Below are 115,343 nucleotides of genomic sequence, written 5' to 3' on the forward strand. Positions count from 1 at the left end.
AATCAGGCCCTTACTCCGAATATGCGAAGCCAGGCCTTGCAGCCCGAGCTCGTTAAACCGGTCGTCGCTCGGCTGCCAATCCCCGAGTCCGAATCCCCACGAAGCGCCGCGCTTGCCGAACCAGCCTGCGTCGATGCAGAATACTTCGGCACCGCTCTTTGCAGCGGCATCGATCAGCGGCAGCTCCTTCTCGAGCGTAGGATCTCCCCAGAGCGTATTCATGTAGTCGTTGTAGACGACCGGGCTTTCCCCGTCCCAAGCATCTTGCGGCTTCAGTCTGGACCGCCGGTATGCCGTCAGTTCGCGAATCGCATCCTGGAAGCCGCCTTTGCAGCAGCCGATCGCCGCCGGTACGGCGCTGAAGCTAGCGCCCGGCCGCAAACGGTGCGTCCATGCTCCGCCAAACCGTTCGCTCGCTCCGTCCGCTTGGATGTAGACGCCTCCGGCTTCCGTCGTGCCGTGATGGCCGATCTCCAGATGCCAGATGCTCGACGTTTCGATCTGGGCATACCAGCATTCGCGCGTTTCCAGATCCTCGACGAGCGTCATCGGCAAGTGACGGCTCGTGCTCCAGCTTCCGACGGAGCTGAAATGGATCGACGAGCCGGTCGGATGCGTCGAGGTCGGATATAACCCCAGCTCTTCCGGCGTTCCGCTCCGCCATTGCCCCTCGCCGTTCCACGTTTGCACCGCGTAATGAACCTTCAGCTTTTTCCGATCGAACCAGGGGCGTATGCCGCCGCCGCCGATGCCGGGCAAGCATGCGGACGAAAGATGCGTAAGAACGACCGGTTCTTCCCCGTCGTTGCGGACGGTCGTGATCGCGCGCAATACCGATGCCCCCGGAATCCGTTCCATTTCAACCGTAACCGTTAACCGCAATGCCTCATGAAAATATTCGAAAGAAATCAAACGTTCCGTCGCTTCGTGCCCGACGAGCTTCATCTGCGTAGGCAATTCGGAGGATCCGGCAAGCACGCCTTCCATAAACCCATACGGGGCACCGGCGACTGCCATTTGAAATCCGGGATGGCTCGGAGGCGCGTCCGTATTTCTCTCTCCCGCGTAATACGCAATCGGCCATAAATCGCCTTTGTTATCTCCGTATTCAAGCTTGATTTGTTGATGAACGATCCGCATTTCCCATGCTCCTATCCCATTCCTGCGATCGATCTAGCCTTTCACGCTGCCCATAACCAGTCCTTTAATGAAAAAACGCTGCAAGAACGGATACGCCGCAAGCACCGGCAGCGCGGAAATGAAGATCTGCGCTGCCTTCTGCGTTTGATCGTTGACGGTTTCGAGCAGCTTGAGCTTCTCTGTCGTCAACGAATTCAGGTCCACCTGCAGCAAGGAGGTCTGCAAGTAGGAAGCGAGCGGATAACGGTCCGGAGAACTCATATAGATGATGCCGTCGAACCAGGAATTCCAATGGCCGACGATCGTGAATAACGCTACGGTCGCAAGACCGGGCAAAGATAACGGCAAGTAGATGCTCCCCAAAATCCGCCAATGTCCCGCGCCGTCCAGGAAGGCGGACTCTTCCAGCTCCTTGGGCATCCCCCGGAAGAAGTTCAGCAAAAGAATCACGTTAAAGACCGGGACTGCGCCGGGAAGGACGAGCGCCCAGATGGAATCGAGAATGCCGAAGTTGCGGACCGTCATGTAGGTCGGAATCAAGCCGCCGTTGAACAGGATGGTAAAGACGAAATACCAAGCGAACAGCGTCCGATGCCGGAACGAAGCCGCATCCTTCGAGAGCGGGTACGCAACCAGACAAGTCAGGATCAAGTTCACCGCCAAACCCAGGAAAACTCTTTCCAGCGAGACGCCGAAGGAATGGACGAACACCGGCTTGGCGAGCACGAAGCGATAGGAATCGATATTAAACCCGATCGGCCAGATGCCGACGCTCCCTGCCGACGCCGCCGGGCTTGCGCTCAGGGAGACAGCCAGAATATGAACCACGGGCAGCACGCAAAGCAGGGAAACAAGCGTCAGAAGAACGACGTTAAAGCCGAGAAACGCTTTCCGGCTCTTCGATAACATCAGCATAGGTGTTCCTCCACTTAGAAAATTCTGTAGTTGGCCAACCGATAGGCGCACCAGTAACCGGCAGAGATGACAACGATCGACACCGCCGATTTAAATACGCCGATGGCAGTCGCTACGCCGAATTGCGCATCCTGCATCCCTATGCGATAGATCATCGTGTCCAGAATGTCTCCCGACTGAAATACGCTGGGGCTATATAAGTTAAACACCTGATCGAAACCCGCGTTTAATATATTTCCGATGCTGAGCGTTGCCATCAAAACGATAATCGGCGCCATGCCGGGCAGCGTCACGTGAAGGGTTTGCTTCCACCGGTTCGCCCCGTCCACGTAGGCCGCTTCGTACAAAGTCGGATTAATCGCCGTTAAGGCTGCCAGATAAACGATCGTATTGAAGCCGAATTCCTTCCAGACATCCGACGTGACGAGCACCGTTCGAAACCAATGATTATCCCCGAGAAAAAAGACGGGTTTGACGGAAAAAAATCCGAGCACATGGTTCACGATGCCGTGAGAGGGCGAAAGGATATCGACCAATATGCCGCCGAGGATGACCCAGGACAAAAAATGAGGCAAATAAATCAGGGTCTGAACGGTTTTTTTGAACCTTTGCGAGACAACTTCGTTCAGCAGCAAGGCCACGACGATCGGCACCAGCATATTGACCACGATTTTGAACAAAGCGATGATGACCGTATTCCAAAGCACTTGCCGGGTATCCGGCATATCAAGCACATAGCGGAAATTGTCCCACCCGATCCACTTGGAATGCCGAATCCCGAATGCCGGATAATACTTCTGAAAAGCGATGACGACGCCGAACATCGGGATGTAGCTAAAAATAAAAACGAGCAGAGCGCCCGGCAGCAGCATCGTATATAACGGTCTCTGTCTTTTAAATATCGAGCTTCTCATCCTTCGAAATCCTCTCCGTATGACCAGATAAGAAAGGGGGCAGATGCCGGCCATCTCCCCCTTCCGCCCCTCTTATTGCACCGACTTCTTCCAATCGGCGATCTCGCTCGTGATCTGATCCCCGCCCAGCTTCTTCCAATCGATCACGAAGCGGTCGAAGTCGTCCAACGGGACTACGCCCATAATGATTTTCGTGAATTCTTCGGATTCCATCTTTCTCAAAGTGCCCCATTTGTCGGTCATCGTCGGCGTTGTGCCCCCGTAAAATTCCGTCGGTTTATACAAGTTGTTCTCCAGGTAGTACGCATCGACGCCCCACGTCGGATTTTGCAGGCCGAAGATCACGGACCAGACCCACTGGGATTTGTCTCCGCCATCGTACTTGACGATGTTTTCGTAGATGGTTTTCTGACCTGCGTCCAGCGCGGACGGGTCTTTGTTCGTTAGGGCTTGATTGACCGCTTTGAGCGTCTTGTAGTTCTGGTCCATCGAACCCGCCTTGATAACCGCATCCTGGAAGTAGTGCGAGGTATCGTCCTGATATTTGGGTTTTTGAGTCGCCGCGCTGGCACCGTACAGCTTTTCCGTAAAGAAATTCAATAGCTTCACGGCTGCTTCCGGATGCTTGTAGCCTTTACGTACCACGTAAAACGATTGGGTGCTGAAATCTACGCCCGGATGTCCCGGTTGGCCGTCGGCCGACGGGATCGCGAACGGTTTCCATTCGGCGTCCGGCTGGCTTTTCATCAGGTCCATCATCGTAAAAGCGCCTGCCATGTTCGAATAGAAGAGCCCGACTTTGCCGGCCGTCAGATCCTCGTTGGCTTTGCCGAAGTCCTTGACGCCGAATTCTTTGTCGATCGTGCCGGCCTTATACATGTCCGCCAGCGTACCGAGCACCGTCTTCATCTCCGGTTGGACGCTGCCGTACACGACGTTGTTCGAAGCGTCCTTCACCCAAATGCCGGGGTAGGCGCCATAACCGTTCGCCAATCCGTCGATCCCGAAGTGCGCCGCCAACGACTTGTTCAAGCCGTATCCAAACGTGTCTGCGCTGCCGTTGCCGTCGGGATCCTGGTGCGCGAATGCGTCCGCAATCTTAAGGACGTCGTCGGTCGTCTTCGGCTCGGGCAGGTTCAGCTTTTTCAGCCAGTCCATGCGTACGTACAGCATCATCAGATTATCGATGTCGCCCTGGGTATTTGGCAGCGCATACAATTTGCCGTTGATTTTCGATGCGTTGAGCGCAATGCCGTTCTGCTGACCCAGCGTCTGCTTGGTCACGTCGCTGGCGTACTGTTCGTATACGGCGCTCAGATCCTCGACTTGTCCAGCCTCCACCAGCTGTTTCAGCTGCGCGCTGTTGACCATCGCCAGATCCGGCAGATCGCCGGAAGCGATCGTGATGTTCATCTTCTGCGCGAACGGAGAACTGGTGACGTCTCCGCCTTCCGCGACCCACTTGTAGTTCACTTTGATGCCAAGCTCGTTTTCATAACCGCGTGTCCAGTTGTTCATTTCACGCGTGTCGCCATCCACTCTTTTAAGCCCGTTCTGATCGTCGCCTGCCGCCGTCAACGTGATCGGCGGATCGTATTTGCCGAGCGGATCCGCCGGCGCCGCAGAAGATGCGGCGGCATTGGATGCAGCGGCGCTGGACGCCGCCGCCGGCGCAGCGTTGTTGTTCGAGTCGGCTTTGCCGCTGCAAGCCGATAATGCCAGCATCGATCCGATCAGCACGAATGGAATGAGGCGAGTCTTTGCCTGTTGCTTCATGTTTTTTCCCCCACTGAGAGTTTGAGTTGCCCTTGCACCCCGATTATAAGCTCGCCGATGAACCCCAAACTATTGCACAATCTCATTTCCGAATGAAACTTTTCTGCGGGCCGAGTCTCTCTCAAAAGGACCATTTTCGCTCCCGGAACTCGCTCGGCGTCAATCCCATCGCTTTTTTGAACATGCGGTGAAAATATTGCTCCGAATTGAATCCGGTTGCCCTCGCAACGACTTGTACGGTCAATTCTGCCCGCCCGAGCAGGTCCGCCGCTTTGGCAATCCGCTCTTCGTTGACGTATTCGACGATGCCCTTGCCTAACTCGGACTTGAAAATTTTGGACAAGTAATTCGGCGAATACCCGAACGCTTCGCTTAACCTGGTCAAGGACAGATCGCCGGCAATGTTGCGTTCCACGTAGCGGACAATGTCCTTGGTCAAGTCGGCGCCCCCCGTCGAGACAGATTCGCGATTTTCAAAAAATCGGTTCGCGACTTCCGCTATGCAGGCAAACCGTTCCGGCCATCCGAGGAACTGATCGTACTTCGCGAGCATGCCGAGATCGATTTTTTTGGATAGCTCCAAATACAGGCCGTAGTGGTTGATCTCCGTCAACAGCATGGTCGCCAACCGGTAATAGATTTCGATTCGGGTGTTCTCGGATAGCCGCGGCAGCTTCTCGTATACTTTCATGAATTCTCCCAGCTGGCGGAAGTATTCGTAGCGCTGCCCGTTCTCCAAGTACACGGATAGATGCTTGAATTGTCCGAATTCGGACTTGATCCGATAGTTGTCATCGGCTTCCGGCCGCCATAGGCCATCTTCGGCAGCGTGATCGATCATAATTTGTCCTTTTGCCGATCCGTAAGCGGATTGCAGCAAGAGCTTTAATCTTTCAAAAACGACAGGCATCCGATCCCAATGCACCGTCTCGTCGGAGAGCGCGAAAGTGACCGTATGATCGATCCATCGCTCGCAATCTTTCTGAATCAATTCGAATGTCCCTTGAACATACGTGGCCGGCTTCAAGGTGGAACGGGCCGTGCGAGCGCCGGGCTGGAGCATCCAAAGCACCGTATCCCCGTCCAAGGAAACGGACAGGATCGGATACGCCTCGTCGAGATGTTCTTCCGCGATGTTCTGCAAAGCATACACAATGAGCGCCCGGTCCTGCGCGAAATAACCGGGATGCCAGGCGTCGATCTTGCCAAGCGCAATGAGGATCGGCTTGTCCGGGTCGATGGAAATGCCAAGCTCCGCGAATTTCTCCGCCCGCTTCTTGAACGCCGACGGATCTCCCTTGAGCAGCAGCTGCACATAATCTCTGCGGACGACGGGGAGCGTGGAATGGAGCTGCCTTTTCGCTTTTCCTATCGCCTCGTCCATCGAGGATTGCTGCTCCAGCGATCTGACGGCTTTGCTCACGGCACCTAGAATGGCTTCGTCGCCCTCGGTTTTCAGAATATAATCGATGCCTCCGCCGCGCATGGCCTCCTGAATATACTTGAAGTCGCTGAATCCGCTCAGGAATATCATTTTGCATTTCGGCCATCTGGCCAGGATTTGCTTCTGAAGCTCAATGCCCGACGTCACGGGCATCATAATATCCGACAGAACGATATCGACGCGAATCCCGTCCAGAATCGCCAGCGCATCTTCCGCGCTGTCCGCCTCGTAAACCTCGAATCCGCCCTGGCGCCTGAACAATGCAGCCAACCACTCCACGATAAACGTTTCGTCGTCCACGATCAGCAGTTTAATCATCGCCGTTCTCCTTCCCGAGCGGAATGAGGATATCCACCTGCAAGCCGCCCAGCTCGCTTCTGGATAACCTCAAGCCGCCTTCGCCACGAAATTTCAACATCAGCCTTCGATGTACGTTGAGCAGCGCGGTCGTTTCGACTGTATTGCCGGAATAGGCAAGCAATTTTTGAAGACGCGTCAACTCGTCTTGCGCGATCAATCCGTTGTCCATCACGGACATGACGACCTTCCCGTCCTCCGCTCCGAAATGAATCGCCAGCTTCCAGTCCCTGTTTTTGTGCCGGAAGCCATGATTAAAAGCGTTTTCGATAATCGGCTGAACGATCATTCGCGGCACGACGGTATGCTTGAACGAATCGGCCAATTCGTCGACATGGATCTGCAATTTGCCCGAGAATCGAATCATTTGAATCTCGGCGTAGGCAAGCGCGTGGCTTAATTCCGACTCAAGCGTCTCTTCATCCGAATCGTTCCGGGTGATATAGCGGAAATATTGACTTAACAGCCTGCTGATCACGGCCGTTTTATCGGTATTCCCCGCCTCGGCCATCCGCTGCAGAATAAAGAAACTGTTATATAGGAAATGAGGATTGATCTGCGATTGCAGCTGCTTCAGCTCCGATTGCTGGGTTCGCATCTTCTGCTCGTAGTTCTCATGAATCAATGCCGATACTTGGACGACCATCCGGTTAAAGTGCTCGTAAAGATAACGGAATTCGTCATCCTGCTCCCTGGAGATCCGGATTTCAAGATTGCCTTTCTCCACTTGGCGGAGACCCGATATCATTTTGCGCAGCGGCTTGTGAATCAAGCGATAGATCCAATAGGCGAAAACGACGACGAGAACCGCGGTCAGGATGGCCAAATATCTCACCCATTGGCGGTACTTAAAAGCTTGTCCCAGCAGCTCCTTCTCCGGAATTTGCATGATTAACCAGGCGTTCATCGCGGGTATTTCCTCGGCGAAGAAGGTGAGTCCGTCCGACTTCCAATGCAGGTTGCCTTGGGAGAGCCTATTCATGAGCCCGTCTTTTTCAAGCGCCGGCTCTTCGCCGATTTGCCATCGTCCCTGCGCGTCTATAAGGACGGAAACGCCTTGCGCAACCTCGCCAAGCTCGGCTAATTTTCTCCTTATATCGGATTCCGATAGTTGGATTTCGAACAGAGAGGTCAAAGGCGCATTCTCTCGAAAAGGAACCGCTATGCTTGAATACAATTTTCCATTCCATGTGTAGATCCGTTTGCCCGCGTTGCGACGGAAGTAATCGATCTCCTCTTGCGCCGGGGGCTTATCGAAGCTTTGGGCCGTGATCGTTTTGCCGATCATCGGAATATAGACGCTTACTTCCTGAACGATCCGGCTGGCTCTTTCCAGCACCGCCAGTTTTTCTTGCAAATTAATGAGAGATTGACGAATCTCGTTCTCGCTCAGATGGGGAGCGATAATGCTTAAATTCTCCAGATCGTTATCGAAAATAGATTGCTGCTCCCACATGTTGATCTGATCGATTTGCGACCCGATCTCGTTTCCGTAGAAGTGCAGATGGGATTGGGCGGATTGTTCGATATCGATACCGATTTTGTTCATTCCCGCATTCAGAATCACCCATCCTAATGAATAGATCGGAATCGACGTCAGCAGGAAGGCCAGCACGAGCTTGGGAAAAATGGATTTGATTCTCAACCATTGCCATCGTTTCAACCCCTATCCCTCCATTCACGCGCCTCATGATTGCCGCACCTTGTCGAATTTGAACATAAGAGCACCTAAATTATAGATGCTTCCCGCGGCGTAGAACATATGTAAAATTGAAGTTGTCAACGAAACAATTCAACTCTCTTTTTCACGCAAATTGGATTTGTTTCATTCCGAAGTGAGATTGTGCAATAGTGGACTTCCTTTTTGCGAGCTTATAATTAGCGTGCAAGGAAAAATGAAAGCGTATTCAAATAAAAGGAGCGATACTTATGAACAAGGATGGTTCCGTTTTACGCCAGGTTAGAATCGCGGTTATGAGCTTCTTCAGCCTCATTTTATTTTGCTCGGGGATACAGGTTAGCTCCGCCGCTTTTGTTGCGACCTATTATATCGACAATCGAACGGGGTCCGGCTGCAGCGACACAGGCGCGGGAACTTCGTCAAGCGCTCCATGGTGCACGTTCACCCCTGTCAATAATATGAGCAACGGGTCGGGCATCCCGGCGGGGACGCAAATTTTATTGGCACGAGGGGCCAGTTGGAATCAGGAGCTGAGGCTGGTCGGGAACGGCACGTCAAGCGACTGGAATGCGCTGGGGGCTTACGGTACGGGCGCCAAGCCCAAAATTTTGCGCAATAACAACGAAGCCGACCGTGGAATTCGGATGGTTAATCCTTCGTTCTGGCAAGTAAGCGATCTGGAGGTCGGCAACGCCGGAACGGGAATACTCGTTTATTTCGATACCAAATCGCATCAGGGACTGAGATTCTCGAACTTATATTTGCATCATAATGCGGGCATCGACCGGGGAAATACGGCCAGCGGTGCGGCGGACCATATTTATTTTTCGGCAGGGATCAGCTTTACCGGGCACTTTACAAGCATGGCGTCGAATGAATACGCGATTAAAGATATTACGATCAACGACATCGAAGGCACGCATAACAACAACACCATTGACTTCGATTGGGAAAACGGCAATGCGCCAGGTTCGTGGCCGGCGCCGCAAACGGCGCAAAACATTCATATGTACAACCTGAACATGCATGACGACGACGGGGCCGGGCGGTCTACGAGCTGCAGCAATTCATTAGGATTGACAGACGTCTCTAACGTCAAGATTATAAACGCCAATTTGAACAACGAAGCTTCTTGCTACGCCTCGCAGGGAACCGCCGCCGTTTTCTTCGGCTTGGTCAGCAATGTCGAGATCATGAACAGCATGGTCACCAACACGCCGGAGACGGGGAGTCCCGACCAAACCGCGTTCGACTATGAAGTGGCAACGGATCAAGTCAATATCCGCAACTCTTACATCGCCGGAAACGCAGGCGCGGGCATCGAAATTCTCAACATTCATCCGGGCGTGTATTATACGAACAGCACGATCAGCGGCAATGTATTTGCGCAAAACAACAGCAGCAATCATATCGACCCTTCCGTCAGCTCCATCTTGGTTCTTAATTCAAGCTCGCCTACGCCTACCGGCACCATTCGCGACAACCTGTACTACGAACCGGGAAGAACGTTCGTATCGGCCAGCGGCGGCGCCTCGCTGAACGGTTTTACGCTGACGAACAACAAGTACGTAAACGCTTCGTCAAACCTTTATTATTCTGCGAAAGACTATAACGGTACCCAAGGCGGCAACGGCTGGTCCTATCAATCTTTTAACGGTACATCATGGAGCAATCTGGCCTATTTCGACGCGGCAAATAAAAGTTGGCAGCCATCTCCTTCGGTAGCGATCCCGCAAGTAACGCAGTTCGGCGTCGCGCCCGACAACTGCTCCGGCTGCAAAATCGCCCGCGTATGGACGGCGCCGTCGACCGGTACGATCAGCATCCGCGGACGGGTGCTCAAAGCCGATCTCGGCGGCGGGGACGGAGTTATTGCCAGAGTCGCGAAAAACGGGACGCGCATTTGGCCGGCATCCGGCGACCAGACGATCGCCTGGAACAACGACTTCGGTGCCGAGACGAATTTGGATAACGTATCCGTAACGGCCGGGGACGTGATTCGCTTTGAAGTTAGCCCAAATACGAACAACGCGAACGATTTGACAAGCTGGGTGCCGGCGATTGCCTACACGTCTATCGGTACGGGGACAACAACCTTGTCGAATGCCGGCTTCGAAGCGCCGACTGTTGCAAGTATTCAATACGGACCGCTGACGAACGGCTGGACGTTCGATGCCAATGGCGCGGGCGTACAGCGCAACGGCAGTGCATTCGGGGCCGCGTCGGCACCGGAAGGCGTGCAAACGGCATTCATTCAGAATGCCGGTCAGATCAGCCAAGCGATGAATTTCACGGCCGGAACCTACACCGTCGGCTTTAAAGCGGCCAAACGGACGAATTTCGGGGGGGCGGAGTCGTTTGACGTTTATTTCGACTCGACCTTAATCGGATCGTTCTCGCCGTCGTCGGGCAGCTTCGTCTCGTTTACGACCAATAGCTTCACGGCAGCGGCTGGCAGTCATACGATCAAGTTCGCGGGAACTACCTCTTCAGGGGACAATACGGCCTTTATCGACGATGTCTCCATATCATCCGTTGCGGGAACGGGTTACCAAGCTTCCCTAGGCTATAGCAGCACGCAGGGCTCGAATAACTGGTCCTATCAATACGGGAATGGCAGCTCTTACGCCGACATGACTTGGGACGCCGCCAACAGCCGCTGGAACAAAAGCGGGACGTTCAGCATCGTAAGCGCCAACTGGCAGCACCCGGATGCCGGTGCGGATTCGGTAAGGAAATTTACGGCGCCGCTGACGGGCAGCATCACGATTACCGGCACCGTCAAGAAAAAGGATACGTCCGGCGGAGACGGCGTCAACGTAAAAATCATGAAGAACGGTACCCAAATCTGGCCAGCAAGCGGCTGGAGAAGCATCGCCTATAACGACGGCATAGGCTACAGCGTGAATGTAAGCACCTCGGTTACTGCGAGCGATACCCTATTATTTATCGTCAATGCGAACAACACCGTTTCTTACGACTCCACGGAATGGGATCCGGTTATTACGTATAATTGATAGGTAACGAGGCGGGAAACGCGCTGCCTAAAAAAGATCGCCAATGATCCTGATTCCATCAGCAGGAGATTGGCGGTCTTTTCTGACATGTTTATAGTTTTAGCGACAATCCTACAGACGCTCCGCGCTGGCGCTCATGCGCGTCCGTCTCCGAAATCGCGGCTCGTCGCAACCGCAATACAGCGGAACTCGCCGCCCGCTCCATCTTCCGCCCCGACGACCGCGGCATCTCCCGGCTCCGCAGGACGACACGCGCAGTAGAAATGATACAAAGTACCGCCCCAGTATACGATGGACGACTTGTGCGCATTTGTCACGTCGAGTTCGCCCGGTCGGCCGACGGGCAGCCACGGCGTATCGAGAATTTCCCATCTCCGAAGATCGTCCGATACGGCCAGCGCGCCCTGCGCCCGCTCGCCGTCGAAGCCGAAGCCGAAGTTGACCCAGTGTCCTGCTGCGCCGTCGTACTTCACGCACGGGTCGCTAAAGTACACGCTGTAGAATGAACCGGGCGCCGTCCGCATGAGCGGATTGTCCGAATCTCGTCGCCAAGTCCGGAGATCCCGGGACACGGCAAGGCCCGTCTGCTCCGTCCACGGCCAGTCGGTGCTCTCTTTGGCATTGTAGAACATATAATAGCTGCCGTGCGACGCCACTACGCAGCTTTTGTACAGGCCGCCTCGCTCCCAAGTTTCGCCGTTTTCGAAGCCCATCACCGGCGCCTCCAGACGACGCCAGTCAAGCAGCTCCTCGTCCTCGCACCAGGCGAGGCCCATCTTCGCGCCGCCTGCTTCATAACCGGCCTCGGGATACGAATGGTACACCATCCAGTACCGGCCGTCGATTTTCTTGAGCCGCGGCGTATCGTACAAGTCGTCTGACTCGAGCACGATCCAGGACCCTGCCGCGCCGACGCTGTCCCATCTGGCGTTTTCGGGACTGCCTGCGAGCGCCCTATCCAGCATGATGCCTTTGAATGTCCAGTTCACCAGATCGTCGCTCTCGGCAAGCCCGGTCCGGTATCCGATGCCGTCGAAGCCTACGTACATCATGCAAAAACGGTCTCCATGGCGGAATACAAACGGGCAATCCACGGCCAGCTCGTCGAAGCTGCCTGCGACGCCGGAGCCCTGCACGACCGGTCGGCCCAGCTTGAACGGCGTGGCATAGCGGCCGATGTCCGCCAACAAATTTCGTTTCATATCGCTTCTCTCCTCATTATCATAGCCTTATCCCTTCACGCTGCCGACGACGACGCCCTTGATGAAAAACCGCTGCAAAAACGGGTAGACGCAAATGATCGGCAGCGCGGCCAGGAAAATCTGCGCGCCTTTGAGCGTACGGTCGGATACCTGCGACAGCGTAGCGGCGTCGGCCATCGTGATCAGGCTTAAGTCGCGGTTAATGACAACCGTCTGCAGGTAGCTCTGCAGCGGATACTTCTCCGGCGTATTCATCAGAATCAGGCCGTCGAACCAGGAATTCCAGTGGCCGACCACCGTGAATAGAATCAGCGTCGCGAGCGCGGGCATCGACAGCGGGACGAAAAGCTTCCAGAGAATCGTCCAATGACCGGCGCCGTCCACGAAGGCCGCTTCCTCAAGTTCCTTAGGCAAGCCGCGGAAAAAGTTGAGTAAGAGCACAACATTAAACACATTGACCGCGCCGGGCAGTACAAGCGCCCATATGCTCCCGAGCAGTCCCGCAGCCTTGATGACGAGGTACCAGGGGATCAGCCCCCCGCCCACCAGCATCGTCAGCACGAAAAACCAGACATATACCGTTCTCCCCCGAAACGCCGCGGGTTCCTTGGAGAGGGGATAGGCGAGCGTGATCGTCAGCAGCATGTTGATCGTCGCGCCGAGCAAGACGCGTTCCAGACTGATCCAGAATGCCCTTGGGAATTCCGGCTTGCCCAGCACGAACTTGTACGATTCAAAAGTAAGGTCGACCGGCCAAAGCTTGACTGCCCCGGCACTCGCCGCCGTGCTGGAGCTCAGCGAGACGGCGAGTACCTGGACGAGCGGCAGCAGGCAAAGCAGCGCAAGCAGCACAAGGACGACCGCGTTGAAGCCGTTGAACAGCCGGCCGGACAACGATGTTCGCATCATTAGCTTCGGTCTCCTTTCAGAATATCCTGTAGTTGGCCAGCCGGTAGGCGAGCGCGTACGACGCGGAAATCAGCACGACGGACACCGCCGACTTCAGCAGTCCGACCGCGGTAGCCAAGCTGTACTGCGCCTGCTCGAGACCGAGCCGGTAGACGAGGGTGTCGATGACGTCGCCGCTCTCGTACACTTGCGGGCTATACAAATTGAAAATCTGGTCGAAGCCGGCGTTCAGCACGTTGCCGAGACTGAGCGTGGCCAGCAAAACGATGACGGGCAGCATGCCGGGGAGCGTGATATTCAGCGTCTGCTTCCAGCGGCTCGCCCCGTCGATGACCGCCGCCTCGTACAGCGCGGGGTTGATGCCGGTCAGGGCGGCCAGATACACGATCGTGCTGAAGCCGAACTCCTTCCAGACGTCGGATACGACCAGCACGGCGGGGAACCAGTGCGCGTTGCCCAGGAAAAAGATCGGCTCGATCCCGAACGCGCCCAGCAGCTGGTTCACGATGCCCGAGGTCGGAGACAGCACATCTATGAGCACCCCTCCCAGAATAATCCACGAAAGGAAGTGCGGGAGGTAGATTAAGGTCTGAATCCAGCGTTTGAAAATGCGGTTGCCGAGTTCGTTGAGCAGCAGCGCGACGACGATCGGCACCGCGAGTCCCGCCGCGATCTTAAGGCACGCGATCACGAGCGTATTGCGGATCACCTGCCAGATGTCGGGAAGCGAAAACATATAGTCGAAGTTATCGAGACCGTTCCACGGCGAGTGGAACATGCCCTTGACGACCGAAAACTTTTGAAAAGCGATGTAAAGCCCCATGATGGGTCCATAGCTGAAAATGAGCACGAGCGCCGCCGACGGCAGCACCATTAAATGAAGCGGCAGCTGACGCCTCGTTCGCGCGAATCGCATGCGGATCCCTCCGATCCTGTTCGTCTCTGTCTGCCGGCATCCGGCCCGTGACGGGCCGCTTCGCTTCAATGCAAGCGGGGCCGGAAAGGGCTTCCGGCCCCGCTGCCGACTGTAGTCCGCCCGATCAGGATCGGGACGCGTACCAGTCGTTGACTTCCTTGGTGATCTGCTCGCCGCCCAGTTTGTTCCAATCGGAGACGAATTTGTCGAAATCGGACAGCGGAGAACCGAGGATGATTTTGGTGAACGTCTCCAGCACCAGCTTGTCGAGGATGGCCTTTTTCTCAGTCATGCCGGGCGTCGGAGGTCCGTAGTACGCGTTTTTCATCAGCAGGCCGCCGTCGACGTAATTTTGCCCGATGACCGCCCATGAGCCGCCTTCGCCGAATACTTTGTTCGTGCCCCAGTTGGCCCGATCGCCGCCCTCGAACGCCTTGATCTTGTCGAAGTATCCTTTCTCCTCGGGCAGCAGGGAGGCGCTGTCGCCTGACTTCAAGGCCGCGACAACGTTCTTGTGCACGGTCAGCAATCCCTGCGGCGTGCCGAAGCCGTTCGCCATGACTGCATACTTGAACACTTCCATGCCGTCGACCGTATGGTAGGTTTGCGGCTCCGCGTTCGGCCCGGCGATCTTCTCGTTATACACGTTAAAAAGCTTGACGATCGCCTCGGGATGCGCGGCGCCCTTCTTGACGACCCAGAAGCTGTTGAAATCGGCGTTGGCCTGGGCGCTGGCCGGCGTCCCGTCCGCGGAGGGGATCGGGAAGGCGCCCCATTCCGCGTTCTTGTCGGCGTTGACGTTGTCTTGCAGCGGCCAGAGCGGATTCCACATCGCGCCGAAGTTCATGCCGATCTTGCCGGCCGTTTGCATCTCCGCGACCTTGCCGCCGTCCTTGACGCCGAACTCCTTGTCGATCGCGCCGGCCTTGTACAGCTCCTGAAGCTTGCCGAGCGCCGTCTTCATCTCCGGCTGGACGCTGCCGTTCACGAGCTGGCCGGAGGAGTCTTTGATCCATACGTTCATGTATGCATGATAACCGTTCATGAAGCCGGACAAGTCCGGATAGCCGCCGATGACGTCCTTGGAAGCAGCCAGGCCGTACGTATCCTTCTTGCCGTTGCCGTCGGGATCTTGATTGGCGAAGGCGTCCGCGATTTTCAGAAAGTCGTCCATCGTCTTCGGCTCGGGGAGGTTCAGCTTCTGCAGCCAGTCGGTCCGAACCCACAGGAGCGGCGCGCCGCCCAGGTAATCCTCAGCCGGCGGAATCGCTACAAGCTTGCCTTCATAAGTGGCCGCAGCCTTGGCATTGGTCCCCCTGTCGATCATTTCTTTGGTTAAATCCGTGCCGTAGTCCGCCACGGCCTGCGTCAGATCCTCGAGCATGCCGCCCTCGGCAAGCTCGCGAAGCTGCTTGGCGTCTACCATGAACAAATCCGGCAGGTCGCCGGACGTGATCGACAGGTTCATTTTCTGGTTGAACTGGTCGCCGTTGACGATCCATTTGTTTTTGACCTTGATGCCTAGCTCCTCTTCGTACGCTCTCGTCCATGCGTTATTGTCGAGCGATTCTCCGTCCTTGAACTTGAACGACGAATCCGTGTACCGGACCGTCGTTACCTCGATCGGCGGGTCGTACTTGGCGTTCGGGTCCGGCTTGCCAGCCTCGGGCTGGGCGGATGCGGACGGCGAAGCTGCGGAAGCCGACGACGAAGCCGGCGCCGAAGCGGAGGGCGAGGCCGCGTTGTTGCCGTTGCCCGCGCAAGCCGATACGAGCGACATGGCCGCGATCAGCGATGCCGCGACGAACCTTTTCTTAACGATATTGTTCATGCAGGATGAACCCCCTGTTTTCCTTGTTGGAGGACGATTGCCTCATGTGCTTTATCTTAAAGGCAAAGCCGGGCCGCTGACATCAGCCCGGCTCTACCTTGCGTCTACCGATCTCTACTTTTAACGCACGCTCACTGGAACACCCGCACGTAATCCACGAACATGTCGACCTGGTTGCCGTACCTCACCAGATCGATCGGCCAGCCGCCGCCAAGCGCGAGGTTGATCATGAAGTACATCGGCGTCTTGGCCTGCTCGAACGTCGCATGGCGCCACACCTCGATGTTGTCGATGTAGTAGATCGTATCGGTCGGCGTGATCTTGGTGCCGTACAGATGCCAGGTCGAAGCGTTGTCGCCGAAGGAATAGGCCGTCTCCGAGCAATGCGTCTGATGGATCTCCGGCGTGACGCCCCACCAGTGCTGCGACCTGCAGGAGCCGGCTGCCGACTGTCCGTAAGCCTCCACCGTATCGAGCTCGGCCGTAGACGGCACGTGCTGGGAAATGCTGTTCTGCGACATGAGCCAGAAAGCGGGCCATGTCCCCTTGCCCGACGGCATCAGAATGCGTGCCTCGAAGTAGCCGTAGGTCGCGGCCACGCCCGTGCCGTCCGTCCGCACGGAAGACAGCATGCCGCCGAAGTACGTGCGATTCCAGCCCATCGGATCCGCGTAGCCCGCCGGCGTCTTGCTGGCGCGGATGCGCAAATATTGGTTACCGAGCACGGCAAACGGATTGTACGGGCCGTTATAATCGGCAAAGATCGCGTCGCCGAACTCGGAACCGCCGGGGCTGTCGGGCTTGGACGAGGCGTATGTGGCGCCGGCGCCTGTCCGGGAGATCGACAGCGGACCGGTGAAGTCGTCCTGGTAGAGCACGCTCATGCCGGATGCCTGCGGCGGCGCGGCCGGCACGCCCTGCTTCCAGACGACGCCGCCGTCGTTGTACAACTGCAGGTAACAATTGTCCGAATGCGCAAAGTTCGGGTTGCCTTCGGGGGTATCCCAAGCGCTCAGGATGACCGTAATCGGTCCGTGGGGGAACTGGTTCGCAGGGAATACGACCTCGCCGTAGCCGCTGGCGTCCGGCGTAACTCTGGCGAACCAGCTGTCGTAACCATTGGCACCGGGATTAGCCGTGTCGGGCTGATGCCACGATCTTGCCCAGACGTTTTGCATGCCTGGCGCGTAAAATTTGATCGTCACCGTGCCGTTGACCGTACCGCCGTAGGCAGGCGATATGACGCTGACCTGGTAACTCGGATAAGATCCCGGCGTTGGCGTCGGGGTGACGGTCGGTGTTGCCGTCGGTGTTGGCGTCGGTGTTGCCGTGGGCGTGGCGGTCGGCGTCGGGGTCGGCGTTGCCGATCCCGAACCCACGTAGGCGATCTCGGTCGCACCAGACTTTGATCCCGAGGCATGCGTGAACACGATTCGGAACTTGGACGCCGTCACGGCGTTGAAGCTGACCGTGTTCAACTGGTTGCCCGCCGGCGCGGACGGCGATCTGACCTGGCCTGACGCGCTCGTCCAGGCCGACCCGGTCCAATATTGCACGTCGTAGGCGGATGGCGCCTTCACGCCGCCGCCGTCCGAGTAGAGGTAGATTTTGGCCTGGCTCGCGGATACGCTGCCGCCGAAGTCGGTCTGTACCCAGTCCGTCGCGTTCGGCGACTCGTAGGCCGTCCAGCGGTCGTGCGGCGAATCGCCGTACGAGACGACCCCGTTATTGACCTGGGCGACGCTGTCCATAAAGAACGTGTAGGAGGCGGAGGCCGTGCCGCCGGACAACTGCGACGGCGGCTGCGTCGGCGCGGCGGTCGGCGTCGCAGTTGGGGTCGGCGTTGGCGTCGAGGCCGCCCCGGTCCCGTAAGCGATCTCCGTCACGCCCGACTTCGCCCCGGATGCATGCGTGAAGACGATGCGGAACTTGGAAGCCGACACGGACGAGAACGTCACCGTGTTCACTTGATTGCCGGTCGGCGCGGCGGGAGATTTGACTTGTCCCGAAGCGCTGATCCATGCCGTTCCGTTCCAGTACTGCACGTCGTACGCGGACGGCGCTTTTACGCCTCCCCCGTCGCTGTAAAAATAAACGTCGACTTTGCTTTTCGCTGCGGCTGCGCCGAAGTCCGTCTGCACCCAATCCGTCGCGTTGGGCGACTCGTAGGCCGTCCAGCGGTTTTTCGGCGAGTCGTTGTACGACACGACGCCGTCGTTGACCGAAGCCGCGCTATCCATGAAAAACGTGTAAGATGCGGTGACCGAAGCCGCCGAATCCGTTGCGGAGGCGCCCCATACAGGAAACAAACTTAACAAGAATACGCTTACAATAGTACCGTGAAGCCACCTTTTCCCCCGCTTGCCTCTCCACATCGCTGCCACTTCCCCTTCGTCATGAGATGCGTTGCAAGGCTTATTCTAATCGCTCGCGTCCGTTCTGCGATCTACCGAATTCTACTACATCCTGTTCCCTACTTTACCTTTTCGTCAACCGATATTCATAGAATGCGTTTTCAAGCTATACTGATATCATTCTTTTGCCCGCAAAGGAGCGTTCCGCCTCCGTGAAACTATTCGACCGGTTGACGATTTTTCCGAAGCTCGTCCTGACCTTCATGCTCATTCTGATCCCGCTCGTCATTATCAGCCTGAGGATGAACCTGCAGAGCGAACGTCTTGTGCGCAACGAGATCACCGCCTCCATGCAGGCCAAGGCGACATCCTATATGCAATCGCTCGAGTACGACTTCGGACCGCTCGTCACGCTGCAGCAGCAGTACACGTTTGACGACGACATCAATAACCTTGCATATGCCTCCATTATCATGTCCAACGAACAATACACGCAGGCGATCAAGGACGCGCAGCAGAAGCTGCTCATTCTCAAAAATATGAGCGCCTACGTCGCGGACGCGTTCGTCAACTTTCCGGCGCTCGACCGCAAAGTGTCCGCCACGAGCTTTGACTCGATCGACGGACGACAGGCGGAAGCTTTAAATCAGATCATTAACCCGTTCGAATCGCCCTTTTTGCTGTTCGAGGGCAACCTCTGGCTCAGCACGCCCTATCCGACATCGAAGCCCGTCGGCAAAGGCTTCACGATTGCGATGCAAATATCCGGCCAGGCCATCCGCCAGTCGCTGTCCGGCTATCAGATCAACGGCAACGGCGGCGCCGCGCTGATGAGCGAACGGCTGGACTGGTACGAGACCGGCGGCAACGTGCCCGGCGACCTGGCCCCCATCCGGGATCGGGTCCGACTGCGGCTGGGGGCCGGCGATACGAGCGGCTACGAGACGATCTCTGACGGAGCAGGACGTTATTACGCTTTCTTCGAGAAATCGCAGAAGCTGGGACTTACGCTCATCCTCTTTATCGACGAGGATAGCTTCATAGGGCCAATCAAGCAGTACGGCACATGGGTATGGTGGATTGCGCTCGCTTCGCTGCTCGTGATTTTGCTTTTCGCATACCGTTTGTACAGGACGATCCACAACCCGCTCAAGCAATTGGTGAGCGCCTTCAAAAGTTTGGAAAAAGGGGATTTGTCGTTCAAGTTCCGCTACCGGTCCAAGGATGAATTCAATTATTTGTATTTGCAGTTCAACCGGACCGTATCGCGGCTGGACGAACTGATCAACGAGGTCTACGTGCAAAAATATCAGGTCAAAGCAGCGGAGCTTAAACAGCTGCAGTCGCAAATCAATCCGCATTTTTTGTACAATAGCCTGTTCAATTTATACCGTCTCGCCAAGATGCACGAGATCGACAAAGTCATCCCTTTTACCAAACACTTGGGCGATTACTTCAAATACGTGACCAAAAACGCGGATAGCGTCCCCCTCGAGCAGGAGGTTTTGTTCTGCAAGGCATACGTCGCGATCCAGACCGTCCGGTTCGAGGATCACATCCGGGTCGAATTCGGCGACGTGCCCGCGCGTCTCGCGGCGATGCCCGTACCCAAGCTGTTCCTGCAGCCGCTCATCGAGAACTGCTACCATCACGGGCTGGAGGATCGCACGGAACCCGGACGGATCTCCATCCGGTTCGCCGAACATGACGACGGTGCCGATATCGTCGTCGAGGACGACGGCGACGGGCTGGACGACGATCGGATGTCCCGTATCCAGCAGCTGCTCGCCGAACCTGAAGCCATATCGGGCAGCGAGGGACTTCGCAACGTCCAGCAGCGTATCAGGCTCCACTTCGGCGCCGATGCGGCACTTCGGGCGGATCGGAGTCCTTCGGGCGGCCTGCGCATCACTGTCCATATTCCGAATTTGTAGGGGGCAACGGATATGCAACGAATCATGGTCGTAGACAACGAACCTAACATCGTCAGAGGCATCAAGCAAATGCTGGAGGAAGAGGCGCCTTTCGAACTGGACGTATATGGCGCGTATTCATCGGAGGAAGCGCTGCGGCTGCTTGGCCAGATGAAGATCGACATCGCCCTGCTGGACATCCGAATGCCCGGCATGAACGGACTCGAGCTCCAGGCCCGCATCGTGGCGCAGTGGCCGCAATGCCGCGTGATCTTCCTCTCCGGCTATGACGACTTTTCCTTCATTCAGGCGGCGCTGCGCGGCGGAAGCATCGACTACATATTGAAGTCCGATGGCGACGAAGCGATTATCCAGGCCATTCAGAAGGCGCTGGACGAACTGAACCGCGCGCTTGAGAGCGACCGGCTGATAGAGCGGGCCAGGCAGCAGCTCCAGTTGTCGATCGGCATGCTGCAGAAAGACTACATCTACCGTATCGCCAGTGGACTGAGCGGGATCAGTCAGCAACGGCTGGACGAGCTGAGCATTCCGCTGCGGGCGGACCGCGGCGCGCTGCCTGTCATCGCCCGCGTCGACAGCTGGCCCGCCTCCTACAGCGACGGGGACAAAGCCTTGCTCGACTACGCCATACAAAATATAGCCGGCGAATATTGGGCGGGCAGCCGATTCGCGGCCGGGTCGCCCGACAGCGGCGCACTCCTTGCATTTCTGCAGGCGGAGCCTGATCAGGAGACGGATGACTCGACCGCCGATGACTCCGTGCGATGGATCCGTTATGTGACGGGTCAACTGGAATCCATACAAGCGGCATGCAAGCGTTACTTGCAGCTGTCCGTATCGTTCGCAGCCGGCAGCAAGCTAACGCCTTGGTCCGGCATGCCGGTCAAATGCGCGGAGCTGCGGCAAATTCTGTTCTTCGGATTCGGCACGCGCACGGAGATGCTGCTCACCGACGGCGTCAGCATGAACTTCGAGCCGGACCAGGACGCCAGTGCCGTCGCCCTCCAGGCCAGCAGCAAGCTACGACAGCTCCTCGCCTCCGACCTCGGGAGCGAGAGCCGGATTCGGCGCGAATTTGAGGAGCTTGCCGAGCTGTCCCGCCAGCTTATTCATCGCAAGGCATTCCTGTACGAGATGTACAACGGCATCGCCTACATGCTGCTGTCCGCCGTCAATCAGCATGCCAAGTGGAACGAGCTGGCTACGGACGACAGACTCGGCAAGCTATACTCCCTGGCCGCGCACGGTTCCTGGGAAGACGCTCTGCAGTATCTCCGCGAAGCGATCGAGCTGCTGCTCGCGGCGAGGGACCGGGAGAGCGAGGCGGGGGCCCACGCGCTCGTCGCCAAGCTAAAAGCCTATATGGAAGGGCATCTGGACGAGGAGTTGTCGCTTGTTCGGCTGGCCGAGATCGTCTACCTGAATCCGACGTATCTGTCCAGGTTGTTCAAGCAGCAATCCGGACAAGGCGTGTCCCAGTACATCACGGAGCTGCGCCTGACCCGGGCCAAAGATTTGCTGCGGGATTCGAAGCTCAAGATCCACGAAATCGCGCTCAAGGTGGGCTTCGATTCCGCCACCTCCTTCGGACGCTTCTTCAAACGCGAGCTTAACCGTACGCCGCAGGAGTACCGGGACGAAGCGTAGAGCGAACGACAGGGACAAACGAAGAGGGGGGCGATGGGACCTTCTTGAGCATATTGTGGCTGCCGGCGGCCGGCGAGCCACATGTGCATGATGTACAAAGAAACCGTTCCATTCGTAAATGGTTTGCTCGACACTTCCATTTAGTTGAATCACGTCGCCAAACGTGGCGAAGAGACGCTGGACAGCGTCTCTTGATGCGACCTCGCCGCCAACCGTGGCAAAGAGACGCTGTACAGCGTCTCTTGGGGCGACCTCGCCACTAACCGTGGCGAAGAGACGCTGTACAGCGTCTCTTGGGGCGACCTCGCCGCCAACCGTGGCGAAGAGACGCTGTACAGCGTCTCTTGGGCGGACCTCGCCGCCAACCGTGGCAAAGAGACGCTGTACAGCGTCTCTTAAAGCGACCTCGCCGCCAAGCGTGGCAAAGTGACGCTGTACAGCGTCTCTTGGGCGGACCTCGTCGCCAAACGTGGCAAAGAGACGCTGTACAGCGTCTCTTCGATGGCCCCCGGCACCAGCAGAGGCCAAGCAACCTTTTGAGACAGCTCCTTCCTATTATTGCGACTTCAGCGCATTCCAGAGCAAGACCGCCGCCTGCCCGCGCGTAACCCCTCCGGCGGGATCAAAGCGGCCGCCTCCGATCCCCGAGATCCAGCCCGCGCGCTGCAGCGCATCGACCGCCTCTGCAGCGTAGCCGGCTACGTCCGAACGATCCGCGAAAGGCGCCTCTTCGCCGCCGTTGCCGTCTAGCAGCATGCCCGCATTCAACCGCGCGGCGCGGTAAAGCATCACCGCCATATCCTGCCGGCTGAGCGGCTCGTTCCCGCCGGGCGTCCCGTCGCCGCGGCCCGACACGATCCCGAGACGATGGGCTTCGGCCATCGTCGCTTCGTACCAAGCCACTGCCTGCTTATTCGGCTCCGCCGGTTCGTTCTCGGCGCTAAGGTCCAGCGCCAGCGTCCTTAGGAGCATGGCCGCGAACTCCGCCTTCGTCACGCCGGCTCCCGGCAGAAAGCCGCCACGGCCATCCCCCTTCGCAATCCCGCGCGCGCCCAGCGCTTCGACGCTCTCAAACGCCCAGGGGAGATCCTGCGAATCTTTGAAGCCGCCAGCCCGGTAGCCGATCGCGAACGTCCCGGTCCGCGTCGAATGGAATGCGACGCCGCCTGCTTCTTCATCGTACTTGCCGTTTGCGATCGGTTGAAGCGATCCGTCGTCGCCGACGCGATTCGCGACCGCCCATGCCGTCTTATCCAAAGCGCCTGCGACAAAGGGCAGCACGATCCGGAGCTTGCCCGCGCCGAGCGACGCGATGTCGGTTCCGTCCGCGGAGATGCCGATCGTGTACATCTCTCCCCTAACTTCACTCGTCGTCTCCTTTGATCGGGCTAAACCTGGCGTTTTCTTTACCGTAACGACGATCTCATCCGTCGCCTGGCTCCAGGCTTCCGCCGGAATCGTGAGGCTTGCGTAGCCGAGGTCGAGCTCGACAACGCGGAGCGATCCCGCCCCTTGACTCCGCAAAGGTCCGGCCGGCAATCGCAAAATGAGTCCTTCCGTCGTCTGAGCTTCATGGGCTTGTATGACGATTATTCCGTCCTCCGCGCTGCCGACGGCTGCCGTCAGCGCCGATGCCGGCACCGAAGCCGCGATGATGCCGCCGTTTTCCGAATGCGTCTCAAGCTTAATGACGCCATGTCCGGCCTCAGGCGCAGGCGTTGGCGACGGCGACGGGGACGTATTCGGCTCGGGCGACGGCGTACCCGAAGGTTCCTCCGCAGGCTCGAACACTCGTACATAATCTACGTACATATCGATCTGATCTCCGTACGGGCTCAGATCGATCGGCCATCCTCCGCCAAGCGCGAGGTTCAGCATAAAGTACAGCGGCGTGTTCGCCTGAGCGAAAGAATCGTGCCGCCACACCTCGACGTCGTCGATGTAGTATATAACCTCGTCCTCCGTAACCTTCGCGCCGTACGTATGCCAGGTGGACGCGTTATCCCCGTAAGCGAAGTTATCCGAGGAACAGTTCGTCTGGTGCGACTCCGGGCTGCCCGACCACCAATGCTTGGCTTGGCAGGCGCCTGCCGGATCATGACCGTATGCCTCCACGATATCCAGTTCGGCCGTCGAAGGCAGATGATCCGCACCCGCGCTGTTCTGAGACATGAGCCAGAAGGCCGGCCACGCTCCTTTGCCTGCGGGCATCTGGATCCGGGCCTCGAAGTAGCCGTTCGTCGCGGAGACGCCGGTACCGTCGAGCCGGACCGACGACAGGAGGCCGCCGATGTATTTGCGGTTCCAGCCCTGCGGATCGGCATATCCTTCCGGCGCCCGGCTGACCCGGATCCTCAGATAATCGTTGCCTAGCACCGTGAATGGATTTACGGCGTCAGTCGGATCTGCGAAAATCGCTTCTCCGAACTCCGAGCCATTCGGCCAATCCGGCTTCAACGACGCATACTGCATACCAGCGCCCGTCTTGGACACCGACAGCGGGCCGCCAAAATCGTCCTCGAACTTGACTTGCATGCCGTTCGCCTGCGGCGGCGGTGCGGGAATGCCCTTTTTCCAGGCGACTCCCCCTTCGTTGTACAACTGCACGTAGCTCGTCGCCGACTTCTTGAATGCCGGTTCGCCCTCCGGCGCATCCCAGGCATTCAAGATAATCGTCAGCGGACCGTGAGGCAGCAGATCTGCATCGATCTCGACCTCGCCTGCACCAAGCGCATCCGGCGCTGTATTGGCGATCCATGCGTCGTATCCGTTCGGATCGGCGTGCGTCTCGTCCGGCTGGTGCCAAGCCCTCGCCCATACGTTTTTCATATCCGGCGCGCTGAATTGAATTCTGAATTTACCCGAGACGGACGAGCCGAGCGCCGGTGCCGTCACCGCTATGACCGGCTCGGGGATCACGATGGGCGGAGCGACCGGGACCGGTTCCTTATTCGAATCCACGTAAGCGATTTCCGTGACCCCCGTCCGAGCGCCCGTCGCATGGGTGAAAACCACCCGGAACCGCCTCGCGATCACGGTGTCGAACGAGACCAGATTCAGCGCGCCGCCGGCAGGCTGCGCCGGCGTCCGGATCTGGCCCGCCGCGCTAATCCATTCGCTTCCGTTCCAGTACTGGACGTCGTAATCGCTCGGCGCCTTGACGCCGCCCCCGTCGTCATAAATGAAAATACCGGCCGTATTCTTGGAATAAGCGCGCTCGTATTCCGTCTGTACCCAATCCGTCGCAGCTTGGGAGCCGTACGAGGTCCAGCGGTTGCGCGGGAAATCGTTGAACGAGACGATCCCGTCATTCACGCTGCCGACCGTATCCCCGCCGTTCGTGTAGGAGGCGGTAACCGTACCCAGGGAGGGCGGTGCCGGCAGCGACTGCACGGCAGAATCGACGTATACGATTTCCGTTACGCCGGTTTTGGCTGCGCCATGCGTAAAAAGTACGCGGAATTTCTGAGCGACGACAGGCGCGAATGTGACGAGGTTGAGCGAATTTCCAGTCGGCTCGTCGGGCGTCTTGACCTGCTGCCGGACGCTCGTCCATACGCCGTCTGCGTTCAAGTATTGGACGTCGTAGGTGGCTGGGGCCTGTATTCCCCCTCCGTCGGCGAAAATATAGATGCCGACGGCGTCCTTGCGCGCCGGGGAGCCGAAGTTCGTTTGCACCCAATCCGACGCGTTCGGCGACTCGTACGCCGTCCAGCGATTGGCCGGAGAATCGTCGTAGGACACGATTCCGTCGTTTACGCTGCTAACCTGATCCAGGCGGAACGTGTACGAAGCGGATACGATCCCGAGCGGCGAAGCCTCCGCCCCCGGCAGCGGTTCGGTATTCGAATCGGCGAAAACGATCTCCGTTGCGCCGCTTTTTGACCCCGAATGCACGAAAACGACTCTGAACTTCGAGGCGACCGCGGAATCGAAGGTGATCAGATTCAGATCGTTGCCGGCTAGGGCCTCGGGCGTCCGCGCTTGATTGTGGACGCTGGTCCATGCTGCGCCGTCCCAGTATTGGACATCGATCGCGCTCGGCGCCTTCACGCCTCCGCCGTCGTCGAATACGTACACGCCGGCCGCGTTTTTAGATAGCGGCTCTCCGTAATCGAACTGTACCCAGTCCGTCGCGTTCGGCGATTCGTAGGACGTCCAACGGTTTTTAGGCGAATCGTCGTACGATACGATTCCGTCGTTCACGTTCTCTAGGCGGTCTCCGTGATACGTATACGACGCGGTTACCGCAACCGGCGAAGCGTCAGGCGTCCCGGCCGAAGCTGCAAGCGGGCAACTACCGGCGACGAGGCAGAGGCTGAGGATCAACGACAGCCCTTGAAGCGAGAATAGTCTCTTTAATTTCATTCAGCGAACGCCTCCGTTCTCATTGAGAATGACCGACGTTCCGCCCGGCGGAGACGTCGATAATTTAACGATAAGGGAGGAGCCTCGCGAGGAAAATCGTCCATTTTTGATTTTGTATCTACCAATTTCAACGAATTCATTGCTTTGTGCGAAAAAAGCTCCCCATGAGGCAACAGGCTCTTTTAGTTGCGCCTGTCTGCCATATGGGGAGCTCTCGCGTCCGGCCGCAGCCGCCTATTGCGAACTTTTCAATGCCTTGTTCTTCTCGTTGAATTTGGCGTTGTGCGAGGAGACGTACGCCATCGACTGCGCGTCCGGCTCCAGGTACAGCTTGGCGCCGTTGACGGCTACGGCCGCCTGTCCGCAAACGCAGGCGCGTCCGTCCCTCATGCCCGGCGTACATAGACAAAGAAAAGCAGCCCGCAGGCTGCTCTTCTTGCCGTTGACGATCCGCTCGCGGCGGGATTATTGGACGAAGCCGACGCTGTCGAGGAAAACGGTATTGTCGTTGCTCGTCATTCCCTTGAACTGAATCGTATGGGTGCCCGCCGCTGCCGCGACCGCATCGGTATAAAAGTCGGCGTAAGCGAGCGACGAAGGCGTATAGGTCCCGATCAGCGCGCTGTCGAAGTAGACGTTGACCGTCTGCGTGCTCCCCGAGCGGCGGGCCATCTTGAAGTGCAACTTGTATACGCCGGCCGTATCGAACACGACCGGCTGGGCGATCGTGCCCGGCCCCTGGATGAACGCCGCTTGTACGCCGTCAGGCGCATCCGGCGCGCCCCAGACGCTGCCGTTGCGCTGCACGCCGGCAAATCCGTTGAACGTCCAGCGGTCCGTGAGCGGTCCGTACCTTGCGTTCTCGGCAGGTCCGAGCAGCTCGAACTCTCCCTTGGCTACGGTCGGCATATTATAGCTGACGAGCGTGCTGTACAATGCGTTGTACGGCCCCTCCGGCCTGACGTCGGAATGGCCCTCGGAAGCCGTCGTAAAGGTTTTGCGGATCGCGTTCAGCCACCCGAAGCCGAACAGACTGCTCGGACTGATGCTGTGCCCCTCTCCGAACTCCGTAAAGTTGTCGAACAGCGTCATTTTACGTGCGAGCGATCCGCTTCCCTTGTTGAATCCACTTTGCGTAAAATAGGAATCCCGCACCCACCTCAGATGGTCCTCGTATTGCGACGGCGTATTGATTTGCACATACACGCCGCTGTAATCCAGGTACCAGTAACGGGAATCCCAGGAGACGCCCGGCGAGGCAATCGCGTCGATGCCGGCGTTTTTGGCCTGCGTCGCCCAGTTGTTCATTTGCGAGTTGTTGTACTGATTGGAGTAGGCGTAAATATAGTCGAACCCGGCGTCCCGCAGGTCGTCCAGCGCCGCCGCGGATCCGTCCCCGATATGCCCGTCGCCCCCGCCGTTCGGCCGCTGTTCGGCGATAAACGTCGCCCCGGCAAAGCCTTCGGCGATCAAGGCCTGCTTGATCTCGTTCAGCAGACCGGCGACCGCCCCGGGGGAGCCGAGCTGGGCGATGAGGGAGCCCGAATCGTAGACCAGAATGACCGGCTTGTTGTCGTCGAGCAGGTAATTGGGGTTCTTGAAGTACATCTCGATCCAGTACGGCAGCAGATTGTTCATGATCTCGTCATGCAGCGGGATCGGCGCGACCGGATTCAGACTGTCGATCGCGATATTGCCGGTGTCGCCGGAATCGTATTGCAGCTTGAGCGTATTGACGCCCGCAGCGAGCGTGACGTCGACGGCGACCATGCCCCATTTATCCCCGCTGCCTGCGGCCGTAACCGGGAAGCTTACCTGCCCCGTTTTCGCTCCGTTCACGTACAGACTTAACGTTCGCGCGCCGGCTTGCGCGTTTTCATACCGGATGTTCAGCTTCCGCGCGCCGCCCGCCTCGCCGCTCACGGCATACGAGGCCGCATTGTTCAAGCCGGCAAAGCCGACGAAGCCCCAGCCCTTGTACCCTTGCCGGTTCGTCAAAAGCTGCGCGCCTCCGGTCAGCGTACCGCCCTCCGCTTCATAGTTGTCTCCCGCCTGCAGCAGCTCGCCCATCGTCATCGCGAACTTCAGCTTGTCCTTGTAGGTGGACCGCTTGATCAGCGTATCCATGAAGCTTGTGCCGCGCGGCGTAAATACCGGGTTTGCGAAGTCGAACGCGTCCGCGTAAAAAAACGGAGCGACAAAATCGATGCCGTGCTCGGCCATAAACTTAACCTGCCAGTCGACCGCCTCTTTGTTCATATCGTCGTAATAGCCCAAATAGGGCGTCTTGTCCGACGTGCCGTAGCCGATCATCATCCGGTTCAGCACCGTGCCCAGACCGTTCCACTGCTGAATTCCCGTCCAGCCGGTCGTGCTGGACGACTTGTCCACATACGGGACTGTCGACGGATAGTAGGGCGCCACTCGCACCGTTCTCAGCTTCAGCACACCCTGATTTTGCGTCGAAGTGCCCGTCTCGAAGCGGTCGAGCGTGGTGACGGCGTTCCGCAGTCCGACGCTCCCCGACTTGTCCTGCCCGTTCACGTAAAAGGTCGCTTTGCCGCCGAACAAATCGACCCGGACGATCAGGTTGTACCACACGTTGACCTTATAATTAGCCCACAGCGTATGCGAGGCGCCTGTCGCATCGACATAGGCGAGGTTGCCGCCGCCGGTCACGATTTGCACCGCGTCCGTCGCCCCGCTCTTCAGCTTGAAGCTGACGCCGTCCTGCTTGGTCGGCAGCATAAAATCGGTCTCGTATTCGACGACGCCATGCGCGGCCGAGAAGGTGCCGCCGACCGTGACATTGCTCGAGGCCGAATTGTCCGTCAGCGCGAGTCCGCTGCGGGACTTGTTCACCAGTTGCACGAGCGCGGTGCCCCCGCTGCCGCCGGTCGCAAGGCCCGTCGGCGCCGTATTCGGGCGGTCGCCGAAGAAATCGTTGTACAAATAACCGATTTTATAAATCCGGTTTTTGCCGTACAGCTTCACTTTCCCGCTCACCGAGGTGCCCGTATAGACGCTGTCGATGCTGCCCGCGGGTACATTTTCAAACGCCAGATTGGTTCCGACCTGCTGGCCGTTGAGCCATACATTATACGTATGGTTGTCCAGGTTCGCGACGACCTTCGCCATATACCATTGATAAGGCGTAATCTGGGCGAGCGTGTTGGCGGGATAGCTGCTGAAATAGCCGCCGTTTTCCATCACGAATCCGATGATCCGCGTATTGCCGTCCATCAGGCGCCATTCGGTGCCACCCGCGGACGGGTTGTCCATCGCGAACAGGAAGTCCCATTCCAGCAAGCCGCTCTTTTGCGGGGCGATGCTTCGCGACACCGAGCTTTTAGCCGAATCGGACACATCGTCAATCTTAAAGGGCGTCAGCTCCCCGTTATAACGGGTAAAGCCCTTGTCGAGCGTCACGGGATTCCATACCGTGTCCTTCTGATATTTCCCCTGCACGGGTCCGCCCGTCTGATCGATCGTGCCGCTGCCGTGTCCTCGACCGTATAGTCCAAAAAGCCTTCCCGCACCTGGCCGTTCTGCGCGGACGTATCCCCGTCGGCAACCACGGCGATCCGCGTGATCTGGGAGCTGCCGCTCGGCTGCATGCTCGACGGATCGATCCGAAGCTGCTTGATCGTCCCCCGCCAGTATTGATTTTGATTCAGCCCGATCGTGTACGTCGTATAACCGCTATCCATTTCATTAATAATGAAGGTTTGCGACTTGCGCTCGTCAAAATCGGGATCGTCCGTCGTCGTCCAATAGAGCTGTCCCACATTGCTGTAGGTGTTGTTTTTCAGCGTAATTTTGACGTATTTGAGCAGGCTGGCGTTAACGTTCAGATTGTTCGGGGAAAAGATTTTCGTGTCTGCCGTCGTATTCGGCACGGTCAGCGCGCCGCCCGCAGCGGACAGCGAATCGTCCGAGGTCCAGTCGGCCGTACCGCTGCCGAATGTGTACGCGAGGTCGGACGGATTGATCGTATCGAGGATGACATAGTCGACCTCCTCGACGCCCGAGGCGACGCCGCGCTCCGGATCGAGCCGAAGCTGGCGAACTGTCCCGCCGCCTGTCCAGGCTGCCGTCTGGCTAAGGTCGACCACATATTCCGTGAATTCCGAGTCGTTCGGATTGATGGCGAACGAGGCCGACTTGGCTTCGTTAAAGCTCGCATCGGCTACAGTGTTCCAGTAAATTTTGCCGGAGGTCGCCGCGGAGCGGTTTTTCATTTTGATGCGAATATATTGGACCGCCGTCGGATCGAACAGCAGCCAGTCCGGCGAATACACATACGGTGCGGCGTTCGTGTTGGCGATCGTCATGATGCCGCGGGTCGCGCTCACAGTCGCGCCGCCGTAGCCGCCGGTGACGCCCCACCCGTTCATATCGTAGTCGAAGTTGTACGTCAGCGCACCCGGATTCAGGTTTTCCGTATCGAGCTTGATATAGTCGATATAGATGTTGCCGCTGCCGACGCCGATCTCCGGCTTGATCATAAGCTGCTTGATCGTGCCGCTCCAGGAGGCGGTCTGGCTCAGATCGATGACGTATTCGTAGTAGCTGACATCGTTCCCGCGAATCGTAAACGCTTTCGATTTGGCCGTATTCCAGGTCGTATCCGCCGTCGTCGTCCATGAGATGCTCGCACTCTCGGTCGGGTTCGGATTCATCATGCGGATGCGGATGTATTTGTAGATCGAGGCGTTCAGATGCAGCTGGTCTTCGCTGTAAAACTGCGGATTGGCGCCCGAGATCGCCAGCTTGAGCGCATGATTGTCGAGCGACGGCGTGAGCTGTGTCCAGCCGTTCCAGCCTTGATAGCGGTCGTTCGGATCGTAATAATAAGACGTCGGCGCGGTCGAATTGTAAAAGTCGTAAACGATCGCCTCGTTTTTGTCGGAGCCGTACTTGGATGCCGATGCGTTGACGTTGCTTTGCTGCGCGTACCCGGCCGGCGCTCCCGCCAGCGTTAGCAACGCCGCAACTATGACGATGAGTCCCCTTTTCGCTTTTTTTCCGATCATGCGAGCATCCCTCCCATAAGTTCGAACGTCGACAAGCTCACTTGCGGCCGGCTAGCCTTTGACCGCTCCTTGCGTCATGCCCGACACCATATACTTCTGGCCGAGGATGTACACGATGATGACGGGCAACGACGTAAGAACCAGATCCGCGAACACGAGGTTCCACTTGGTGCTGTACATCCCCTGAAACCGGTACACCATCATCGGCATCGTCCATTTGCTCGCGTCCACGAAATAAAGCTGCGTCGTAATATCGTTCCAGACGCCCATAAAGTTGAAAATGACGAGCGTGATCGTAACCGGCGTCAGCAGCGGGAACACGATACCGAAAAACAGCCGCATTCTGCCCGCTCCGTCGATGATCGCCGCCTCGTCCAGCTCGACGGGCACGGTTTTGACGAACCCGGTGTACAGGAAGACGCCGATCGGCATCGTCATCGACAGCAGCACGACGATGACCGAAGCATAGGTGCCGATCAGGCCCATCCGCTGCAGCAGGAAGAAGGTCGGGATGATCGCCCCCGGCAGCACGATGCCCGACAGGAATACATAATAGGACAGCTCGGTCAGCCTTCCCTTGGACCGGGCAATAACAAAGGCGGCCATCGAAGCGAAGGCGAGCGACAATACGCCGACGACTGCGCAATACAGCATGCCGTTCAGAAACGCCCCCACAATGTCGGCTTCCGCGAATACTTTGCGATAATTTTCGAAGTGCAGCCTTCCCGGCAGGCCGATGCCGAAAAAAGCGGCGTCCTTCTCGTTTTTGAAGGAGTTGACGAGCACCATCCATACCGGGATGACGAAGACGAGCGTGACGAGCAGCATGGCCAGCTCAAGCGGCCATTTGCGGGCAGTAGACTTTCTCATCTCAGTACTCCGCCTCCAGCTTCCTTAATGCATAGACGAGCACAAAGCTCATCAGACAGACGATCACGGTGAACACCAAGCCGACGGCCGAGGAATAGCCCAGCAGCCCGTCCCCGAACGTCTTGAATATAAGCGTTCCGAACACCTGGGTCGCGTCGTTCGGACCGCCGTTCGTCAGCACGAATACCTGGCCGAACACCTTCAAGCCGCCGATCAGCGACAGCACGATGTTGACCGTGATCGACGGCACGATCAGCGGAATCGAGACGTGCCGCAGCTTCTGCCACGCCGTGCAGCCGTCGATCTCCGCAGCCTCGTAATATTCCGGCGGTACGGACTGCAAGCCGGAAATATAGAGCAGAATCGTGACCCCGATACCCGACCATACACTCATGACGATGACGCTATTCATAGCATAAGCCGGATCGACCAGCCATCCCTTGGCGAGCGAACCGAGCCCAACCGCGCGCAGAAAAGTGTTGATCGGTCCCGACTCCGGGTTGTACAGCGCGTTGAACACCGGCCCGACGACCAGGAAGCTCAGCGTCGTCGGTATAAAAAACGCGCTGCGGTAAAACGACTCGAGCTTCAGCTTGGCGTTCATAATGACAGCGAGCAAAAAACCGATTACATTGCTAAGAATGACGGTAGCGAAAGCGAAATAAAACGTGTTGACTATCGATTTTTTGAAAATCGACTCGGAGAGCATCTGCTTGAAGTTATCGAGGCCGTTGAAGCCGAACTCCGTCATGCTGTACACGGACCAGTCCGTAAAGCCGAGTCCGAGGCTGAGCAGGTTCGGTCCGATGAAAAAGACCAGGTAGATGGCCATGCCGGGTAGGAGAAAGGTCAAAGAATAGAAAGATTTGCGTTTGCCTGTCATCGTAAATCACCTTCGATCAAGAAATAAGCCCGCCCTGACGGGCAGGACTTATTTCTGCTTTTTATGGAGCTTTGCTGCCGGATCGGGATCAGAAGCCGGGAATTTTTTTGGCTTTGTTTTTCTTGGCTACGCTGTTGTACAAATCCTCAAGCGCCTTCGACGGGTCCTTGCCCGCGAACAGCGCCTGGCCGGCGGCGCCCATGTCGCCCGAATCGAAGTTCGGTTCGATCGCATTGGCGGCATCGTTGAAGGCGTCGCCCGTCTTGGCGGTGCCGTTGTCGACCAGCGCCTGCAGCTCGGTATCCCAGGGGCTCGCCTTGGTCGGCGCGCCCACGTCGTTCGCGCCGGGCGCGATCTCGTACATCGCCTGCATGACCTTGTCGCTCATGACGAAGTTGATGAAGTCCATCGCCGCCTCCGGCTGCTTGGACGCCGCGGGAATATACAGACCGTTGCCGGAGCCGCCCTTAAAGACGCTCAGATCGGCGGGGTCGTCTCCCCACGAGAACGGCGTCATGCCGATCGAGGCCGCCTTGTCCGGATAGTTAAGGACGAAGTCCTGGTACAGCCAGTTGCCTCCCGCCACAAACGCGGCCTTGCCCTCCGCCAGCGCCTGCTCTGCCATCGGCATCGTCGCCGAAGCCATATCGGCGTTCATATAGCCCTTCTTCTGGAAGTCGGCGATTCGCTTGAACATGTCGACCAGCAGCGGCTCGTCCTGGTACTTCAGCTTGCCTGACGCGACCTGCTGCGCGAAGTCGGGATTCTTCATTGCGATGTACTGCGAGCCGGCGAAGACGTCGATCTGCGCGGTCCACGCCTCCTTGTTAGGCAAGTACAGCGGGATGGCGCCGGCCGCCTTGATTTTCTCCGCCGCCGCGAGGAGGTCGCCGTATGTTTTGAGCGGGAGCGTCACGCCCGCCTTGGCGACGACGTCCTTGTTGTACATCAATCCCATGAACGAGGTGCTGCCGTATGGCGCCACATAGACTTTGTCGTCGCCGGCCCACGTGTATCCGTTTTTCACGGCCCGCGATTTGTCGAGCTTATCCACCCAGGGTCCAGTCAATGGCGCGAGCTGATCCTGCCCGAAGTCCTTAACGCTGGGATTGAAGGCGAACACGTCCGGCACGTCGCCCGTCGCCAGCTTCGCCTTCAGCACGTTCATGAATTGATCGTCCGGGTAGATCTGCGGCTCGATCGTATTGCCCGTTTCCTCTTCGTACATCTTGATCGCCTTTTGCAGGTTTTCCATGTTCCACCAGGCATTATAGGTGGCGAACGTCAGCTTGACCGGCGTTTTATTCGTCTCTGCGGGCGCCGAAGCGCCGGTTGACGCCGGGCTTGCATCCGGCGATGCCGCCGCATTGCCTCCATCGTTGCCGCCGCAGGCGGCCATAAGCAGCACGCTCAGGGTCAATAAGGATAAAGCCGCTTTCCGTCCGTTTCTCATTTTGTTGCAACCTCCCTGTTCGTTCGTCGGTGCGAGAGCTCTCGCCATTCATCATAAAGCAATACGCCATCTCTCAAAATGGACAATTTCGGCCGGACGCGATGGATTATTTTTAAATGGCTTACACGCCGACAAGCCTTATGTTATCGTAGGAGCAGCCGGCGGGCTCAAGCTGCCTGCCGATTCACGGCGACGACCCGAACGAAAGGAAGAATGCCGCTTGCGGATGAGAATCTCTTTTCCGTTCAAGATGTTCATCATCTACTCGACCTTCGTATCCGCAATCATATTGGGATTGGCCGCGCTGTTTTACGTTTATATCAGCCACACGCTCAAAGACAATTCCTACAAGGGAATGGAACAGTCGGTCGGCCGGATCGCGACGCAGATCGATTCGCTCGTCGACCGGATGGACGACCTGTCCAATGTCATTTTTTTCAATAAAGACTTGCAGGAGATGCTGGTGGATACGCTCGAATACGAGAACGGGGATGTCAACTATTTCGACCGCTTCCCGGATCAGCGCAAGCGGATCATCGACGTTCTCCTCTCGATCGTGGGGACCAAAAATCAGGCCAGAAGAGTCGTTATTTTTAACGGGAAAAGCAACTACGTGTCCTGGTCGGTGCTGCCGGACAACAATTTCTCCGTAGCTTCGGATTTGCGCCAGGTTCCTTGGCTGAAGGACATCCGGGCAAAGGACGGCAACTCGGTGCTGCTTCCAGCCGACGATCAGCAGATTTTTCGGGAACAAAATCCCGTCAAACTCATCTCCTTTGCGAGAAAAATGGTATATTCCTGGGGCAATTCATCCCCGCTCGGCTACGTTGTCATCCAGCAGCCCTATGCCTTGCTGGAAGAGATCTGCGCGCCTTCTCTCGTCGGGCAGGCGGAGATTGTCGTCGCCGACGGCAGCGGCACGATCGTCTACCCGGCAGACCTGCAGGGACGGCAGATGGCGGCATTCGGCTCGGATAAGCTCGTCTATCGCGGCGTCGCGCCGCTCTCGGGCTGGACCGTCTACGAGGCGCTTCCCAAAGCGGACTTCATGGCGCCGGTCTACCGGATGCAGCGAATGATCCTTTACGCGGGAATCGGACTGATACTAGGCACGTCGCTGCTCCTGCTGCTCATCACCAATCGATTGACCGTTCCGATCAAGCAGCTGCGCAAGTCGCTGCAGACGATCTCGCTGCACAACCCGGGCGATCCGATCCGGCTGCAAGGCGCCAACAACGAGATTACGCTGCTCAACATGGCTTTTCGCAAGACGCTTCAGCGGCTCCAGGAGTCGATGAACGAAACGATTCAATCGCGTTCCAAGGAGATGGAGGCGCATATGCGAGCGCTGCAGGCCCAGATGGATCCCCATTTTCTCTTCAACTCGCTGATGGGCATCAGCGCCGTCGGCCAGGAGCAGGGGAACGACAACATCGTAGAGATGTGCAGCCGCCTGGGCCAGATGCTCCGCTACATCGGCTCCTATGACGCATCGCGGACGAGCCTGGCGGACGAATTCGCGCATGCGGCCAACTACTTGGCCATGCAGCATTTCCGCTATGAAGACCGGCTGGACTACGAGATTGTCTTCGACGGCGACATGGCATCGATTCCCGTGCCCAAGCTCATCCTGCAGCCGCTCGTCGAAAATGCGTTCAACCACGGCTTCGCGGGCGTCAAGCCGCCCTACCGCATTCGCATCGGCGGCGCAGCGGAAGGCGATACGTGGACGGTGACCGTGCGGGACAATGGCAAAGGCTTCCGACCCGGGGAGCTGGAGAAGCTTATGGCCAAGATCGAGGAACTCGAGAGGCGCCTTGACAGTCACGATTACGAGAACCGTCTGCAAATCGGCGGCATGGCGCTCGCGAATATTTACATTCGCCTGAAGAGTCTGTACAAAAACGAGGCCGTCTTCCTGCTAGGCAGCGACGAGAATGGCGGCGCGACCGTCACGATCGGCGGAAAAATCGCACGCGAAAGGAGGAGCTAGTACGACATGTACAAAATCGTGGTCGTCGACGACGAGCCGCTGCTGCTGCGGAATATTAAGAACAGCATTCGGCAGGCGCATGACGGGTTTGCGATTGTCGGGGAGGCTGCCGACGGCGACGAGGCGCTCGAGCTGATCGCAGCCGCGCGGCCGGACGTCGTCTTCACGGATATCAAGATGCCGACGATGGACGGGCTGACGCTGATCGGAGAGCTGCGCAGACGGGGGCTTGACGCGAAAATCGTGCTGCTAAGCGGCTATCAGGAGTTCGATTACGCAAAAAGAGCCTTGCAGCTCGGCGTGGAGGATTATCTGCTGAAGCCGCTCTCTCCCCAGGCGCTGGGCGACTTGTTGGGCAAGCTGCACGACGTTCTTGAAGCGGAGAAAAGCAAACGGCAGGACGAGCTGCTGGACGACATCGTCCGCAAGGAGATCGATTTTCTCCCCCCTGCGGCTGAGCTGGAGCGGATGTTCCGGGACTATCGCGCCTTTGGTGGGCTGCTGCTGTGCGCGGGATCCGTCAGCAGATTCGGAGGCAATTGGCTGACGCCGGCCAAGGACTTTTGGCTTAAGAACGATCTATCCAGGCTGCTGGGCGAGCTCGTGCCCAAGCCGCATCGGTTCTGGACCGTGCAGCTGAACCATGCCAACGAGAAGCTGGTCATTCTCGCTTCTCCCGGCGCGCCCGGCATGGCATTTGCGGACATCGCCGACCGTTTGTACGACAAGCTGCTGGCGTGCCGGTTCCCGGTCACGATGGTTGCCCGCTCGCCCTTCACAGCCGTGGACGACCTTCCCTATCTGCTCCAGCGGGACCGGATTCTCTTGCAGAAATTCGCCGTCTTCGGCCAGTCCCGGCGAATCGATCCGCATGCCGACGAGCAAAGCGAGCGGACTCCCGATCATCCGCTGGCCGCCAATGCGGAAAAGCTGCTGCTGAACTGGATCGAGAAGCGGCAGCCCGGCCCCTTCAAGGCGGAATTTGCCGCGCTGCTCCGCGACTGCGAACGCCAGTCATGTCCGCAGATCAGGCTGGAAGGCGTGCTCAAGCGGGTCGTCCAGCTATTCCATCAGACGAATCCCGGTCCAAGCCAGCCGCGTATGCTCGAGATCGAGCTGGAAATCGACGAGTTGATCTCCGGCTCATACAAATACGCTGCCCTCCTGGAAGGCATGTGGGTTCTGCTGGACGAGCTGTTCCAGCTCGCGGGGGCCGAAAAACAGGTCAAAGAGGACCAGCCCGCGCTGGTCCTCGAGATGGAACGCTATATTCGCAGCCGTTATACCGAGCTGCTGTCGTTGCCGTCCGTCGCGGCGCACTTTGGCGTCACGCCCGCCGTCGTCAGCAGCCTGTTCAAAAAACACAAAGGCATTCCCCCGATGGAATTCATCATCAGGCTGCGCATCGAGAAGGCTAAAGAGCTGCTTAGCATCGTCCCTCCGTTGACGATCAGGGACGTAGCCGCCGCCATCGGGTACGACGATGCTTATTACATGAGCCGGCTGTTCAAGTCCGTGACAGGCGTGAGTCCTTCGGAATACCGCGAGACGATCTGAGTTATGATTTGCTCCGTCTCCAATCGAACGCTGCAACCGATGCGCATTCAAGTGATCGTTTTCATATATGATTTAAGAATTTCGGTCCCCCAATCGTCGGACATCTACGGGGATCCGTCGCTTGTCTATGATCGCCTAACTAACATCCGAACGATTTAATGTGGTCGTTGGGAAGGAAATTCGTCCCCACGATCGATCATGCGGTATCGAACGGTTTTGCGGTCGTAACTTCAGCGGAAATTTCTTGCAGGCTGGCAGCTCTGTTCGCGAGCAAATATTTAGCCCGCTGAATTCGAAGCTGTTGGATATACGTTACGATCGTGATGCCCGCATATTTCTTGAACACCTGGCAGATATACTCGTATTTGCGTTCGAGACTGCGCTCTATCGCTTCCTTTCTGACGTTTTGTGCATAGGTCTCGTCCAGATAGTTGACGATTTTACGAAATGTAAGAAACGACCCGGAAATTTGAAATTCACGATTGGAGTGAAGCGATTCGTCAGCGATATGCTCCAGAATCCCGGCCAGGATAAGTGACATCCGGTAGCGAAAATACCCTTCCGGCTCATTGGATTCCTTTATCAGCCTTTCGAACTCGGTCATTATCCGGTAGCGGTTCGTCAACTGAAATTGTCTTGGAATGAGCAGTCCATCGACATCTCGGTGAGATGAAGTTCTCAATTCATTGGGCAGAACATGGACAATATTAAGGTCTTCTCTCGCAATCTTCGAGCCGTCCAGCTCAAGCAAAGGCGGATTGGACGTAAACTGCACCCAGAAAAACCTGCCCGAATCTGTTTGCTTCAGACTGGAATGCTGCTCCCAGGGCTTTAACAGTAAAGTTTCTCCTGATTTCAATACCAGGCTGCGCTCCCCCACTTGCAGGTAAACAGGCCCTTCCGCTGCCACGATCAATTCATAATGCGGGTTATAATGGTTGCTCCCTGCTAAGCCGCTACTCGTTTCAAATACGCCAACCCATCTAACATCCAGTGAGGAAGTCCGAGGTAGCGAAAAATATTCCATGCCTTACCTCCCATTTTTGAGACGGTCCTAATCTTAAAGCTGTACATGGATTTAGCAACTCGCTCACTGCTAAGATCAGTATAACAAAAAAATAAGCGCTCAAAAGGAGTTTGAATGATGGCTAGTAAGACCATCGCTGAACAGGACTACTATCGCCGGGTGTATGGAGGCTGGCTTGGTAAAAATATAGGGGGAACGCTCGGAGCGCCGGTGGAAGGCTCCAAGGAGCTGCTCAATTTAACGTTCTATCCAAAATTACCCGATGGACCGCTGGAAAACGACGATTTAGATTTACAGCTCGTTTGGCTGCATGCCTTAGAGCAATACGGAGCGCGATTAACAGCGATCGAGTTAGGACAAGAATGGGTAGAACACGTATTTTTCCCGTTCGACGAATACGGCTATGCCCTAGCTAACTTGCGCAGAGGACTAGCAGCTCCCGTGGCGGGATGGTTCAACAATCCGTTTACCGATTGCATGGGCTCACCTATACGCTCGGAAATATGGGCAATGGTTGCTCCCGGCGCACCACATGTGGCTGCCTATTATGCCTATCAGGATGCGATCGTCGACCATGCAGGCGGTGAAGGCGTATACGGGGAAATGTTTTTCGCCGCTATCGAAAGCGCTATCTTTATCGAAACGGACAGAGACCGATTAATCAACATCGGTCTGCAGCACATTCCTCCGACGTGTCGGACCGCAAAAGCCATTCACGATTTGCTCCGCTGGCACAAGGAAGGTAAGGATTGGTTGGAAACGCGCCGCCTCATTCTTGAGCATCACGGAAACGACAACTTTACGGACGCTCCGCAAAATATCGCTTTTACGATTCTTGGCTGGCTGTACGGAACCGATTTCGAGGACTGTCTGCTGAAGGCAGTCAACTGCGGCTATGATACGGACTGTACCGCGGCTACACTTGGTGCAATACTAGGGATGATTCTCGGACCGGAGCTTCTGCCGGATAGATGGGTTAATCCAGTTGGCGATCGAATCGTCGTCAGCCCACAAATTAAAGGCTTTCCCGCTCCAGCTACTTTGGATGAGCTGACTCATCGCACGATGCGGGCCGGACGCGAAGTATTGGCGACATGGGGGGCCGGAGTAGAAATTCTAGAAGTGCCTGACACGGTGACTGCGCTATGGAACACCCCCTTTACTGCCAATCGTATTCTGCTCCCCCAAGGCACACGGACTACCCGATTAGGCTTAGAACTGACAATCGACTATGGAATGGGTGGCCCTTCGATCGGACGCGGCGGAGCAAAACAACTTTCACTGACTTTAGTGAACCACTCCCGAGAGGCATGGAACGGGAATCTCGATTGGCAGCTACCCGATGCCTGGAGCGGCTCAGGTACTCGCCCCTTTAACCTTGCACCTGGCGGCGTACTGACTTGGACGGACACGATCCATGCACCTGAAGTCATTTCCGTAACGAATGAGATAGCGCTAATCATCCACCGAATCCATGATCATGCCCAATGGTCGAAAGAAACCGTTCATTTCAATCTTCTGGCCGCGTCACGATGGCAAATATCCGGCCCGAATGAATCGGTTATGCAAACGGTCGACTGCGCAGGTGATCGAATTGACTTTAGCAGCGCCTTGAATACGACGGTGCCTGGTAAATATACCGCAGTTTCCAAGCTTGTCAATCCAAATGAACAAGCCATTCGGTTGATCGCAGGAACGGCTAATCCGGTTAAAGTGTGGCTGAACGGAACGATTTTATTCGAAGACGACCAAGAAACGGAGTTTATGCCTGCTTATCACCGTTCGCCGAGAAGCAAGATGCATGAACTAAGCTTGGCTGCCGGCACCCATGATATCCGGATCGAGATCATGAAGGACGAAAAGCCTCTCGAGCTTTTCATTCTTCCGATCCTCGCAGAAAACTTATCTAAGATCGGAGAGTTTTTTTACTTAATCGAAGTATATTTCGATGCACATGCACCTTCTGTTCTAGCTGAATAAAGCACAATTAATAATAATTATTGAAACGGGCTGGAATCACAATTCATCGTGATCCCAGCCCGCTTGGTTCGCGAGCTATCGCTCACTTTCTAAAATTCGATGCCCTGCTCCGCGATCGTAGATGCGTTGCGGAAGTCCGGCATGTCCATGGCTCTGCCGCCGTTCATCGCCGACAGCTCCGACAGAAGGGCGACCGCCGTCCACTCGCAGGCATCGTAGACGTCGATAGCTGGTTTGCCAGCCCCTCTTACGGCATTGATGAAATCTTCGACGATAAAATAATCTCCGCCCCAATGGCCCGCCGAACGTTGTTCTTCGGTCGCCTTCTTGTATCGTTCCGGCAAATAGTCGTCGAAGTCGCTTAGCGGACGCCACTGCGGATCTTCGGCCGAGCTGCCATCCCCATCTATCCAAATTTTGTGCGTATCGCCAAGTCCGCGCGGCGCTTCGTAACAGCCTTTGGTTCCTTGCAGCGCATAATAGGACATATTGTGCGGCCGCTTGGACATGCAGTCGAGTCGCAGCTTGATGAGCTTGCCGCTTGCCATCTGACAGATCGTAATCGACGTATCTTCTTGACGAAAGCGATTATCCGTATGCCAGCCGGCTCCGAATGTCGAGACAGTGCGAATACGATCGCCCTGAAACCATTGCATGATCGGCCCGAGGCTGTGCGTCGGGTAAAAGTTGCCCCGCTTGCCAAGCTGCCAATAGTTGCGCCAGGTCGGCTTGCCGATATGCGCTTGCCGTTCCACGCGGTTCGCTTGAAAAGCCAGGTTGCGAATGTCGTGCAAATAATCGCCTTCGCCAAAGTAGACCTCTCCGAACAACCCTTGTTGGACCATTTGGAAAATTTGCTGATTTTGCGGGATGTAGCAATAGTTCTCAGCCATCATATAAACCTTGCCCGATGCTTCCACGGTTTCCTTCAGCCACCACAATTCGTCCATCGCCACGGCGGCCGTTACTTCGCAGAGCACGTGCTTGCCGGCTTGCAACGCGGCGATCGACTGCGGAACATGCAGCTGCATCGGTGTCGATACGACTACCGCGTCGATATCCGATTCCAGCATATCTTCATAGATGCGGTAGGTTCGGGGAATGCCATGTTCCTTCGCCTTCAGATCTAAATAATCTCCGTCCAAGTCGCATAGCGCGACAACCTCCGTGTCTTCAATCCCTTGAAACCCCTTAAGTGCGCTCAGCCCTCTTGCGCCTGCGATTCCCACTTTAAGCATTGTGTCTCGCTTGCCCCCTATCGCTGATTGTATTCATCCAATCCGCACGAAGCGCCAGCCCATGATCTATGCATACAGCTTTTATTACCCCTGCTGCCCTGCGGTTGTACTCTCGTTCGGATTGAATTGACTCTTTCCTTCGAGAAGCGTATGATGGTATTAAAACCTGGTACTAATACCTGGCGCCAACCCAAGGAGGATTCTGCCATGTCTCTCCAATCCCGTTCCGCTATCACCGCCATCGGCAGCCATCTGCCGCAGCGCATTCTGAACAACGATGAGCTATCCGCCCTGGTCGATACGAACGACGAGTGGATCGTCCGCCGTACGGGCATCCGCGAGCGCCGCATCGCCGCGGACGGCGAGTTTACAAGTCACCTCGCCATCGCCGCCTTGCGGGATCTGCTGAGCAGATATCCGACTTCGACCGACGACATCGACGGCGTCCTCGTCGCCACCACGACGCCCGACCATCCATTCCCTTCGGTCGCCTCGCGCGTGCAGGAAGCATTCGGCTTCAAGGCCGCGCTTGCGTTCGACCTGAACGCCGCATGCGCGGGCTTCGTCTCCGCGCTTCAGACGGCGAACGGGCTGATTCTGACCGGCATGTACCGCAAGATCCTCGTCATCGGCGCCGAGACGCTGAGCAAGATCACGGATTACGCGGACCGCTCCACCTGCATCCTGTTCGGCGACGGCGCAGGCGCCGTGCTCGTCGAGCGCGCGGACGAAGGGCGCTTCCTGGCGTCGCACGCCGTGACGGACGGCAGCGGCGGCATTCACGTGTATGCCTCGGGCCTATCGAGCGATTGGAACGGCCAGCCGCTCGCCGGCGACGGGCGCATCGTGCAGAACGGCCGCGAGGTGTACAAGTGGGCGCTCTCTACCGTGCCCGACGGCGTGCGCAGCCTGCTGCAGGACAGCGGACTGGCTGCCGAGCAGCTCGACTGGCTCGTGCCGCACAGCGCGAACCTGCGCATGATCGAGGCGATCTGCGAGCGGCTCGATATGCCTTACGAGCGCGCGCTGACCAGCGCCGCCGAGTACGGCAATACGTCGGCGGCCTCGATTCCGCTGGCGCTGGACCTCGCAGTGAAGGACGGCCGGCTCGCAGCCGGGCAGACGGTCGCGCTATACGGGTTCGGCAGCGGTCTGACGCAGGCGGGATTGCTGCTTCGCTGGGCAATCTGATCTGATCTGGTCTGGTATGAATGAATGCGGTCATGTTACAAACGATTCGCCATCCATGACGCTTGCCCCCGGTCAAGCGTCGTGCCTTCCTTCCCCTCTTGGACATAGACTGTTATGTAGAAGAGGCGGGGAAAGGAGGGCATGCGATGTCGAGCCCCTTGGTTAGCATCATCATCCCTTTTTATAACGACGGCTACGTCAATCAGGCGGTCGCCAGCGCGCTGGCACAGACCTATCAGCATATCGAGATCATCGTCGTGGACGACGGATCGACCGCAAACCAGCATCTGCTGGATCCGTACCGGTCCAGAATCCACTACGTCGGCAAGGCGAACGGCGGCACGGCGAGCGCGCTGAACCACGGCATCCGCATGTCCAACGGCGAATATATCGCGTGGCTGAGCTCCGACGATATTTTTTATCCGCACAAGGTAGCCGGCCAGCTCGGCCATATGCTGACGCGAGGCGCGCTGATCAGCAGCACGGACTTCGACCTGATCGGCGCCGGCGGAGAGCTGCTCAAGCCGCAGCTGGCCGTCAAGTTCGCCAGCGCCGGGGCTTTTTTACGCGGACTTCACACTTTTTGCCCGATCAACGGCTGCACCGTTATGATGCATCGCAGCGTCGTCGACCGTATCGGATGGTTCAACGAGGCGCTGCGCTACACCCAGGATTACGACTACTGGCTCCGGGTGATTTTGACGGGCTTCGACTTTCACTTCGTCAACTCGCCGCTCACCGCCTACCGCTGGCATGCCAACTCGGGCACCTCCCGCCACTTGGACCAGGTCAACGCGGAGTTCGCCATGGTCCACAACTGGTACGTACACGGCTTGAACGGTCTGATCGCCCGCGTGGGCGGATGATTGCACGATAAAAGGACGCAGCGGCGAACGAACGCCGGGCGTCTTTTTGACGTTGCGTCTAAGAATGAGCCGCTCCGCCGCACGCAAAAAGCCGTCCAGCCGCAACTTTCCCGGCTGAACGGTTTCGCTTTGCGAGAGCCTTCCTTATCTTCCCCTGCCCGCCGGCGGCCGCAACGCAGTGAGCAACCGGGTCAGGCTTCCTCTGTATTTGGCCGCTGTCGCCATGAATTCCGCCTCCGCTTCGCCTTTGTGGAGAACCGTCCCCATTCCGGCATGCTTGCGGTATTCGGTGAGCGGCTCGTTCAGATAGGTCGGCGGATAGCCGGCCAGTACCGCACGGACCCATAAGTCATAATCGTGCGTAAAAACCGCGCCTTCGTCGAAGCCGCCCAACTGCTCGAACAGCGATTTACGCAGCATGACCGTGCAGCCGTTGATTGCGTTCGAGCGCAGCAGCGACCGGTAGAAGTCGTATCGGCTCTCAAATGCGAGCCTCACCGGCTTCGAGCCCGGCACGCCGGCGGCGTCGATCGTACGGAAGGCGGTATGGCTGAGCGCCGACCCGGTCCGCTCCATATGCTCGACCTGGCGCGCCAGCTTGCCCGGCAGCCATCGGTCGTCCGAGCTCAGCCAGGCGACGTATTCGCCCCGCGCCATGCGGAAGCCGTGGTTAAGCGCGCTCGCCGTGCCGCCGTTGGCTTTGCCGAGCACGTGAATGCGGCCTGCGTACCGGTCGAGCCGCCACGCTTCGCGCGTAGAGCCGTCGTCAACGACGATGACCTCCAGCCCTTCGAAGCGCTGCGCCAGCGCGCTCTCGACGGCTTCCCCGATATACGGATCGTTATAAAAAGGGATGACGGCAGTTACCTTCGGCCGGACTGCGTCCTGACCGCCGACCGGGCTGCCGCCCTTGCCCGCACCTGCGCTGCTCATGCTCGGTTCCTCCTCCCCGATGAGGCTGCTGCGTCCGGTCAATGCCATTCAAGCCTTTCAAGCCTTTCAAGCCATTCAAGCCATTCAAGCCATTCGAGCTATTCAAGCTATTCAAGCCATTCAAGCCATTCGAGCTATTCAAGCTATTCAAGCCATTCAAGCCATTCAAGCCATTCAAGCCATTCAAGCCTTTCAAGCCATTCAACTCATTCGGCCAAGCCGTTCATTCCGATTCGGCCGCGCGCTCCCGTTCGGACTGCAGCGTATCGGCAATCGAACGCTCGAACGGCACGGACGGCTGCCAGCCGAGCTCGCGGATGGCCTCCGCGTGCCGCGCCTGCGGCGACGGACCGCCAGCCGACCCGATCTCCCAGCGCAGCGGCACGCGGCTCGCCTGGTCGAAGGCCGCCTTCACCTCGCCGAGGCTGCGCAGCGTGCCCGACTCCAGCGCGTAGCGGATGCCGGACGTGCCGGCCCGCAGCAGCACGGCGTATGCCGCGGCGGCATCGCGCACGTCGAGGAAGTCGCGGCGTTCCTCCAGCGAGGACAACCGGAACGGCCCCGGCTCCCGGTCCGTCCCGGCGTCCCGCTCGCAGGCCGCGGCCCAGCGCGCGATCTTGCCGCAGATGCCGGCGCTGCCGCCGGGCCCGATCAGGTTGCACGGCTCGGCGACGATCACCTGCTGCCCGTACCAGTGGTGCCAAGCCAGCGCGGCCGTGACCTGCAGCGCCTTACTGAAGCCGTACGGATGCAGCGTGCGCGTCAGATCTTCGTCCGGGCGCGGACTCAGCATCGAGCCGACCACAAGCGTGCGGCAGTCCGGGAGCGCGCGGGCGCCTTCCAGCACGTAGACCGTGGACAGCAGGTTGGCGGACAGCACGGCGTCCGGCGACCGCCAGGATTCGTCCACCGCATTGCGGCCGGCCAGATGGAGCACGGCGTCGGGCCGCGCCTGCTCAAGCAGCGACCGGACGGACGCGCGGTCCGTCAGATCGCAAGCAAGCTCGGCCGCCGCGCCCAGAACTGGCGGGCGCGCGCCAGACGCCGAAGCCCGCGGAGACACGACGGCTGTCACCTCCATGCCTTCCTGTGCCAGCCGTTCGCACGCGTGCCGGCCGCTGAAGCCCGCGGCGCCAGTGACCAGCACCCGCATCAAACCGCTTCGCCCTCCATCCACTGCCGCAGCTCCGCCAGCATTTGCGCATACCCGGGAGGCCGGTAGTCGAAGCCGCTATTCGTCGGCGCCAGCGTGCGGTCGATCGAAGGCTCCGCTTCCGGCACGATTTCCACGTCCGTCCGTCCGAACGTCTCGGCGAACAGGCCGAGCAGATCATGCTTATTAACCGCTTCGGGTGCCGTCAGATGCACGAGACCGCCGACGCCGGGATGTTCCATCGCCCATTCCACGGCCTTGGCGAGCTCGAGCGTCGTCACGCCGTTCCAGTGAACGTTGAGATAGCCCGACACGCTGCCCGAGCTGCCAAGAAACCACTTGAGCAGACCGATCCCGTGAGTGCGCAGCTCCGGCCCGATGATGGACGTGCGAAGCGTCAGGCATGCGGGGTCGGTAATCTCGCCGAGCGCCTTGCTGCGCGCGTACACCGTCTCGCCGTCCGGCCGCTCCTCCTCCGTATAGCCGCCCCGGTCTCCGAGAAACACGCAGTCCGAGCTGATATGAATCAGCCTGCCGCCTCCGCGCTTGCACAGATGTCGCAGCCAGTGCGGCAGCAAGCCGTTTACGAGGTACGCGTCCAGCGGGTGGTCCTCCGCCTGCCGATTCAGCACGCCCACCGCATTCACGATGAGGTCCGGCTGCGTCTCGGCAACCAGATCCGCGACCTGCTCGAAGCGCCGGACGTCCAGCACGCGGACGGCAAGCGCCGTCCGGACGCCGTCGTCCGCGGCCCCGGCCTGCGCGGCGCTGTCCGCGACGCCGCAGGCATTCCGCACGACCGGGATATCCCCGGCCGTCCGTACCGTGACCGTCACCTCGTGCCCGGTGCGCTTCAGCAGGTAAGCCGCGATGACATGCCCCGCCATTCCGCTTCCGCCAAGCACCAGCACCTTCATTGGAGGAACCCCCCACGCACCAGCATGCCGCGGATTTCCTCATGATTCATAAGTCCGGTCCCCGAGCTGTAGCTATGGAGCTCCGCACGCGGATAGGCATCGTAATGCGCCTGAAGGCCTTCGAGCTCCAGCGTCGGCAGAATAACCAGGTACTGATCGTCGTACTCGACGGTGCTCTGGCTCTCGTATTCGGTGAGCAGGATCTCGTCGAGCTTTTCGCCGGGACGTATGCCCGTCTCTACGACCTCCGCGGACTTGCCCATCGCGTCCATGAGCACTTCGGCCAGGTCGATGATCCGGCAGGTCGGCATCTTCATGACGAAAATCTCGCCCCCTACGCTGACCTCCACCGCCTTGAACAGCAGCGTGATCGCGTCCTGCAGCGTGAGAAAGAAGCGCGTCATATCTCGGTGCGTCAGGTTGACCTGGCCGCGGTTTTTAATATGGTCCATGAACAGGTGGATGACGCTGCCGTTCGTGCCCAGCACGTTGCCGCCCCGGACGCAGACGAACTTCGTGTCGGACTTCAGCAGGTTCGCGTACACGATGAGCTTTTCGCCGATCGCCTTGGTCATGCCGTAAAAGTTGGACGGATTCGCCGCCTTGTCGGTCGAGATGTTGATGACGCGGTCCACTTTATTTTCGATCGCCGCTTCGATGACGTTTTGCGTCCCGAGCACGTTGGTCTTGAGCGCTTCGTACGGCTGAATCTCGCATACGGGCACATGCTTCAGCGCCGCCAGGTGGAACAGAATATCCACGCCCTGGCAAGCTTTGGAGAGCGCCTCGCGGTCCCTTACGTCCCCGATGAAAAAGGTCAGCCTCGCGTCCTCGAACTCGCGGCTCATCGCCACCTGGCTCGACTCGCTCCGTGAATAAACGATGATTTCCTTCGGTCCGAGCAAGAGCAGCTGACGTACCAGCTCATGCCCCCACGAGCCGGTGCCCCCGGTTACGAGGATGCGTTTGCCTTCATACATCCATAATCCCTCCAAGCACGTATTTGGCCACCTTTGAAGATACTTGACGGTCCCCATAGCCCTCCGGCAGCTGCCAGCCCGTGCCGAGACGGATCATCGCGTCCGCGGACCGCGCGATCGCTCGCGCTTCGACGCCGGACACGATGTTGCTCCCGCAATCGACCGTCTCCGGCCGCTCCGTCGTCCGCCGCACCGTGACGGCCGGCACCTGGAAGATGCAGCATTCCTCCTGCACCGTGCCGCTGTCGGTCAGCGCGCAGCGCGTGCTGCGCTCCAATTGGACAAAATCGAAAAAGCCGAACGGCTCGTGAAACTCGAGCAGTGGGTGGATCAGCTCCGCCATGTCGGTGGTGAGGCGCGAGCGCGTCCGCGGGTGCAGGCTGCAAATGAGCCGCATCCCCTGCTGCTCCGCCACCATCCCGAGGCCGGTCACGATTTCCCGCAGCCGTCCCGGATCGTCGACGTTTTCCGCGCGGTGGATCGTAGCGAGCAGGTAGCCGCCGGGCTGCAGCTTGAGCCGTTCCAGCACATCGCTTGCGTCGATTTTCGGCTTGTAGTGCTCGAGCACCTCGAAGATCGGATTACCCGTCTTGAAGATTCGCGCGACGGGGAAGCCCTCGCGCAGCAAATTTTGCTTGCTGTTCTCCGTATAAGGGAGATTGGCGGTCGATACCGCGTCGATGATGCGACGGTTTTTCTCCTCCGGCACGGCCAGGTCGAAGCAGCGGTTGCCCGCTTCCATATGCACGACCGGGTAGCCGAGCCGCTCGGCGAGCACCGCGCACAGCGCGCTGTTCGTGTCGCCCAGCAGCAGCACGCGGTCCGGCCGCTCGCGCAGCAGCACCTCTTCGACCGCGGCGAACGTGGCGGACAGCTGCGCGCCGACCGTTTCTTTGCGTGCGGTAATTTGCACGTCGGGCTGACGAAGCTCCATTTCCTCGTAGAAAATGTCGTTCAGCCTCGGCGAGAAATTTTGCCCGGTATGCACGATGACGTGACGACCTGAGAGATCGTCCAGAAGGCGCGTGAGCAGGCTGAGCCGGATGACCTCCGGCCGCGTGCCCAGGATCGTGACGACTCGCATGCCATCATCTTCCTTTCCTTTTCCTCGCTGATGCGGATCTTCTTCTCTTGCGCCCGGCGCTTCGCGCGGAGACCCGCCTGCGGCTGCGCCCGCGGCGCCTGGACAAGCGGACGCGCGTCCCGCGAATGCGCGAGCGGCCGCGTTTTCTCAGCCGGCGACGTCCCCGGCCTCGCCCCCGCCGCGGCCGGCGCCTTCCCGCATGCGCTTCAAGCAGCGGCTCGCCGTCCGGGATGAAGTCAAGAACCAGATCCGGGACGTTGCGGACGTCCTCGAAGCGGAAGCCGTGGTCCCGCAGCGCCTTCGGCGAAACGAAGGGACGCTTGCGGCCGTGTTGAATCAAGTAGACCGCGCCGCTGCCCGCGCCGCGCACGAGCCCGTGCTGCGGAATCTCGGGCGGCGGGGCTTCCGGCTGCAGCGACGCCGGCGGCGGCAGACGGCGCAGCCAGGCGCCGAGCGCCTCGCGGAATTGCCGGACGCCGAAGCGCTCAGCCGCGACGCTGGCGTTGTGCGCGCCAAGCGATTGCCGCAGCGCCGGGTTGCTCATCAGCATATGCAGCCGCTCGGTCAGCCCTTGCGCATACCCGGTCGGCACGAGCCAGGCCCCTGCTTCCGCCTGCTCGAGAATCTCGCGCAGCCCGCCCGCCGCGAAGGCGACGACCGGCTTGCCGAACATCATCCCCTCAAGCGCGGTCATGCCGAAGCCCTCCGGCACCAGGCTCGGGACGACGACCGCGTCCATCGGGGCGTAGATCTCCTCGATCCGCTCGCGGAACTCCATCCAGGCGAAACGGCTGCTAAGCCCCTGGCGCCAGATCAGATCCCTGCAGGTGTGAACGTACGGCTCGTCGACCGACTTGCCGACGATCATCGCGCGGACGCCCGGATGCTGCTTCATAAGCGGAATCATCGCGTGTACGAACTCGAGCAGCCCCTTGTTCGGATAGATCGTGGCGGCGACAAAGCCGGTCACGAAGTCCTCCTCGCGGAAGCCGAGCCGCCCGCGCTGCCGCGCTCGGATCTCCGGCCAACGCTCGGGCGCGTGCGCGGCCGGCTCGACATAGGGACGCAGCACGGCCGTTTTGCCTGCCGCGCCGGATTCGACGTACGGCTCCAGCACGCTATCGGAGATGCCGACGATCAGTTGGCTGTAGAGATTGACGATCGCAGCCGCCGCCGGACGGTTCGGCGTAGCCCGCATCGTCTCCATGACCGACCAGATCGTCGGAATGCCGAGGGACGTCGCGGCCATCGCCGGCATCGGATGCACGGTCGTGTTGGTCCACACGTAATCCGGCGACTCGCGGAGCAGCAGAAAAACGAGCGGCTCCCATGCCGGGTGCGAAGGCAGCGCGCCGACCTCGGCGTCGACCTGCGGCAGCGCGCTGAACAGCGCCAGGCTGAGCGGCAGCTCCATGGCAAGCGTCCCGATCCCGGCGGCGCGCGCCTGCACGGCAAGCACGCCCTCCTGCGGCACGACCAGCTTGCAGTCAAAGTGCGATGCGAGCTCCCGGATAAAGAGCAGGAAGAGCTTTTCCGCTCCGGTCATCACGTCGACGCCGCTGAGATGGGAGAATAGAAGCAGCTTCGGCTTTCCGCCCACAGCCCCTCATCTCCTTTGGAAAAATGTTACGCCAGCGGGATCGTGGCCAGGTCCAGCAGCTGCGACAGACGGGACACGTAGGTGTGGTCCCTCAGCGTCCGGTACAGTCCGCGAAGGGCGATCTGCCGGCGCTCTTCTTCGTGCGCGAGATAATAATCCATCTTATCGGCCATGTCCTGCGCCGAGTCGTAGGTGACGATCTCGACGCCCGGCGTATAAAACTGGGCCAGGTCTTCGCGGTTGTCGCTCATGAGCAGCGTGCCGCAGGCGGCGATCTCGAAGGTTCGCGGGTTCGGGGAGACCGCCGGAATATTGTAGAGATTGCGGTTAAACGTGCTGTCGTCGTGCGCCCGGTGGACGTTGATGACGATCTTGTGCGCATTGTATTGCTCCGCGGTCTCGAGCGGCCCCATCCATTTGCCCAGATCGATCCGGTCCCGCCAGCGCGGATAGTCGGACAGCCGATCCCACCAGAGCCCCGACAGCCTGAAGCTGCGTCTCGACAAACGCGGGAGCAGCTCCTCGAACAGCCGAATCCGATTCCAGTAGGCGCTGCCGATGAAGCAGATGTCGCCGCGGATCTCGTGCCGCGGATTGCGCGGCCGGAAGTCGGCCGTGTGGACGCCGAGCGGCAGGTAGTGAACGCGGGCGCAGCCTCTCTGCTCGTAGAACGGCACGCAATTGCGCTCCAGCGTGAACACGAAGTCGTAGTGCGGCGCCAGATCCGCCGTCACCTCGGTGTAGTAAGGATCGTCCGTGAACCAGATCGCGGTGCGAATGCCCAGGGAACGGAGCGTATCGATCGTGGACACGGGAAAATCCAATCCGTCCAGCACGATCGCCAGCGTCGGCATCTCGCGGGAAGCGAAGCCGATAATGTCGTCCTTCGGCGACATGACGGACAGCCGCGATACGAGCTGCATGAGCGTCTGCCCGACCGCTTCGTCCAGCGGGCTGTACGGGAAGCCTTTGCCCGAGGTAATGAAGAGCACATGCAGCTCCCGGATATAAGAAGGCACGATCGTACGCTGGATGATCGACTCGCATTGGCCGAACCAATACCCGTGCTGCCAGCCCAGTCCGAAGCCGTCGACGCCGGCCGTGGCGCGGCTGCGTCTCTTTCTCGTCGCCGCGACCGCTTTTTTTCTGCTTGCTCCGACGCTCTTAGCCAACCGTCCATCCCTCCCCTGCAGGCGGCTCCGCGGGATCCGCAAGCCCTATCGTATCGAGCAGCCGCTTCACCCGGCCGACGAACGTGTGCTCGGCGCGCGTCCGCCTGTAGCCGCGGGCCGCCACCTTGAGCCGCTCCTCTTCGTTGCGCAAATAATAATCGATGATTTCCTTCAGCTCTTGCGGATTGGAAAAGGACGCCATCTCCTGCCCCACCCGGTAGTATTCGGGAAGCTCGGGACGCAGGTCCGTCAGCTGCAGCGTGCCGCAGGACGCGATCTCGAACGTCCGGGGGTTGATCGAGTGCCCTTCCCAATGGCGCGTGTTTTTGTTATCGCTGAGCGGCTCCGTCGTTCGATGCATGTTGATGACGATCTTGGCGCCGTTGTAATATTTGACCGTCTCCGGCACCTCGATCCAACCGCTGCGGACGAACTTCGACAGCTGGCCGTAGTGGCTCAGCCGGTCCCAGTGGCTGCCCGCGATGAGCACCTTCTTGTCTTTCAGAAAACCTGCGATGCTGTCGAACAGCTCGACGCGGTTCCGAAAAGCGACGCCGATAAAGCAAATATCCGTCCTGTATGCCTCTTCGACGGCCATCGGCTTGAAAAGCTCCTGATCGGCCGCGAGGGGCAAATGATACGCCTGCGCGCATCCGAGCTCCGCGTACCGCGCTACGCAGCTCCGCTCGTGCGTGAACACGAAGTCGTAGCTGGGCGCGATCTCGGCCGAGTCGCCCGATACATACGGATCGTCCACGAACCAGATCGCCGTCTTGATGCCGAGATTGCGGATTCCCTCAATCTGTTCCCGTTGATTGGCGGGAAACGTATGAAGGCCGTTCATCACCAGCACCGCATCGGGCCGGTAGATCTCCGCGTACGACAGCATCTCCGCCTGCGGCGCGACGATGAGATGCGTCGTCTCCCCAAGCGCGGCGACGACGCCTTGATCGATCGCGTCGAAGCCTTGGGGCACGTACATCACGCGCCAGGGCCTGCGACGCGCGGCGGGCGGCGGCGTCTCGTCCGCGATCCGCCGGCAGGCGCCCAGTCTCCAGCCTTCCAGCCAACCTTGCCTGCGTCCGGCCGCGACGTGCAGCCTGGACCTGGACCGCATACGCCTGCGAATGCGTCTTCCTCTGTGTCCGCGCTTGTACGGCATGTTCATCACCCGGATACAATATATGCGCCTTTCTCGGACAGGACGTGGACGCATATCCATCCGCAAGCGCCAATTCGGGGCGATCGGCCCCCGGACAAGTCGCCTGGTTCGAGGGACGAATGTCCGTGCGCATGCAAAAACAGCCCCGGAAAAGGCGCTATCCCTTCCCGAAGCTGTTTTTCACTGTTTTTTATTGAACGCGGTGCACGTTCACGAAGCCGTCCACCGTGCCGGCCACGCGGACGACGACCGTCGATTTCTTGACGACGCCGTTCGTGTACGCCGCCGTGAACTCGAACGTGTAGTCGCCCTCGGGCAGCGCCTTGAGCGGACCTCCGTATTGCTCGCTGCCGAGCTCGCCTTTCCATGCCGTCGGCTTATCGGGCATGACGGCTTGCAGCGCCGCCTTCAGCTTCGGTCCCGCTTCGGCCGTTACGGTCGCGGCCTTCGTCGCCGAAGCGCCGGTGTCCGTCGTCGCCGCGTCCAGCACGAACAGCTCGCCTGCCCAGAACCAGTGGGACGGCCGCTCCTTGCCCGGATGGTCCGCATTGTAACGCAGTCGGTTGTCCTCCCATGCCGCGGAGTGCAATACCCGACCCGTCACGCCCAGCGGTGCGACCAAGATCGTCTTGACGACCGCGACCGCAGGCGCCTTGCCGTCGCTGACCGTCAGCCGCACCTTCCAGTTGCCCGGCGTTATCGCGACGAACGTCGGTCCCGCGCCGTTGTAAGGCGGCATCCGCTGTTCGCTCACCGTGCGCTTCGCGCCGGTCGGCGACTCGATCTCGTATACCGCGTCGAGCCGGTCGCCGTCCGGATCCGATAGGATCGGCAGCAGCTTTACCGTATCGCCCTCCCATACGGGAGTTGGCGTCCATGCCAGGTCAGCCGTCGGCGGCTTGTTCGTCACGATCCGGAAGTAGCGCGGCGCGCTCCAATTCGACCAGTCCATGCCGTCCTTCACGCGCACGTATACGTAATAGGTACTGTTATCCGCGAAGTCAGCCGTCGCTGTCCAGGCGAGATCGGAACCGCCGAGCGTGCCGGAATCCCGGTAGAACGTACCGTCGGCTTTGTAAAAATGAAGCTGATACTGCGTCTGCGGATCGCCGTCCCCGTCGCTGTACGTCCACTTGAACGTGGGCCGAAGCGTCTCGTACATCGTCGGCGCGGCGGCGTTCGTGCTGGCCGGCTCCGTTAAATCGGCGGCAGGCTTGCGGTTTACGATCGACACATTATGCGAGACTTCCGCGTAAAGGCCAAAGCTGTTGATGACGATCTGCCGCACCTGAAAAACGCCGAGCGAGCTGAATTCCTTCGTCCAGCTTGTCCGGACGTCGCTCTGCAGCGATTCCGGCCCGCCTGTCGTCACGTTCTTTATATAGTAAGCATGCTCCACGTTTTCCCGCGCACCGTCCTGCGGATCGTTCGCCGTCGAATTGAACGTCACGGCCGTGAACCGATACTGCGTCGTCGGCGCGATCGTAAAGCCCGGATTCGGCGGCAGCGGCGCGGAGCCGCCGGCGACGATCGTCTGCGTGGCCCATTCGGACCAGGCGTTGTACTCGTCCCGCACGGACAGTTCAATTACGTATGTGCCGCCGAACAGCTTGGCCGGCTTCAGCTCGATATAGGTCGTGCTGCCGGCTGCGCGGTACCGGTACCGATACTCAAGCACGCCGCGCGTTGCCTGGTAGTTGATGCCGGTGTTTTCCGTCGAGTACGAGCCGTTCGCCGGATTGTAGCGGTCCGGATCGTAGGAAGCGTCGGCATAGGCGATCGTGCCGTTCGAATTCCACGTCGCCGTAAAGTCCGCGATCGGCCGGCGATGCACACGGATCTTTCCCATCACCGTATTTGACTCCTGGCGATAGGCGTTAAACGCATTATCCGGATATCGGTGAGACGGATGCGGATCGTCCTTGGTTTTATACGTTAACGTATAGTCACCTGGGAACGGGAAGCTCGTGACAGGCGCACTCAACGTCTGGCCGCTAAAGGATGCTGTTCCCAGCGGCTGAAGCAACGCGTTCGGGTTATGCTTGTACACCCATGCGCTGCCTGCCGTCAGCTGCGGATCGCTATCTTCGTCGCTGTAGGACAAGGTGTAGTTCACTTGTTGGCTGACGAGCGCGATGCCATCGATCTTGCCGTAGCCGGCCGGTGTCGTCTCGGTGGAAGCGCTAAGGAACGAAACATCCTGCTGCGATCGATTGATAATCCCGAACTTGCCGTCCTTCCATAAAGTTTCGTTGATTGTGGCTTGAAAGAGCCGGTTCACATAAACATCGAATGTGTTGCTGCCTGGTACAATCTTAACGTCGTACACCTGATTGGCAACCATCGGAAACGCTTTGCTCCAAACGATGCTCGCGGTGCCGTTCACCGTCTTCTTGACGCGCAGCTCGCTCGCTTCCCACTCAACACTGTAGTAGTTCCGATCGTCGTGAATTCGAAAAGCAATGCCCGTTCCTTTTCCGTCCGGCGCAGCTGCTTTTAGGCTTGCTTTGAGTGTCTGGGTGGCTGCTACAGACGGTCCGCTAATGAGGTCAGGCGTTGAATCGCCGACTTCCAGCAGCTTTGGCTTTGTCATGGCACCGTTTGTGCTTACAAGAAATTGCGCGTTCGCGTTGGAATATCCATCCCGGACCTCGATGACAAAGCTTTGGTTTCCGTGAGGGTGGATATACGTTGGAACGTAGTACTGATGGATGAGAGCAGTTTCTCCCTTTGTAACGGTGCTAAACGTATCTGAATCGATGACGGCGTAAATACCGTGGTAACCGTCCGATCGTCTAACGATGCCCCATAAAGTGACGAGGCCGTCTGTGCCGACGAACATATAGTCGTAAATGTTGTAGGTGTTAACGTCTAAATCGAACTTTTTTACGATGGTGCCGTCCGCACTAAATACCTTGACTACGTAATTGTTCGTATAGACATCAGTTGTGGAATTCAAGCCGCCGGTCCATATCCGATTTTTCAAATCCATCCCCAGGAACGGATTTTGATAATCGTTGATGTCCGAGCTCCGCGTCGATATGCCACTAAGAGAGATTTTAAAGAAATGCCAAATGTTTTGAAGTCCCCAGTCCGCACTATAAACATTTCCTGCGTTGTCAAATCCGAAGGCGCCACGTGGAGTGTCATAGGAAGTGCCGGAATAGGGTCCGCCAACAAGAGCTCCATCGGTCGTTCTGACAATTCTAAAGCCCTCGTTCGTATTCCCATTGGATGCGATTACCGCCGTACCTGCGCGCTGAGAGAACGCGACGGGGTGGTAATCTAAGTTCATTTCAGCATTAAACCAAACCCCTTTTGGATTTAGATCAAAATCATATTTTTTAAATCCAACAATTACCCCATCGGAGACACCGGCAATGATGTCAGACCAATAGGCGATATCGCTGAACGCAAGATCAACCGAAGCAGCCTGGGTACCCGTTTCTCGATCCAAGGCGATAAGCTTGGGATTTGCCCCTGGAGTCGTATTATTCGTCCACATGTAAAGTCTACCGTGATGACTTAAGATCCGACTATCCTCGCCTGGATGATTATGACCCTGATAATTACTCACGAGGTGCATAGACGGTATACCGATGATATGTTTTGACCACTTTACAGTGAAGTCTTTATTGTACGCATACAGCATAGAGTCAATGGGCGTTCCCCATTGCGGATCATAGTTTAACGTGGTCTGCACATACGTATACTTCTCATCCTCGGTCCAGCTTATGATCCGGCCCGGCAGCCCCAGTTCAAGCTTAGAAGTGCTTAACGAGCTTTGAGCGCTCTGGAACGGGATGGCGTTGGGAATATCGAATCCAAACGTGGTGCCGGCAAATACGCCGTACATATTGCCGTTATTCATCGTCGTTGTGAAGTAAATCCCCGATCGAGAACCATTGTCTTCATATTTCTGCATGATAGGCGTATGAGCCTCAGAGATATTCCCCAGTGGCGCGCGCACTTTGGTTTTCAGGACGCCGTTCTGGACCTCCCAGCTGGACTTATCGCCTACAACACTGTTATTGAGATTGAAAAACCGACCAGTATTGAACAAGTCGCTCATTAATATCGGTGAAGATTCAGGTGGGTCAGAAAGATCGGAATTTGCCTTGACGTCCGCGATCGGCGCAATGTTCACAACGTTCAGGGTGCGTTCGGCGACAGCTTGTCCGTCCGTGTTACCGCACTTCCCATAGTCCTCGCAGACCGCCTCCTGGAACAAATATTTGCCGACACGGCTTGGCGTGAACGTGAAGCTATCGGCATCGCCGTTCCCGTTGACGACCGTTTGCCAAGCATCGTTCGCAAAGCCGTCATTCGCTGCGTCATACTTCATTTCCATCTTGTGTGAAACGATGGTGTCATAGTCCGGGCTGTAGGCGTCGCTCTGGATCGTGACTGAATTCAATCGTGTGCTTTGCTCCGGTACAGAGAGTGTATCGATCGGCGGATCATCGGGCAGCACGTTAATGTTCTTCGTCGCCAGGTCCGACCAGTGATGCTCCTCGTCTCGCACCTTCAACGTCACCGTCTCCACGCCTGGCGTCATGTACTTGTCCAGTTTGTTCGTCCAAACGTACTCGACCAGCTGAAGGCCAATCGGACTATAGGACAGATTACCGTGGATTGGAGACGGCAGCGCCCTTCCTTCCTTGACGTTCAGCGGAGCTGTTATAATGGCGACCGGCTTCGAATCAGCGACATTTAGTGTCGCATAGGCGGTGTAGGTTGCTCCCTTTAGGTCGACAACCGTCATCGCTACCTTGTGCGCCCCAAGCTCGGCAGCTGTGATGTTGTTGTAGCTGTTCTGCTTGATATTTCCGCCAAACTGGTCCGGTACCGTCTTAAGCCAGTCCGTGCTCTCCGTAAAGTTCCAGGATTGCACTTCGACCCAATCATCGGGATAGTCCGGATCCGACATACTTGTAATGATAAGATCGACCTTGGATCCTTGGGCAACGATGCCAGTCGGCGTCGTCGTACCGGCTTTTACCCAAGAGATCGTTGCTACCGGCGGATGATTTTCGCCTGGCTTCGGCGTCGGCGTCGGTGTAGGCCCTCCCCCGCCAGGATTTGGATCCATCAGGTAAAGCTCTTTTGGACCGACCCAGTCGCTGCCGCAGCTTGTATTGATTTGCATATATACGTCATGTGAAGCGCCGGCGAGCATGACATAAGGGTACTTGGCGAGCTCGTATAGATCGTCAGTCGTCATGCTATTGATCGCATTTCCGGTATAGACTAAGCTGTTTCGTTCAATTCGGAATTTAATCGATTGGAAAGTGCAGCTGCCAATCATTTTGATATCTTTCGGATGCAGTCTGAAGGTGTCGCCGTATGTAAGCGTGCTGTCCGGAAGGATGTCAAAGTCGCCGTCGAATCCGTTTGTTGGGGTTACTTTAGGTATGTAATTGATTGTGATGCTTGCTTTATACGCGTAAGTAGTTGCTTTCCAATCCGTTTGAAATATAAACTTCCATTTTTTTTGTTCTGCTAATCCTGAACCTTTGCTTGTAGCTTCGTAATCAATACCTTCCAAGTCGGTGGTGTAATTTAATGATCGTCTTCCGACCAATGTTCCGGTACCGCACGTTGCTCCTTTACCAAATGAAATAAGCTTAACTTTAGTGTCAGCAGATCTTGCTCCTGTAATTTCAACACTGCATTTTTCTATAGATGCCCAAGGGATAGTTTGACCAGATGATAAAGCCATACTTGGAACGGGGGGGACATTTTCTGAATAGGATACCGCCTCGCCGTTTGAATATCGCATATGATCGAAGCTCCCGGTAGTACCCTCCAGATAGGTGATACTGGATGGAATCAATCCAGGGCATGATGATATGCTGCCGGCCATACATCCAGTACCAGATTGGGGGGGCCATTCGATTTTAGTTATTGTAGTTGAACCTGGTCTAGTAGCCCCCGCTCTCCATCGTTTGCCGTCCGATGTTCTGTCAGCTGTAAAACCTGGATTAGAACCGCCGTTTCCAAGGACCTGAGTGGCTTTTCCGGGCAAATCGGTCAGTTGAATATATCCGTCTTTTACAGAAGAATCGAGCCCGTTAATTGTCTTAGTTATGCCATTCAAAGTTAAACTGTAGCTTGCTATAGCTCGTCCCGAGTATGTCGGTACCTTTGAACTGACAGTAGGTGTGGATAGATATACGGTATCATTAATAATTTGATTTGAAGATGCTCCAAATTTCAGACTTAATGTTTGGATGTCAGTAGACGCTGCGTTCGAAGTTAAAGGCTGTAGTGAGCAGAGACTTCCTACAATTGAAATGAGGAGTAGATATGAAATGAGTCTCTTCATTGTCTTTATCCCTCAATAACTTCGCCAAGCTTTAACTGTACACCAGAAAAAGTTAGTAACATTGGAACTTTTCTTTCTGGATATTTTGTAATTATTGATTTGTCAACTACCATCAGGTACCAACCTTCTTGAGTTGCGATTTTGTCTAGCCACATACCTTTTAAGATAGGGAAATTGTCCATATTCTCATATTCAAAAGCTAAGTTATATCCTTGGTTTAAATAGGGAAGCACAGCGTCAGTGTTAAAGGAAAACATTGTATGGCTTTGTACCTTAGAATTTTTAAGTTTTATATGCAATGCTACGACATAGGCATCCTTATTCATTACTTTCTCATCAGATCGACGTATTAACTTTTTAAAATTGCTTCGCAAAGGAGACTTGGGATCGTCCAAGTCCACGATTATCATCTTGTCGAGGGCGGCTTCAACCTTGGCATTAATCTCAAGGTTAAAAGGTAAACTAACAGGTTTTATTCCCCATACTTCCTCCAGGTTAGTTCCTTTATAGATGATGGCCGCGTTCTGCACGGCGTTTTTATCGGCCGTCAGCTTGCCCCCCGCCCGAACCGTAGAAAGACGTTCAATAACGGCCACGGCTTCCGCGCGCGTCGTCGTGCCCTTTTCGTTCAAAGTACCGTCAGCGATGCCGCTGATCAGACCGACCGAAGCCGATTTATACAGTGCTTCGCCGTCCGTCAGCTTCTTGCCCCGCACCGCGTCATCTGTGCCGCGAACGAGCAGCTTGGACATTTCCGTGCGGTTCATCTGACCGTCCCAGGCCGTTCCCAGGTCGCTATCCTGCAGAAGCGCAGCTGCCTTCAGCGCCGATACGTACGGCGTATACCACTTCGTACCTGCAGCGGCCGGCTTAACTGGAAGGTGCAGCGAATCCGAGACCATCTTCACGAACTCCGCGCGCGTGACTTCTTTGTTTGGCTTAAACGTGCCGTCCGGGTAGCCCTTAACGTAGCCTTTGGCGACTGCAGTCTCGATCGCGACCTTGGCCCAGTGGCTGCCGATGTCGTTCAACGGAGCCGCTCCGTTAGACGTTACCTCGACTGCCAACTGACTCGACGATGATGCGCCATAAGCATTAGCCGTATGCAACAGTGCCCCCGTCAGCATAGCGGATATTAAAACGATTCTCGAGACGCGCCCCTTTTTCTTCATCCATTCGAATTGACCCATCCCCAACATTACAAATCCCCCGTTTCTAATAATTGATGATTAGCAAAATCAAATTAATTGTTAGAAGACATCTATTTCAGCATGAACCCTCTTCACTCAGTCCGACAGTTGTTAAAAGGCATCTATTTACCGGTTGCCGGGTCTCGCGCACCGTATTCGGAACAATTAAATGCGCTTTGACAACTATTCGGCGCATTCCCACCTTGAACGTTAAAATTAGCTGCCTTTGAGCACTTATCGCATATGGAGGCGGGACAGCAACAAGGCGGCGACGCAAAAAAAAGCATAAAAAAGGAAGCACGAGAGACGTCTGGCTTCTCTGCGGGTGCTTCCTCGCATTTGTTTATCCTATTTTTGGATAGTATATAATCGATCGGCAAATTTCGTCAATAGTTCATTTTGTGCAACTTCCATCCTTGCGCAATCTACGTCTAGCCCCGCCCCGTCAAACCTGTTGATCGTACGCCAGCTGATGTCCGTCTTCGAAGCCTTTGGCGAAGCCGGCGTTGTACCCTTCGTTGTACGCCTGATTGAAGCTGGCTCCCGAGTTCGTCGTTCTCCGCCTGCGGCTTCTGACGCGGCCGATCCGCCGCTTGCCCCCGGCAGCCGCGCGTTTCTTCAGACCGATTCTCCGCTTGACCAAGCCGCCTTTCCGCCGCAGCGGACGGACTCTTCGTCCCGGTTTGGCCCGACTCTTTTTACGCAGCGCGTGTACCCCCAGCGTCTCCATCGCCGCTCCCCCTCCACGATCGGATTCAGCTCTCGTATTGCCTAGGCCAAAGCCATTTCCCATGCCCACGCCCATGCCTCGATCGTCTTCGCCCTCGCCCATGCCCTCGCCCACGCCTCTGCTCAGTCTCCGCGATCCCGAACAACGGTCAGACGCACGGCCGCCGCCTTCTTCAACCATGGTCCGGCCGGACGCCCCTGCTTGGGCGGCGCCCAGGACACGCCCGTCACGCTTCTCGCCATCTCAGCCTGCAGGCCCGTGAGCACCCGCACGTGCTCGCGGAGCGCGGCGGCGGACGGGATGCCCGTCGCGCTGACGTCAGCCGCGCTCTCCAGCATGCGGGCCATCGCTTCCTGGCTCCGCGCGATCGCCCTCAGCATGGCGAGCTTGGCTTCCCACTCCGCGTTCAGCCGGCTCATCCGTCAGAGCTGCTGCCTCCGAAGCCGTCCAGCAGTCCGGTCAGACCGCCTTCCTCTTCGTCGCCGGCGGGCGCGAGAATCGTTTTCATGCTGCGGTTCATGCCCTGGCACAGCTTGGTCAGACTCTCGAGCAGCTCCACGTTCTGCTCGTGGATTTTCAGAGAGGTAGACAAGTTCGACGCATGGTCCGGAATCGAGTCCGTCGTGACGTGCATGCACAGCCAGTTGCGCACTTTTTCCGCCTCGAAGGCCTTTGCTTCCAGGATCATTGCCATGTTCCACTGCATTTTGGCGATCGCGTTTAATGTATTATAATAGGCTTCCTCTCTCGTCATCGCCGATCTCCTCCCTGCGAAGTCCGCCCGTTACTCCTCGTCGGGAATGTTCGCTGCCTTCACGATCTGCTCGAGGCTGTCCGCCAGCGCGTCGTGCATATCGGCCAGTCCGACCACATAAGCGATGATATTTTTGGTGACGTCAGCCGAACCCTCCAGCAATCCGTCCAGTCCGCTTAATTCGGGATGCATATCCGGGATAGCCGTGACCATCTGCGACATCCGGACCGCGACCTGACGTTTCGCATCCATAATGCGCGCCATATGCTGGTGGGAATGGGACAGGTGAACCGCTACTTCGGTCAACAAATCTTGCATGGTTCCGCCTCCCCGCCTCCGCTCATTGCCATCGTGTACGTGCCGCTCGGCGTCGATCATGCCTCCAACATCTTATGCGTCGCTAGCCCGTTTGCCACACGAAGACCTATCGCTTATGGGAAAATGGAGCTTCGGCGGCATGACGGAACAGCCATTGTCCGCCTCATGCAAAAACTTAAAAAACCGAAAAAGCGAGCCGATCCCCTCGGCTCGCCCGCACTTCGTATAGTCGCTCACAACGCTTGAAGCAGCTTCGGCAGCGCGATGATCGGAGCGCCTGTGCGCCATCCTTCAAGCGCGCCCGCCGATACTTCGGACATCGGTTTGAGGTGGAGATTCCAGCTCTTGAGCGCGGCGGGACCGAGCACGCGCCTTGCCGTATCGCCCTCCAGATGATAGGCGGTTCCATCCGGCAGCAGCGCGACGGCGCACGCCCGTCCGTCGACCTGCTCGGCGTCGGCGCCGTGCCAGCGGGAGGCCGCCTCGCCCGCTTCGATCGGATCCCCGACGGGCCAGCGGCGCAGATCGATACGCGAGAGCTTGACGGCTTCGAACGGAAGTACGCCCGTCACGAGCCTGCGAATGCCGCCTTCCACCCAATAGACGTCGGCGTCGGCAGCCCGGACGGCAACGCCGTTCGGGAACAACTCGCTAATCCCGAGCGCACTCGCACGTTCTTCATCTGCCGATGAAGAAGCGACGATGCCCGCGCATTGCTGCCAGCCCCGCCATTTATCGAGATAATAACGCTCGTTCGCCGTGTGGATGCGAAGGAAACCGTCGCCCAGCGCCCGGATGCTGACGCTTCCGAAGTGATGGATGAACGTGTCGCCCGCGATCACGAGCCGCTGGCCGAGCAGCCGTACGCGGATATCCCAGTCGTCGTCCTCGAAGTTGCCGAGCTCGAAGCCTTCGTCCAGATAACCGATTTTCAGAAACGTCTCCCGACGCATCAGCACGCAGAAGCCGACGAGCCGATCCGTATCTTGCCAGCGAGCCGGGTCGTGACGGTTGAAGTTCGACGCGAACGACTGCATGTCGTGAATATCCGTATATGGAACCGGAATTTGCTGTTCGCCGCTGATGAAGTTCGTCACCGGTCCCACCATGCCGATCGCCGGATCGCTGTTCAGACAGGCGAGCATTTGATCCAGCCAGTTTCGGGTGACGAGGATGTCGTTGTTCAGCAGCATCAGCGTCCGTCCCTTGGCCATCATGAGTCCGATATTGCAGGCGCCGGCAAAACCCAGATTGCGTTCCATCACCCGATACCGCACGGATCCGCCGAGACTCGCCAGATATTCGGCCGTCCCGTCGGTCGAGCCGTTGTCGATGACGATGATCTCGTAGGAGGGCTCCGTGTACCTCACGATGCTGTTGATGCACTTTCCGAGCAGCTCCCGCTGGTTGTAGGAGGGGATGATGATGCTTGTGCCGTCGAAAAGCGTGTCGAAGCTCGCAAGTCCCGCCTGCACGCCTTCGCGATACCCGTTGCCGTAGCCGTCCTGATAGCCCGGCGTGGCCCGTACGCGTGCGCCGCGGCGCCGAGGCCGCGGCCGCTGCCTGACGGCGCGTCTGCCTCCGCGAAATGCCCGATTTTTAACCATCCGCGCCTGCCTCCTTTCCTGAAGAGTCGTCCCGATGCTACTCTCCCGCAGGAACCGCCGTCCCGCCCAACCTGTCTGCCATATGGCCGAAGTCGAATGCGGCTTTGCCGGTCCGCTCGGCCAGCCAGACGCAGATCGGGACCGCCGCGACGCCCGCCGACACGAGCGCCAGATCGAACGGCACGGCTGCCGCCCGCTCCACGGCGCTGGCATAATCCGCGATGCCGTCCACCGGCACGACCGTATGGACGATCTCGAGACCGGCGCCGCGCAGCGCGCGCGCCAGCGCCTCCGCGCTGTTGCCGACGATGACGATCCGTTTCCCTGCGGCGAGCCTCATCAATTGGCCCGACTCATGCAGCGCATAATTAATCATTGAGCTCGTGAGGCGCAGCGACTCGGGCGGTACGCCGTTGCGCCTGAGCCCCTCGAACAGCAGCGGCTGATAGTTCGGCTTGCGCGATAGCGGCACGCCGACGACCGTCGCTCTGCGAATGGCTGCCGCGAGCGCGTCTCTGGCCGCGCCGTCCGGCGCATCGACCCCCGCATAAGAGAGAAATGGACTCTCCCGCGCGATTTCCGCCGCCGGCTTTAATGTATCTTGCGCCAGCGTGAGCAATTCACCGTCTCCCAGCCGAACGACGCTGTAAGGTCGGCCCGCCGCCAGCGCAGCTTCAAGCTCGTCGCACAGCTCCTCCGGACCGAGCAGCCGGATGCTGCGCGTCAGAACGTGCGGAATGCCGGCGGCGAGTACCTCCGCTACCGAAATGTCCGGCACGATCCGGTCAGCCGGCAAAACAGCTTCGAGCAAGCGCTCGCCGCCATCGTAAAGACCCGCCCGGTAGCCTTCGTCGTAGCCGGAAACATCGCGCTGCGCCGTTTCGTTTGCGGCACGGACCGAGACCCGCGGCTTCCTGCGCCGCATCCGGCCCTTGCGCCCGGGACCGAAGGCGCCGCGCCTGGCGCTCCATTTGCCCCTGCGCGAACCCGCTCTGGACCGCTTTATAGCCGTTCCGCCGCGCCCGCGGGCGACCCTTTTCAAGGCAAGACGCCCTTCAGCTTCCCGCTCGCTTCCTCGAGCGATTCGAAGGTTCCCGCGTCGTTCCACCAGCCCGACAGCTCGCGGAACGTCAGCTTGCCCGCATGGGCATATGCATTGTTCACATCCGTGATCTCCAGCTCGCCGCGCTGCGAGGGCTTGATCCCGTCGATGATGTCGAACACGTCGGTATGATACATGTAAAGGCCTGTCACGCAGTAAGTGGAAGCCGGGTTCTCCGGCTTTTCTTCGATGTGCAGGATCTTGCCCCCAGCCTCATCCATCTCGGGCACGCCGTAGCGGCGCGGATCGTCCACCGGGTACAGGAGGACCATCGCACCGTCCGCCTGACGCTTGAAATCGTCGAAGTAAGGCGCGACCGACTCCGAGAACAAGTTATCCCCGAGCAGTACCGCAAACTTCTCGCCTGGATGCAGCATCGGGCGCGCCAGCTCCAGCGCTTGCGCAATGCCGCCCGCCTCTTCCTGCACCCGGTATACGATCGAGACGCCCCAGTCCCGACCGCTGCCCAGCACCTCGACGAAGCCGCCGAGCGAGCTGCGCCCCGTCACGAGCACGATATCCCTGACGCCGGCCTCGCGCAGCCGCGCGATGCCGTAGCAGATCATCGGATACCTGCCGACGGGCAGCAAATGCTTGTTCGTCCAGTACGTGAGCGGCTTCAGCCGCGTTCCTGAGCCGCCTGCCAATATTACGGCTTTCAAGGCCACCCCTCCTTCAGATTTTCGCGAGCGATTCCAGACTCCACTTCTCGGCGAATGCCCGCCTGTCCAGCGCCATCGCCCCGATAGAATCGTCCCTGTCGCCGTGATCGGCCTCGTCGGAGCGGCGGACGATTTGCCCCCGTACAGGCTGCGGATCGCATCCGTTCAGCCTCGCGCGCAGCGCATAATCCGCGAACGCCCAAGCCCCGTTGCGAAAACGGACGTCCAGCAGCCCGATCTTCTCCATCGCCTGCCTGCGCACCGCGAGGCAAGCTCCCCCGTTAAACGCCTCCAGGGCGCTCGTCCCGTTAAAAGCATCTTCAGGCGAACCCGGGAGGATCGCTACCCCTCCGCGGCTGCCTGCGCCCAGCGCCTCCTTGAGGCTGGACAGCCAGCCCGGAAGGACGATCCAGTCTTCCCCGAGCAGGACAATCCGGTCCGTCGACGCGAGCCGCATTCCTTTGTTGCAAGCTTCGGCCAGCCCGATCTCGCCGGGCAGCGCAATATAAGCAATACCGCTTCGCCCGCACCAGGCTGCCGTTTCCGGCGAACGCCCCACTGCGACTACTATAATTTCCACCGCGCGTTCGGCATGCTGCCGGACGGCTCGAATGCATGCGGCGAGCCGCTCTTGACGGTTAAAGCACGGGATGACGACCGTCGTCCGTACCATGGCCTCCCCCTCCGATCGCCTGGCGGTTGCGCTTGTGATCCGGGAAGCCGAGTCTCGCGCCCCGCATCGCAAGGCAATCCCGCCAAGCCGCGGTATGGGCGCTTCCGGCGGATGCCGGCGCATCCCGTTCGCCCGAGAAGGGAACGCCTTCGCATACCGATACGCGCAAGCCTTGGACGAGCGCGGCCGCATGCGCTCTCGCGGGAATCCCGAGCGCTTCCGTTCCGATCGCGTCGATCGCTCGCCGCGACAAGGCGAAGGGCACGCCGCCGATGGCGTCCGCGCGAAGCTCCGGCCTGCCGAGGGAAACGTTGAGGAACTCCCGCAGCCAGGAAGCCTCGCCCCTCCGGTCGAAGGATCCCTCATGCGACGTTCTATCGCTCAGCACGACGTCCTTGCCTGCGTCCGCCCGAACGAGCAGCGCGCCAAGCATTCTCGCAGGGCAGGGCTTCGCGCCGTCCGCGAACAACACGGTGTCCGCGCCCGTCAGCCTTGCGCCGGCAGCGCGAGCCGCGTGCGGGCTCTCATACTCCTGCGGGGAATGGACCACGACGATTCGCGGATGAGACAGCAGCGTCTCGAGCATCGGCTCGGCTTCTGTTCCGAGCACAACGACAACTTCTTGGAGCGGCAGCCGTTCAAGCTCGGCCAGCACCGCCTGCAGCTGTGCGGCCCTGCCATTCGCGTACAAGACGGCGGACGCCGTACCTTGCAACGGCAGCAGCTCGCTCTGCATCTCCATGCCGGCGCCCTGGCGTATGCCGGCTGCATACGCCGGGCCGTACCGGTACAGCGGCACACGATCCGCTGCTCCTGCTTCAGCTCCTGCCCCCGCATGCCGACCGGCCTTTTCCGCCCATGCGCGCTGCGCATAGTCTCTTAGCGCTTCGACCGTCCCTTCGGGATGTGCCGAGCGCCACGCGGCGCCGTCGACCGCGCCTTCGCGCCGCCAATGCATGGCGGCCTTGCTCGTCAATTCCGCGGAAACGGGAGCTCTTCTCGCGACTCTTCCGGCGACTCTTTTATAGATACGACCGCGCGCAGCTGCTTTCCGTCGATAGACGCTTTTGCGCACAGGTTTAGCGACTCTCGAAGCCGTTCTTCTCCTCATGCACCGTCACCTCCGCGCGAGCCGATTTCTTGCGGCTGCCCGGCGGCTCCGTCGCTTTTCAGCCACCAGCCGATCGCCTCGAGATGGTCTCCGATAATAAGCGGCTCCAACGATCCGTTGCGCTCGCGCTTCGTCCGCGGCCTGTTCAGCAAGCCTACGTCGATATGACGCACGCGACGGACGTTCATGCCGGCATGCAGCGCCTTCGTCATCGCGAGCGGCGGCACCGCCAGCGCCTCCGTGCCGATCGCAACTAGCGCGCGGCGGCTGATCGCGTGAGGCACCGCGGTCATCGAAGCGCCCTCAAGATCCGGCCTGCCGAGCAGCGCGTTAAGCGCATGCTTCGCCAAGATGACATTGTGGACGACCGGACGCTTGCGCGGACCGGAATAATCGTTTAGAGCGATATCGGTGCCTTGCTCAATCGCTTTAATGAACGCGCGCAGCCGGGCGGCGGGAATGACCATATCGGCGTCAATAAACAGCAGCGTATCGCCGGATGCCTCCCGCGCGCCGACAGCCCGGCCGACGTCATGACCGAGCGGACGGTCGAATACGAGGACATGTGCGCCGCTCGCCTTGGCGATGGCCAGAGAGCCGTCCGTGGAGCCGTTCAGCACCGCGATGACCTCGGTACGCGGATGAATGCGGTACGCTTCCCGGATGACGCGCGCCAGCGTCCGCTTCTCGTTCATCACCGGGATGATGACCGAGACGGCGGGCGGCCGCCACGCTTCCTCTCCGCGAGCGCCTGTCCGGCTCGTTTGCGCGCGAGAATCCGCCGCAGGACGCGTCGACGCCGCACGCAAAACCTTGCCCCGCGCCCTGCTCCGGCGAGCGGGGCGAGCCCGCTTCCGGCCAACGGGCTGCCGGATGCGCTTGGGACTTGCGGGTCTGTCGCTGCCGGTCCGGTGCTTCATCGAATCCCCCCCTGTCAGGCAGCAGTGTACAGGACATCATATGTGCAACGTGTCCATACGCAACGGCACCTGTACGACAGACAGAAGCCCGTACCATTCGGAAAAAAGGGAAGGCGGCGAAAAGCCCCCGCCGCCTTGTAGGCGGAGCGAGGGCTTGCGAGTCGTCACGTATCAGTTGGCTTTGATGCCGGCGGCCATCCATTGGATGCGGCCGTTCGGAGCAGGAGTCAGACGCGTGCGGCAGACGTCGAACGTCGCTTTTTCCGCCGATTTCTCCTTGAGGGAGCAGATGCAGCCCGGGTGGTCCGCCATTGCGAAGACGACATATGAATCGTCCGCGTACGGAGCGTCGAACGAGACGGACACCTCGATCCGATCCTCGATGCCGGCGAACGCATAATCGACTTGACCGAACGCCAGACCGACGCCGGGAACGGCCGCGGCGACAGCAAGCATCGGGAGCGCGGGCGATTCAGGCTTGATCTCCGGTTGTGACAGCTGCAGCTTCGTCGCCTGGAGCGCGCCGCTCAGATCCGAGAGCAGGCCGCCAACCTCGGGCGCGAGCTTGTCGAAGGTAACGGCGCCGGCAGCCAGATGCGCGTTCTTCACGCTTTGGGCTTGCAGTTTGTCGCCGCCGACAGCGCCGTCGGCCAGCTGTTCGCCGCCGATCGCGCCTGGCGCGATCTTGCTTGCGGTCACGCTCCACTCGCCAAGCGCTTCCCGCTCGACGCTACCCTCGCCGAGATGGTACGCCATAACCGCGCCTTCGCGGATATGCCCCGCGTCGACGCTGCCTTCGGCCAGCTTGCCGCCGTCGACAGACCGCTCTTCGATGTGGATATTGCCGACGCTCGAAGCCGCCAGCTTGTCGAAGGTGACCGCGCTATTTTCAAGCTGGTTCGTACCGACCGCAAAAAACGCGATCGCCGACGTATCGACACTACCCGCAGCCAGCTTATCGGCCGTCACACTGCCGGCATCCAATGCGAAAGTGCCGAAGCTTACAGCGAGTTTTTCCAGCGTGATGCTGCCATCGGCCAGCGCGGACGTGTCAACGCTGCCTGCCGCAAGCTTGCTTGACGTTACGACACCATCGGCCAAGATCGCAGAATCCACGCTTCCCGCGGCCAACTTGCTCGTTGTCACGCTTCCGTCGGCCAGCTTCGATTCGTTCACGCTGCCTTCGGCCAAGATCGTAGCGTCAACGCTGCCTGCTGCGAGCTTGCTCGTCGTTACTGCCCCGTCGGCCAACTTTGCTTCATTTACGCTATTGTCGGCTAGGACTGCGGAGTCCACGCTGCCGGCTGAGAGCTTGCTCGTCGTTACAGCACCGTCGGCAAGCTTTGCCTCATTTACGCTGCTATCGGCTAGCACTGCCGAATCCACGCTGTCTGCTGCCAGCTTGCTTGCTGTCACGCTACCATCGGCCAACTTTGTCTCATTTACGCTACCATCGGCTAGCGCCGACGAGTCCACGCTGCTCGCTGCAAGCTTGCTTGTCGTTACGACACCATCGGCAAGCTTTGTCTCATTTACGCTACCATCGGCTAGCGCCGACGAGTCCACGCTGCTCGCTGCAAGCTTGCTTGTCGTTACGACACCATCGGCAAGCTTTGTCTCATTTACGCTGCCATCGGCTAGCGCCGACGAGTCCACACTGCTTGCTGCCAGCTTGCTTGCTGTCACGCTACCATCGGCCAGCTTCGCTTCGTTCACGCTGTTATCCGCTAGAGACGCCGAACTCACGCTACCCGCTGCAAGTTTACGCGCCGTTACAATGCCGTCGGCCAACTTTGCAGAGCTTACGCTACCATCAGCCAGTACTTCCGAATCCACGCTGCCGGTTGCCAACTTACTCGTTGTCACGACGCCGTCCGCCAGCTTTGCTGCACTCACGCTGCTATCGGCCAAAATTGCAGAATCAACGCTTCCTGCTGCAAGTTTACTTGTCGTTACGACGCCATCTGCCAGCTTCCCTGCATCCACGCTGCCATCCGCAAGGGCCGTCGAGTCAACGCTTCCTGCTGCAAGCTTACTTGTCGTTACGACGCCATCTGCCAGCTTCCCTGCATCCACGCTGCCATCCGCAAGGGCCGTCGAGTCAACGCTTCCTGCTGCAAGCTTACTCGTCGTTACGGCGCCATCTGCCAACTTCGCTTCATCCACGCTGCCATCCGCAAGGGCCGTCGAGGCAACGCTTCCTGCCGCAAGCTTGCTCGTCGTTACGACGCCGTCGGCCAACTTCGCTTCATCCACGCTGCCATCGGCTAGGGCCGTCGAGTCAACGCTTCCTGCTGCTATCTTGCTCGTCGTTACGGCACCATCGGCCAGTTTCGCTGTGTCCACGCTGTCATCTGCCAAAATCGTTGCGTCTACACTTCCACTTGCCAGCTTGCTCGTCGTCACGATACCGTCGGCCAGCTTCGCTTCGTCCACGCTGCCATCGGCAAGGGCCGTCGAGTCAACGCTTCCGGCTGCTATCTTGCTCGTTGTCACGACGCCGTCGGCCAGTTTCTCCGCATTGACGCTGCCGTCCGCCAAGATCGTTGCGTCTACACTGCCACTTGCCAGCTTGCTCGTCGTCACGATACCGTCGGCCAGCTTCGCTTCGTCCACGCTGCCATCGGCAAGTGCCGTCGAGTCAACGCTGCCTGCTGCAAGCTTACTCGTCGTTACGACGCCGTCCGCCAACTTCGCTGCGTCCACGCTGTTATCCGCCAGCGCCGCCGTACCCACGCTGCCTTCAGCAATCTTACTTGCTGTCACGCTGCCATCAGCCAGCTTAGCTTCGTTCACGCTGTTATCCGCCAGCGCCGCCATTCCCACGCTGCCTTCAGCAATCTTACTTGCTGTCACGCTGCCATCAGCCAGCTTAGCTTCGTTCACGCTGTTATCCGCCAGCGCCGCCATTCCCACGCTGCCTTCAGCAATCTTACTCGCTGTTACGCTACCCTCGGCCAGCTTCGACGCGTTCACGCTGCCTACCGCCAGCTTGCTTGCGATAATGCTGCCGTCGACTAATGAGACAGACTCCACGCTCCACGGGGCCAGTTTGCCCGCAGTCACGCTGCCTGCGGCCAATTTTGCGGCATCCACGCTGCCTACGGCTAATTTACCGGAAGTGACGCTGCCATCAGCCAACGCGGCAGTGCCTACGCTGTCCGGGGCCAGTTTGCTTGCGTCTACGCTGCCCGCAGCCAAAGCCGGCGTATCAATGCTTGCCGGGGCCAGCTTGCTCGCAGTGACACTGCCTTCGGCCAACGCGGACGATCCCACGCTGCCTGCCGCCAGTTTACTCGCAGCAACGCTGCCGTCCGCCAGCGCCGCCGAATCCACGCTATCTGCGCCCAGCTTGCCAAACGTCACGCTGCCCTTCGCCAGCGCCGACGAGCCGACGCTGCCTGCGGCCAATTTGCCGGACGTCACGCTGTCATCCGCCAGCGACGCCGATTCAATGCTTCCGGCAGCAAGCTTGTCGGCCGTAACGCTGCCTTCGGCCAGAGCCGACGATCCCACGCTGCCTGCCGCCAGTTTGCCCGAAGTGACCGCCCCGTCCTGCAGCTGGGCGGCGCCTATCGCATTCGCCTGCAAGCGTTCCGCGCCGATCGGCGCGCCCGCCTCCGCGATCGCGGCGAGCAAGATCGGATCGAGCTGGCCAGGACCGACGGCGCCGGATGCCAAGTGTCCGCGGACAATCGCGCCGTTTGCGATGCTCGAAGCCGTGACGCTCGCGTCGGCGAGTTTGTCGACCGTTACCGCGCCGTCTGCGAGCTTATCCTCGTTTACGATGCCGTCTGCGAGCTTATCGGACGTCACCGAGCCAGCAGCCAGCTTCTCTGCCGTCACGGCGTTAGAACGAAGGTGGTAAGCCGTTACCGCAGCCTCCTCGATCCGCTCCGCATCAATCCGGCTCTCCGCGAGCGCCGCGATTTTCAGCATATCGGACGATAAGTGGCGGAGCGATACCGTGCCCCTGCCGAGATGAATCCCCCTTACGGCCTCCGGCTGCAGTTGGGCTTCCCCGACGCTCATGGCGTCCAGCTGCGCCCAGCCTACAGCGCGCTCGGCCAGCGCTTCCCGCGTCACGCTGCCTTCGCTCAGCTTATCGGACGTAATCGCACCCGCTGCGAGCGCTGCGGCGTTTACGCTGCCCGCGCTCAAATGACGGGCTTCCACCGCACCGTTTGCCAGCTTGCCGCCCGTTACGCTCGATTCGTCCAGCTTATCCGTCGTGACCGAACCGGCGATGATCGAATCCGTACCCACGCTGTCGTTCGTCAAATGGTGCTCCAATACGGCGCCTTCAGCTAGCGCATCTCCTGTAACTGCGCCGTACCGCAACTGCTCGGCGCCCACCGCGTCCTGCGCCAGCTTTGAATGTCCGACGCTGCCATCAGCCAGCTGTTCCGTTCCGACGGCGCCCGGTTGGATCGCTTCCCTGCGCACGCTGCCGGCAGCCAAATGCACGTCGCCGACTGCGCGGTCCGCGAGCTCGTTTCCGCCGATCGCGCCTTTGGCGACAGCCGATCGGCCGACAGCGCCCGGTACGATTTTCGCCGCGGACACGCTGCCGTCCGCGAGCTTCGCGCCCGCGACGGATAAATCCGCGAGCTTTTCGACCGTCACCGATTCAGGCGCCAGCTTCAGCGAAGTGACGACATGGTCGTTCAGATGATGCGCCGATACCGACCGGATGGCCAGCTGCTGTCCGCCGACCGCGTTATCCGCCAATTGATCCGCAGTCACCGCGTTTGCGCGGATGGCTCCCGTGTCCACTGCGCCAGGCGCGAGCTGATCGCCGCCGACGCTGCCTTTGGCCAGGTGGCCCGCTTCGATCGCGCCTGGCGCGATATGCGGACCTTGTACGGCGCCGCCTGCGATTTTAGGTGCGACGACTGCGCCGTCCGCAAGGTGCACGGGGCCTACCGCACCGTTGGCCAGCTGGTCCGCAAGCACGGATCCGGCCGCCAGGTGCGCCGGTCCGACGGCGCGTTCGGCGATTTTGGCGCCGCTCACGGCACCATCCGCCAATTGATCGGCGTTTACGGCGCCGTTAGCCAGACGATCGCCGCCAATCGCCCCGGTCGCGATATGCTTGCCTTGCAGCGTTCCGTTCGCGACATGATCGGCGAGAATAAGCCCTGCCGTCAGGTGCTCCGCTCCGATGGCGCCTGCAGCGAGTTTCGAGCCGCCTATCGCGCCGTCGCGAATCTTTAATCCGGTCACGGCGCCGTCCGCCAGCTTGGCGGTGTCCACGCTTTCGTGCGCCAGATTTTCAGTCAGCACGGAGCCGCGCTTAATTTTGTCGGACGTGATCGACTGTTCCTGCAGCAGCTCGGACGTGATGATCGACAACGACAGGTGCTTGGCTTCAATAGAGCGTTCAGCCAGTTTGTCGCCGCTGATGATGCGGTCGGCCAGCTTCTCGGACGTGATGCTGCCGTCCTTGAGCTTGTCGCCCGTGACGGACTTGTCGCGCAGCTTCTGGCCCGAGACGGCGTTTTTGGCCAGATGCTCGCCTGTGATCGTCTCTTGCGCGATCTTCTGTCCGCTGACCGAACGATCGGCCAACTTAATTTGCGAAACGGCGTAATCGGCCAATTGCGCCGTCGTTACCGCCTCGCTATCGATATGGGATGTACGTACGGCTCGAGGGGCGAGTTTGCTCTCCGCGACGGAAGCATCCGCAAGGTCGTCCGTATAAACGAGCGGTTTCGGCTTGCCCGGCAACCGCTGCTCCAGCAATCTGTCGTAGCGCGCCTCGCGGTCGAAGGCAGGGGAAGGCGCTTCGCTCACCCGGGCCTTTTCATTGGAGACGGTGACGTTCAGAGACGCTGCCGCGGCACGCTCGGCGACTTCTTTTTTCGTGTCTCCGAAAGCGGGGGCCGCCGTTTCGGAAACAGACACGAATTCATCGGCATCGAGGGCAGCCGCGCTGGGCTCTACTGTCTGCGCAAAATGATCCAGCGGCTCAGGCGTCACAAACTCGTTTGTCAGTCCCGGAGAAAAAATGTCGGCAGGTCCGCCGTCGATTCTCGGCCGATATTTCGTATTGCGCCTTGCTTGGCCTTCGTCGGTACTTCTTTTCAAGGCGGATTGCGCGGCTTCCTTTGAAATGAGCGGCAGTTCGGCCGTGATCCCGGGCTCCTTGCGGACTGCCGGAATCTCCTCGGCAGCGGGCGCTTGATGTTCTGGCGCAGGTGCCGAACTATGCAACCCGACCTTCTCCTGTTCCTCCGAGCGCAGCTCTTCGACCCATTGTAATTCCGTTTGGTTAGGGTTATCTACAAAGTAAAGCGGTTTTCTTGCCGGCCGCTTCTTTTTTCCCGATTTGGACGTCTTCATGTGAGGCTCCTTCCCGAATATGATCTGCCTCATACTATGCAGGCATCCGGGCGGTTGTCACGACAGCTTCTTGCCCCTGCAAAATTGCAGTTTACTTTTTCAGGGTTCGGGCGTATATTAAAACCTAACAAGGGTTTTGCCTCAGTGCAACTTTATGTCCCATATGCCAAAATTATTGCCTTATGCAGATTATATTTAACTCAACAAGAGGTGATCCGTCATGAAAGAAGAAGCCGCGCTCAGCACGCCGCCAACCGGCGGCTGGCGCAACAAGGAGGGCATGCCTTCGCTGCCCGAGGTCCACAGAAGTCTCAAAGTACCGCACAAGGGCTCGTTGATCCGCAAATTTTTGGCTTTTGCCGGACCAGGTTATCTTGTCGCAGTCGGCTACATGGACCCCGGCAACTGGGCCACGGACCTGGCAGGCGGCTCCCAATTCGGATACGCGCTCCTGTCGGTTATCCTGCTGTCCAACCTGATGGCGATGGTACTCCAGGCGTTGTCCGGCAAGCTCGGCATCGTCACGGGCAGAGACCTTGCCCAAGCGTGCCGCGATCACTACAGCAAGCCTGTGGCGGTCGGACTATGGGCGCTTTGCGAGCTTGCGATCGCTGCCTGCGACTTGGCCGAAGTAATCGGCGCCGCAATCGCGTTGAACTTGCTATTCGGCATTCCGTTGCTATACGGCGTTGTTTTAACCGCGTTCGACGTCCTTATTATTTTGTTCCTTCAGAATAAAGGCTTTCGCTACATTGAGGCATTCGTCATCGCGCTCATCGTACTCATCGGCGCTTGCTTCGGCATCGAGCTGTTCCTGTCGCACCCTTCAATCTCGGGCATCGCCAAAGGCTTCGTTCCGAGCACGGAGATCATTTCCAATCCGACCATGCTCTATATCGGCATCGGTATCCTCGGCGCAACGGTTATGCCGCACAATCTCTACCTGCACTCGTCGATTGTCCAGACACGAGATTACGAACGCACGCCTTCGGGCAAACGCCAAGCCATCAAGTTCGCGACTTGGGACTCATCGATCGCATTGTTCTTTGCTCTTTTTATCAACGCGGCGATTCTGATCATCGCGGCTGCAGCGTTCCACACGAGCGGCCATTCCGAGGTTGCGGACATCGACGAAGCTTACCATCTCCTTGCGCCGCTGCTAGGCACTGCCGCGGCATCCGTCTTGTTCGGCGTCGCGCTGCTCGCATCGGGACAGAACTCTACGCTGACCGGCACGCTCGCTGGCCAGATCGTCATGGAAGGCTTTCTGAACTTCCGGATGAAACCCTGGCTCAGACGCCTTATAACGCGACTCATCGCGATCATTCCGGCAGTCATCGTGACAGCCTTGTACGGTGAAAAGGGAACGATGGACCTGCTTATCCTTAGCCAGGTTATTCTATCCTTACAGCTGTCCTTCGCCGTTGTCCCGCTCGTCAAATTTACTTCCGACCGCGTCAAAATGGGCGAGTTCGCTAACAAGGCTTGGCTAAAATGGTTGGCTTGGATCATCGCTGCCGTCATTATGGTACTCAACGCATACTTGTTGTACCGGACGTTTTTTGGTTAACTCTATCGTTTAAAAGCCCGCGCGGCCTGGCCGCGCGGGCTTCTTCATAATGTGCTTCCCCCTGCTATCCCCTGCGCACTCCCGTCTCCAGGTCCCGCTGGAGTTCAAAGAGCCAACGATCCGCCGTATGCCGCCAGGTAAACCGCTCCAGCACGCGTTCGCGCCCAAAAGCGCCCATTCTCAGGCGAAGCGCCTCATCCTCCAGCAGCAACGAGATCCGATCCGTCAGCTCTGCAGCCAAGCGGTGAGGATCGACCAGAAAGCCGGTAACGCCATCCTCAACGATCTCCTTCATGCCGCCGACACGGCAGGCGACGACCGGCAGCCCCGAAGCCATGGCCTCAACGTTGACAAGACCGAAGGCCTCGCGGCGCACAGAAGGAACGACGGCCATGTCCGCCATGCCGAACCAGGCCGGCATATGCTCGTGCGATACGTAAGGTTCGAAGTGGACGTAGCGACGCCATGGCTTAGCCATACGCAGCAGCTTGCGCGAGTAGGCAGAAGTACGGTTGGAGCCGTAAAAGGGAGAGCCCACAATGACCAGCAGCACGTTCGGATGACGGCGAACGAGCGCCGGCAGCGCCGCAAGCAGATGATGCACGCCCTTCAAAGGGATCAGACGGCCGGCGAACAATACGATCTGGCGGTGCTGCCAGCCATGGGCGCTCCGTATAGCTTCTCGCATAGCCCGCCCGCCGAACCAAGCAGGATCGACGCCAGGGTAAACGACGCCCAGCTTCGCGGCCGAACGAGGCGCCCTCATCTCGACATCCGCCTTCAAAAAGAAGCTGTTAACAAGAATCCGATCGGCCGCACCAAGGCACCTTTGAAGCTCCTTGGGAGAGATTGCCTTACCCGAGATGAAGGTGTTCGAATGCAAATGCAACCACACGCGCGCCCCGGGAAATTGACGTTTTAACAGGGGAACCAGTCGCGGCCGGTTCTCCACTTCGATAAGCTGCGGCCGGTAGGCACGCAGTCCCGCGACGACGCCCGATAGGTAAGCCCGCCTCCCGGGTGCCCGTACGCGTTCGCAGCTGGCGCCGTGAAGCATCCCTCGCCGGGGCAGTCCCTTCGCGGTTCTTCCGTATATGCGAACCTCGAGGCTGTCCGCGAGCAAAGGCACGAAATTCTCAACGACACGCTCCACAGACCCCCCGCGCGGCGCAGGGACCGGGTACGCGCCCGGCGTAACGAATGCGGCTCTCACGGGTTCACGCCCCTCGTCCTGTATACTTTAGACAGCATACACCAGAGTGCTGTCGTAGGACACGGCAAGTACCCGCGGGAAAGCGGATCATCCGCAAATGGGTGTGCAAAACCGCTTATCGTAAAATTCGCCGCTCGCGCAGGTTGAAGTTTATGCACCGATATGTCACACTAGGGAACGACTGCGCCCGATTCGCGTTCGCAGTCCGGATTTCTATCTATGAGGCAAAGGAGTGGCCGCACGATGAACCGTTGGCTGCTGCGCGCCATGACGGAGCTGTCTTCGCGCAAATTCATTTCCCGGTTAGCAGGGAGCATCGCCAAGTCGCCGCTGAGCAGGCGCTTTATTCCCCGATTCGCAGCGGTATACCGGATCCCGGTTCAAGAAGCGGAGAAGCCGCTTGCCGAGTACGCGACGCTGAACGAGTTCTTCACCCGGCGGCTAGTACCCGGCAGCCGGACCATCGATGCTACGCCCGACGCACTGGTAAGCCCGGTGGACGCTCGTATCGCCGCTTGCGGGCCGATCGAGAACGGTCTGCTCATGCAGGTAAAGGGACAGGACTACTCGCTGGAAGAGCTGCTGAACCGCTCTCCCCGCGCGAGCCAATATCGCAGCGGTTACTATTGGGTTCTTTATCTGAGTCCGAGCGACTATCATCGGATCCATACGCCCTGCTCAGGCGAGATCGTCGAGACCGAGCATATCCCAGGTCGGGTCTATCCCGTTAACGACCGAGGACTGACCTTGATGAGGCGAGTGCTATCGCGCAACGAGCGGCTCATCACTTATGTGCGTCACGGCAGCGGAGAGGTCGCGGTCGTAAAGGTCGGCGCGTTGAACGTCAGCAGCATCAAGTACATAGAACCTCTCCCTCGCTCGCTCGAGCGCGGACAGGAGCTGGCCTACTTCGAATTCGGCTCCACCGTCGTTCTGCTTACAGAGGACGACACCATCCTGCCGCTTCCAGGTTTCAAGACCGGCGATCAGGTTCGGGTAGGCCAACTGCTCGGTACTCTGGTCGCGGATCCTGCCAGAAAATAAAGACCGACGGACCGACGCTTTCCAGGACGACGAGCAGACATCTCGCCGTCTCTGTGGCAGCAGTCGGTCCTTTTTATTGCCGGGGCAAGTTTGCAACCAAACCACCCTTTCCCCCATTAACACGATATCCCCCTCGCTCAGGTTGGACGCCGAATGAAACAACTTCTATGAACCGCTAAAAATTAAATGAGCCAAATGCGTAGGGGTAAAAGGACATAACCATCGCAAGGGAGGAAGGAGTTAAGCTCTTATATGTGCGCCATTAAGAAACACATAGCGAACGAGTCAGCTTCGCTGTATGCGTATGACCTGTCCAGCGGATGGAGCGGACGCCGTACCTCTTGCACACAAGCTCCGGTTGCGTGATGGTACCGGTCCGGCCGCAGAGAGTTAGCAATGCATTAAAACCATTCGTTCGTACGTTAACGCGGAAGCAGTACTCGTCCAGATAAGCTTGCAAATGCTTAGGCCCGATACCCCCGAACGTCCGCGCGAGCCAACCGATCGCGCCGCGCCATACGACGCCCAATGCCGTCACGCCTTCGCGGCCCGATGCCTTCACGATCTCGATCCGCCGATCCCCTGTCCGATCTTCTATTGCATGCCGCCACAAAAAGCTTCCGAACGAATCGATGTCGAACGTACGGCGATTAAACGCTGTTGCGGACACTCTTTTAATTTTGATCTCCGCAATCTCCCCGCTCTCCGGGTCGATCGATGCACCTGCGACGGCAGGCTCATCCCGGTATGTCAAAGGATCCGAAGGCCGATTGGTCACCGGACGTGCGTAGAAATCTCCCAGCAACTGCAAGTCGCCCGTCAGCGGCCGTCCCTCGTCGTGCATTTGGATCGCAAATCGAAGCTTATGATTGATGAGCCAAGCCGTCTTATATGTTACCTGAATAAGCTCAGCCAACAGTACGGCCGAGATGCCCGTCTGCATCAAAAACAACGCCTGAAACCACTTGACGAGCGGCGTGCGGGTGCCTTGCAAAATCGTGCCGGCGGTAAGCGAGGTTTGGCGGGAGCATGAGCTGCACTCGAACAGTCTGCGACCGCGGGAAACAATGCGATAAAAATCGAGTCCTCCGCATCGGGGACAACGAAAGCCGTTAGGCCATTTCGCACGAAAAAGGGCGATCTCGCAATCTTCTTCGTTAAAAGTCGGTGCCTGCTCGCACAATCGGTTCGAAGCGCTCATCCAACTTCCCCCAAACCATATAAGATCATATGTTCGTATTTTATCTCTTTCATCCCACCTCTGCAAGCCTTTTGTTCCATCTTTTTCAAAAAAATGATTTCCCCTGCGCGAAAGGGAGAGCATATTGAGCTTGCCTGGCGTCTAAATTCCATCCGCTAGCGCGTTACCTGCGCGAAGGGGATATCGTTGTAATGTCAGAAATAGACCCATCGTGCTCTTACGATAGGCGCTAGCTTTTTGAGGTCAGCGTATAATAAAAGAACCCTATCGGATCTCCGACGGGCTCTTTCCTGTATATTGTTTGAATTGGCGGCTGAAAAAGAAAATATCGCGGTAGCCGAGCGCGTCGGCGACTTCGGTCACGTTCATGCCCGCGTGCAGCAGCAGATGCTGCGCCCGCTCGATCCGGGTGCGAATCATATAGGTTTGAACCGAGGATCCGATCAGCTCCTTGAACTTGACCGAAAAGTACCTCGGCGACAAGCCGGCGCGCGCTGCCAGATCGTCCACTCGATGGGACTCACCGGGATGCTGGCGGATATAGTTGGCGACTTCGTGGATGCTCTCTGTCAGCTGATTGCTCGCTTTGCGCTCGACGGGCTCTTCAAGATCGTTGCGCAGCAGATGAATGATGAGCTGTTTAAGCACGAGCCTTGCTTCTTCCTCCGCTGCGAATGTCTTGACGAGGAAGAGCCGGACATACCTCGCGAGCAGATGCTCGAATTCGAACGTGTCCTGCAAAATCCGATACGGCTTCGGTACGAGCTTCACAGGCACGCTCACGTCGAAGTGAATATAAGTCAACACGAGCGGCTTCTGTGGATTGTGGGTAGCGCTCGTCCGGTCTCCGGGCCTGAATAGGAAGCAGCTTCCTTTTTCTACGGGGAATGGCTGGCCGTTCAGGATGACCTCGCCTTCTCCGCTCCATACGTAAAATAAGTCGTAATTCGCAAGCGGCATTTCCCGCTTCTGCCACTTCCAGCCCGGCTCGCATACGATCTTGGCCAGGTAAAGCTTGAGTTCGTAGGCTTCCGGCGACGCGTCAAGCATCTTCCGCCCCCCCTTTCCTTTCTGTGTGCTCGTGCCATGCAGTTTCGCCATGCTGGCGCTCGTCCATAAGTCCGAGCTGCTCGGCCGCCGTGCGAATCGTCTGCATCCCTCTGGCAATGCCGGCTTCATCCAGGTGCGCAAAGCCGAACAATGCGGTTCGTTCTTCGGGCCGCCGCTCGGCAGCATAAATCGAACCATCCCCCCAGCTAACGCCCGCTTGCTTGCAAACCGACGCTAGCCGGTCGTACCGATCCGGCTGTCCGGTCCAAGTGGCGAACAACAGCAGTCCGGCGTCGGCTGGATGTACGTCAAAAAAAGGCCCCAGCTTCGACAGTTCCTTGCGAAGCTGGCCTTGCAGCCGATTAAAAATACGGCGGGTGCGTCTTAGATGGCGGTCGTATTCGCCTTGATTCATCCAGTCTGCTAGCGCGCGCTGCTCCGTCAGGCCCGCTGGATAAGGATCGTAGAGCTGCTTGGCCAGCAGAAACGGCTCATGCATCCCAGGCGGCAGTACCGCGTAGCCAATCCGCACTTCCTGCCGCATCACTCGCGAGAACGACCCGATGTAAATGACCCGCTCCTGCCTGTCAAGCGACTTGAGCGGCTCGATTGGACGACCCGACCAGCGGAACTCGCTGTCATAGTCGTCCTCTACGATCCAGGCGCCCCGCTTGGCGGCCCAATCCAGCAATGCCATTCTGCGCTCGTAAGTCAGCACGGCGCCGGTAGGAAATTGACGCGTCGGCGTCACGAAGAGCAGCTCGGCCGGCCAATCGTCGGGTATGATGCCATGCCGGTCTATCGGCGCTGGAATCAGTGCCGCGCCGCTCGCGTGAATGGCGCGCTGTATGCCGCTATAGCAAGGATCCTCCGTAACGGCCGACTTGCCGGGCTCGAGCAGCAGCTGCGCCAGCAGCGCGATCGCTTGCATCGAGCCGCCCGTCACGACGATGTCCTCCGCTTCGCACAGGATGCCCCGTTCGCGCCGCAGCCTCCCTGCGATCGCTCGCCGCAGCTCCGCGCTGCCCGCTGCCGTACGAGTCCCCTCCGCTAGCGCGGGACCGCGTCTTCGCCATTCGGCAGATACTGCCGCTTTCCACGACTTCCAGGGGAACCATTGCTCGCCCATACCGCGCGGCTTGAAGGAAATGGATTCGAACGGTCCCTTGGAGGAAGCGCGTGGGGCGGCGTATTGCGAACTTTCCGAATTTGGATCGGCATTCTGAGACACCTTCGGCTGAGATATTGCCCCATACCCCGCATCCAACCGTGCATCTCGGACAAGACGTATCCCCCAACCCGACAGTCTCGAAGCTGACGCGTTCAATCGTTCCGTCGCCTGTTCCTCATCGGGGCCGTGTGACCCTGAATATGATATTGGCTTCGTCATCATAGCCGTGTCCAGTTTCGAGAACGTGACCGGATCCGAAGTGCACCCCTCTTCGCCAGCTACATAGGTGCCCCGCCCTACCGATGCGCGCACGTAGCCCTCTGCAGCAAGCATCTCGTAAGCGATGCTCACGCTGCCGCGGGACAGTCCGTACGAATCGGCCAACGTCCGCGTTGACGGGAGCTTGGCACCGGGCTGGAGCTGGCCGCTGACGATACTGTCGCGAATCGCCTGGTACAAGGCGAGATGCTTGACGCCGCATGCGGATAAACGCACATCGTAGGGAACCTGGATATTCATAGCAGCCAACCTTCTCTTCACAATGGACCAATATTTTTAATGTAAATTGGATCTTTTGACTTGTCAATGATGGACTTAGAATAAAGCTCACACGTAGACGGGAGGCGGCAATATGCGCAGAAAAGAGTTTAATGTGGAAGATCGAGAAATATGCGAAGCGTTCCTGAACGAACGGGACGACGGCGTGCTGACATTCAGGGGCAACGACGGCTGGCCGAAGGCGGTGCCGCTGAATTACGCCTACTCGGACGGCTCCGTTTATTTTCACGGGAGCAAGAAGGGGGAGAAAATGAGCGGCATCGCCGAAGACGACCGGGCGGAGTTCGTCGTTTACGAGGCGCACGCTTTTATCCCTTCCTATTATAGCGATCCGCTGATGGCCTGCCCCGCTACGCTTTACTTCCGCTCCGTCCGGATTCGCGGCCGGGTCGAGCAGGTCGAAGTAGCCGCTGAGAAAGCGAAGGCACTATCCGCGCTGATGATCAAGCTTCAGCCGGAAGGCGGGCACTTGGCGATCGATGCCAGCCATCCGAAGTATGCACCGCAGCTTAAGGGCGTAGCCGTGCTGCGCCTTAATATAGAGGAGATGGCGGGCAAGTTCAAATTCGGACAGAACCTCTCCGAGAAAAAACGCAGTGACGTCGTCGAAGGCCTCGAAGGAAGAGGCCGCCCCGGAGATCCGCTCACTGTCGCGTTCATGAAGGAATGGGCTCCGAAGCAGGAATAGGCACGTTAAAGTTGAATCGCTCAAGGATTGTTCATCCTCCGGGCAGCCTCGCGGGTGACGCGTCTGGTACGATCGTGTATAATAGCAACTGATGCCCTGCTTGAGAAATTTTCTCACCAGGGAACTCGATCATGTGGAAGGATGACGGCAATGAACCCCCTCGCGCAACAGCTCAACGACACCATCGCCAAGGAACAGCCTCGATTCGCGGAGATGCTCTCCGGACTCGGCAAGGCCATTTATTTTCCCAAGATAGGCATCCTGAGCCAATCTGCCGAAGCGAAGCAAAAAGCGAAAACGTATAACGCGACGATCGGTATCGCGACGGAAAACGGGCAGCCGATGCACCTGAAAATGATCCAAGACAAATTGTCCGCTTATAGTCCCAAGGACATTTACGAATATGCGCCGCCGGCTGGCAAACCTGAGCTCCGTGCCGCATGGCGCGAAAAAATGCTGAAGGAAAACCCTTCGCTGCAGGGTAAGACGTTCAGCCTGCCTGTCGTTACGAACGCGCTGACGCACGGCCTCAGCATCGTCGCCGATCTGTTCGCCGATGCCGGTGATGCCGTTATTATCCCCGATAAGAACTGGGAAAACTACGAACTGACCTTTGGCGTTCGCCGTGGCGCAGAGATCGTGGAATACCCGCTTTACGGTGCAGACGGCCTGTTCAACGCACAAGGCCTGCGCGAGGCGCTGCTCTCCCGCAAAGAACAGGGCAAAGCGATCGTGCTGCTCAACTTCCCGAATAACCCGACCGGCTATACGCCAAGCCGCGCGGAAGGCGCCGCGATCGTCGCGGCGATTAAGGACGCCGCCGAAGCCGGCATCAACGTCGTCGCGGTGACCGACGATGCGTACTTTGCGCTCTTCTTCGAAGACTCGATGCACGAGTCGCTCTTCGGCGCGCTGTGCGGCCTGCACGAACGCGTACTCCCGGTCAAGATCGACGGCGCCACCAAAGAAGAATATGTCTGGGGCTTCCGCGTCGGCTTCATTACCTATGGCGGAACTTCGGAAGCCGCGCTCGCCGCGCTCGAGCAGAAGACGCTCGGCATCATCCGTGCCACGATCTCCAGCGGCCCCCATCCATCGCAGACCTTCGTGCTCGATGCGCTCAAATCGCCTGATTTCGAAGCGCAAAAAGCGGAAAAATACGCAATCATGAAGGGTCGCGCGAATAAGGTTAAGAGCCTGCTCGACAGCGGCAAGTATGAAGGCGTCTGGAGCTATTATCCGTTTAATTCCGGCTATTTCATGTGCTTGCGTCTCGACGGGCTCAGTGCGGAAGCCGTCCGCCAACGCTTGCTCGACCGCTATGAGGTCGGCACGATCGCGCTGGGCGAGAACGATTTGCGCGTCGCATTTTCTTGTATCGAGGAACCGTACCTGGAGGATCTGTTCGACCGGATCTACGCAGCCGTATCCGAGATCAAAGCCGAAGCGGCCGAACAAGCGTAATCTCCGCTGCCATGCTCAGCCAAGCGATGCAAAAGGCCTTGCTCCTCTCATCTTCCGATGACGGGCAAGGCCTTTTTTTCTGTTTATGCGCTTGTTCCGGCATACTCGCTGGCGTACAAGCTATAGCGATTGCGTCCCAGGTCCTTGGACTTGTACATGGCAGTATCCGCCGCATGCAGCAGGGAAGTCGTATCGTTTCCGTGTGCCGGCCAGAGGGCGATCCCGATGCTGACCGTTACGGGAGAGTCCGACGAGATCGCGCCGCGATGCCCCGTCAAGCCGTCCAACAGATGCTGCGCAGTCGACGCAGGCTCCCAAGCATCGCCGACATCGGGCAGCACGATTGCGAATTCATCGCCGCCAAGCCTGAACAGCATCCCGCTGTTAGGCGTGCATTCTCTCAATTTGGCGGCAATCTCGCATAAAAGATTGTCTCCGGCTTGATGACCATGCCGATCGTTCACTGCTTTGAAGCGATCCAGATCAAGCAGCAGCAGCGCGCCCTCCGAACCATTTTGAAGGAACGAGGAGATGGTCTCCTGGAAGTAGAGTCGATTGCCGACGCCCGTCAATGCATCGTGATAGGCCAGATACCAAATTTCCTCTTCCGCTTTTTTGCGGCCTGTCTCGTCCTGCAGCACGACGCAGTACATACGCTCGCTTTCTGCCGTCACTTCGCTGAGATGGACAGTCATACGTTTGGACTCGCCCGAAATATCAACCATACCGATCTCCATCATCATCGATCCGATTCCGTCCAGCGGTAAGCGCTCGCCCTTGTCGAGAAACATGGAAACCGGCTTGCCGATGAGTTCTGCCGGCGGCAGGCCGAGCAGCAGCTTAACGACCGGATTCGCTTCGCGAATCGATCCTTTTGCATCCAGCAATAGTACGCCAAACGGAGATAGCTCGAACAGCACTCTGTACTTTTCCAAAACAGATGGCATAAGGCCATAATGCAAAATCGCTCTGCGAATGAAAAAAGCAAAGAGCAAAACGGCGAATAATCCCATCAGATGCGCGCATTCCGCCGGCATTCCGTTTAGTCTCGCCAGCACGGCGGCGGCTGTCACGACCGCTCCGGCCAAGATGGCGAAACCCGCCTGAACATGCTGCGAGCGGATCGAACCGGCAGCCAGACGGGCCGTTTTCCAACCGATCAGCCAGACGGCAGAAACGTACAGCCATACTGTCGTCGCCAAGATGACCGATCCCGCCCGCACTCCCTCTCCCTGGTCCAGATCTCCTGTGTACTCCGCGTACGCTCCATAGACGCTTGGCTGGGAAATAACCAACACAATAAAAACAAGCGGTACGGCCAACGCGATGTCAAGATAGCTCGCTGGAGGTTTGAACTTGCCCGCCTGACCGCTAAGCTGGCGAACGAAGAGCATGATCAGGAAGCCAAGCACGCAGGTCGGAACAATCAAGAGTCCGTTGACGAGCTTCGCCGCGTCTGTATCGGGAAAAAACGAAGCCAGAAACGAAGCGCCAAACTGTAACGCCATTAAAGCGAACAGAATCGAGGCTAGACGGTTCAACCGGTGCAGCGGGTTGCGAAGAAAGACCTCGACCGAAAGCCAGCCGAGCATCGCGCCGGGGATGACGTGCAGGGCGAGGTTTGTCAAAAATCCGCCCATAGATCGCTCCTTCCAGTTACTGCTATTCGTTTTTTAATTTGTATTTGTTCGGACCCTATCCGGATTTGTTCGCGCATACATTTAGGAATGGGCTGCACTGCGCCCTTTGAAGGAGATCGAATCCGGATTTTTTGGTTACAAAGTACTATTCGCTAACAGGGTCTGATTTCCTGCTCTTCATTTGTATGTTGTGCGTTAAAGCTCTTCATCTTCGTCTCTCGCAGCTAATCGTCTTGGCAGCAGCCACCCCGTCCACCCGATCGCAAGTGCAAGCGCGATCAGCCACCAGGTCGGCGAGGAAGCGGCGTGCGGCCCCCATGCGACCAGCCAGAGAAGCGCGGCGGCGGCGAGTCCCGCGGCCCGGACGACCGCCGACGCTGCCTTCTTTCTCCCCTCGGGGGAGAGCGGCACGACGGAAGCATGCTCGGCGAAACGGATCCGTCCGAGCTCGGTGAGCTGCAGTCCGCCGACGACGATACCCACGACGTACACCATCACGTCGACGGCGGTCGAACGGGCGAACAGCGCGATGACGGCCAGCAGCGCGCACCAGCGCCAGAAGGCGCCGAACGCTTCGCCGCGCAAAAACGTTTTCGCGTATAGAAAATGCCATGCGAACCGCCGACTCCGCGGCACCCGATCCGCGACCCAAGCGATCCAGGCCCGCGAAGCGGCTGGCGGCGCCTCGGTCGGGATGTCCACGAACCAGCCGAGGAAAGACAGCCAGCGTCTGCGCGCGGCGCCTTCCTCCGCAATCAGGCGATCCCACGGAAGCCGGTGGCGGGGCGTGAGCAGCGCTGCCGCAGACACGGCGGCAGCAGCAAGCAGCGCAAAGCCGGCTGCAAGCAACAGCGGCTTGGTAAGCAGCGCGGCTGCGGCAAGCAGTACGGCCGTCCAGCGGGCAAAGCGCAGGGCCAGGCGGGCGGTTGCCGACAGCGCTCTGCGTTCTTGCCAGGCGGCATATATATTCCAGGCGGCCAGCAGCGCGATCCCGGCCGCCAGCGAGGCCCAAGCGGCCGGCTGAGACGGCGCAGCGTCGGCCGTGACCGGCGCCTTGGCATACAGCGGCGCAAAGATGACGAACACGACGAGCGCGCGGATCGCGCCAAAGAGGGCTGATCGGCGCAGCGCCGGAAACAGATTGGCCGATAGCACGCGTGACTCCGCCGGCAGCAGGAACACGGTATCGGCCGGCTGGAGATAGCTCCGAAGCGGCGTGTAGATTGAAACGAAAAAAATTAATGCGACGCCGACGACGTCGGCGGGCCAGGCCGGCGGCATATCGGACAACAGGCCGGCATAGCCGGCGAGCAGCGTAATGCCGATCGCGGCCAACAGCATTGCAAATCCGCTCTGCGCTACGTAACGCAGATAGGGGAACATCTCGCGCCGGAACGCAGATGCCCGCTCGCGCCGCCAATCCCCGACTTCCCGGAGCTTTTCCCTATGAACCGGATCAGCCACGGGCGGCGCCTCCTTCCGGCGGCGCGGCCTTCTCGTCGGCGGCCAGGATCAACCGCTCGAACGCATCGTCAAGCGTATAGTCGGAGCCTGCTGCGCCAGCCGCTCGCTTGACCTCGCCCGGAGTGCCGCTGGCCAGGATGCGTCCCTGATGCAGGACGACGATCCGGTCCGCGTTGCGCTCGAGCGCAGGCAAAATATGCGAGCTGAGCAAAATAGCCGATCCTGCCGCCCTCGCCTCGTTGAGCGCATGGACGAGCGCCCGCGTCGCCAGCGGATCGAGCCCCAGGAACGGCTCGTCGATGATGAGCAGCGGCGGCGAGACGAGCAGCGCGTTCATCAGCATAACCTTCTGGCGCATCCCTTTGGACAACGTCCCGGGCAGCGCCCCCATCGCGTGCTTCATGCGGAACGTCTCGGCCAGCGCCTCGGTCCTGCGCGCCGCCGCCTGGGCGTCTATGCCATAGGCCGCCTCCGTCCAGCGCAAATGCTCGGATACCGTCAAGTTGGGGAACAAGGACGGCTGCTCAGGAACGTAAGCGCAGGATGACCTATAACGGTCGCGGTCGTCTTCCAGCCGCAAGCCCGCGACCCGCACCTCGCCCGATTGCGGCAGCATCAGTCCCAATACGTGCTTAATGGCGGTGCTCTTGCCTGCGCCGTTCAGGCCGATGAGTCCCATCATCTCTCCAGGCTGTATGTCGAAGCTGAGTTCGTGAAGGACAGGCTTGCGGGCGCTGTACCCTCCAGTCAGCTTGTCTAGCGTTAACGCGGTTGCCATCGGTTCGCAACCTCCTCGAATGGACGGATATCTCTTCATTATAACGAAGCCGCAACCCGCTTGCATCTCTTCTCCTATTCGGAAAACGAGAAGCTCAGTTTCTGTTGCGCATGTCCCATGCTGCGCTTCGTTCTGGTCGTTGATCTGCAGCCCGCGCTAAAAACCAAAACAGGACGATGCGGCATGGACAGCCGCATCGCCCCGTTCGTCCGAAGGCGCCGCTTCTATTCGGTTGGCGGGACGTTGCTCGCCCGCTTTTCCTTCAACCAACGCGGCGCCCCTTTATTCTTGCTGTCGCGCTCCCGATCTTGCTTGACCTTGCCCTTGGCGGCCGGACGCGCGGGCGGCGTCGATTTGCCGCCGCCCTTCCCTGCCTTAGGCGTGCCCGCTGCGGCCGCACCCCGCTTTGCGGGCTTGGCGTTCGCTCCAGCCGACCCGCCGGCAGTCCCGGCTTGTGGCCCTTGGCCCGAGCCTGCGCTGCCGGTTCGCTTCGCTCCAACGGCGCCGACCGTCCGCTTCGGCCCGCCGGCGATCGTCTGCTCGGCTGCCGGCTTGCCGCCCCCGGCTCCGAACGAACGCTTGGCTCCGCCCGCTTGGTGCCCGGTTCCAGCCTTCTTTGAGCCGGCCTCCGCTCCCGCACGGCCGCTGGCTGCGGGTCTCGAAGCCGCCGTTCCGCTTACCGGAGCTCTTGAATTCCCTTCGCTGCCTGAAGCTGCCCGGGCGCCGGCAGTACCTTTTCCTCGCGGTCCGGACCGCTCCTCCTTCACGCCCTCGAGCTTACCGTGCGCGAGACGCCGCTCGCGGATCTCGATGCGCAGCTGCTTGCCCAGCTTGTCCATGATGAACTGTTCCTTGGGCGTTACGATCGTAATGGACGTCCCGCTCCGCCCCATCCGGCCGGTGCGTCCCGCCCGGTGCACGTAGTGGTCCGCGTCGAGCGCCGGCTCGAACTGCAGCACGAGCGCGAGCTCCTGCACGTCGAGTCCGCGAGCGGCCACGTCGGACGCGACCAGCAGCTTCGTTTTCCCCTCGCGGAACTTGCGGAGGACCTCCCCGCGCTCCCGTCCCGGCGTGTCTCCGTATAGCGCATCCACCGCGAAGCCCTCGAAGCGCAGCTTGGCGAGCAGCTCGCCGATCCGCTCGATGTCGTTCACGAATAGCAGCGTCGAAGCCGGCTTCATCGTGCGTATGATACGCCGTGCAAGATCGATCTTGTCCCGCGGGTCGCTGACCAGGTACAGATGCTCGATCGTCTGCGGCAGCCCCGGCTCCTGCTCCTGCCGAACCGTCGTCTCCCACGGGTCGCGCAGCCATTTGGCTTCGGCGGCTCTCATCGTATCCGAGCGCGTCGCCGACACGAACACGGTTTGCTTGTCTTTTGCTGCGCCCTTCAGCACGAATTCGACATCGCTCTTGCCCCCCAGCGAAAAGACGCGGTCGGTCTCGTCGACGACGACATGCCTTACCGCATGAAGCGACAGCTTGCGGAGCGAGGCGACCTCGCGGATCCGTCCCGGCGTGCCGACGACGATCGCCGGCTTGCCCTTCATGCGATCCAGCTGCCGCGACAACGCGGCGCCGCCGATCAGAGCGACCGTCTTGACGCCGAGCGGCTCGCCGTACTTCTCCGATACGCGCACGATCTGCATCGCCAGCTCCTGCGTCGGCGCGATGACGACCGCCTGCGTCTCGCGCTTCGCAGGATCGACCCGCTGCAGCAGCGGCAGCAGGTACGCCAGCGTCTTGCCCGAGCCCGTCGGAGACCGCAGCACGCCGTCCCTGCCGGCCAACAGCTCGGGAATGACGCCCGCCTGCACCGAGGTCGGCTCCAGGATGCCTGCCGCGGCAAGCGCGTCGCTCAGAGCCGATTCAAGTCCGAGGCCGCTAAACGTACGCTTATCGACGCTTCCGGAACTTTCATCGGAACTTCCCTCTGTCGGGTCCTCCGTACGTCCTTCTGGACGTTCCTCCGTACGTCCTTCTGCAAGTTCCTCGGTACGTTCCTCCGTACGTCCTCCTGCACGTTCCTCGGTACGTCCCTCGTCATTCTCAACGTTGCCTTCTTCCGGGTTCACCTCGGTCGCTTGGTCCTCAACCTTCGTCTCGGCCGAAGCGCCCTCCAGCTCTTCCTGTCGTTCTATTTGTTCTTCCGACATCGTCCATTCTCCTTTGCGGCCATGCCCATCGGCAGAGCCGTCATTTCTTGTTCAGCAATCGGGCTGCGACGCCCGCCGTAAGTACCGGGAACAGCTGGATCAGCTTCGCGCCGGCCGCGGACACCCAGGGCAAATCACGCTCCGCCTTGCCCGTCTCCAGCAGCCGCACCAATGCCTGCGCGACCGTATCCGGCTGCATCAGAAATCGCCGGATATTGCGCTTGTACGTCCCCCCCGGATCCGCACGATCAAAAAAGGGCGTATCGATCGGCCCCGGATTGAGCGCGGAGATCTTGATGCCGCTGCCCCGCAGCTCTTGCCGCAGCGAATTGGTGAAGCCCAGCACGGCGTGCTTGGAAGCGGCATAACCGGTCGCCTTGGCCGTCCCGATCTTGCCCGCGATCGAGGCGACGTTGACGATGTGGCCGGATCCCTCCCGCTTCATGGCCGGATACACGGCTTTGCAAAACCGCACGGTACCCATATAATTGACGTCCATCATGGCTTCAAACCGCGACAGTTCCGTTTCCTCGAAAGGAAGGAACTCTCCGTAGCCCGCATTGTTAACCAGCGCGTCGATGCGCCCGAAGCGCTCGAGCGTCCGCGCGACGGTATCCTCGACGGACGCCGCGCTTTGCACGTCGCATTCGAATACGGCATGCTCGCCCCGGATTCCGGCCGCAACTGCTGCCAGCTTGTCCGCCGAACGGGCGGCCAGCACGGGCACCGCTCCTCGTTCCGCCAGCATGCGGGCGGCCAGCGCGCCGATCCCGCTCGAGGCGCCGGTCAAGAGCACGATCCGGCCGCGCAGGTCTATGGATGACATGGCCATTCTCCTTATCAGCCGCCCGCCGGATCGGACATCCGACCGCAGCCTGGCTATTTATAGGTGCATTGATCGGGTATACGCTCCTCAATTGCAATCGGGCGTTAAAAAAAAGCCCCAAAGGGGCTTCCTTATTGTAGCATATCGATCGGTACGACGATATGTCACGCCGTCCAAAGGACGGCACCGCGCGAACTAAGCAATCAATACCTGAATCTCCATCTCGCCGATTCCGTCCATGATCAGAGGAACCGCCAAAGCGCGGCGAACCTCCCCGTGACTCTCGAGCATCGAATGGACGATGCGCGGCGGCGTAATATCGACATGGACGCCTTGGTTGAACAAAATGGTCGATGCGTTGCCGCTGATCATGTTCCCCAGTTCGGAGATGGCGCTCTTGCCCATATCGTCGATCTCCGTGATGGCGAATCCGCCCATCATCGCGGATATGATCTTCAGCGCGACCGATTCGCTCAATCCGAATACGATGTCGCCGCTCATGTGGCCCGTGAGCCCGATCTGGATCCATACGTGATTGTCTACGAACTGGATGTCCTTGACCGCCAGCTGGCCGGTGCTGGGCCTGATCTGTACCATTTGCTCGATGACCATCCGGGCCGATTCCAGAAATGGGTTGATATATTCCGCCTTCATTCGCGAGCGATGCCTCCTTGCGAGCCGATTCTATAAGCCGGAACTCGTTGTCTTCGCTTCGTTTCGACAAAATACCGCTTCTCTTGCCTTGTTGCCATCATTATACTTAAATAAGTAGGACAAGTATACTTATTTCCGTTAAATCGCGGTACTTTCGAACGATAATAGGCCAAAAGACCCTATAAAAATACGCGTGAAAACGACACCATTAGTCATGGTTTCTCAGAAATCCGGAGGACAAACATGCCAAATTTGTGGGCGCACATTCAATTCGGAAGAGAGCTCGCGGAGGAGCTTCGGCTTCCGTACCTTAACGGTCCCGCGCTGCGGAGCGCGTTCCAGCTCGGCTGCCAGGGCCCCGATTTTTTATTTTACGACCATTTCCTTCCCTGGCAGCGGTCGCACACGCCGGCCAACCGGTTAGGAAGCCTTATGCACAACGTATCCTGCGGGCCGTTCATGGTCGACTTGTTCGACGCAGCGCGCGCGAGCACCGCCGGCAAGGAGGCCGAGGCTTACGCCGCAGGCTTTTTGCTGCATCACGTGCTGGATCGGCATGTGCACCCCTATATCTTCAGCCTGTCCGGATTCGGCAAATGGAAGCATCAGCAATTCGAGACCGCCATGGATTCGGTCGTTATGTGGCGCCGGGCAGGCATCCATACGGGAAAAACGCCCGTATCGAAGGAGATCGACACGGGCGGGAAGCTGCCCGGAGGCATGACGGACATCTTGCTCGCGCTATCCGGCAAGCATTACCCGGGGCTCGCGGTCGAGCTGACCGCCGATATGCTGGATGCGTCCGTCCGTCAGTTCGTCGCCGCCCAGCGCCTCTTTTTCGATCCGCGGGGCTGGAAAGGCAAGCTGACGTTCGGAATGCTCGCCCCCTTTTCGCCGCCGCGCGCGATTCCGCCCTGGGACGTCCTGAACGCGAGGCGCAGCGGCTGGATCGATCCGGTCGACCGTACGCGCATCCGGCAGGAGAGCGTATACGATCTATGGGACGACGCCCTCGAAGACGGCAGGCGGACGCTCGGCGCCGGCCTTCGCTGGCTTGGCGCCAAAGTCGCCGGCGAAGCCGCAGCGGCAAAGGCGGCGTTCGAATCGCTCGTCGGCAACGTTTCCTACGAGACCGGCCTGCCCTGCGGCAGCGCCTGGATCACGTTCGCGGAGCCTGTCATCTAAGGTTAAAGCATGCCGTTCTTCGCTTATTCCGACGCTTCGCGCCAGCCTTTCTCCAGCTTGACCAGGGCGAGCAGCGCGATGCCGACGAGGAAAAAGAGCGCGATCGCGAGCAGCGCCGCGCGGCTTGAGCCGGTGAGGACGCCTACCACGCCGAATACGAGCGGGCCGCCGAACGAGAAGAACCGGCTCGTGAAGCTGAGGAAGCCGTTGAACTCCGCGGTGCGCCCCGGCGGGATGAGCCGGCTGTAGATCGCCCGCGACGTCGATTGCGCGCCGCCCTGGACGAGCCCCACGAGCAGCGCGAGGGCGAAGAAATGGTACTCGTTCGTCATGAAATAGCCCAGGAGCACGATGATCACGTACACCGACAGCGCGCCGTACAGCATCTTTTTGCCGCCGATCCGGTCTGCCAGCCGTCCGAACAGCCAGGTCGCGGGGAATCCGACGAACTGCGTGAGCAGCAGCGCGCCGATCAAAGCGTTTTGCTCCAGGCCGATGTCGGTCCCATAGCTGGTCGCCATAACGATGATCGTGTTGATGCCGTCGAAGAAAAACCAGTAAGCGACCATAAACTTGAACAGCTCGGGATAACGCCGGATGCTGCGAAAGGTTTGCCTGAGCCGGGCCAATCCCTCGCGCACGCTCTCCGACGCCGATTTGCCTGGCATGCCCTTCGCTTCGCGCACGTGCTTGAATAGCGGCAGGGAGAAAAGCGCCCACCATACGCCGACCATGGCGAAGGAAACCTGCGAGGCACCGGCCGAGTCCTTGAAGCCGAACGCTTTATATCCGATGATGAGCGCCAGATTGACCGCAAGCAGTACGCCGCCGCCCAGATAGCCCATGGCGAAGCCTTTGGCGCTGACGCGCTCCCGCATCGCGGGCGAGGCGACATCGTTGAGCAGCGCGTCATAAAAGGTGCCGCCCATTCCGAAGCCGATCATGCCGACGATAACGAGTGCCGAAGCCGCGAGCCATTCGCCTTCCCCGATAAAAGCCATGCCAATGCACGCCGCCGCGCCCAAGAGCGTAAACACGCCCAGAAAACGCTTTTTGCCTCCCGAACGGTCGGCGATCGCGCCGAGCAGCGGCGACAGAACGGCGACGACGATCGCCGCGGCCGTCTGCGTGAACCCCCAGTAAGACGTCGCTCTCCCGTCTCCCAGGCCGCTCGCCGCGACTCCTGCGTAGTAGATCGGCATGACGGCCGCCATAATCGTCGTTGCGAACGAAGAGTTTGCCCAATCGTACATCGTCCACGCGCGTATCGCTTTCTTATCGTCCAGCACCGCATCGCCCTCTTCTGTCGGATTTATGCCTCCTCATCAATTCGACGCGGGCGGGGCGCAACTCCTTCGTGCCTTCAAAATTACTGCGCCGGCAGGGCCTCAGCGATTTCCGCTTCGCCCAATTATTGCGCCGGTAAGGTCTCAGCGATCTCCGCCTCGCCCAGCTCGAACTTGCCGATAGCCGACCGAAGCTCGGTCGCGAGCAGGCTCAGCTCGTCGACGGAAGCCGCAGCCTCTCTCATCATGCGGCTCTGGCCCTCGCTCTCGGCGGACATCTCCTGAATGCCGGCGGTGCCTTCGGCCGAAAAAGCGCTGAACAGCTTCATACTGCCCGCCATGCGACGGGACGAATCCATCGCCTCGGTGGAGGAATCGGCAACCTCCGCCAGCTTCTGCTTCACGCCGCGAATCGCCCGTTCGATATCCCGGAACGACTCCGCTGCCTGCCCTGTCCGGTCGACGCCGGTTCTGACGCGCTTCGCCTCCTCGTCCATCGCCGCCGACGCGCGTCCCGTCTCCTGCTGGATGCTTTTCACCATCTCGGCGATGCGCCGCGAGGCGCGCGAAGCGTCGTCGGCGAGCTTGCGGATCTCGTCCGACACGACGGCGAATCCCCGTCCCGCTTCTCCCGCCCTCGCGGCCTCGATCGTCGCGTTCAGCGCGAGCAGATTCGTCTGCCCCGCCATTTCCTCGATCGTCGTGACAATAAAGCCGATCTCGTCGGAACGGTCTCCGAGCTCTCGGATCGTCGCTTGCGTCTCGAATACGCTCCGCTGGATCTCTTCCATTTGCAGCATCGCTGCCTTCACCGCTTCAAGCCCCTGCACGCCGGCGGCCGCCGCTTCTTCGGACATCGATTGCACTTGACGACTGTCCGATTCCACGCCGGTCAGCAATACGGCCATCCGGTCCGTTGCCTCGGTTAAGCCCGTTACCGCGTCGTTTTGCTCCAGGAAGCCCGTGCTGAGCTGCCCCGCGGCAATCGCAATCCGCTCCGAAGCATCCGAGGAGCCGCTGACGTACCCTTGCATGCGGGCCGATGCGCCGCTGAGCGCTGCGGCTCCGTCGCTCGCTTTGGTAGCGAGCTCCCGGATGCCTGCGATCATGTCGTTGAACGAACCCGTCAACTCGCCGATCTCGTCCGCGGAGCGATAATCCCCGCTGACGGTCATATCGCCTGCCGCTGCCCGCCTCATCCGATCGCGCAGCGCGCCGAGCGGCTTCGTGATGGCGCGACTCACAAGCCACGACACGACGCTCAGCAGCACCAGCGCGGCGACGATCATAGCCACGGTGATGTAGCTGTTCATTGTTGCGTCGTTTTTGCTTTGCGCGTACAAATCGTCCGCCGCTTGCTGCGTTTGCTTAGCCAACGATGCCAGCGCTTGCGTCATCTGTTCGCGAAGATCGCCGGTATCATCCGCATAAATGGCGTATGCGCCCTCGCCGTCGCCCTGCAGCGCCTGCCCGCCTGCTTTCGCCTGGACGTCGCGGTAGGATGTCAGCAACTGCTTGTATTCGGCCAGCTCCGACAACATGGCGGAATCCTTTATAGTTGCGGCGTATTGATCGATCAGCGCGTCCGTCTCGGTCAGCAGCTGCTGAATCTTCGAAAGCTTGGCCTGACGGGCGGCAGAATCCGAGATCAGCATCAACTCAAGCGTGTATGCGTCGACCGATCTTTCGTTGGTCTGGATCTGCCGCAGCCAGGACAAAGGAAGCAAACTTTTCGTATAGCTGTCCTCCACGTTGCCGGCCATCGTCCGGGTCATTTGGTTGCCGCCCAGCCCAACGGTCAGAATAAAAACGAGTGCGATAACGATAATGATTGCGAGCTTGCCCGACAGCTTCAAATTCCGCATAAAGACGTCAGCCTCCCTGTGACTGATTGGATGATTGTTCCAACATTATGTACAGGGACTACATTAGCTTGTTTGGCTGAGGCGTCTATGAACGCTTCCTGAATATGCGCTTAAAACGTACTTATTCTGGCGGTACGAAGGGATTAGCGCGAGTAACAACAACCTGATCCTTGATTCGTGCGGAACGCCTCCTATGGCTCACCTGACAGCCTTCCCGACATGACGTCCTATCTTCGTCCGCGTCTATCGTCTTTAATCGTCTTTAATCGCCGTCCATCACCGTCCATCGTCATAGACGGCCGTCCATCGCCCAAAATGCCTGCAAATATACATCTTTTACGCCGCAATCGTCCCTTTTGGACAGGATAGATGCAAAAGCGCAGTTAATTTCCTCCCTCAGCACGTTTTCCGGCTCGTTCTCAGAAATTACCTGCACATTTGCAGGCATTTCGTTCCATGTCTCGGATCGGTTGAAAATACATGTACAAATGCAGTTATTTCGAATCGCCCAACATCCGCCAAGCTCCGGCAATTCGAAAGCGCGCTTACCTGTCCAAGATTCGCCCCTCCGAGTCAGAAAGGAAACGCCGGACAGGAAACACCAGACAAGAAATGCCAAGCAGGCAACTTTAGGCAGGCAACGCAAGGCAAGCAACGCAAGGCAGGAAAAGCAAGGCAGGAAAAGCAAGGCAGGAAAAGCAAGGCAGGAAAAGCAAGGCAGGAAAAGCAAGGCAGGAAAAGCAAGGCAGGAAAAGCAAGGCAGGAAAAGCAAGGCAGGAAAAGCAAAAGCCTGCCTGCGCGCTCGAGGCGCGCAGACAGGCTTCCGTCCAAACTATTTACTCCAGTGCCGGCGGAGCCGGCGGTCGCGTCTTGCGAGTCCACCCGCCCGATTGGTCGCGTTCTTCTTCGTAGGCGCCGCTCCTGGCTTCGGCGACGATCGTCTCCAGCCAGACTCGCTCCGCGCGGCCGAAGGCGAGCATGCCGTCGATCATCCGCAGCGAGCTCGACGGAATCCTGCTTGCCTTGACCGCCAGCACCTGTTCCAGCGAGGCGATCCGCTCGTCGCAGGCCGCTAGCTGCCGCTCGGCGATGTCGGCGACGCGCGCCTGATCGGCGAGGCGCAAAAAGGGCATCGCCATCATCATCGGATGCTGCGGATAAGCGTGCTGCTCGAGCTGGGCGTACATCAGCTTGTCGAACTCCCGCCGGCCCGAATCCGTGATGCGGTAGATCGTCTTGTCCGGACGATGCTCTCCCGGCACGGGGACGGTGTGAACCGCCTCGATTAAGCCGTGATCGCGCAGCTGATCCACCGCATAGTACAGGGAGCCGTCGCGCAGTCTAAACGCATAGTTCCAGTTGCGCCCCACCATCGTCTGGCGAATCTCGTACGGATGCCTGTCCTTCTCCATCAAGATGCCCAGGATGAGCAGCTTCATCGACATGGCGTCAGCCGCGCTCCGGCGCGCCCTCCGGCTTGCTCGCGCCAGGCTTGCCCGCGCTGGAAGGCGCCATGCGCGCTTTGCCCATCAGCAGCGCGAACACGAATGCCAGCACAGGCAGCAGCGCGGCCCACTGGAAGGTCGTAATGATCGAGTCGCCGAGCTCGTTAAGCAGCTTTTGCAAGACGTCTTGCGGAATTTTCATGACCGCCTGCACCGCGGGATCGAGCAGCGCCTGACCGCTCTTGATCTGCGCCGCCAGTTCGGGACTCGAGCCCGGCATCGCCAGCACGTCGGACTGGAAGGCATGCTTCTGGATCGCGCCGAACACGGTGATACCGAGCGCCGAGCCGATCGTCCGGAAAAACGTGATCAGCGAGGATGCGGAGCCCTTGTACTGCGGCGGCACGGAGCCGAGGGTCGAGATGTTGAGCAGGGAGAAGGACACGCCGATCCCGAGCCCCACGACGACCATGTACATCGTAATGATCCCGCGGCCAGTCGTCAGATCCATCGCGAAGCCGAGCAGCGCAGCGCCGATCGTGAGCACGATCGACGAGACGACCATCGTCGTCCGGAAGCGGAACTTGCCGGCGACCAAGCCGCCGATTTGGCTGCTGATAACGACCGCGATCATCATCGGCGTCAACACGAGACTCGTCTGCGTCGCGGTCTTGTGGAAGACGCCCTGGATAAACAGCGGAATGTAAGTCGCGCATGCGATCATGACGCCGCCGTACAGGAAGCTGATCATCATGCTGCTCGTGAACAGCGACTTCTTAAACAGGCCGAGGGCGATGATCGGATCCTTGGCCGTGCGCTCGGCGAGCAGGAACAGGATCAATAATACGCCCGAGGCGACGAACAGGCCGATTGTCTTAAACGAGTCCCAGGCCCAGCCGTCCGAGCCGCCCAGCTCCAGCGCGAACATGAGAGACAGAACGCCGGCGGTCAACAGAATCGCGCCGAGCCAGTCGATGCTCTGCTTGCGCCGTGCGGCGGACTCGTAGTAAGCGCGGAAGATGAAGTAGAACGACAGAATACCGATCGGTACGTTGATGTAAAAAATCCAGCGCCAGCTGATGTTATCGGTGATGACGGCCCCGAGAATCGGTCCGAATACGCTCGACATACCGAACACGGCACCGAAGAGTCCCATCATCTTACCCCGTTTTTCTTGCGGGAACAGGTCAAAAATAATCGTGAACACGATCGGCATGAGCGCGCCGCCGCCGATGCCCTGGATCGCCCGGTAGATAATCAGCTGATCCATGTTCTGCGCGGTGCCGCACAGGATGGAGCCCAGCAGGAACAGCGTTACGCCGAGCAGGAAAAACCGCTTGCGGCCGAACATGTCGGAAAGCTTGCCGAAAATCGGCGTGGCGACGACCATCGCGATCATGTAGGCGGAGTAGACCCAGATGAACTTGTCCAGACCGCCCAGCTGCTGGATAATGGTCTTCATCGCGGTAGATACGATCGTCTGGTCGAGCGCGGCCATGAACAGGCCGAGCAGGAGTCCGGCGATCGCGAGTTTTACATTGCTTTTTTTCGCATCCATGGTAGGATAGCTCCCTCTTTCTTTGCTTCACGATTTGGAGTTCAAATCGATTATACTCAAATTTGAGTAAGTTGCAATGCTTATTCTTTGCTTCCTTCCCTTTGCTTACCCGTCGGATTCCTTCTATAATAAATGAAGGCTAGAAAAACTTCTTATTCGCGCACTCCTGTCGATAAATTATTCAAATAGGATGGAGTGACAGGATTGAATATCAACCAACTGGAAACGCTGCTGACGATCTCGAAGACGCTCAGCTTCCGCAAGGCCGGCGAAGCGCTGAACCTGACGCAGCCCGCCGTGTCCGCCCAGATCAAAAGTCTGGAGGACGAGTTCAAGACGATCCTGGTGGATCGGAATCATCCCGTGACGCTTACCGACCGCGGTCAAGTATTTCTCGAGCACGCCCAGCGCATCTTATCCATCGTCGAAGAGCTGAAGCAGAAGCTGTCCGATCTGGACCAGAATCCCCAAGGACATATTGTGCTCGGCACGACAACTTCCATCGCGATGCAGATTCTTCCGCGGGTTCTGTCCTATTTTCAAAACCAATATCCGCTCATTAAGACGACGATTCATACGATGCCCTCCTCCCAGGTGCTCACCAGCGTGGAAAATGGCTTCGTCGACATCGGCATCGGCTACCTGGCCGAGCGCAGCGCGCATGTCGAGACTTCGGTGCTCTACTACGACACGTTCGAGCTCGTCGTCGCGCCGGGTCACCCGCTTGCGTCCCGCAACCGCGTTACCGTCGGCATGCTAAGAGACGTTCCCATGATTTTGTTGTCGCCCGACACGCTCGGCCGCAGGTTCGTCGACCGGATTTTCAGAGAGCATCACATCGATCCTAACCCCGTCATGGTGCTTAGCAGCAGCGAAGAGGTCAAACGGATGGTGGAGCTCAATCTCGGCGCGGCGATCGTGTCCAAATTGTCGATCGCGAGCGAGCTGCGGCGGGGCTCCCTGAAGATGATCGCGGTCGAAGAGCTCGAGGTCAGCCATCCGGTCGGCGTCATCACCAAGTCCGGCCGCTATGTCAGTCACGCGATGAAGCAATTTCTCAACGACTTGAAGGGCATGCCGGAGGATCAATTCACCGGCAGCGAATAAGGATAAATACACAGATAGGTCGATCTTGAGGAGGCGAAACACCATGGAAAAATTCGATTTGCATACGCATCACGAGCGCTGCGGCCACGCTTCCGGCGTGATCGAGGATTATATCCAGGCCGCGATCCGGGTTGGCATGACGGCGATCGGCATCTCCGATCATTCCCCTTATTTCGCCCGGGAGGAAGACCGTTACCAACCCGGCATCGCGATGGCCAAGAGCGAATTTCCGAAATATATCGCGGAGGTGCTGCGACTCAAGGAGCAGTACAAGGACCGCATCGAGGTGCTCCTCGGCGTCGAATCCGACTATTTTCCCGAGAGCGTCGAGATCTACCGTGCGGCCTACGCGCCCTATCCGTTCGATTACCTGATCGGATCGGTTCACCAGACTCGCGGCATCAGCATCTTTAACCGCAACCGGTGGCAGCAGCTAGACAAGTCCGAGCATACGGCCGAGAAAAAGCTGTATTACAAGCTGATCACCGAGTCCGCGAACGCCGGCATGTTCCAGGTGCTCGGCCATATCGATGCCATGAAGGCTTATTATCCGGACTTCTCGGACATTCGCGGCGCCGAGGACGACGTCGACGAAGCGCTTCAGGCGGTAGCGGTGAACAATATCGCCCTGGAAATCAACACGAGCGGCAGCACGAAGGACGTCGGCGGCTGGTACCCTTCGGACGCCATCCTGGAGCGCGCGCTTCATTTTGGCGCGGACGTGACGTTCGGTTCGGACGCCCACATTCCGGAGCGGGTCGGCGACGACTGGGAGCAAGTGCGCAGCCGTCTGAAGGAGATCGGCTTCAAACGCTGGGTTTACTTCCGTCAAAAGCAAAAGGTTGTCGTTCCGCTATAACGGTATACGGACAAAAAAAGAGGCCCGCCACCGCTGGCGGGCCTTCAATAATATGAAAAAGGGGGTCTTGGTCGTTATTGTAACCGACGTCCAAGACACGCCGGTAACAGCAATATTGCAATTGTGTTACAAAAACGAGTTCGTTATCGGAATGCGCTAGCCGCAGGAAGGAGCACGACGCTTGCATTGGTTTGCCGTCGCCGTTCTCAGCGCGCTTGCCTTCGGTCTGGCCGGCTTCTTCATGAAGGCGAGCCAGATGCGAGGCGGCGCGCTGTCTTCGCTTTTAATCGGCCTGTATGCCGCCGGCACCGCAGGCTTCTGGGTCCAGGCGCTGCTGACGCGGGCCTGGCAGCCGTTCGATTGGCGCATTTGGACCGCCGGCGCGATCATCGGCCTCGGCTCCGCCTGGGGCAACCTGCTCTTCATGCGCGCGCTCGCGCGCGGGCCGGCGAGCCTCGTCTCTCCCCTTACGAATGCGAACATAGTGATCGTCATGGCCGCAGGCATCGTTTGGTTCGGCGAGACTCCGCACGCGACGGGACTACTCGGCGCCATCTGGCTGCTGGCGGGGATCGCGCTCTTGTCTCTGCGGGGCGGCGGCGGGACGACATCCGGCGGCGGCGCTTCTCGCGTGCAGCGGGTTGCCGGACGGAGCTGGTATCCGCTCGCGCTGGCCGCGATGGGCCTGTTCGTGCTGCGCAACGGCGGCTTGAAGGTGACCGACCGCATCGGACTGGACAGCGCCAATGTGCTGTGGGCCGGTTATCTGCTGTCTTTGCTGTGGTTCTTGGCGGCATCCTGGCGTTCCGAGCGTTCTAAAGGCGAAGAACGGAAGGCCTTCGGTTTGCAAAAGAGCGCCGAAATTGAAGCACAGTCGAGTGCCACCCGGATCGGCTGTCGTTGGGGGCTGGCGGCCGGCGCTTTTTCCTACGGCGGACTGCAGCTTTATGCGGTTGCGCTGGCTCGGGGTCCCGCCCATCTCGTCGCGCCTATTTTTGCGGCCAACAGCCTGGTGGTGGTCGTCCTCTCGCTCGCCGTTTACCGCGAGCGGCTGTCGTTTGCCCAATATGCGGCCTTGATTTGTTTGCTTGGAGGCCTTGTATTGATCCGAATTTAACCGCGACAAGCCCATAACTAACTTTTATTTAGTTATATACAAATATATCGTTTCTTCTATTCATTTAGAGCTCATTATGTTAAAATAAAGGGACGAAAGGGGTGAGCCGCATGGACTACTCCAGAATGTGCCCTAGATTTGAGCATGCTGCCGAACTGCTCGGCAAGAAATGGACGGGCCTGATCGTTCGCGTGCTGATGGGCGGTCCCAAGCGCTTCAAGGACATGAAGGAGCAAATTCCGGATATGAGCGACAAGATGCTCACGGATCGCATGAAAGAGCTTGAATCGAGCGGACTCGTCAAGCGTACCGTATACCCGGAGATGCCGGTGCGCATCGAATATGAACTGACGGACAAAGGCCGGGATCTGGAGGACGTCATCGAGTCCATTCAGAACTGGGGAGAAAAATGGATGTAGGTTCATCTCCGCATCAAAAAGAGCAGCTCCGAAGCCGGTAATCGGCGGGGCTGCTCTTTTTGATGCGTTCCTTTTGATGTGTTTCTTTGTCTTTTAATGCGTTCCTTGCGCTTCGCGTCAGTGCGCTTGCGGCGTCTGAGTCTGGCGCGCGTCTTCGTCGTAGCGGCTGATGGCCGCTTCGGCGCGTGCCAGCCAATCCCCGGCCGCCTCGGCGGCGGGCAAGGCAGGCGATTGTACCGGCAGGCTCGCCGCCGCTGGCGGTGCGATCTCGGACTGCCCGGCAAAGAAATCGAGCCATGCAGCGTAAACGCGTCCGCAAGCCCGAAGCAGCGCCGGGACGAACAGCATCAGGACGACGCCGATGCCCGAGACGACCAGCGATCGTTCGAACGGCGACAGCGGCGGGAGCAGCATCCGCATCGTCGCGTCGTCGTACAGGACGTAGCCGTACAAGTAGTCGCTCACTTTGTAGGCGGCTGGCGCCAGCATGACCGCGAAGACGGACAACGGCACCGTCAGCGAAACGACAAAAAGCGCGATGCGAAGCGGAAATCCGAACAGCTGATGCGCGGCGGCGCGATAGCCGAGCGGGTTGCCCAGCGACCGGAACCAGGATCTCCAGGAGGAGCGAACCTGAACGGCCGCCTCGCCTTCCGGAAGCTGCCGAGCGGAATACGGCTCGTCCTGCGCTTGGCCGCCGTTCTGCCAGGCATCCCAGCGTCGTTGCTCGCGCTTCATGCGCGCGGCGCTCCAAGCCAGCGTGCCGGCCAAAATCGGGATGCCGATGCCGACGATCGCCAGACTCAGACCCAGCACGATACCGGTCAATGTCAGGACAAAAGCCGTCACGCCGAGCGGCAGCAGACCGAGCTGCAATTTCCAGGCACCATAAGCGCTTGCGCGCGGATTTGATTTCATAGGGGAACAACCTCGCCTTCCGAACCATTTGCTTCATTGTAGCAGGCGGTTCGCAGCGGCATCAGCGGCTGCGGAAGGGGATTCGCCCCCGACCTTCGGCCAGGGCGGTCCCAGCCTCTCCATGTAGGGGACCAGTTCATAAACCAGCTCGAAGCGCCGGCCTTTTCGAATCGCCAGGTAAGAGCCTTCCTTCAGCGCGCCCTTCCCGAAGGGCAATGATTCCTTCCCGCTCACCGGCCTTCGCCAAGCGGAGCTCTTAAGCTGAGCCAGCCATGACGGACCGGCTACAATGATATGCCAGCTTCGCGGGGCACTTTGCATCCGCGCCGCAAGCTCCGCGTCCGCGCTTCGCTGCGGCTGCACGACGAGCACGACTTCGGGCTCGAATCCTGCGACGGCAGTCGCCTGCGCGAACAGCTCTCGCAGCAGACGGTGCCTCTCCCGCGCAGTCAGAAGGTACGTCAGCCATGACATCGCTGCGATGAAGCCGGCCAAAATCGCAATCGCCTTATCCGGAGACACGATCATCACAAGTCCACCCCTCGCATATTATCCGTAAACGCGCCCATCGCCTTCCCACCCTTCGCCTACGATTCAGAGACATGCCCACCGCCGGTTCTCCCTTCGCCGTTCCTTCCTTGGCCTATCTCCTTTTGCAGCTTGCGCGCCTCGAGCAGCCAGACCGCCGACGCGACTGCAAAGGCAAACGCCGCGAGTCCCGCGCCCGACGCTGCCGGACGTTCCGTCATCCACCCTGCGACCGCGATCGCGACAAAGATCGCATTGCGGAGCATCGGTCGCTTGCCGAGCGGATGGTTCGCGCCGAAGCAGCCGCAGCCGTCCGTCTCGCGGGCCCGGTCCTTCCCTCCAGCAGTGCGGTTACGGCGCCTGCTTAACCATGTCATGCCCAGCAGGACGACAATTGCCGCAGGCTCTTTGATGCCCTCCAGCTTACCGCCTGCCGCAAAGGCTGCCGCTAACGCCCATTCGAGAGCCAGCACCGACCATGCCGCCGCGGGCACGAGACGCGCGGGCAGCAGCTTGTACGCCATCATCTCCAGGCGCATATCCGTCATGGCCTGCCCCTTGCCGTAAGCCGAAGCGGCAAAGACGACAGCCATCGCAAAATCGCAGAGCCAGGCCGTTTCATTTTCCCAGTGCAACGTGTAAACTCCCCCTTTAATCGCTTATGTCCGATAAAACGCAAGAAGCCGGGCTTTCGCCCGGCTCCCGTTGCGCCATTAAGCGCAGCAGCCGCCTTGTTGATCGCAATTCACGTACGATACGTCATAAGGCACGGATTTGTTGACGCATTGGATCGTCTTGTTGATCCAATATTCCTTCGGGTAAGTCGTTCCGTTCGCAGAGCAGGTTTTGGCAACGCAATACGTGTTTTGCGGAATCTCGCCGTCAAGCGTGTAGTTCGTCGGGCATACGCAAGCCATGTTCATCACCTCCTTTCATGAGCAATCCTGCGGCCAGCCGCCTGATCTCGGCTTCGTCGTGAACGGCTGCCGCACGTGCGACCTTTCCGTCGCCGAGCTCAAAGATGGCCAGCGGGAAAGTCCGCACGCCCAGCGCGTCGAGCATGTCCCTCGCATGAACCGGATACACGGGGAACGTCCACTCGAAGTAGTCCGACATCTCGCGAACGTCGGCCGGATCGCCGGCAACCATCAGGATGAGCCGATATTCCGGAAGCGCGGCGCTTGCCTGCGCCAGATGCGGGAACAGCTCGATGCAATCTGCACAGTGCAGCGAAGCGAAGACCAATAACCTCGGCTGTCCGTTCGGTCCCGGCGCTCCCGCCCGTCCCAGATCGGGAATAGCCATGCCGGACCGCGGAATGTCTGGCGTTCGGCCGCCCGATTTTAACTTCAAACCCATCTAGATCCTCTCCCCTTACAAAGTCATAAAGTCGGCCGATTGTGCAACGCCTGCTGCTCCGACCACACGCGGGCATACCGCCCGCCCAACGCCATCAACGACTCATGCCTACCGTCCTCAACGATGCGCCCCTGCTCCATCACCCACACCCTGTCCGCTCTGCTAGCCAGCGCGACGCGGTGCGTGACCAGCAGCACGGTTTTGTCCGCGCAGCGTTCCCAGATCTCGTCTATTAAGGCGGTCTCGCTCAGCGGATCCAGCGCCGAAGTCGGCTCGTCCAACACCACGAGATCCGCATCGGCATGCAGGAACAATCTGGACAAGGCCAGCTTCTGCCACTGCCCGCCCGACAAATAAATCGAGCTGCCGTCGATCTGGCCGAGCGGCGTATCGGGACCGCGCCCCGCCGTCAGTTCGCCGAGTCTCGCCGTCATCAACGCGTTCCGCAGCGTAAGGTCGTCCTCCAATGCGGCAGCGCGGCCTGCAGCCATGTTTTCCCGGACCGTGCCTTGATAGCGCACGAAGTCTTGGAAGAGTACATGAGCCCGCGCAAACATGTCGCTGCGTTCGATGGAACTCACCGGAACATTGTCGTAACGAACGGGATTTCCTTCGGGGACGTATAGGCCCAGTACGATTTTGAGCAAAGTGGACTTACCCGAGCCGTTGCCGCCCAAGATCGCGATCTTCTCTCCCCTGCTTATCTGCATCTCCCCGATATCCAGCGCAGGCTTGTCTCGGTTCGGGTAGGTATACCGGAGGGCGGGGATCGAGATCATGTCGTTAAAAACAAACGGCTTTTCCGGGGAGACGAACTCCGCTTTTGGGCGGAAACGATCGAGATTGATTGGCGCCGATTCCTTGGACTCGGATAGATAGGCATGCGTCTCTGCTACGCCGGCCCAGCTCTGAAGGACCGCCGACAAGTTCGAGGAGATCAAGCTCATCGCCATCGTGACGGCCATGAAGTCGCCCGCGCCCAACCCGCGCTCGCGGACGGTCCAGGCCGCAGCGCATGCGGCTGCCGCATAGCCCGCGGCGGATATCGCTTCTCCGGCGAAGCCCGCCGACAGCTGCATCCGCTGGATGCTGGACAGGATCGTGTCGGAGACTTGTTTGGCGGACAGCCATTGGCCCGTGAAGTACGCGCGCGAGCCATGGACCGTCAATTCTTTTTGCGCCGCCGACTCAGTCAGCAGACCGTAGAGATAGGAGGGACGCACGGACGCGCGCTGGAGCTCCCCGTTCAGTATGGTCCTGCGCTTCACGAGCATGAGCGACAGGCCGCCCTTCAAGCATCCGACTGCGAGGGCGAGAACGCCGACGGCGGGATGAACGCCTGACAAGTAACGGAACCCGAGCATCGCCGTCGCCAACTTGGTCAGCAGCTGCGTCGCCTGCGTGTACATCTCGAACGGTTTGGTCGCTGCGAATCGTCGCATGGCGAGCCGTTCCTCATACTGCGGATGCTCCTGTTCGGCCAGGGGAAGCGCGCCTGTCTCCTCGATCAATTTCTGTTCGCAAGCGTTCGCGTATGCCAGGTGCATCCGGGACGTGCGATAAGAGGTGAAAGCATTCAAAGCTGCACCGAGCAATTGAATGCCCGCGAGCGCGGCGAGAGGCGCTACGAATGCCGCTGAATCGCCTGCGACCGCGGCGTTGATCGTACGCTCCGTAAAGGCGAGCGTCCCGTAGGACTGCAGCGCATTGCCCATCAGCACAGTGACGGAGAGCAGCACGCCCGCATTGTCGAAACGATACATCCGCCATGCGGAAGCCGCAGCTTCCGATGCGATACGCACGAACCTTTTCATCAAGCCCCGGCTTCGATGGCCTTGCCGTTCGCCCCTAACGTGCGAGCGTGAGCCGACGCGTCCAATGTCGTATTGAACAAGCCCGATCCGACCGCGACGCCCTCGCGATCCAGCACGATCATGAAAGGAATGACCTTAATCGGCGTCCGATCGGCGACAGCCGAGATCTCGCAACGCTCGATGCGGACAGAAAACGGAGCAAGTTCCTCTATAAGCAGCTCGAAATCCGCATCGTTCGCCTCTGCGAGCAGCAGATACGTCAGCTCCGGACGCTCCTCCATTAATCCGACCGCCGCATCCAAGTCGCATGCCTCGCAGCCCGCGCTCATGACGAACACCACCGAACCCGAAGTCGTATCCCGAAGCCAGGACAAGTCGGTTTCCTCTTCCCCGCTCATCAGCGCGAGACGTTCGGGAAATGCCGTTCCCTTGGGATACGCTGGGACACTGCCACGCATAAATTTCCGGTACTCCATGATCGATCCTTCTCCTTATTCGTTATTCGCGACGGCATAAACCGCCTGTTGTTCCGCGCAACGGCCGACCGTCGCCATCTCTTCCGCTTTGAGACGGATCAACTCGAGCAGCTCAAGCGCCAGCGCTTGCTTCGCTTCGTCCCGCGGCATGCGCATGAAGCGCGACAGATCGTCGATCTCCTGCTCGAAAAAATCAAGAATCAGCAGCTTGGCGATCTGGTCGCCATCTCCCGCGGCCCGTACTAGTTGGCGAAGCTGCCCATTTGTCGGCGGATCGCCGCGACCGCTCTTTGTTTGCATTTGTTCACCGCCTGTTGCGTAATGCCCAGTTCGCGAGATACTTCGCGCTCTGTTTTCCCGTCTACGATCAGCTTCTGCATGACGGTTCTGCTCGGATACGATGGAATCGCCAGCAGCACCTCCTGCACGAAAAGCATGGATATCGCCTGATCCGCAGGTTCGCCCCTATCGGTTTGTTCGGCCGCGGCGATCGCGAGCTCCCGATTTAATCGGGATCTGTTGCGATATTGCATGCGCCAGGCGGCTCTTGTCAGCCGCTGTCTGAATTCCGTGAACAAGGTCAGCTCGTCGTCCATTCCCATCCTCCTTTTACCGTAGCGTGTTTTCCTTCTCATCTATGTAGGAGCCTGACTTTCCCATTATACAACCACAACAAGAACATTTGTTCCTATTTATTTCAGGAAATTGGTGGCGATGCCGATTTCGTCGGCCCATTTGCGGAGTTTGTCGAAACAATTCGAACTCTATCATCGTCTAAATAGTAGAATCGGGAGGGATCGAGAAATGAAAATAGGAAGATGGCTAATCGCGGGCGTTGTCGTCGCGGTCGTCATATGGAAAGCAGACGATATCATAGGAACGGATAAGCAGCAAAGCGCAGCGCCGCCGGCCGCTACGGAGACGGCATCGGCTTCAGCCTCACCTTCAGGCAGTGCCGGGGGAACGGACACGAACGAGGCGACGGAGAGCGCAGAACCATCCGCCACGTCTTCTCCTGACGCAGATACACCGTCCTCATCCGATAACGCTGAACCTACCGGCACGGCAAAACCAACGCCAACGCCCGAAACGTCCGACGATCCGTCGTCGAGTGCTTCCGAGGAACCTGGGGAGAGCTCCGACTCGGACAGCTTGGATGCGCTGCTTAAGCTAAATGCGCCGGATAAGACGATCGAGGTGGGCAAAAACGGCGTAGCGGTGGTGACGAATTCCGAGAGCATCCTTGTCCTGGTTAATAAAAAACGGGAGCTTTCTTCTACGTATGCACCGGACGATCTGGTCAAGCCGGATGTCGAATTCTCATTTTCCGGCGATTCGCCTAAGCAGAAAATGAGGAAGACCGCCGCAAGCGCATTGGAAAAGCTGTTTGCGGGAGCCAAAAAAGACGGGATTACGCTTAAAGCCGTCTCCGGCTATCGATCTTATGCAACGCAAAAATCGATTTTCACCCGCAATGCCGACCTGAAGGGCGAAGAAGTCGCAAACCGAACGAGCGCCAGGCCCGGCCAAAGCGAACATCAAACCGGACTCGCGATGGACGTCTCCAGCGCAAGCGCGAACTACGAGCTGGAGCAAAAGTTCGGAGACACCAAAGAAGGAAAATGGCTAGCCGCGCACTGCGCGGAATACGGATTTATCATCCGATTCCTCAAAGGCGAAGAGGACGTAACCGGCTATTCGTACGAGCCTTGGCACGTCCGGTACGTCGGCAAGGAAGCCGCTAAACAAATCATGAAGCAAGGGGTCACGCTTGAGGCTTATCTCGAAGCAGCCGCAAACGGCGCAACCAAAGCTTGATTGGAATCGAAAAGAACGCTCGTCGTCGCGGGCGTTCTTTTTTATGCCGGAAAAACTAAAATAGCTTCTATATAACGCGTTTAAACGATATCCCCTTTGCTCAGGTTCGACCTCGATTCGGCGCATTTGTACGATATCCCTTTCGCACAGGTTTTGACGCACCTCAGGGCATTTGTACGATATCCCCTTGGCTCAGGAATTTGCTGCATAATCATCCTTCCAGGGTATCCCTTTCGCTCAGGGTGTCGTATGCTCTCTTCTCATAGCATTTCCATTCGGCTAGTAGCGAAGGCCTTCGCCGATACAAATTTAAAGAAAACCTGCCGCTTCGTTTTTCCTATTTAACTGGCGAGACATCTTGCAAGGAATTCAGGAATCCTTTAACGCCCTGGCTTTTCTCCGTTCCTGCGTGAAGGGGATACCGTTCAAATGCCAAAATATGGAATATATCACCAAACGAAGCCCTCAATAGCGTGGATTACGCTTAGAAAAGAAAAAGCCCCGCATATACGCGGGGCTAAAACCTTTGAGTCGATCAACCTTGCAGCAGCAGCGTTTCCGGATCTTCGAGCATTTCTTTGACGGCGACCAGGAAGCGGACGGCTTCGGCGCCGTCGACGATGCGGTGGTCGTAGGAAAGCGCGATGTACATCATCGGACGAATCGCGACTTCGGTGTTGTTGTTAACCGCGATCGGACGGTGCTGGATCTTGTGCATGCCGAGGATGCCGACTTGCGGTGCGTTCAGGATCGGCGTCGAGAGCAGCGAGCCGAATACGCCGCCGTTCGTGATCGTGAACGTGCCGCCCTGCAGGTCGGACAGCGCAAGCGCGTTGTTGCGCGCCTTGACGGCCAGATCGGCGATGGAGCGCTCGATCTCGGCGAAGCTCAGGCGGTCGGCGTCGCGAACGACAGGAACGACGAGACCTTCCTTAGCGGATACGGCGATGCCGATATCGTAAAATTGCTTGGCGATAATGTCTTCGCCGTCGATCTCTGCGTTAAGCAGCGGGTACTGCTTCAGCGCGCCTACGACAGCCTTCGTGAAGAAGGACATGAAGCCGAGATTGACTTCGTTCTTCTCCTTGAACGCGTCTTTGCGGCGCTTGCGGACGTCGAGGATCGCGCTCATGTCGACTTCGTTGAAGGTCGTAAGCATCGCAGCCGTGTGTTGGGCTTCGACGAGGCGGGTCGCGATCGTCTGGCGACGGCGGGACATTTTCTTGCGCTCGTACGGCTTGGCCGATTGGAAAGCCGCGGCTGCCGAAGCCTTGGCAGCAGGTGCCGCAGGAGCCGGTGCCGCTGCAGGCTGCGAGCCGGCAGCGCGTACGTCCTCGGGGTAAATACGACCGAGCGGATCGCGCGCAGGCGTCTGGCTCAGATCGATGCCTTGCTCGCGAGCGAGCTTGCGAGCTGCCGGCGTCGCGGACGGTTGTCCCGCGGAAGGCACGGCAGCAGGCGCGGACGCTGCAGGAGCAGCAGCCGGAGCCGGTGCTGCTGCAGGAGCCGGAGCTGCCGCAGGGGCAGGCGCGGCAGCAGGAGCCGCCGCTCCGCCTTCGCCCTCTGCGATTTTGCCGATGACTTGGCCGATTTGAACGGTATCGCCTTCGCCGAACAGCAGCTCGGTGACGACGCCCGCTTGCTCGGCGCTAATTTCCAGGTTAACCTTGTCGGTCTCGAGTTCGAGCAGCAGATCGCCCTGGCTTACTTTGTCGCCTGCTTTGACGGCCCATCGCGAGATGCTGCCTTCCGTAATCGATTCGCCCATTGCCGGTACTAGAATATCTGCCACTGCAGCTTACCTCCCCAAGTTGTGAGTCAACGTCGGACTCTGCTTCAAAGATTGCGTCACGATATAACTCTGCTCATCCGCATGTACGTCCGCGAACCCGGTAGCAGGGCTCGCGCGGTCCGGACGGCCGATATACTTGACTTCCGCGCCGGTCGGCGCGATCTCGCGAATGCGGGATTCCATGAAGGTCCAGGCACCCATATTGCGAGGCTCTTCTTGCGTCCAGACGACTTCCTTGAGTTTCGGGAAGCGAGCGAACACCTTCTTGATCTCCTCCGCCGGAAAAGGATACAGCTGCTCCACGCGGATGATATGCAGCCAGTCCTTGTTGCTGTCCTTGTCCTTGGTCAGCGCGTCTTCCAGATCGATGGCAACCTTGCCCGAGCAAAGAACGATGCGCTCGACGCGGTCCGGCTTCGCGCCGAGACCTGCTTGCTCCAGAATCGTCTTGAATCCGCCCTCGCCGAGCTCTGCGGCCGGCGAAGTCGCGCGCGGATTGCGAAGCAGGCTCTTCGGCGTCATGACGACGAGCGGCTTGGCTTCGTCCGTGCCCGTGATCGCGGCCTGGCGGCGCAGCAGATGGAAATACTGCGCGGCGCTGGACAGGTTCGCTACCGTCCAATTGTCCTCGGCGGACAATTGCAGGAAGCGTTCGAGGCGGGCGCTGGAGTGCTCGGGTCCCTGTCCCTCGTAGCTGTGCGGCAGCAGCATGACCAGGCTCGAACGCTCGGACCACTTGGCCTTGCCGGAAGAGATAAACTGGTCGATGAGCACCTGAGCGACGTTGACGAAATCTCCGAACTGCGCTTCCCAGAGGACCATCGTCTCGGGCGAATAGACGTTGTAGCCGTATTCGAAACCGAGCACGGCGGATTCGGACAGCGGGCTGTTGTGCAGGGCAAAGGAAGCCTTCGCCTGCGGCAGCGTATGCATCGGGCAGAACGTGTCGCCGGTATCGATGTCGTGCAGCACCAGATTGCGCTGCGCAAACGTGGCGGTCTCGGCGTCCTGTCCGGTCATCCGGATCGCGCGGCCGTCAGCGAGGATCGATGCGAACGCCAGCGTCTCCGCATGGCTCCAGTCGATTTTCTCGCCGTCGTTAAGCGAAGTGGCACGGCGTTCGAGAATCTTCTGCAGCTTGGGATACAGCTTGAAGCCCTCCGGCCACTTGAGCAGCCCGGCGTTGAGCTCGCGGAGCTTTGCCAGCGGGACGTTCGTCGGCGCGGAAGCCGCCGAAGTCTTTTGCTCGACCGCATGGGATTGCGGACCCTCGTGGTGATCTTCGAGTCCCTTCATTTCTTCGTAGGCAGCCTTGAACACCGCAAGTACGCTATTCTTCGCTTCCTCGAACTGCGCTTCGGTCAGCTTGCCTTCTTTGACGAGACGGTTGGCGTAAACGCGGCTTACGCCGGGATGCGCCTTGACCTTCTTGTAAACGGTTGGCTGCGTCGGCTCGGGATCGAGCGTCTCGTTGTGACCGTGGCGGCGGAAGCCGATCAGGTCGATCAGAAAATCCTTCTTGAAGCGTTGACGGTATGCGACCGCCATGCGGGCGATTGCGATCACGGCTTCGGGATCGTCGGCATTGACGTGAACGATCGGAATCTCGAAGCCCTTGGCCGGGTCGCTGGAATATTGAGTAGACCGGGAATCGACGCTGTCGGTCGTAAAGCCGATTTTGTTGTTGACGATGATGTGAATCGTGCCGCCGATGCCATAGGCGCGCAGCGTGCTCAAATTCATCGTCTCGGTGACGATGCCTTCGCCAGGGAACGCAGCGTCGCCGTGCATGACGATAGAAGCCGCTACATCCTTTTTCTGAATCGGGTAACCGCGCTGCGTACGGTCGTCCTGCGCGGCGCGCGCGAAGCCCTGTACGACCGGATTGACATACTCAAGGTGACTCGGGTTGTTCGCCAGTACGACGCGCGTCTCGCCGCCCTGAGCGTTTTTAAGTGTAGTGCGTGCGCCAAGATGATACTTCACGTCGCCGGTGCCGCCCGGCTCGAATGTGAAGCTCCCCTCAGTCGGAGATTTCTTGCCGCTAGACGCGGAGTGCTGGAATTCGGCAAAAATCTTTGTCAGCGGTTTTTGCAAAATGTGAGCAAGCACATTCAGACGGCCGCGGTGCGCCATGCCGATCGCGATGTCGCTGACGCCCTCGCCAGACAGGTCCTTCACCATGCGGTCGACCAATGCGATCAGCGCATCGTTGCCTTCGACGGAGAAGCGTTTGACCCCGATAAACGTCTTCTGCAAAAAGTCTTCAAACAGCTCGGCTTCAAGCAGACGCTTCAGCAGGTCGGCTCGCTCCGCTGCGCTCAACTCCTGCGCAGGCACCCGCTGTTCGGCAAAGTTGTTCAACCATTGGCGTTCTTCTTCGTCCGCAATATGGCTGAATTCGTAGGCGATGGTCCCGCCGTACACTTCCTTGAGCTTGGCAATTGCCTCGGCTCCGTTCGACACGCCGGCAGGCGCGCCTTCCCAGACGAGGTCTGCCGGCAATGCCGCCAGGTCCGCGTAGGTCAAGCCGTAAGTCTCAGGCTCGAGCACTTTCGACGAAGCGACGGGCCCGATGTCCAGCGGATCGATGTCCGCAACCAGATGCCCATAGGCGCGGACGTTCCAAACAAGCTTGCCCGCCAAGACCGCGTTGCGAAGCTGACGCACGTCCACGGCGACAACCGCACCCGGAGCCGAAGCGGCTGGGCTCCGGACCGAGCGCGGCGGCTCGCCCCACGCTTTGAATTGCTCGCGGTATTCTTGCGCGACCGATTCCGGATCGCGTAGATACAGTTCGTACTGCTCTTCGATGTAGCCAAGGTTCGGGCCATAATACTTCGCCCATGGGTTCTGATGGTCTTGCTCGCCATTAGCCATTTGTGTGATCCCTCGGTCTTCTATAAAAGTAAATTATCCAAACATATACGGCAGCGTCGCCGCAAGAGCGGCTTCCGGCGTCTGCGATATCAGAAAGGGATGAATTGCAACAAATCCCGCCGATTCGCGGACAAAGCGGTATCGCTTATCCTCAATGATTATAAAGCATTTGTTTGCGACATTAAAATAAGGATTTCCTA

Annotated in this window: 84 protein-coding genes (1 of these 84 only partly in view); 18 read left to right on the forward strand and 66 right to left on the reverse strand. The window is 58.9% G+C overall.

All coding sequences use genetic code 11. The features are described from left to right. From ACFOTD_RS14565 to ACFOTD_RS14590, 6 genes are all read right to left on the reverse strand, one after another. A protein-coding gene (locus tag ACFOTD_RS14565; protein ID WP_378119908.1) for a glycoside hydrolase family 36 protein crosses the window boundary here: on the reverse strand, nt 1-1,140 show its 5' portion. Its footprint begins 1,032 nt before the window's first position; the window shows 1,140 of its 2,172 coding nt (coding positions 1-1,140); the start codon lies at nt 1,138-1,140; the stop codon falls past the left edge of the window. Nucleotides 1,141-1,173: 33 nt separating this feature from the next. Continuing rightward, on the reverse strand, nt 1,174-2,055 hold the full coding sequence (locus ACFOTD_RS14570; protein ID WP_378119910.1) for a carbohydrate ABC transporter permease: 882 nt from the start codon (nt 2,053-2,055) through the stop codon (nt 1,174-1,176). Nucleotides 2,056-2,069: 14 nt separating this feature from the next. Beyond that, complete coding sequence (locus ACFOTD_RS14575) at nt 2,070-2,969, reverse strand: ABC transporter permease (protein WP_378119912.1); 900 nt, start codon at nt 2,967-2,969, stop codon at nt 2,070-2,072. Nucleotides 2,970-3,041: 72 nt separating this feature from the next. Further along, a complete protein-coding gene (locus tag ACFOTD_RS14580) occupies nt 3,042-4,745 on the reverse strand; it encodes an extracellular solute-binding protein (protein ID WP_378119914.1) in 1,704 nt (567 codons plus the stop codon). Nucleotides 4,746-4,866: 121 nt separating this feature from the next. Further along, complete coding sequence (locus tag ACFOTD_RS14585) at nt 4,867-6,507, reverse strand: response regulator transcription factor (RefSeq protein WP_378119916.1); 1,641 nt, start codon at nt 6,505-6,507, stop codon at nt 4,867-4,869. Further along, entirely contained in the window at nt 6,500-8,209 is a 1,710-nt protein-coding gene (locus tag ACFOTD_RS14590) for a sensor histidine kinase (protein ID WP_378119918.1), read from the reverse strand. The genes ACFOTD_RS14585 and ACFOTD_RS14590 overlap by 8 nt, the downstream gene beginning before the upstream one ends. Nucleotides 8,210-8,475: 266 nt before the next feature. On the opposite strand from ACFOTD_RS14590, the gene ACFOTD_RS14595 reads away from it, so the two are divergent. Then, entirely contained in the window at nt 8,476-11,244 is a 2,769-nt protein-coding gene (locus ACFOTD_RS14595; protein WP_378119920.1) for a carbohydrate binding domain-containing protein, read from the forward strand. A gap of 134 nt (nt 11,245-11,378) precedes the next feature. Here ACFOTD_RS14595 and ACFOTD_RS14600 read toward each other — a convergent pair whose 3' ends face one another. The 5 genes from ACFOTD_RS14600 to ACFOTD_RS14620 form a co-directional block, all read right to left on the reverse strand. Beyond that, nucleotides 11,379-12,446: a glycoside hydrolase family protein gene (locus tag ACFOTD_RS14600; protein ID WP_378119921.1), complete on the reverse strand. Its 1,068-nt coding sequence runs from the start codon at nt 12,444-12,446 to the stop codon at nt 11,379-11,381. A gap of 27 nt (nt 12,447-12,473) precedes the next feature. After that, entirely contained in the window at nt 12,474-13,355 is an 882-nt protein-coding gene (locus ACFOTD_RS14605) for a carbohydrate ABC transporter permease (protein WP_378119923.1), read from the reverse strand. Between the two features lie 16 nt (nt 13,356-13,371). Beyond that, nucleotides 13,372-14,271, reverse strand: a complete 900-nt coding sequence (locus ACFOTD_RS14610) for an ABC transporter permease (protein ID WP_378119925.1) — start codon at nt 14,269-14,271, stop codon at nt 13,372-13,374. Nucleotides 14,272-14,395: 124 nt separating this feature from the next. Further along, on the reverse strand, nt 14,396-16,102 hold the full coding sequence (locus ACFOTD_RS14615) for an extracellular solute-binding protein (RefSeq protein WP_378119927.1): 1,707 nt from the start codon (nt 16,100-16,102) through the stop codon (nt 14,396-14,398). Between the two features lie 131 nt (nt 16,103-16,233). Beyond that, a complete protein-coding gene (locus tag ACFOTD_RS14620; protein ID WP_378119929.1) occupies nt 16,234-18,477 on the reverse strand; it encodes a galactose-binding domain-containing protein in 2,244 nt (747 codons plus the stop codon). Between the two features lie 191 nt (nt 18,478-18,668). Between ACFOTD_RS14620 and ACFOTD_RS14625 the strand changes: the two genes are divergently transcribed. Further along, nucleotides 18,669-20,390, forward strand: coding sequence for a sensor histidine kinase (locus tag ACFOTD_RS14625; RefSeq protein ID WP_378119931.1), 1,722 nt, complete (start codon nt 18,669-18,671; stop codon nt 20,388-20,390). A 12-nt stretch (nt 20,391-20,402) separates the two neighbouring features. Then, nucleotides 20,403-22,037: a response regulator transcription factor gene (locus tag ACFOTD_RS14630; protein WP_378119932.1), complete on the forward strand. Its 1,635-nt coding sequence runs from the start codon at nt 20,403-20,405 to the stop codon at nt 22,035-22,037. A 555-nt stretch (nt 22,038-22,592) separates the two neighbouring features. On the opposite strand, the gene ACFOTD_RS14635 is transcribed toward ACFOTD_RS14630, so the two are convergent. From ACFOTD_RS14635 to ACFOTD_RS14665, 7 genes are all read right to left on the reverse strand, one after another. Then, nucleotides 22,593-26,405 (reverse strand): S-layer homology domain-containing protein, encoded by a 3,813-nt coding sequence (locus ACFOTD_RS14635; protein ID WP_378119934.1) that lies wholly within the window; start codon nt 26,403-26,405, stop codon nt 22,593-22,595. A gap of 234 nt (nt 26,406-26,639) precedes the next feature. Further along, the gene (locus ACFOTD_RS14640; protein WP_378119936.1) at nt 26,640-26,795 is read right to left on the reverse strand and encodes a hypothetical protein; all 156 of its coding nucleotides are present in this window, start codon (nt 26,793-26,795) and stop codon (nt 26,640-26,642) included. 75 nt (nt 26,796-26,870) lie between these two features. After that, the gene (locus ACFOTD_RS14645; RefSeq protein ID WP_378119938.1) at nt 26,871-29,873 is read right to left on the reverse strand and encodes a carbohydrate-binding protein; all 3,003 of its coding nucleotides are present in this window, start codon (nt 29,871-29,873) and stop codon (nt 26,871-26,873) included. Further along, complete coding sequence (locus ACFOTD_RS14650) at nt 29,831-31,441, reverse strand: hypothetical protein (RefSeq protein WP_378119940.1); 1,611 nt, start codon at nt 31,439-31,441, stop codon at nt 29,831-29,833. Before ACFOTD_RS14650 ends, ACFOTD_RS14645 begins: the two co-directional genes overlap by 43 nt. 51 nt (nt 31,442-31,492) lie before the next feature. Beyond that, a complete protein-coding gene (locus ACFOTD_RS14655) occupies nt 31,493-32,311 on the reverse strand; it encodes a carbohydrate ABC transporter permease (protein ID WP_378119942.1) in 819 nt (272 codons plus the stop codon). A 1-nt stretch (nt 32,312) separates the two neighbouring features. Further along, nucleotides 32,313-33,194, reverse strand: a complete 882-nt coding sequence (locus ACFOTD_RS14660; RefSeq protein WP_378119944.1) for a carbohydrate ABC transporter permease — start codon at nt 33,192-33,194, stop codon at nt 32,313-32,315. A gap of 88 nt (nt 33,195-33,282) precedes the next feature. Next, on the reverse strand, nt 33,283-34,647 hold the full coding sequence (locus ACFOTD_RS14665; RefSeq protein ID WP_378119946.1) for an ABC transporter substrate-binding protein: 1,365 nt from the start codon (nt 34,645-34,647) through the stop codon (nt 33,283-33,285). Nucleotides 34,648-34,873: 226 nt separating this feature from the next. Here ACFOTD_RS14665 and ACFOTD_RS14670 point away from each other — a divergent pair, with 226 nt between their 5' ends. Both ACFOTD_RS14670 and ACFOTD_RS14675 read left to right on the forward strand, forming a co-directional pair. Next, nucleotides 34,874-36,640, forward strand: coding sequence for a sensor histidine kinase (locus ACFOTD_RS14670; RefSeq protein ID WP_378120086.1), 1,767 nt, complete (start codon nt 34,874-34,876; stop codon nt 36,638-36,640). Between the two features lie 6 nt (nt 36,641-36,646). Then, a complete protein-coding gene (locus tag ACFOTD_RS14675) occupies nt 36,647-38,197 on the forward strand; it encodes a response regulator (RefSeq protein ID WP_378119948.1) in 1,551 nt (516 codons plus the stop codon). 196 nt (nt 38,198-38,393) lie between these two features. Here the strand turns inward: ACFOTD_RS14675 and ACFOTD_RS14680 are convergent, their stop codons facing one another. Continuing rightward, nucleotides 38,394-39,224, reverse strand: coding sequence for an AraC family ligand binding domain-containing protein (locus ACFOTD_RS14680; protein WP_378119950.1), 831 nt, complete (start codon nt 39,222-39,224; stop codon nt 38,394-38,396). Between the two features lie 117 nt (nt 39,225-39,341). Here ACFOTD_RS14680 and ACFOTD_RS14685 point away from each other — a divergent pair, with 117 nt between their 5' ends. Beyond that, nucleotides 39,342-41,204, forward strand: coding sequence for an ADP-ribosylglycohydrolase family protein (locus ACFOTD_RS14685; RefSeq protein WP_378119952.1), 1,863 nt, complete (start codon nt 39,342-39,344; stop codon nt 41,202-41,204). An 89-nt stretch (nt 41,205-41,293) separates the two neighbouring features. Here ACFOTD_RS14685 and ACFOTD_RS14690 read toward each other — a convergent pair whose 3' ends face one another. Next, nucleotides 41,294-42,442, reverse strand: a complete 1,149-nt coding sequence (locus ACFOTD_RS14690) for a Gfo/Idh/MocA family protein (protein WP_378119954.1) — start codon at nt 42,440-42,442, stop codon at nt 41,294-41,296. A 207-nt stretch (nt 42,443-42,649) separates the two neighbouring features. Between ACFOTD_RS14690 and ACFOTD_RS14695 the strand changes: the two genes are divergently transcribed. Next, nucleotides 42,650-43,633 (forward strand): ketoacyl-ACP synthase III, encoded by a 984-nt coding sequence (locus ACFOTD_RS14695; protein ID WP_378119956.1) that lies wholly within the window; start codon nt 42,650-42,652, stop codon nt 43,631-43,633. 146 nt (nt 43,634-43,779) lie between these two features. Further along, nucleotides 43,780-44,499: a glycosyltransferase gene (locus ACFOTD_RS14700; protein WP_378119958.1), complete on the forward strand. Its 720-nt coding sequence runs from the start codon at nt 43,780-43,782 to the stop codon at nt 44,497-44,499. 144 nt (nt 44,500-44,643) lie between these two features. Here the strand turns inward: ACFOTD_RS14700 and ACFOTD_RS14705 are convergent, their stop codons facing one another. From ACFOTD_RS14705 to ACFOTD_RS14805, 21 genes are all read right to left on the reverse strand, one after another. Beyond that, nucleotides 44,644-45,432 (reverse strand): glycosyltransferase family 2 protein, encoded by a 789-nt coding sequence (locus ACFOTD_RS14705; RefSeq protein ID WP_378119959.1) that lies wholly within the window; start codon nt 45,430-45,432, stop codon nt 44,644-44,646. A gap of 223 nt (nt 45,433-45,655) precedes the next feature. Next, nucleotides 45,656-46,585, reverse strand: a complete 930-nt coding sequence (locus tag ACFOTD_RS14710) for an NAD-dependent epimerase/dehydratase family protein (protein WP_378120088.1) — start codon at nt 46,583-46,585, stop codon at nt 45,656-45,658. Continuing rightward, entirely contained in the window at nt 46,585-47,502 is a 918-nt protein-coding gene (locus ACFOTD_RS14715; RefSeq protein ID WP_378119961.1) for a dTDP-4-dehydrorhamnose reductase family protein, read from the reverse strand. The genes ACFOTD_RS14710 and ACFOTD_RS14715 overlap by 1 nt, the downstream gene beginning before the upstream one ends. Then, entirely contained in the window at nt 47,499-48,482 is a 984-nt protein-coding gene (locus ACFOTD_RS14720; protein WP_378119963.1) for an SDR family NAD(P)-dependent oxidoreductase, read from the reverse strand. Before ACFOTD_RS14720 ends, ACFOTD_RS14715 begins: the two co-directional genes overlap by 4 nt. After that, nucleotides 48,475-49,566 (reverse strand): non-hydrolyzing UDP-N-acetylglucosamine 2-epimerase, encoded by a 1,092-nt coding sequence (gene wecB, locus ACFOTD_RS14725; RefSeq protein ID WP_378119965.1) that lies wholly within the window; start codon nt 49,564-49,566, stop codon nt 48,475-48,477. The genes ACFOTD_RS14720 and wecB overlap by 8 nt, the downstream gene beginning before the upstream one ends. A 4-nt stretch (nt 49,567-49,570) precedes the next feature. Beyond that, nucleotides 49,571-51,166: a glycosyltransferase family 4 protein gene (locus tag ACFOTD_RS14730; RefSeq protein WP_378119967.1), complete on the reverse strand. Its 1,596-nt coding sequence runs from the start codon at nt 51,164-51,166 to the stop codon at nt 49,571-49,573. A 26-nt stretch (nt 51,167-51,192) separates the two neighbouring features. Next, on the reverse strand, nt 51,193-52,338 hold the full coding sequence (locus ACFOTD_RS14735) for a CgeB family protein (protein ID WP_378119968.1): 1,146 nt from the start codon (nt 52,336-52,338) through the stop codon (nt 51,193-51,195). Continuing rightward, nucleotides 52,331-53,500 (reverse strand): CgeB family protein, encoded by a 1,170-nt coding sequence (locus ACFOTD_RS14740; protein WP_378119970.1) that lies wholly within the window; start codon nt 53,498-53,500, stop codon nt 52,331-52,333. Before ACFOTD_RS14740 ends, ACFOTD_RS14735 begins: the two co-directional genes overlap by 8 nt. 190 nt (nt 53,501-53,690) lie before the next feature. After that, a complete protein-coding gene (locus tag ACFOTD_RS14745; protein ID WP_378119971.1) occupies nt 53,691-58,724 on the reverse strand; it encodes a glycoside hydrolase family 78 protein in 5,034 nt (1,677 codons plus the stop codon). A gap of 1,109 nt (nt 58,725-59,833) precedes the next feature. Then, nucleotides 59,834-60,859, reverse strand: coding sequence for an S-layer homology domain-containing protein (locus ACFOTD_RS14750; RefSeq protein ID WP_378119973.1), 1,026 nt, complete (start codon nt 60,857-60,859; stop codon nt 59,834-59,836). 604 nt (nt 60,860-61,463) lie between these two features. Then, entirely contained in the window at nt 61,464-61,748 is a 285-nt protein-coding gene (locus tag ACFOTD_RS14755; RefSeq protein WP_378119975.1) for a hypothetical protein, read from the reverse strand. Between the two features lie 122 nt (nt 61,749-61,870). Beyond that, nucleotides 61,871-62,167, reverse strand: a complete 297-nt coding sequence (locus tag ACFOTD_RS14760; protein ID WP_378119977.1) for a hypothetical protein — start codon at nt 62,165-62,167, stop codon at nt 61,871-61,873. After that, nucleotides 62,164-62,502: an alpha-helical endospore appendage domain-containing protein gene (locus ACFOTD_RS14765; protein ID WP_378119979.1), complete on the reverse strand. Its 339-nt coding sequence runs from the start codon at nt 62,500-62,502 to the stop codon at nt 62,164-62,166. The genes ACFOTD_RS14760 and ACFOTD_RS14765 overlap by 4 nt, the downstream gene beginning before the upstream one ends. 30 nt (nt 62,503-62,532) lie before the next feature. Beyond that, entirely contained in the window at nt 62,533-62,820 is a 288-nt protein-coding gene (locus ACFOTD_RS14770) for a nucleoside-diphosphate sugar epimerase (protein WP_282907397.1), read from the reverse strand. A gap of 233 nt (nt 62,821-63,053) precedes the next feature. Then, entirely contained in the window at nt 63,054-64,427 is a 1,374-nt protein-coding gene (locus ACFOTD_RS14775) for a glycosyltransferase family 2 protein (RefSeq protein ID WP_378119981.1), read from the reverse strand. Nucleotides 64,428-64,464: 37 nt separating this feature from the next. Continuing rightward, nucleotides 64,465-65,469 carry a GT-D fold domain-containing protein gene (locus ACFOTD_RS14780; protein ID WP_378119983.1) on the reverse strand — a complete coding sequence of 335 codons (1,005 nt, stop codon included), beginning with the start codon at nt 65,467-65,469 and terminating at the stop codon, nt 64,465-64,467. Beyond that, nucleotides 65,466-66,191, reverse strand: coding sequence for a sugar phosphate nucleotidyltransferase (locus ACFOTD_RS14785; RefSeq protein WP_378119985.1), 726 nt, complete (start codon nt 66,189-66,191; stop codon nt 65,466-65,468). The genes ACFOTD_RS14780 and ACFOTD_RS14785 overlap by 4 nt, the downstream gene beginning before the upstream one ends. A 13-nt stretch (nt 66,192-66,204) precedes the next feature. After that, nucleotides 66,205-66,864: a glycosyltransferase family 2 protein gene (locus ACFOTD_RS14790; protein WP_378119987.1), complete on the reverse strand. Its 660-nt coding sequence runs from the start codon at nt 66,862-66,864 to the stop codon at nt 66,205-66,207. After that, entirely contained in the window at nt 66,830-67,822 is a 993-nt protein-coding gene (locus ACFOTD_RS14795) for a hypothetical protein (protein WP_378119989.1), read from the reverse strand. Before ACFOTD_RS14795 ends, ACFOTD_RS14790 begins: the two co-directional genes overlap by 35 nt. 149 nt (nt 67,823-67,971) lie before the next feature. Continuing rightward, complete coding sequence (locus tag ACFOTD_RS14800) at nt 67,972-68,895, reverse strand: glycosyltransferase family 2 protein (protein WP_378119991.1); 924 nt, start codon at nt 68,893-68,895, stop codon at nt 67,972-67,974. Between the two features lie 171 nt (nt 68,896-69,066). Further along, nucleotides 69,067-75,111: a WIAG-tail domain gene (locus tag ACFOTD_RS14805; protein ID WP_378119992.1), complete on the reverse strand. Its 6,045-nt coding sequence runs from the start codon at nt 75,109-75,111 to the stop codon at nt 69,067-69,069. 349 nt (nt 75,112-75,460) lie between these two features. On the opposite strand from ACFOTD_RS14805, the gene ACFOTD_RS14810 reads away from it, so the two are divergent. Further along, nucleotides 75,461-76,810 (forward strand): Nramp family divalent metal transporter, encoded by a 1,350-nt coding sequence (locus ACFOTD_RS14810; protein WP_378119994.1) that lies wholly within the window; start codon nt 75,461-75,463, stop codon nt 76,808-76,810. A gap of 64 nt (nt 76,811-76,874) precedes the next feature. On the opposite strand, the gene ACFOTD_RS14815 is transcribed toward ACFOTD_RS14810, so the two are convergent. Beyond that, a complete protein-coding gene (locus tag ACFOTD_RS14815) occupies nt 76,875-78,023 on the reverse strand; it encodes a glycosyltransferase family 4 protein (protein WP_378119996.1) in 1,149 nt (382 codons plus the stop codon). Between the two features lie 243 nt (nt 78,024-78,266). Here ACFOTD_RS14815 and asd point away from each other — a divergent pair, with 243 nt between their 5' ends. After that, nucleotides 78,267-79,067 (forward strand): archaetidylserine decarboxylase, encoded by an 801-nt coding sequence (asd, locus tag ACFOTD_RS14820; protein ID WP_378119998.1) that lies wholly within the window; start codon nt 78,267-78,269, stop codon nt 79,065-79,067. Nucleotides 79,068-79,329: 262 nt separating this feature from the next. Here asd and ACFOTD_RS14825 read toward each other — a convergent pair whose 3' ends face one another. From ACFOTD_RS14825 to ACFOTD_RS14835, 3 genes are all read right to left on the reverse strand, one after another. After that, nucleotides 79,330-80,268: a transposase gene (locus ACFOTD_RS14825; RefSeq protein WP_378120000.1), complete on the reverse strand. Its 939-nt coding sequence runs from the start codon at nt 80,266-80,268 to the stop codon at nt 79,330-79,332. Between the two features lie 264 nt (nt 80,269-80,532). Beyond that, nucleotides 80,533-81,318: a helix-turn-helix domain-containing protein gene (locus tag ACFOTD_RS14830; protein WP_378120002.1), complete on the reverse strand. Its 786-nt coding sequence runs from the start codon at nt 81,316-81,318 to the stop codon at nt 80,533-80,535. After that, entirely contained in the window at nt 81,311-83,008 is a 1,698-nt protein-coding gene (locus tag ACFOTD_RS14835) for an aminotransferase-like domain-containing protein (RefSeq protein ID WP_378120004.1), read from the reverse strand. Before ACFOTD_RS14835 ends, ACFOTD_RS14830 begins: the two co-directional genes overlap by 8 nt. A gap of 112 nt (nt 83,009-83,120) precedes the next feature. Here ACFOTD_RS14835 and ACFOTD_RS14840 point away from each other — a divergent pair, with 112 nt between their 5' ends. Beyond that, nucleotides 83,121-83,735 (forward strand): pyridoxamine 5'-phosphate oxidase family protein, encoded by a 615-nt coding sequence (locus ACFOTD_RS14840; protein ID WP_378120006.1) that lies wholly within the window; start codon nt 83,121-83,123, stop codon nt 83,733-83,735. A gap of 150 nt (nt 83,736-83,885) precedes the next feature. Next, a complete protein-coding gene (locus tag ACFOTD_RS14845; protein WP_378120007.1) occupies nt 83,886-85,199 on the forward strand; it encodes an aminotransferase class I/II-fold pyridoxal phosphate-dependent enzyme in 1,314 nt (437 codons plus the stop codon). Between the two features lie 83 nt (nt 85,200-85,282). On the opposite strand, the gene ACFOTD_RS14850 is transcribed toward ACFOTD_RS14845, so the two are convergent. From ACFOTD_RS14850 to ACFOTD_RS14875, 6 genes are all read right to left on the reverse strand, one after another. Next, the gene (locus tag ACFOTD_RS14850; RefSeq protein WP_378120009.1) at nt 85,283-86,839 is read right to left on the reverse strand and encodes a diguanylate cyclase domain-containing protein; all 1,557 of its coding nucleotides are present in this window, start codon (nt 86,837-86,839) and stop codon (nt 85,283-85,285) included. A 195-nt stretch (nt 86,840-87,034) separates the two neighbouring features. Continuing rightward, complete coding sequence (locus tag ACFOTD_RS14855; protein ID WP_378120011.1) at nt 87,035-88,303, reverse strand: ABC transporter permease; 1,269 nt, start codon at nt 88,301-88,303, stop codon at nt 87,035-87,037. Further along, nucleotides 88,296-89,081, reverse strand: a complete 786-nt coding sequence (locus ACFOTD_RS14860; protein ID WP_378120013.1) for an ABC transporter ATP-binding protein — start codon at nt 89,079-89,081, stop codon at nt 88,296-88,298. Before ACFOTD_RS14860 ends, ACFOTD_RS14855 begins: the two co-directional genes overlap by 8 nt. A gap of 224 nt (nt 89,082-89,305) precedes the next feature. Further along, nucleotides 89,306-91,237 (reverse strand): DEAD/DEAH box helicase, encoded by a 1,932-nt coding sequence (locus tag ACFOTD_RS14865; protein ID WP_378120015.1) that lies wholly within the window; start codon nt 91,235-91,237, stop codon nt 89,306-89,308. Nucleotides 91,238-91,277: 40 nt separating this feature from the next. Then, nucleotides 91,278-92,054, reverse strand: a complete 777-nt coding sequence (locus tag ACFOTD_RS14870; protein WP_378120090.1) for an SDR family NAD(P)-dependent oxidoreductase — start codon at nt 92,052-92,054, stop codon at nt 91,278-91,280. Between the two features lie 204 nt (nt 92,055-92,258). Beyond that, nucleotides 92,259-92,717: a chemotaxis protein CheX gene (locus tag ACFOTD_RS14875; RefSeq protein WP_378120016.1), complete on the reverse strand. Its 459-nt coding sequence runs from the start codon at nt 92,715-92,717 to the stop codon at nt 92,259-92,261. Nucleotides 92,718-92,960: 243 nt separating this feature from the next. On the opposite strand from ACFOTD_RS14875, the gene ACFOTD_RS14880 reads away from it, so the two are divergent. Then, nucleotides 92,961-93,902, forward strand: a complete 942-nt coding sequence (locus ACFOTD_RS14880; protein ID WP_378120018.1) for a zinc dependent phospholipase C family protein — start codon at nt 92,961-92,963, stop codon at nt 93,900-93,902. A 23-nt stretch (nt 93,903-93,925) separates the two neighbouring features. Here the strand turns inward: ACFOTD_RS14880 and ACFOTD_RS14885 are convergent, their stop codons facing one another. The 4 genes from ACFOTD_RS14885 to ACFOTD_RS14900 form a co-directional block, all read right to left on the reverse strand. After that, a complete protein-coding gene (locus tag ACFOTD_RS14885; RefSeq protein WP_378120020.1) occupies nt 93,926-95,191 on the reverse strand; it encodes an MFS transporter in 1,266 nt (421 codons plus the stop codon). 122 nt (nt 95,192-95,313) lie between these two features. Further along, on the reverse strand, nt 95,314-97,053 hold the full coding sequence (locus ACFOTD_RS14890) for a methyl-accepting chemotaxis protein (protein ID WP_378120022.1): 1,740 nt from the start codon (nt 97,051-97,053) through the stop codon (nt 95,314-95,316). Nucleotides 97,054-97,889: 836 nt separating this feature from the next. Continuing rightward, nucleotides 97,890-98,498 carry a PadR family transcriptional regulator gene (locus ACFOTD_RS14895; RefSeq protein ID WP_378120024.1) on the reverse strand — a complete coding sequence of 203 codons (609 nt, stop codon included), beginning with the start codon at nt 98,496-98,498 and terminating at the stop codon, nt 97,890-97,892. A gap of 4 nt (nt 98,499-98,502) precedes the next feature. After that, complete coding sequence (locus tag ACFOTD_RS14900; protein ID WP_378120026.1) at nt 98,503-100,056, reverse strand: MDR family MFS transporter; 1,554 nt, start codon at nt 100,054-100,056, stop codon at nt 98,503-98,505. Nucleotides 100,057-100,260: 204 nt separating this feature from the next. Between ACFOTD_RS14900 and ACFOTD_RS14905 the strand changes: the two genes are divergently transcribed. From ACFOTD_RS14905 to ACFOTD_RS14920, 4 genes are all read left to right on the forward strand, one after another. Further along, nucleotides 100,261-101,163 (forward strand): LysR family transcriptional regulator, encoded by a 903-nt coding sequence (locus ACFOTD_RS14905; protein WP_378120028.1) that lies wholly within the window; start codon nt 100,261-100,263, stop codon nt 101,161-101,163. Nucleotides 101,164-101,206: 43 nt separating this feature from the next. After that, a complete protein-coding gene (locus tag ACFOTD_RS14910) occupies nt 101,207-102,022 on the forward strand; it encodes a histidinol-phosphatase (protein WP_378120030.1) in 816 nt (271 codons plus the stop codon). A gap of 181 nt (nt 102,023-102,203) precedes the next feature. Then, nucleotides 102,204-103,139 carry an EamA family transporter gene (locus ACFOTD_RS14915; RefSeq protein ID WP_378120032.1) on the forward strand — a complete coding sequence of 312 codons (936 nt, stop codon included), beginning with the start codon at nt 102,204-102,206 and terminating at the stop codon, nt 103,137-103,139. A 110-nt stretch (nt 103,140-103,249) separates the two neighbouring features. Beyond that, nucleotides 103,250-103,558, forward strand: a complete 309-nt coding sequence (locus ACFOTD_RS14920) for a winged helix-turn-helix transcriptional regulator (protein WP_378120033.1) — start codon at nt 103,250-103,252, stop codon at nt 103,556-103,558. A gap of 117 nt (nt 103,559-103,675) precedes the next feature. Here ACFOTD_RS14920 and ACFOTD_RS14925 read toward each other — a convergent pair whose 3' ends face one another. The 9 genes from ACFOTD_RS14925 to ACFOTD_RS14965 form a co-directional block, all read right to left on the reverse strand. Further along, a complete protein-coding gene (locus ACFOTD_RS14925) occupies nt 103,676-104,476 on the reverse strand; it encodes a sensor domain-containing protein (protein ID WP_378120035.1) in 801 nt (266 codons plus the stop codon). Between the two features lie 33 nt (nt 104,477-104,509). After that, on the reverse strand, nt 104,510-105,007 hold the full coding sequence (locus ACFOTD_RS14930) for a hypothetical protein (RefSeq protein WP_378120037.1): 498 nt from the start codon (nt 105,005-105,007) through the stop codon (nt 104,510-104,512). 56 nt (nt 105,008-105,063) lie between these two features. After that, a complete protein-coding gene (locus ACFOTD_RS14935; RefSeq protein WP_378120039.1) occupies nt 105,064-105,639 on the reverse strand; it encodes a MauE/DoxX family redox-associated membrane protein in 576 nt (191 codons plus the stop codon). A 78-nt stretch (nt 105,640-105,717) separates the two neighbouring features. Beyond that, entirely contained in the window at nt 105,718-105,921 is a 204-nt protein-coding gene (locus ACFOTD_RS14940; protein WP_378120041.1) for a hypothetical protein, read from the reverse strand. Continuing rightward, a complete protein-coding gene (locus tag ACFOTD_RS14945; RefSeq protein WP_378120042.1) occupies nt 105,887-106,363 on the reverse strand; it encodes a TlpA family protein disulfide reductase in 477 nt (158 codons plus the stop codon). Before ACFOTD_RS14945 ends, ACFOTD_RS14940 begins: the two co-directional genes overlap by 35 nt. A gap of 23 nt (nt 106,364-106,386) precedes the next feature. Next, nucleotides 106,387-108,177 (reverse strand): ATP-binding cassette domain-containing protein, encoded by a 1,791-nt coding sequence (locus tag ACFOTD_RS14950; RefSeq protein ID WP_378120044.1) that lies wholly within the window; start codon nt 108,175-108,177, stop codon nt 106,387-106,389. Continuing rightward, on the reverse strand, nt 108,177-108,653 hold the full coding sequence (locus tag ACFOTD_RS14955; protein ID WP_378120046.1) for a hypothetical protein: 477 nt from the start codon (nt 108,651-108,653) through the stop codon (nt 108,177-108,179). The genes ACFOTD_RS14950 and ACFOTD_RS14955 overlap by 1 nt, the downstream gene beginning before the upstream one ends. 15 nt (nt 108,654-108,668) lie before the next feature. Beyond that, complete coding sequence (locus tag ACFOTD_RS14960) at nt 108,669-108,953, reverse strand: helix-turn-helix domain-containing protein (RefSeq protein WP_378120048.1); 285 nt, start codon at nt 108,951-108,953, stop codon at nt 108,669-108,671. Continuing rightward, the gene (locus tag ACFOTD_RS14965; RefSeq protein WP_378120050.1) at nt 108,896-109,249 is read right to left on the reverse strand and encodes a sigma-70 RNA polymerase sigma factor region 4 domain-containing protein; all 354 of its coding nucleotides are present in this window, start codon (nt 109,247-109,249) and stop codon (nt 108,896-108,898) included. Before ACFOTD_RS14965 ends, ACFOTD_RS14960 begins: the two co-directional genes overlap by 58 nt. Before the next feature lie 208 nt (nt 109,250-109,457). Between ACFOTD_RS14965 and ACFOTD_RS14970 the strand changes: the two genes are divergently transcribed. Next, nucleotides 109,458-110,471, forward strand: coding sequence for a M15 family metallopeptidase (locus ACFOTD_RS14970; protein ID WP_378120052.1), 1,014 nt, complete (start codon nt 109,458-109,460; stop codon nt 110,469-110,471). 535 nt (nt 110,472-111,006) lie between these two features. Here the strand turns inward: ACFOTD_RS14970 and odhB are convergent. Next, complete coding sequence (odhB, locus tag ACFOTD_RS14975) at nt 111,007-112,263, reverse strand: 2-oxoglutarate dehydrogenase complex dihydrolipoyllysine-residue succinyltransferase (protein WP_378120054.1); 1,257 nt, start codon at nt 112,261-112,263, stop codon at nt 111,007-111,009. Between the two features lie 6 nt (nt 112,264-112,269). Further along, complete coding sequence (locus tag ACFOTD_RS14980) at nt 112,270-115,143, reverse strand: 2-oxoglutarate dehydrogenase E1 component (protein ID WP_378120056.1); 2,874 nt, start codon at nt 115,141-115,143, stop codon at nt 112,270-112,272. Between the last annotated feature and the right edge of the window lie 200 nt (nt 115,144-115,343).

The sequence above is a fragment of the Cohnella sp. GCM10012308 genome, assembly GCF_042649185.1.
Lineage (GTDB): Bacteria > Bacillota > Bacilli > Paenibacillales > Paenibacillaceae > Cohnella.

Excerpts from the sequence above, each read along its gene's own strand:
- ACFOTD_RS14570 (WP_378119910.1), bottom strand. The coding sequence starts at position 2,055 with ATGCTGATGTTATCGAAGAGCCGGAAAGCGTTTCTCGGCTTTAACGTC.
- ACFOTD_RS14575 (WP_378119912.1), bottom strand. The coding sequence starts at position 2,969 with ATGAGAAGCTCGATATTTAAAAGACAGAGACCGTTATATACGATGCTG.
- ACFOTD_RS14580 (WP_378119914.1), bottom strand. The coding sequence starts at position 4,745 with ATGAAGCAACAGGCAAAGACTCGCCTCATTCCATTCGTGCTGATCGGA.
- ACFOTD_RS14585 (WP_378119916.1), bottom strand. The coding sequence starts at position 6,507 with ATGATTAAACTGCTGATCGTGGACGACGAAACGTTTATCGTGGAGTGG.
- ACFOTD_RS14595 (WP_378119920.1), top strand. The coding sequence starts at position 8,476 with ATGAACAAGGATGGTTCCGTTTTACGCCAGGTTAGAATCGCGGTTATG.
- ACFOTD_RS14600 (WP_378119921.1), bottom strand. The coding sequence starts at position 12,446 with ATGAAACGAAATTTGTTGGCGGACATCGGCCGCTATGCCACGCCGTTC.
- ACFOTD_RS14605 (WP_378119923.1), bottom strand. The coding sequence starts at position 13,355 with ATGATGCGAACATCGTTGTCCGGCCGGCTGTTCAACGGCTTCAACGCG.
- ACFOTD_RS14610 (WP_378119925.1), bottom strand. The coding sequence starts at position 14,271 with ATGCGATTCGCGCGAACGAGGCGTCAGCTGCCGCTTCATTTAATGGTG.
- ACFOTD_RS14615 (WP_378119927.1), bottom strand. The coding sequence starts at position 16,102 with ATGAACAATATCGTTAAGAAAAGGTTCGTCGCGGCATCGCTGATCGCG.
- ACFOTD_RS14620 (WP_378119929.1), bottom strand. The coding sequence starts at position 18,477 with ATGTGGAGAGGCAAGCGGGGGAAAAGGTGGCTTCACGGTACTATTGTA.
- ACFOTD_RS14630 (WP_378119932.1), top strand. The coding sequence starts at position 20,403 with ATGCAACGAATCATGGTCGTAGACAACGAACCTAACATCGTCAGAGGC.
- ACFOTD_RS14635 (WP_378119934.1), bottom strand. The coding sequence starts at position 26,405 with ATGAAATTAAAGAGACTATTCTCGCTTCAAGGGCTGTCGTTGATCCTC.
- ACFOTD_RS14640 (WP_378119936.1), bottom strand. The coding sequence starts at position 26,795 with ATGAGGGACGGACGCGCCTGCGTTTGCGGACAGGCGGCCGTAGCCGTC.
- ACFOTD_RS14650 (WP_378119940.1), bottom strand. The coding sequence starts at position 31,441 with ATGATCGGAAAAAAAGCGAAAAGGGGACTCATCGTCATAGTTGCGGCG.
- ACFOTD_RS14655 (WP_378119942.1), bottom strand. The coding sequence starts at position 32,311 with ATGAGAAAGTCTACTGCCCGCAAATGGCCGCTTGAGCTGGCCATGCTG.
- ACFOTD_RS14660 (WP_378119944.1), bottom strand. The coding sequence starts at position 33,194 with ATGACAGGCAAACGCAAATCTTTCTATTCTTTGACCTTTCTCCTACCC.
- ACFOTD_RS14665 (WP_378119946.1), bottom strand. The coding sequence starts at position 34,647 with ATGAGAAACGGACGGAAAGCGGCTTTATCCTTATTGACCCTGAGCGTG.
- ACFOTD_RS14670 (WP_378120086.1), top strand. The coding sequence starts at position 34,874 with ATGAGAATCTCTTTTCCGTTCAAGATGTTCATCATCTACTCGACCTTC.
- ACFOTD_RS14675 (WP_378119948.1), top strand. The coding sequence starts at position 36,647 with ATGTACAAAATCGTGGTCGTCGACGACGAGCCGCTGCTGCTGCGGAAT.
- ACFOTD_RS14680 (WP_378119950.1), bottom strand. The coding sequence starts at position 39,224 with ATGGAATATTTTTCGCTACCTCGGACTTCCTCACTGGATGTTAGATGG.
- ACFOTD_RS14685 (WP_378119952.1), top strand. The coding sequence starts at position 39,342 with ATGGCTAGTAAGACCATCGCTGAACAGGACTACTATCGCCGGGTGTAT.
- ACFOTD_RS14690 (WP_378119954.1), bottom strand. The coding sequence starts at position 42,442 with ATGCTTAAAGTGGGAATCGCAGGCGCAAGAGGGCTGAGCGCACTTAAG.
- ACFOTD_RS14695 (WP_378119956.1), top strand. The coding sequence starts at position 42,650 with ATGTCTCTCCAATCCCGTTCCGCTATCACCGCCATCGGCAGCCATCTG.
- ACFOTD_RS14700 (WP_378119958.1), top strand. The coding sequence starts at position 43,780 with ATGTCGAGCCCCTTGGTTAGCATCATCATCCCTTTTTATAACGACGGC.
- ACFOTD_RS14705 (WP_378119959.1), bottom strand. The coding sequence starts at position 45,432 with ATGAGCAGCGCAGGTGCGGGCAAGGGCGGCAGCCCGGTCGGCGGTCAG.
- ACFOTD_RS14710 (WP_378120088.1), bottom strand. The coding sequence starts at position 46,585 with ATGCGGGTGCTGGTCACTGGCGCCGCGGGCTTCAGCGGCCGGCACGCG.
- ACFOTD_RS14715 (WP_378119961.1), bottom strand. The coding sequence starts at position 47,502 with ATGAAGGTGCTGGTGCTTGGCGGAAGCGGAATGGCGGGGCATGTCATC.
- ACFOTD_RS14720 (WP_378119963.1), bottom strand. The coding sequence starts at position 48,482 with ATGTATGAAGGCAAACGCATCCTCGTAACCGGGGGCACCGGCTCGTGG.
- wecB (WP_378119965.1), bottom strand. The coding sequence starts at position 49,566 with ATGCGAGTCGTCACGATCCTGGGCACGCGGCCGGAGGTCATCCGGCTC.
- ACFOTD_RS14740 (WP_378119970.1), bottom strand. The coding sequence starts at position 53,500 with ATGCCGTACAAGCGCGGACACAGAGGAAGACGCATTCGCAGGCGTATG.
- ACFOTD_RS14745 (WP_378119971.1), bottom strand. The coding sequence starts at position 58,724 with ATGACGACTGACGATCTATACGAGCTCGCCAAGTACCCTTATGTCATG.
- ACFOTD_RS14755 (WP_378119975.1), bottom strand. The coding sequence starts at position 61,748 with ATGGAGACGCTGGGGGTACACGCGCTGCGTAAAAAGAGTCGGGCCAAA.
- ACFOTD_RS14760 (WP_378119977.1), bottom strand. The coding sequence starts at position 62,167 with ATGAGCCGGCTGAACGCGGAGTGGGAAGCCAAGCTCGCCATGCTGAGG.
- ACFOTD_RS14765 (WP_378119979.1), bottom strand. The coding sequence starts at position 62,502 with ATGACGAGAGAGGAAGCCTATTATAATACATTAAACGCGATCGCCAAA.
- ACFOTD_RS14770 (WP_282907397.1), bottom strand. The coding sequence starts at position 62,820 with ATGCAAGATTTGTTGACCGAAGTAGCGGTTCACCTGTCCCATTCCCAC.
- ACFOTD_RS14775 (WP_378119981.1), bottom strand. The coding sequence starts at position 64,427 with ATGGTTAAAAATCGGGCATTTCGCGGAGGCAGACGCGCCGTCAGGCAG.
- ACFOTD_RS14790 (WP_378119987.1), bottom strand. The coding sequence starts at position 66,864 with ATGGTACGGACGACGGTCGTCATCCCGTGCTTTAACCGTCAAGAGCGG.
- ACFOTD_RS14795 (WP_378119989.1), bottom strand. The coding sequence starts at position 67,822 with ATGCATTGGCGGCGCGAAGGCGCGGTCGACGGCGCCGCGTGGCGCTCG.
- ACFOTD_RS14800 (WP_378119991.1), bottom strand. The coding sequence starts at position 68,895 with ATGAAGCACCGGACCGGCAGCGACAGACCCGCAAGTCCCAAGCGCATC.
- ACFOTD_RS14810 (WP_378119994.1), top strand. The coding sequence starts at position 75,461 with ATGAAAGAAGAAGCCGCGCTCAGCACGCCGCCAACCGGCGGCTGGCGC.
- asd (WP_378119998.1), top strand. The coding sequence starts at position 78,267 with ATGAACCGTTGGCTGCTGCGCGCCATGACGGAGCTGTCTTCGCGCAAA.
- ACFOTD_RS14825 (WP_378120000.1), bottom strand. The coding sequence starts at position 80,268 with ATGAGCGCTTCGAACCGATTGTGCGAGCAGGCACCGACTTTTAACGAA.
- ACFOTD_RS14830 (WP_378120002.1), bottom strand. The coding sequence starts at position 81,318 with ATGCTTGACGCGTCGCCGGAAGCCTACGAACTCAAGCTTTACCTGGCC.
- ACFOTD_RS14835 (WP_378120004.1), bottom strand. The coding sequence starts at position 83,008 with ATGAATATCCAGGTTCCCTACGATGTGCGTTTATCCGCATGCGGCGTC.
- ACFOTD_RS14840 (WP_378120006.1), top strand. The coding sequence starts at position 83,121 with ATGCGCAGAAAAGAGTTTAATGTGGAAGATCGAGAAATATGCGAAGCG.
- ACFOTD_RS14845 (WP_378120007.1), top strand. The coding sequence starts at position 83,886 with ATGAACCCCCTCGCGCAACAGCTCAACGACACCATCGCCAAGGAACAG.
- ACFOTD_RS14850 (WP_378120009.1), bottom strand. The coding sequence starts at position 86,839 with ATGGGCGGATTTTTGACAAACCTCGCCCTGCACGTCATCCCCGGCGCG.
- ACFOTD_RS14860 (WP_378120013.1), bottom strand. The coding sequence starts at position 89,081 with ATGGCAACCGCGTTAACGCTAGACAAGCTGACTGGAGGGTACAGCGCC.
- ACFOTD_RS14865 (WP_378120015.1), bottom strand. The coding sequence starts at position 91,237 with ATGTCGGAAGAACAAATAGAACGACAGGAAGAGCTGGAGGGCGCTTCG.
- ACFOTD_RS14875 (WP_378120016.1), bottom strand. The coding sequence starts at position 92,717 with ATGAAGGCGGAATATATCAACCCATTTCTGGAATCGGCCCGGATGGTC.
- ACFOTD_RS14880 (WP_378120018.1), top strand. The coding sequence starts at position 92,961 with ATGCCAAATTTGTGGGCGCACATTCAATTCGGAAGAGAGCTCGCGGAG.
- ACFOTD_RS14890 (WP_378120022.1), bottom strand. The coding sequence starts at position 97,053 with ATGCGGAATTTGAAGCTGTCGGGCAAGCTCGCAATCATTATCGTTATC.
- ACFOTD_RS14895 (WP_378120024.1), bottom strand. The coding sequence starts at position 98,498 with ATGTCGATGAAGCTGCTCATCCTGGGCATCTTGATGGAGAAGGACAGG.
- ACFOTD_RS14900 (WP_378120026.1), bottom strand. The coding sequence starts at position 100,056 with ATGGATGCGAAAAAAAGCAATGTAAAACTCGCGATCGCCGGACTCCTG.
- ACFOTD_RS14910 (WP_378120030.1), top strand. The coding sequence starts at position 101,207 with ATGGAAAAATTCGATTTGCATACGCATCACGAGCGCTGCGGCCACGCT.
- ACFOTD_RS14920 (WP_378120033.1), top strand. The coding sequence starts at position 103,250 with ATGGACTACTCCAGAATGTGCCCTAGATTTGAGCATGCTGCCGAACTG.
- ACFOTD_RS14925 (WP_378120035.1), bottom strand. The coding sequence starts at position 104,476 with ATGAAATCAAATCCGCGCGCAAGCGCTTATGGTGCCTGGAAATTGCAG.
- ACFOTD_RS14940 (WP_378120041.1), bottom strand. The coding sequence starts at position 105,921 with ATGGCTTGCGTATGCCCGACGAACTACACGCTTGACGGCGAGATTCCG.
- ACFOTD_RS14945 (WP_378120042.1), bottom strand. The coding sequence starts at position 106,363 with ATGGGTTTGAAGTTAAAATCGGGCGGCCGAACGCCAGACATTCCGCGG.
- ACFOTD_RS14950 (WP_378120044.1), bottom strand. The coding sequence starts at position 108,177 with ATGAAAAGGTTCGTGCGTATCGCATCGGAAGCTGCGGCTTCCGCATGG.
- ACFOTD_RS14955 (WP_378120046.1), bottom strand. The coding sequence starts at position 108,653 with ATGGAGTACCGGAAATTTATGCGTGGCAGTGTCCCAGCGTATCCCAAG.
- ACFOTD_RS14960 (WP_378120048.1), bottom strand. The coding sequence starts at position 108,953 with ATGCAAACAAAGAGCGGTCGCGGCGATCCGCCGACAAATGGGCAGCTT.
- ACFOTD_RS14965 (WP_378120050.1), bottom strand. The coding sequence starts at position 109,249 with ATGGACGACGAGCTGACCTTGTTCACGGAATTCAGACAGCGGCTGACA.
- ACFOTD_RS14970 (WP_378120052.1), top strand. The coding sequence starts at position 109,458 with ATGAAAATAGGAAGATGGCTAATCGCGGGCGTTGTCGTCGCGGTCGTC.
- ACFOTD_RS14980 (WP_378120056.1), bottom strand. The coding sequence starts at position 115,143 with ATGGCTAATGGCGAGCAAGACCATCAGAACCCATGGGCGAAGTATTAT.